Origin of the sequence: Mesorhizobium intechi, assembly GCF_002879535.1 — a bacterium.
Classification (GTDB): Bacteria; Pseudomonadota; Alphaproteobacteria; order Rhizobiales; family Rhizobiaceae; genus Mesorhizobium; species Mesorhizobium intechi.
This window is the reverse complement of the sequence record NZ_PNOT02000032.1, coordinates 1-110,266: the sequence shown is the minus strand read 5'-3', so window position 1 is coordinate 110,266 and position 110,266 is coordinate 1. Positions and strand designations below refer to the sequence as shown.

Sequence of the window (110,266 nt, the reverse complement as noted above, 5' to 3'; positions counted from 1 at the left end):
TTCCTTCATCATCTTGTCCTGCTTGTCCTTGGCCGTCGAGGCCCAGGCCGCCTTGAAATCCGCCTCGGACTTCATCGTCTTCATGCCGGCATCGGTGAAGAACGGCGCCATATTGTCGGGCTCGTCGAGAGCACCAGCAAGTGCAGCACCGCTGACCATCGACAGAGCCAGTGCTCCCAGGAATACGTTCTTGATGTTCATCAGTTGGTTCCTTCCCTGTTGGTAGCGAGCGCCGGAACGGCGCTTGCTAACCCCAGTACGGGGCCGGGAGGCTCGATGTTTCTTCCCGTTGGCGGATCACGCGAACGTGATCGTTTCGAAAAACGATTCCTTCTCCGTCGTTTCGAAGCGTACGATTTTCCAAAAAAAGAGGCCCGAATTGCTTCGGGCCTCAATGCGTGAGCCTCTTTCGAGAGCGTCACGACGGGATCTCTGAGAGCGATTCCAGGGAAAGCCGGATTGCGGTTTCCCTGGAACTGCGTGAGGAAAAATGGGGCCGGCGGGAGGAGGATCCGCCGGCCCCGTTGGCGAGGCTGGCCTTACGGCACCACTTCGCCATGCTGGGAGATGTCGAGGCCTTCGACCTCTTCCTGGGTCGTCGGACGCAAGCCGACCAGCGCCTTGACGATGTAAAGGATCACGAAGGTGGCGATTGCCGTCCACAGGATGGTGAAGACGATGCCGTAGAGCTGCTTGCCGATGGAAGCGTCTTTGCCGAGTGCATTGATCGCCGGATCGGCGAGCACGCCGGTCAGCAACGCACCGACCACGCCGCCGACGCCATGGACGCCGAAGGCATCGAGCGAGTCGTCATAGCCGAACATGTGCTTCACCTTGACCGCCGAGATGTAGCAGATCACGCCGGCGGCGATGCCGACGATGAAAGCGCCGGTCGGGTTGACGAAGCCGGAAGCCGGCGTCACCGCGACGAGACCGGCGACGGCACCCGAGATGATGCCGAGCACCGAGGGCTTCTTGGCGACGATCCATTCGGCGAACATCCAGGCGAGAGCCGCCGCGGCGGTAGCGACCTGCGTGTTGAGCATGGCGGCACCGGCAAGGCCGTCGGCTGCCAGTTCCGAACCGGCGTTGAAGCCGAACCAGCCGACCCACAGCAGCGAGGCGCCGATCACCGAATAGACCAGGTTGTGCGGCGCCATGTTGGTGGTGCCGTAGCCTTCGCGCTTGCCCAGGACCAGCGCGCAGACCAGGCCCGCGACACCGGCGTTGATGTGGACGACCGTGCCGCCGGCGAAGTCGAGCACGCCGGCCGCGCCAAGGAAGCCGCCGCCCCAGACCCAATGCGCGATCGGGGCATAAACGACCAGCAGCCACAGCGCCATGAAGATCAGCAGCGCCGAGAACTTCATGCGCTCGGCGAAGGCACCGGCGATGAGGGCAGGCGTGATGATGGCGAATGTCATCTGGAACATCGAGAAGACGAATTCAGGAATGTTCGCGACCCCCGGCAGCCACAGCGTCGAGACGGTGATGCCGTGGTGGAAGAATCTCGAGAAGCCGCCGATGTAGTTGTTGATGCTGGCGGACTCATTGGTGGTGAAGGCCAGCGAATAGCCGAACATGAACCACAGCACCGTGACCAGGCAGGTGATGGCGAAGCTCTGCATGATGGTGGCGAGCACGTTCTTCTTGCGCACCATGCCGCCGTAGAACAGCGCCAAGCCCGGGATGGTCATCATCAGCACCAGGGCCGTCGAGGTCAACATCCAGGCGGTGTTGCCGGTGTCGAGCACCGGGGTGGGCGCGGCAGCAGGTGCGGCGGCGGCAGCGGCCGGAGCGGCTTCCTGCGCAAAGGCGGCGACGCTGCCCAATGCTGCCAGGGCAAGCGAGCCCAGAAGGGCCGCCCGTCCCGTCGTCTTAAAGGTGGAAGAAATATTCATTGAACTCTCCATTGGAATACGTGTTCGGCGCTCAGAGCGCGTCGGTGTCTGTTTCGCCGGTGCGGATGCGCACCGCCTGGTCGATGCCGAAAACGAAGATCTTGCCGTCGCCGATCTGGCCGGTCTTGGCCGCGGCGGTGATGGCTTCGACGGCCTTGTCGACCATGTCGGCGCTGACGGCGACCTCGATCTTGATCTTCGGCAGGAAACTGACCGCGTATTCCGCTCCGCGATAGATTTCCGTATGCCCCTTCTGACGCCCGTAGCCTTTGACTTCGGTGACGGTCAGGCCCTGGATGCCGACGGCGGTAAGCGCTTCGCGCACCTCGTCCAGCTTGAACGGCTTGATGATTGCCATCACGATTTTCATAAGGTTTCACCCTTTGCTGTTGCGGTCCCCCGCGTTTGCACGACTTCACCGATCCCAAAGAGCCGGAGAGTGCCCACAAGGATTCAAGCTCCGTGCCAAGTGCCGAAGCAGCACGTTAACCTGTTGTAAACAAAGGGAATGGGGCGATTGGAGGCAGCAGGTGCCAATGCCTGCGGCACGCCACATGCTCAAAAATTGTGCAATTTTGCGAAATTGCCTAATCTGCCGGCTTTGAGCATGATCCCGAAAAGTCGAGCCCGGTTTTCTCGGACAAACGGTTTTCGTTTGTCCAGGGATCCTGCTCAAACAAGACTCGCAATGCTCAACGCCTGAGCCGGATCAAGCCTTCCTGGGCCATCGAGGCGATCAGCGTGCCGTCACGCGCATAGAGCGTGCCGCGGCTGAAGCCGCGCGATCCCGAACTGGACGGGCTGTCCTGCGCGTAGAGCAGCCAGCCGTCGAGCGAATGCGGCCGGTGGAACCACATCGAATGGTCGAGACTGGCCGCCTGGATGTCGGGATCGAACAGGCCGCGCCCATGCGCGAAGGTCGAGGTGTCCAGCAGCGTCATGTCGGAGAGATAGGCCAGCAGCACCGATTGCAGCGCGCGGTCATCGGGAACCGGGCCGGCAAGGCGGATCCAGACATTCTGCCGGGGCGGCAGCTTGTCGCGGCTTTCATAGTGCTGGAGATTGACCGGCCTCAGTTCCAGCGGCCGTTCGCGGGCCCAGAAGCGGCGCACCGCCTCCGGCACGCGCTCGGCTCTTTCGAGCAGCTGGCGCTGCGTCGGCAGCCCTTCCGGCGGCGGCACGTCGTCGGGCAGCGCGAACTGGTGCTCCAGCCCCTTCTCGTCGACCTGGAACGAGGCTTCCAGCGAAAAGATCGCCTGGCCATGCTGGATCGCCAGCACGCGTCGGGTGGTGAAGGAGCCGCCATCGCGGATGCGGTCGACCTCGTAGACGATCGGCACCCTGATGTCCCCCGGGCGCATGAAATAGCCGTGAAGGGAATGCACGAAGCGATCCGGTTCCACCGTTCGCTGCGCCGCCACCAGCGCCTGGGCAATGGTCTGGCCGCCGAACACGCGCTGCCATTCCACCTGGGGGCTGCGACCACGATACAGATTGTGTTCCAGCCTCTCGAGGTCGAGAATGCCCAGAAGCTCGTCGATCGCCGCCGTCATGTTTTGTGACCTCGCCGCAAAATTGTCATGGCGGTTTCCGACAGGAAGAACGAGCCGTCAAGGGCGCCGGGCCAGGCCGGCGCGCAAGGAGCCAAGACAATGGAACGCAAGGCGGACGCCAAGACCAGATCCGGGCTCGATGTTCTCGTCGCCGGCGCCGGCTATGTCGGCCTGGCCACCGCCGTCTCGCTGAAGCAGGCGCGGCCGCACCTGGCCGTGGCGCTGGTCGATGCCGCGCCCGCTGGCGCCTGGCAAAGGGACGGCCGCGCCTCGGCCATCGCCGCGGCCGCCTGCCGCATGCTCGACCAGCTCGGCGTCTGGGCCGAGATCGCGCCGCGGGCGCAGGCGATCACCGAGATGATCATCACCGATTCGCGCAGCGCCGATCCGGTGCGCCCGGTGTTCCTGACCTTTGGCGGCGAAGTGGCGCCGGGCGAGCCCTTCGCCCATATGGTCGCCAACAAGTCGCTGAACGGCGCCTTGCGCGCCAGGGCCGAAACGCTCGGCATCGACATTATCGAAGGCGTCGCCGTGCAGGGTTTCGTGACCAATGGCGCCGGCATCACGGTGCATCTGGCCGACGGCGCCGCGCTGACCGCACGGTTGCTGGTCGCGGCCGACGGCGTCAATTCGAAGCTGCGCGACATGGCCGGCGTCAAGACCGTGAAGTGGGACTATGGCCAGTCCGGCATCGTCTGCACCGTGGCGCATGAACGGCCGCACAACGGCCGGGCCGAGGAACACTTTTTGCCGGCCGGCCCCTTTGCCACGCTGCCGCTGAAACCCGACGAAGACGGCACCAACCGGTCGTCGATCGTCTGGGTCGAACGCACGGAGGATGCCAAAGCGCTGGTGGAAGGCGACGATCTCGTCTTCGAGCATGAACTCGAACAGCGTTTCGGCCTGAAGCTCGGCGAGATCCGCGTCGCCGACAAGCCGCGCGCCTGGCCGCTTGGCCTGACCATCGCGCGCGCCTTCGTCGCCCCGCGCGTGGCCCTTGCCGGCGACGCCGCCCACGGCATCCATCCGATCGCCGGCCAGGGCCTCAATCTCGGCTTCAAGGATGTGGCGGCGCTTGCCGAGGTAATCGTCGAGGCCGACCGGCTCGGCCAGGACATCGGCGCGCTCGACGTGCTCGAACGCTACCAGCAATGGCGCCGTTTCGACACGCTGCAGATGGGCGTCACGACGGATGTGCTGAACCGGCTGTTTTCCAACGACATCACCCCGCTGCGCACCGTCCGCGACATCGGCCTCGGCCTCGTCGAGCGCATGCCGCGCCTGAAGGAGTTTTTCATCCGGCAGGCGTCGGGATTGTCCGCGGACACGCCGAGGCTGCTGAAAGGCGAGGCGATCTAGCCTTTCGTGTAGTCAGGCCCAACGCGTGTCGGCAGCCCGTCGGCGAGTTTCAGCCAGGGGAGCTTCTCCTCGAAAGCGACATGCAGCGTTGGTGCAAATTTTTCCGGCTCTTCCATAGCGGTGGCAAAGAAATGCATGACACCCGACATCTTCTTTGAGCGGAAGGACAGCGGCGAGCCACAGTGATCGCAAAACGTTCTTTCCACACCGGGAGAAGAGTTGAATACCTTCGGTGGCTTGCCCAACCATCGCCATTGATTGTCGAGGACACCGATATAGGTGGTCATCGGCGCGGAACATTGCCGCCGACAACTTTCACAATGACAACTCACGCATGCTTGTGCCGGACCATCGACCTCGAAAGCAATGGCGCCACATAGACAATGACCGCGCATGCGAATTCTCCGTGAGCCAATCGACTGACCGATAATCTATGCCGGTCGCGGTGAGGGAGCCGCGATGAAAGGCGCTAAGGGGTCGCCCAATTCCGACATGCCAAGCAGCGATAGTGGTCGCGTGCGCGAGGCATTGCCACCATGCTGCGTTCACCACCGCCTTGGCGGCACAGCCTAGTTCACTTCAAAACCCAGCTTCTGCCGCAGCCGCAGCATGCGTTGGTCGGCGATCTCGAGGCGCTTCTCGCCACCCTGGGCGGCGCGGTTGACCATCCGCAGCAGATCGTTGCGCTCGGCGACGTCGAGACGCTCGCGCAGGAACGGCGCCAGCTTGTCGATGACGACGGTGGTGTCGTCGATCTGTGAGGCCGCCCATTTGGCGTAGATCACCGCCTCGTCGGTCTTCTTCTTGTCGGCGATCTCGGAAATGACAGCGCGGATGACGGCCTCGCGCTGCGGCAGGATATGCCCATTCTCGGCGACGATCGATGTAATCAGCGTCGCGGCGGCCACCACCGGATCGTCGATCGCCGTCAGCGGCGACAGGGCCGCCTGCTTGCGCAGCTTCTTGCGCCTGATATTGCCCTGTACGCGCCCGACGACATCGGCGACCTCGCGCGCGGCATCGTTCATGGCCTTCATTCGGTACCACCAGAACGCAGCCGCTCCCAGCACGCCAAGGACAGCAATCAGGAAAGGCATGTCGAAACCCCCGGAGATCCAAGGGACGATAAGAGAACTGTCGCGCTGCTTCAACACGCGAGAGTTGCTTTCCGCGAAGAAAATTCAATTGCGGCTGGTGAAGCTTAGGCGATGAAACAAGCAATCTGCGCCGTTGAAGCCAGGCGCCGCCTAGGACCCCGGTATGGTGTAGATCGCCCGGACCTCGATCGTACCAAGTTCGGCCAGCGGAATGCCGGCGGCGATGTCCAGCGCTTCGTCGAGAGTGCCGGCCTCTACCATGACGAAGCCGAGCAGCTGCTCCTTGGTTTCGGCGAAGGGGCCATCGGTGACGAGGCGTTTGCCGCCGCGCCGCCGCACCGACTTCGACGTTCTCACCGATTGCAGCGCCTGCGCGATGATCAGTTTGCCCTCCTGGTCCAAGGACCGGTCATAAGCCAGTGAATCCGCGTCGAGCTTGGCCCCGCGCTCCGCGGTCAACGCGTAGAGGTCTTTTTCCTCGCCATAGACCAGGCAGACATATTTCATTGCGAGCCCCCCTGCTGAGACAAATCATAGGACGCGATGACGAGCGTGCCAGCCTTGCCCTCGACCGCCGCATGGTCGAGAAGGCATGCCGCGATCCCGATGATGGCGACCGCCGCAAGCAGCCGTCCGAAGGCGGGCGCCGGCGGATCCAGCCAGAAGTCTTCCTGTCGCTCAGGCCCGTGGCCCACGCTCTTCCACAGTGCGAAAAACAGATTGTGCATGTGAACCTCCATCAGGCCACAAATCCCATGGCCGCCCACAGGACGGCCGGGCCCTATCGAAGTCGACATTTTTGCGCCGATATTTTTTCCGGAAGCCCCGAATGTTTTCGGAAGGGAATGAGCCGTCATCGTGCCGTGGTCCAAACAGCGCAGTGGTCTTCGCGTGCACCCGCGCTATAGTTGACCGGACGCCGGGGCTCACCCGGGCCAAGTTCACGACAACCAAGGAGGACTTCATGGACCGCACCGCAACCGCCGTCTGGAAAGGCAATCTGAAAGATGGCAAGGGCACGCTTGACAGCCAGAGCGGGACGCTCAAGGGCACGCCCTATTCGTTCAAGGCGCGCTTCGAGGATGAAAGCGGCAAATCCGGCACCAACCCGGAAGAGCTGATCGCGGCCGCGCATGCCGGCTGCTACGCCATGCAGCTTTCGCACTTCCTGGCCGAGAACGGCACGCCCGCGGCCGAACTCGACGCCAAGGCCGTGGTGACGCTGGTTCCAGGCACCGGCATCACCGGCAGCGCGATCACGCTGGTCGGCAAGGTGCCTGGCATCGATGCGGCGAAATTCAAGGAACTGGCCGAGAAGGCCAAGGCCGAATGCCCGGTCTCCAAGGCGCTTGGCGCCATAAAGGTGTCGCTCGACGCCAGGCTCGGCTGAGCGGAGGGGACCTGACGCCACGAACGCCGGCCTGAGAGCCGGCGTTTTCATTCGAGCAAGTCCAGGCGGCCTCAACCGCCCAGCGCGTCGAGCCTGGCGCGAAGGGCAGCGAGCTCCTGCTCCAGCGCCTCCACCCTCGCTTCCAGGTCGGAGTGAGGCATGGCCGGCGCACTGCGCTGCGCCGATAAGGCCGCAACGTCCACCGGGCCGGCGAGAAGATGCACGTAGCGGTCCTCGCGCTGGCCTGGCCCGCGCGGGATTTCTTGCACCAGCGGCGGCCGGCGGCCGATCAGCATGTCGAGTTCACCGCGCAGATCTTCGATCGATGAAAACCGCGCCATGCGCTCGGCTCGAGCCAACAGTTCGTGCGCCGTCTGCGGCCCGCGCAGCAGGAGCAGGCCGATCAAGGCGGTCTGCGGCGTGGTCAGCGAGAAGCGCTGCGCCATCTGATGCTCGTAGCGCTCGACGCGCGAGCCGAACATCTGCCGCACCAGCCCCTTCTGCTCGAGCAGCTTCAGTGCCCGGTGCACCTCAGTCTGCTCCAGCGCCATGACCGGGTCGCGCGCCGTCTTCTGGTTGGCGGCGGCAAGGGCTGCGTTGAGCGTCAGCGGATAGACATCCGGCGTCAGCTCCTTCTTTTCGATCAGGCAGCCGAGCACGCGCGCTTCGATGGGGGAGAGGATAGGAAGGTCTTCGCTCATGGATTTCTATACCCAAAGCTCCCGATACCATGGCCGTTCGCGTAACGTCTTCTGTTTTCGATCGCCGGATGCGCTACGAAGCGTCACACTTTTCAGTCCTTTTCCCGCGTCAGGCGCCATCTGGCATCGGACACCTGCACCGGCGCGCTTCGGCACTAGAGCGCATCGGTGCCAGGCGCGGCGGCCTTTCGCTCAGGTTTCGTCTGCCAGAATGATCTGACGAGGATGTCCTCGGCATAGATCGCGCCATCCAACTGGCCCTGCCCGAGCTCCTGGATCAGCGTCGGCCGATCGCCGAGCAGCGAGACGCCAAGGGCAGCCTGACCATTGGAGGGCGGCACACCCAGCGCGTCGAGGATGGTGGGAAATATGTCGATCGTGCCCGAAAGTCCGGCATATGTTTTGGACGGGATGCCATCCCCCGACAGGGAGAAAAAGTTGCGTCGTTCATACTTGTTCAGGCGGTCCGTCACAGCGCTCGGCGCGCTGAGATGGTCGCTTTGCAGCGCCAGGACGGTGTTCGCCATCAGACCTTCGGCCTCGGCTTTGTGAATGAAGTCGGCAACGAGCATGTTGGTGCATTTCACGGCATGGAGAATATTGGGAGCTTGCGGAGGAAGTCCTGTCTTGCCGATACATTTTTCGGTCAGGTAACCATCCATCGCATGCCCGCCGCTGACGGCGATCGTCAGGGAGAACGGCTCGCCATCGCGCTGCGCGCGCCGCAAAATGTCGAAGCTCAGATCGAGGACTTCCGCGTCGTCGGCGCCGAAACTGTTGCCGCGCCCAGCGACGGCGGCCACCACTTCGCGACCGCCGAAAAGCGATGAGTAGCCATGGGTGGAATAGAATGCCCCTTGACCGGTGAAGCTGAGTGGCCAACCCGTAACAAAGTTCTGCCGATAGCCCCGCGCCTTCAGGACATCGCCCAGGCAGGTCAGGCCAGGCAGGAATTGCGAATGCTCCTCCAGATACTGGCGCGATGTGAAGAACGTTATCAGCAGCGGCGTTCCACAATTCGCGGCGACCATCCCTGAGATGGAGTTGTTGGTGTAGGCAAGCTGCACCATGTTGCCCGCCGAAACGCCACGCCTGTCGAATTCCAGCAGCGGACCCATGACGTCGCCGAACTCCGCCTCGTTCATGTAGGTGCGCTCGGCGCTCTCGATGAAAATATGAACGAGGTTTTTTGGCGCGGCCGTCACGGACGCTGCCGCAACCTGCGGCTCTGCCAAAGCGATAATATCGACGAACCGTCTGGACAGGAAATCATGCAGCGGATTGGGATGAATCGCCGCCGCGATCGGACGCGTCAGCATCGGGTTGGCCGCCAGGAAAAGCGCCATCAGGGCGAAATCCAATCCTCTGGTCAGCGTGCCGCGCGCCTTCAGGGCGCCGAGACCGAAAAGAACGGCCAAAATAACCAGTATCGTGCTTCCGGTATTCCACAAATACTCGAAAACAACACTGGGCGTAACCATCCCGGCGCCGGCATGCATGAACATCGCACCCCAGTCGAAATAGCCGAAGACGCTTTCCAGATAGACATAGACAAGGAACAGAAGGCAGGGGAGGAGCGAGAAATAGGGTCTGAACCGCCTGTGTTGCCGATCCGCCTTCCTCTCCCGGAAGCCGTCAAGCCAGAGAAGCGCGAGCAAAAGCCCCAGGCCGAGAACCGCGAGCAGCTGCTTGTCCTGAAAATAAATCAGCGACACAAGCCAAGTGAGCGATCCGACTGTTGCGGCGCTGATCAGCGGCCCAGATACTGAATACCCATTCACGATGAAGCCGCGCACCGCCTTACACTCGAACCGCGATCTCGAAAGTGGATATCGATGTCTTCTTAAAACTATACTAAGGCAATGTCAGCAAATCACACGCCCTCAGCAATCAATTACTTAAGTTATAGCTAATATTACTCGCCAAGACTCCCTCGGCACCCGCCCGGCAAACGGCATGTTTGAAAAGGATCGGGCCGGCAAGCGCGGAGCGCCACCACGGCGGCAAGAAAGAAATCGCCAGGTAATTTCGACGTCAGACCCGTCGCTCTACCATCATCTTCTTGATCTCGGCGATCGCCTTGGCCGGGTTGAGGCCCTTGGGGCAGGTCTGCGCGCAGTTCATAATGGTGTGGCAGCGATAGAGCCGGAACGGGTCCTCGAGATTGTCGAGCCGCTCGCCCTTGGCCTCGTCGCGGCTGTCGATCAGCCAGCGATAGGCCTGCAAGAGGGTTGCCGGGCCGAGATAGCGGTCGCCATTCCACCAGTAGCTCGGGCAGGAGGTCGAGCAGCAGGCGCACAATATGCACTCGTAGAGCCCGTCGAGCTTTTCGCGGTCCTCATGGCTCTGCAGCCACTCCTTGGCCGGCTCCGGCGACACCGTCTTCAGCCACGGTTGGATCGAGGCGTGCTGGGCATAGAAATTGGTGAGGTCGGGCACCAGGTCCTTCACCACCTGCATATGCGGCAGCGGATAGACTTTGACGGCGCCGGAAATGTCGTCGCAGCCCTTGGTGCAGGCCAGCGTGTTGGAGCCGTCGATGTTCATGGCGCAGGAGCCGCAAATGCCTTCGCGGCAGGACCGGCGCAAGGCCAGCGTCGGGTCGATCTTGTTCTTGATCCACAGCAGCGCGTCGAGCACCATCGGCCCGCAATCGTCCATGTCGACGAAATAGGTGTCGATGCGCGGGTTCTCGTCATCGTCCGGCGACCAGCGATAAATGCGGTATTCCCGCAGATTGGTGGCGCCTTCCGGCTTGGGCCAGGTCTTGCCCTGCTGGATCTTCGAATTCTTGGGGAGCGTCAGTTCGACCATTACCTCAGGTCCTTTCGGATGACGAGCTTCAGCCCGGACCAGACTTCATTCACGGCGGCGACCTTGACGTCGACAAGGTCGCGCTTCAGCGCTTCGGTGCGCACGATGCCCTCGGTGACGTCGGTCGGCACCCTCGATGCCTTCTTCGGCCACGACACCCAGATCATGCCATCACGCTTGATCGCGGCCTCGATATCGCCGAGGCGATCCTCGATCTCGGCGCGTTGTTTGGTGAAGGCGTGGACGGCGTCGTATCTTTGATGGCTGCCCGAAATGGCAGACCAATCGAACAGCCGGTCGACTTCGGCGAAATTGACGGCGCCGGCCAGTTCGTCGAGCTCCGGCGGCAGCGCGATGAAGGCGGCAGTCATGCCGTCCTTCAGGCCGAGCTTGGCCGGAAGGGGCTTGCCGGAATATCCCGCGGCCGCCAGCGCCATTGTCAATACACCCTGGCCTTGGGCGCGATCTTGGCTGGACTGATGCCGCCGTCCTCTTCCTTGAGCAGCAGTTCGGTGTGCACCGGCCGATAGCTGAGCGTCACCTTGCCGTCTTCGCTGACCTTGGCCAGCGTGTGCTTGCGCCAGACCTTGTCATCGCGGGCCGTAAAGTCCTCCCGCGCATGCGCGCCGCGGCTCTCCTTGCGCGCCGCGGCGCCATGGACCGTGGTGATGGCGTTGGCCATCAGGTTTTCCAGCTCCAGCGTCTCGACCAGATCGGAGTTCCAGATCATCGAGCGATCGAACACTTTGATGTCCTTCAGTTCGCCCCAGATGTGCGAAATGCGCTCGCAGCCGCTGTCCAGCGATTCCTGCGTGCGGAACACGGCGGCGTCTTCCTGCATTGCCTTCTGCATCTTCTCCCGCAGCACGGCCGTCGGCGTCGAGCCGTTGGCGTGGCGCAGCCGGTCGAAGCGATCCATGATCTTCTCGACCGAGGCTTCGTTGGGTGACGGGATCGCCGATTTGCGGTCGATGACCTGGCCAGCACGGATCGCCGCCGCGCGGCCGAACACCACCAGATCGATCAGCGAGTTCGAACCCAGCCGGTTGGCGCCGTGCACCGAGGCGCAGCCGGCCTCGCCGACCGCCATCAGTCCGGGCGACACCCGGTCGGGGTTCTCGGCGGTGGGATTGAGCACTTCGCCCCAATAGTTGGTCGGCACGCCGCCCATGTTGTAGTGCACGGTCGGCAACACCGGGATCGGCTCCTTGGTCAGGTCGACGCCGGCAAAGATTTTTGCCGATTCCGAAATGCCAGGCAGCCGCTCGTGCAGGACGGCCGGGTCGAGATGGTCGAGGTGCAGGAAGATGTGATCCTTCTTCGGGCCGACGCCGCGGCCTTCGCGGATTTCCAGCGTCATGCAGCGCGAGACGACGTCGCGCGAGGCAAGGTCCTTGGCCGACGGGGCATAGCGCTCCATGAAGCGCTCGCCTTCGGAATTGACGAGATAGCCGCCCTCGCCGCGCGCCCCTTCGGTGATCAGGCAGCCGGCGCCATAGATGCCGGTCGGATGGAACTGCACGAACTCCATGTCCTGAAGCGGGAATCCCGCCCGCGCGGCCATGCCGCCGCCATCGCCGGTGCAGGTGTGCGCCGAGGTGGCCGAGAAATAGGCGCGGCCATAGCCGCCGGTCGCCAGCACCACCATCTTGGCCGAAAAACGGTGGATGGTGCCGTCATCGAGGTTCCAGGCGACGACGCCGGTGCAGGTGCCGTCCGGCTCCATGATCAGGTCGAGCGCGAAATACTCGATAAAGAACTGCGCGTTGTGCTTCAGCGACTGGCCGTAGAGCGTGTGCAGCATGGCATGGCCGGTGCGGTCGGCGGCCGCGCAGGTGCGCTGCACCGGCGGGCCTTCGCCGAAATTCATCATCATGCCGCCGAACGGCCGCTGATAGATCTTGCCCTCTTCGGTGCGCGAGAACGGCACGCCGTAATGTTCGAGCTCGTAGACGGCGGCCGGCGCCTGCTGGACCATGTATTCCTGGGCGTCGATGTCGCCCAGCCAGTCCGAACCCTTGACGGTATCGAAGAGATGCCATTGCCAATTGTCGGGGCCCATATTGGCAAGCGAAGCGGCAATGCCGCCTTGCGCCGCCACCGTGTGCGAACGGGTCGGGAACACCTTGGTGATGCAGGCAGTGCGCAGGCCCTGTTCGGCCATGCCGAGCGTGGCGCGCAGGCCGGCACCGCCGGCGCCGACGACCACCACGTCGAACTTGTGGTCGACATAGGTATAGCCTGCCGTGTTGGCTTGTTTCGCGTCCTTGGCCAACTCAGCCTCCGAATGCCAGCTTGAGCAGGGCGAAGATCGAGGCGACGCCGACCGCTACGGTGAAAAATGTGTTGAGGGCGATCAGCGCCAGCTTCATGCCTTCGCCGGCCACGTAATCCTCGATGATCACCTGCATGCCGAGCCGCATATGGATCAGGCCGGAGACGAGCACCAGGGTAAGCATCAGCGCCACGAACGGATTGGCGAGCGCCGCGCGCACTTCCGCATAGCCGGCGCCGTTGAGCGCGATCAGGAACCCGACGAAGAACAGCATCAGCGGGATGTTGGCGATGGCGGTCAGGCGCTGACGCCAGAAATGGCCGGTGCCCTCGCGGGCGGAGCCGAGACCGCGGACTTTCGCCATCGGCGTGCGCATATCGGTATTGTTCTTGCCGCTCATGATCAGGCTCCTCGCGCCATGTAGCCGGCGATCCAGATCAGCAAGGTGAGCAGGACCGAGCCGACAAGCGTCGCCCAGGCGATCTTCGAGGCCGTATGCTTTTCCAGCCCGGTGCCCGTATCCCAGACCAGGTGGCGCAGACCGCCCAGCATGTGGTGCATCAGCGCCCAGGTGTAGCCGAACAGGATCAGGCGGCCGAGCCAGGTGCCGAAGGCCCAGTTCACCCAGTCAAAGGTCGCCTGCGAGCTCGCCGCCGCCATCAGCCAGGCGGCGACCAGCAGCGTGCCGAAATAGAGCGCCCCGCCGGTGATGCGATGGACGATCGACATCGTCATGGTGATCGGCGGCCGGTAGATCGTCAGGTGCGGCGAAAGCGGCCGCTCACGCCTGGCGAATTCGCGGGTGGCTGGTGATTTGCTCATGGCTCCCCCAGGTTCGGCGTCTCTGGAGCCTCGGATGGAATACGGCACTGCCGCTTCCGGTTGCGACTTCGGACAGGCGGTTTCTAATGCTCTTTTTGCACCGCGTCAAAGCCAGAAAATCGTTTTGAAAACGTCATTTAGTCTGACAAAAAGGCAGGCTCGCGCTTCAATCGATTAGGGGTGGAGGGCCAAAGTCGGTTCGATATCGTTGCAGTGCAGCATACGCGACTCCCGGCCGTGTGGCCTTAGCGTCTGCAGGTCTGTGGCGTCGAGCCCCTCTTCATCACCAGCGCCTCACGCCCGTCGATCACGATTGCGTTATGCGTGGCGGCCTCCTGGTAGCGGCTGGACTGGTTGGCCGGCGACGCCGCAAACTCTTCGGTCGTGCCGTTCGGCTCGATCACACGCAACGACGAGCCGAGATTCTGAATGGTGATCGCGCTGCCATTGCCGCATCCGTAAGTTGCCGTACCCACTGTCGATCGCGGCGCGGTGAGATCGGTGGTGATCTTGGTTGCCGGTACCGGAGGCGCGAATGCCGGCGGCGGCGCGGCCGAGATGGACTGCCGAGCCGGCGCAGGCGAGACGACATTGGCCGCCTTCGGCGCGCCATCCTGCGGCACACAGGCCGCAACGACGGCAAGCAACGGGAAAACGGACACCCAAACCGTCCGGCGCAATCCCATATGCTGTCCTCCCGCGCGGCAGACTAGCCACGATGTTGCGCCAAGATCAAGGTTGCCCCGAGGCTGCCTTCGGGGCCCATTCGACGCCGGCCGCGATGGTGCCGCCAAGCATGGCCGAATGATGGCTATCGGGTTTTCCCTCCACTCGGAAATTAACCATGTTTGACGAGACATCGCCGCGCAGCGCGCCGGCCTCTTAACAAAGGTTAAGAAAAGGTTAATTTCTGATTCGAGGAGCCAGACATGTCGCCCAAAAGTGCGTCGGCGGTTTTGGGGCAACGACATGCATCCAAACACGTAACCAGAAAGCGCGTCTGACGCGCTTTGGCCTCTAACCATCGGGAAGACCATGCGTTCGAACTCAAGCAGATCACGCCTCTTGGCGCTTATGGTGGCGGTCTCGCTCGCCGGCCTGGCGACGCCCACGCTGGCCAATGGCCGCCACCAGGATCGCGTCTACGCCGATTCCTTCGGCAATCTCGTCATCGACAGCGCCGCCGGCTACAAGCGCATCATCGTCGGCGAAGGCAAGCTGGCCAAGAAGCTGGCCGACTACACCGGCGCCGGCCAGCCCAAGGTGATCTACCAGAACGAATCCGACGAGATTTCAGGCTATGGCGATTGCTACCGGCCGCCGGTCTTCGTCAAAGGCCGCGCCTATATGTACGGGCTTTCCGACGGCGAGATGCCCGAACTCAGCCCCTGCCGCTAGCAATTCCAGGAAAGGTGAGCGGTTTTCCCGGGAAAAGCGCGTAGCGCTTTCCCTTGGGAATTGCTTCAAAACAAGGAGTTAGAATGGTTCGCCGTTTCCACGCGACGGTGAGACCCTCTATTACAGGTCGCCGTTTCCGCAAACGGCGAAGCGGTGGATCAGGATGACGATTCGACCGAGGTCATGCTGACCTGGAATTGATGGCGATCGCGCTGGACGACCACTCGCCGCCCGGCCCGGCCGAGACACGCACGCAGTCGCGCCCGGCATTCTTTGCCAGGTAGAGTGCCTCGTCGGCGCGTCGCATGAGATCGGCGATGGTTTCACCGGGATGAAGTTCGGCAACCCCGAAACTCGCCGTGCAGCTGATGTCTGCCGGCAGCCCGTCGATGGGCAGCGCGCCGAACGCGCTGCGCGTGCCCTCGGCGAACAGCCGGGCGGCGGCCAGATTGGTTCCGGTCAGGATGATGGCGAATTCCTCGCCGCCGATGCGGCCCGCGACATGGTGCCCGGCGGCGGCGGCGCGCAGGAAACCGGCAAAGGCCTCGATCACCTGGTCGCCGGAGGCATGGCCGAAATTGTCGTTGATGCTCTTGAAATGATCGAGATCGGCGATGACGAGCGCGACCGGTACGCCTTGCCGCATGGCGCCAAGCACGGCCTGCTCGGCCTGGCGCGTGAAAGCACCGCGATTGAGCAGTCTGGAGAGCGTATCGGTCTCCGATCTCGACGTCACTTCGGCCAACACATCGCCGACCAGGATGGCCAGCGTCAGCAGCGCCATGGCCAGGGCAAAGACGGTGCCTAGCGATTGCGACACCAGCGCGTAGTTGCTTTGCAGATAGGCCTGGGGATTGGCGCCCCAGCCGCCGAGCGCATGCGCGATGAAGGGCTTTGAAGCGAACTGCACAGCGCTGGCGGCGAGCACCGCCATCAGGATGCGATCGAGCCGGCCACGTCTTTGCCGGGACGACCAGACGATGGCCAATCCGACGAATTGCATGACGGCATAGGGGAGCTGGTAGGCCATCATGCGCCCCAGCGACTGGCGTGGCAGGTCTTGCACGAAATAGACGACGATGGTGGCGGCGACCAGGAAGAACAGCATCGGCGACCATGGCGGCGCCACGCCGTATTTGCGGGCCAGTCCGACGTTGAAGGCTATTGTTGCGCCAAGGAAAACCGCGAAGGCCGTGACCACCGGCAGCCGGGCATCGGTGAAGGCGGGAATGCTGAATTCGATCGCCGAATAGGCCATGCCCAGGACATAGCCAGAAGCAAACCAGCGCGCCGGGGCCCGTCCGACATCATGAAACGCGACCGCCATGAAGGATGCCGCCAGCAGGCCGGCAACCGACAGATTGATCAACAGGATGAAGTTCGCGCCGCTCATCTCTTTCGCACCCCGTGTCTCACCTAAACATCGAGGGGCGAAAAAGACGTTAACGTGGGCTGGGATGTACGGCTTCAGCCGACCTTGGACGGCTCCGGCACGAACAGCGTTTCGGGCCGTTCGTAGGACAGGCGCACGCTGTCGCGGCCGTTTTTCTTGGCCTTGTAAAGCGCCTCGTCGGCACGCCGCATCAACGGCTCCAGCGCTTCCTCGCCGCTGCGGGCGGCCACGCCAAAACTGGCGGTGACCTTGGTGCCTGGGGGAAGCCCGTCGACGCCGCCTGCCGAGTAGAGCGTGCGCACCGCCTCGGCGAAGAGCCGCGCGGCGGCGAGATCGCTCAAGGGCAGGAGTACGGCGAACTCCTCGCCGCCGATGCGACCGGCGGCACCGCGCGCGCCGGTAGCCGACCGGAGCTTGGCGGCGAAATCGGCGATCACCCGATCGCCGGCGGCATGCCCGTGCACATCGTTGAGCGCCTTGAAATGATCGAGGTCGGCCAGCACCAGCGCGACCGGAAACCTGGCCACCGCGCAGTGCCGCAGGAGCTGGGCGGCGCGCTCCTCGAAGCCGCGCCGGTTGAGCAGGCCAGACAACGGATCGGTGTGAGTCTCGGCCTTCAGCGCCTTCATGACGTCGAGGGCCGCGGCGGTGAACAGGCAAAGCGCGATCAGCAGGGACAGCAGCGCCTGCGACAGCAGCGCCGTCGTCCAGTAAGACGAGCTGTAGAACCCGTCATAGCTGGTGAACGGCCCGTGCGCGATGACGACGACGAGGGTCCGCACGAAGAAGTTGACGCCCGACAGCAGCGCCAGCACGAACAGGATCTTCTCGGTCGGCCCATTGTTGCGCACCGGCCGCAATTCGGCGGCGACCAGAAGGCTGATGCCGCCGAAGGCGAAATTCATCGACAGGATGCGCCAGGTGAGATCCGGCGATACGAACAGGAACCAGCACAAGGACGCCAGTCCACCGGCCGCCAGAACGCCAATCCCGAGACGGGGCACCTTGCGGCCATAGCGGACAACGATGGCGCCGGACAGGCAGCAGGCACCAAGGGTAAAGCAGATGTTGGACAAAAGCTTGGTCAGCACCATGCCGATCGGCAAGGTGAAATACTGGAGCAGGAAACCGGCCGCCGAGAAACAATAACTCATCGCCAGAACGGAGAGATAGGGGCGGTGGCGCTGATAGGTCCATAGCACGAAGAAGGCCGCGCCGAGGGCCAGCGCGATCGTCGGATTGAGCAGCGCTATGAACAGGCCGGTGTCCAAAGGACGGTGACTTCCCCTCGCATGACGTGCGGGAAGACCTTAGGGGCGCAAGCCCAAACAAGCGGTTAAGCCCGGACGAATATGCGGACCGCGCGAACGAAAAAGACCCCGGAACCGCAATGCGATCCGGGGTCCGGTAATCATCGGAACGTGTGGATCGGAGCTTATTTCCAGTCGCGGATGTCGACGAAGTGGCCGGCGATCGCCGCCGCCGCCGCCATGGCCGGCGACACCAGGTGGGTGCGGCCCTTGAAGCCTTGCCTTCCCTCGAAATTGCGGTTCGAGGTCGAGGCGCAGCGTTCATGCGGCTTCAGCCGATCGTCGTTCATGGCAAGGCACATCGAGCAACCCGGCTCGCGCCAGTCGAAACCGGCGGCGCGGAAGATCTTGTCGAGACCCTCGGCTTCCGCCTGTTCCTTGACCAGGCCGGAGCCCGGCACGATCATGGCGTTGACGCGCGGATTCACGGTCTTGCCCTCGATCACCTTGGCGGCGGCGCGCAGATCCTCGATGCGGCCATTGGTGCACGAGCCGATGAAGACGCGGTCGAGCGCGATGTCGGTGATCTTGGTGCCCGGCGTCAAACCCATATAGTCCAGCGCGCGCTGCTTGGAGGTGCGCTTGTTCTCATCGGCGATATCGTCCGGGTTCGGCACGATGCCTTGCACCGAGACGACATCCTCGGGCGAGGAGCCCCATGAGACGATCGGCGGCAGCTTGGCCGCGTCGAGCACGATCACCTTGTCGAAATGCGCGCCTTCGTCGGACTGCAGCGTCTTCCAATAGGCGAGCGCGGCGTCCCAGGCCGCGCCCTTCGGCGCGCGCGGCTTGTCCTTGACATAGGCGAAGGTGGTCTCGTCGGCGGCGATCAGGCCTGCGCGCGCGCCGCCCTCGATCGACATGTTGCAGATCGTCATGCGGCCTTCCATCGACAGCGAGCGGATCGCCTCGCCGGCATATTCGATGACATAGCCGGTGCCGCCGGCGGTGCCGATCTCGCCGATGATGGCCAGGATGATGTCCTTGGCGGTGACGCCTTCCGGCAGCTGGCCGTCGACGCGCACCAGCATGTTCTTGGCCTTGCGCTGGATCAGTGTCTGCGTCGCCAGCACATGCTCGACTTCCGACGTGCCGATGCCGTGCGCCAGCGCGCCGAACGCGCCATGCGTGGAGGTGTGGCTGTCGCCGCAGACGATGGTCATGCCGGGCAGCGTAAAGCCCTGTTCCGGTCCGATGATGTGGACGATGCCCTGGCGGATATCGTTCTCGGAATAATATTCGACGCCGAAGTCCTTGGCGTTCTTGGCCAGCGCCTCGACCTGGATGCGGCTTTCCTCGTTCTTGATGCCGAACTTGCGCTCGGGCGAGGTCGAGACATTGTGATCGACCACGGCCAGCGTCTTTTCCGGATGCCGGACCTTGCGGCCGCTCAGGCGCAGGCCCTCGAAGGCCTGCGGGCTGGTCACTTCATGGACGAGGTGGCGGTCGATATAGAGCAGGCAGGTGCCGTCGTCCTGGCGGTCGACGACGTGGTCGTCGAAAATCTTGTCGTAGAGGGTGCGCGGTGCGCTCATGTGCGTAAATCCGTCGATATGAGAAGGGGAAGCTGGTAACGCCGCAAGCCCTTGGCCCGGCGAAAGCGATCTAGCTAAGTCGGCTGGTCAAAGCGCCGCAGACGCGCGCGGAGAAGCGCGACGGCAGGCGTTTTCTGTCCTGCAGCACGAACCCCTTGTAAGCCGGATCGCCAAAAAGCTCTTCCATGGCGTGGCTCATACCAATGTTTTGGCTTTTCGGCAATTGCGGCGTGCGCTGCGCGGCTCCCTTCTGCCCTGGCGGGAGAAGGCGGATCGGCGCGCGGCGCCGAGACGGGTGAGTGACGGAGTGCCGCCATGCGCAAGCTGATCCGACCTCGCTTCGCCAGGCCACTTCTCCCACAGCGGGAGAAGGGAGGAACGCACCATTCACATCACCTCGAACACAAACGTCTTCACCAGCGCGTCCGGCTCGGCGATGGCATAGCAGCGGAACCATGGGCTTTGCTCGACCGGCCGCCATTTGTCTGCCTGCTCCAGTTCATCGAACACGGCCTGAAAACCACCACTTTCAAACACCTGGTCGCGCACGGTGAAGATGGCGTGGCCGCCCTTTCTGGTGATGCGCACCAGTTCGTGCAGGCCCGCCGCCGGCGCGTGGCTGATGGTGAACACGCCGGTGGAGAAGAAGGCGCGGAAATGACCGTCCGGCCAGGGCAGCTTCCCGCCCAGCATCGCCTGTTTCAGCTCGCAATAGGCGTTGCGGCTGCCGGCGATCTTGAGCATGTCGTCCGACAGGTCGAGCCCCGCAATGTCGCCATAACCCAGCGCCTTCAGCGACGGACCCGACAGGCCGGTGCCGCAGCCGGCGTCGAGCAGCGGCCCTTCGCCAGCCGGAACATGGCGCGCCACCCATGCGGTGATCAGGAACGGCAGGAGATAGCCGAGCGAGGCGGTCTCGCTGTCATAGGTCGCGGCCCAGGCGGCATAGGCCTGCGCTAGCGTTTCCGGCGTGTCGGCGCCATAGACGGAATCCAGCGCCGCATTGGCCTTGTCGATGATCATGAGACCTCCTTCGGTGTCGACAGGATCGTAACCCTGTCCTCACCCGAAAACTATTCCTCGTGCTGCCGGCGCAGGCGCCGCTCCAGCGCCCTGAGCGCCAGCGACAGGCCGACGGTGAGGATGAGATAGATATAGGCCACGATCGAATAGGTCTCGAAGAAGCGGAACGAGCCGGCGGCATAGATCTTGCCCATCTGGGTGATGTCGGCGACGCCGAGCACCGAGACCAGCGAGGAATCCTTGACGAGAGCGACGAAATCATTGCCGAGCGGCGGCAATATTGTGCGGATGGCCTGCGGAAAGACGATCAGCCGGAAGCGTTGCGCGCGGCTCAGCCCAAGCGCCTTGGCCGCCTCGATCTGACCCTTCTCGACCGCCTGGATGCCGGCGCGAAAGACCTCCGAGATGAAGGCGGAGTAGCCGATGGTCAGCGCCATGATGGCACGCCACAACAGCGACACGTCGCGCACCAGAAGCTCGCCGAGATAGCCCGCGCCTTGCAGCGGCGCGGTCAGCGCGTTCCACGCCGCGACGAAGGCCGGCGCGCCGGCAAAGGCGATCCAGAACAACAGCACCAGGATCGGCACGCCGCGGATGATCTCGACATAGAAGCGCGCGATCTGCCGAAGCCAGGGCGAACCCGACAAGCCCATCAGCGCAATGCCGAGACCGATGATCGACGCCATGGCGAAGGCGACGACGGTGACAAAGACGGTGATGCCGATGCCCTTGGCGACCGTGGCGAAGACCTGGGCATAGAGATCGCTGGCCGCGATGAACAAGGCCGCCGCCAGTGCAAGCACGGCGGCAGTGGCAAGCCACCAGGGGAATTCGGCTTTGGCGGAGGAATGGCCCTGCATCAAGATTGCGCCAAACGCAAACTCAGCGCGAGTTTCTGCGCATCATCCCACACGCGCGACAACAGGGCCTACTGTCCCATCTTGTAGTCAAGAAACCACTTCTTGTTCAGCGCATCGAACGTGCCGTCCGCCTTGAGCGCGGCGATCGCGGCGTTGACCGGCTTCACCAGGTCCGATCCCTTCGGGAAGATGAAGCCAAAATCCTCGGTGCCGAGCGGGCCGCCGATCAGCTTCAGCTTGCCCTCGGAAGCATCGACATAGCCCTTGCCGGCGGTGCCGTCGGTCAGCACGACATCGACATCGCCTGATTTCAACGCCTGCACCGTGGCGCCAAAAGTCTCGAACAGTTTGATGCGCGGGTTCTGCTCATTGCCGTCGAGCACGCTGTAGACGGCGGTGTAGAAGGGCGTGGTGCCGGGCTGCGCACCGATCAGCCCGTCCTTGAAGGCGCCGAAGGTCTTGGCGTCGGTGAAGCGGCTTTCGTCACCGCGCACCAGCATGAATTGCTCCGAGCGCATATAGGGGTCGGAGAAGTCGACCTTCTCCTTGCGGTCGTCCTTGATGGTGATGCCGGTCATGCCGATGTTGTACTGATTGTCGGAGACCGCCTGGATCATCGCGTCCCAGGAGGTGTTCCGGTACTCGACCTTGAAATTGAGCCGCTTGGCGATTTCGTTCATGGCGTCATATTCCCAGCCGATCTGCTTGCCCGTCTTGGGGTCGATGAACTGCAGCGGCGGATAGGCGTTTTCGGTCACCACCACCACTTGTTTGCCGCCGAGGTCGGGCAGCGCCTGCGCGAAGGCGGCGACGGGCGCCAGCACGAGGGCCAGCAGACCGGCCAGCAGCAGTTTCGATTTGGTCATGACACACTCCCGGAAAATTGAAGGCGCCCGGATGGGCTTACAGGAAATCCGGGCCGACTTTAGCTTTCCGTTTGCGTCATGCAAGACGGACCGCTGCTTCAGCCCGCGCGAAAAGGGATTCGGATGCCCTGAATTCAGCGATTTCGGGATGATCTGGCTATCTCGAACCAGGAGCCGGCGCTTCCGCGTCCGCCGAGGCGTCTTTCGCTACGGCGTTGCGCAAATCGGCAACGAAATGGGTGAGCGTCGCGTGCAGCGCTTTCGCTTCGCCAGGCCGCAGGGGCACGCTGCAGGCAAGTGCGGCGGACACATCCTTCGCACGCGGGCGCAGCGCCTGGCCCCTGGCCGTCGGTTCGACCAGCACGCGGCGCTCATCGGCGGCATCGCGACGACGCGTGACGAACCCGCCCGCCTCCATCCGCTTGAGCAGCGGCGTCAGCGTCGCGGAATCGAGGCCCAGCGCCTCGCCAAGCGCGCCCACGGTGCTCGGCGCGTGCTCCCACAGCGCCAGCATGACCAGATATTGCGGATAGGTCAGGCCGAGCGGATCGAGCAACGGCCGATAGAGCTTCGTCATCAGCCCACTCGCCGAATAGAGCGCGAAGCAGAGCTGCTGGTCGAGTCGAGGCGCCTTGACCGTCCCGGCGGGCTCCGTCGGGACGTCGCTGGTGTTCTTTGTGGTCTTTCCCGTCATGCCGCCTTTACCGAAAGCGCCACCTCGACATTGCCCCGGATGGCGTTGGAATAGGGGCAGATCTTGTGTGCTTCCGATACAAGCGCTTCCGCGGCCGCCTGATCAAGGCCTTTCGTCTGCGCCGCGAGCGCGACACCGAGCCTGAAGCCCTCGCCATCGGGAAGCAGGCTGACGGAGGAGGTTACCCCGGCATCCGTGAGCGGCAGCTTCTGTTTGCGCGCGACGAAGCGGATGGCGCTTTCGAAGCAGGCGGCGTAGCCGATGGCGAAAAGCTGTTCGGGATTGGTCGCGCCACCCGGCCCACCAAGTTCCTTGGGCATCGCCAGGTCGACCTTGAGCAGCCCGTCGCTGGTCTCGCCATGGCCTGCGCGGCCGCCGGTGACGTGCGCCTGTGTGGTGTAAAGTGCCATGTAAAATCTCCAATTATCTTGTGCACGATTATTTAATACACAAGATAATATGCTGTCAACGGCCGGATGACGTTTCCGGGCCGAAAGCGTTCACAGTCTGGTGAAACGAAAAAAGGCGGCCGAAGCCGCCTTTTCAGAACTCGTTCGTCGGAAGCCTTATTCGGCCGGGGTCGCCTCGGCGGCCTTGGCTGCCTCAGCCTCGGCGGCGGCCTTCTTCTCGGCGGCTTCCTTGGCGGCCGTCTCGGCGGCCAGCGCCTGCGCGGCGGCGACCTTCTCGGCCTCGATGCGGGCCTTCTCGGCGTTCAGCGCGTCGCGCTCCTCATCGTTGAGCTTGCGGGCGCGCACGCCGGTGTTTTCCGAAATACGGGCCGACTTGCCGCGACGATCACGCAGGTAATAGAGCTTGGCGCGGCGCACCTTGCCGCGGCGCACGATTTCGACGCCCTCGACCATCGGCGAGAAGACCGGGAACACGCGCTCGACGCCTTCGCCATAGGAGATCTTGCGGACGGTGAAATTTTCCTGGAAGCCGGAACCGGCGCGGGCGATGACGACGCCCTCATAGGCCTGGACGCGGGTGCGCGTGCCTTCGGTCACGCGGACCTGGACGCGCACGGTGTCGCCCGGCTGGAACTCGGGGAGCTTGCGCTTGGCTTCGATCTTGGCGGCCTGCTCGGCCTCGAGCTGACGGATGAGATCCATCTCAATAATCCACTTCTTGTTCTTCCGACAGTCAGAGCGTCCGACACTCGCCTTGCAGTTCCATCGACCGCTCGGCTATGTCCTTTGCCTCGGAGACATTCGTCTGCAAGACATCGGACAGGGGCGACTACACCGTCATTGTTGACGGGTCCGGCAGATTCTTCTTCCGGTTCGGCGGCGACATACAGCTATTTCGGCACTTTGTCACGCCCGCGAACGAGTCTTTTTTGCCGGCATGGCACCATCGTAATCGCTTCGTGCCGGGTTGCGCGGATCCTCAGGCCTTTCTAAGCCTGACACAACAGAGTTTTCCGCGGCGGCATCCCATGTCTGTCTTCGACGCCATCCTGCTGTTCCTGGCGGGCTTCCTGTCCGGCGCCGCCAATGCGGTCGCCGGCGGCGGCACCTTCCTCACCTTCGGCGCCATGACGTTGGTCGGCGTGCCGCCGATCGTCGCCAACGCCACCTCCTCGGTCACGCAATTCCCGGGTTATATCACCTCGACGCTCGCCTACTGGACCGACATCCGCCACTTCTGGCGCGGCGCTCTGCTGCTTTGCGCCATATCGGCGATTGGCGCACTGGCCGGCGCGCTGATCCTTCTGGCGCTGTCCAACCCGTCCTTCCGCGTCATGGTGCCGTGGCTGCTTTTGGGCGCAACCGCCCTGTTTGCCGCCGGGCCGTGGCTGAAGCCAGCGCCAAAGCCCGGTCATGAGGCGGCTGTCGGCTCGCTCGCCGGTTTGCTGGCACAGTTCGTCACCGCCATCTATGGCGGCTTCTTCGGCGCCGGCATGGGCGTGATGATGCTGGCGACGCTCGGCCTGACCCAGGCCGGCGACTACCACCGGCTGAACGCTCTGAAGAACATGCTGGCCGTGGTCGTGGCCGCGGTGGCGATCATCGTCTTCGTCTCGGGTGGCGTCGTCGCCTGGCCGCAGGCGATAGTCATGATCCCGGGCGGCGCACTCGGCGGCTTTGCCGGCGTATGGATCGCCAAGCGCGTGCCGCAAAACGTGGTGCGCGGCTTCGTCGTCGCCGTCGGCCTGTTTCTGGCGTTTTATTACTTCGGCAAGGGCTGACGAAATCCGGCTTCAACCGGCCGAGAAAAAGTCGACGGCAAGCCCGATGAGTCCGGCGGCAAGTGCGGCGCCACCAACCGCGTGCGCCAGCCCCACGGACTTGGCCGCGCGCCGATTGGCTGCCACGGCGCCTTGCCAGTAGAGAGCAAAACCGGCGACCACGATCAGCAATTCCAGACCTGCCGAAACCGTGGGATAGCGCCACAGGCCGAAGCCGAGCAACGGCAGGTCGAGCGCGTTTGCCGGCAGCAAGGGCAGGTCGGGCCGATGCACGATCAGATCGAGCAGCCAGTGCGAAAATGCCACCGCGCCGACGACGACTGCCGCCGTGCGCCCATATCGCGGTGCAAAGAACGCGCCGAAAATCGTCGAGAGCACGATCGCCCCAAGCAATGAATGCGTGTACCAGGCATGGATGAAGGCAGCGCCATATCCGGCTGCCTGCGCGTCAGGCGCTTTGACGAGGCCCTCCGCCCCGGTCAGCAGCAGCGGCACGAACACGATGTCCAGCCATGCCGTCGCCAGCATCAATCCGTAGAACGGCACGCTTGGGCGACGCGCCTTGACGGCCGCGGCAAGTCCGAAATGACCGGCGATCATCGCGCGTGGTCCGAGCCGTCAGCCGGCCAGGCAATGTATCTGTCCAAGTAGCCGAATATGCCAGCGAAGACGACAACGCCGAGGATAAACGCCATGGTGACCCTTTCTTATGACGAGCTCCGCGCGTGGCTCACTTTCGCGGCAAGCCCGGCGGCGCGGTCAACAAATCGGGCCTTCGTTCTCCGGTCAATCTCTCGGACTCGCTTCGCCGCCATTTCGCTATTCTTGCGTGGTTGCCTGACGTCAGCACCTCGGGAATCGCGCGCCCTTCGAATTCCTGCGGCCTTGTGTAGTGCGGATGTTCGAGCAGGCCGTTTTCAAAACTCTCTTCCTCGCCCGACACCGCATTGCCCATGACACCCGGCAGCAGCCGCACCACCGCGTCGAGCAGCACGAGCGCCGCCGGCTCGCCGCCGGAAAGGATGAAATCGCCGATCGAGACTTCCTCTAGTCCTCGTGCCTCGATCAGCCGCTGGTCGACGCCCTCGAAGCGGCCGCACAGGATGACCGCGCCCGGCCCGACGGCAAGCTCGCGCACCCGCGCCTGTGTCAGCGGTTTGCCGCGCGGGCTCATCAACAGGCGCGGACGCGCATCGCCCGGCGACGAAGCATGGTCGATTGCCCTGGCCAAGACATCGGCACGCATCACCATGCCGGCGCCGCCGCCGGCCGGCGTGTCGTCGACGGTGCGGTGCTTGTCGGTGGCGAAATCGCGGATCTGGATCGCCTCCAGCGACCAGGTGCCGGCCTCCAGCGCGCGGCCCGCCAGCGACAGGCCGAGCGCGCCCGGAAACATCTCGGGATAGAGCGTCAGCACCGAGGCCTTGAATGTCACCGGTTGCCCCCGGCGTCGCGCGGTCCGCGCGGCCTGCCCTTCGGGTCGAAGTCTTCCTCGTGCCGCGCATCGCCATCCTCGTCCTCGACCAGCCCGGCCGCCACCGGGTCGACGCGGACAAAGCCTTCGGCGATCGACACATCAGGCACGGCGGCCTGCGTGAACGGGATCAGGACGCCCTTGCGCCCGGCAAGCGTCACGTCGAGGATATCGCCGCCGCCGAAATTATGCACGGCGACCACCTTGCCGAGCACGGTGCCGGTGTCATCGCGAACCTCCAGTCCGACCAGGTCGGCATGGTAGAATTCATCCTCCTCGCCATCGTCCGGCAGCATGGAGCGGTCGACGAAAAGCTCCGTACCGGCGAGCGCTTCGGCGGCGTTGCGGTCGCTGATGCCCTTGAAACGCACCACGACGACGGTGTTGGCCGGTCTTATGTCCGTGATTTGGAAGGCGCGACCGTCCCTGGCATAGAGCGGCCCATAATCGGCCAGCGCCATCGGGTCGCCGGTGAAGGTTTTCACCCTGAGTTCGCCCTTGATGCCATGGGCGGCGCCGATCACGGCCATCTGGACAGGGTTTTGCGGTTTGCTCATCGCGAATATCCTTTGGCCTGCTCTAACCCCACGAGGCTGTCATTTCAATGACGGGCTCTTCACCGCTTCCTAACCCGGATACAAGAAAATGCCGCCATGCAGGAATTCCTCATCCCGGCGAAACCCGATCTCCAGGCGGCGCGCGAAAGCTGGCTGAAGATGCTTGCGCGTGAACGGCGCCTGTCACCCGAGACAGTGGAAGCCTATGAGCGTGACACGCGCCAGTTCCTGCATTTCCTCACCGGCCATTGCGGCGGCTCGCCCGGCATTTCCGACATCGCCAGTCTGCGCCCGGCCGACCTGCGCGGCTTTCTTGCCGCCCGCCGCAACGCCGGCGCCGGCGCCCGCACGCTGGGCCGAGGTCTCGCGGGCATCCGCTCGCTGCTGCGTTTCCTTGAACGCCGCGGCCTGGTCAACGCCGCCGGCGCCGCCGCGCTGCGCGCGCCGCGCCAGCCCAAATCGCTGCCAAAACCGCTGACGGCGAGCGACGCCAAACAGGTCGTGTCGGTGGAAGGCCAGCTGGCCGAAGAGCCCTGGATTGCCGCCCGCAACGCCGCCGTGCTGACGCTGCTCTACGGCTCGGGCCTGCGCATTTCCGAAGCGCTCGGGCTCGCCGGCGCCGAACTGGCGTCCGAGGCCGACACCGTGCTGCGCGTCACCGGCAAGGGCGGCAAGACGCGGCTGGTGCCGGTGCTGCCGGTGGCGCTGCGAGCAATCGCCGAATACCGCCGGCTCTGCCCCTATCATCTCGATCCGAAAGAGCTTCTGTTTCGCGGCGCGCGAGGCGGCCCGCTCAACCCGGCCATCATCCAGCGCGACATGGCCAAGCTGCGCTCGGCGCTCAACCTGCCCGACACCGCGACCCCGCACGCGCTGCGCCATTCCTTCGCCACCCACCTGCTGGGGCGTGGCGGCGATCTGCGCACCATCCAGGAACTGCTTGGCCATGCCAGCCTGTCGACAACGCAGATTTACACCGGCGTCGACACCGCAAGGCTGCTGGAAATCTACGAATCGACCCATCCAAGGGCGTGACCCATTCAATTTCGACGTATCAATTAACCGTTTTGCCGCTTTTCACCCCTAGAAAGGGGGCATGAAACGCGTCATTGCCATCGCCGACCGTGCAGCTTCCATCTCGCTGAAGCTGCTTGTCGCGCTCAACGTACTGTTTTTCCTGTCTTTCCTTGCCGTGCTGCTGTTCGCGGCCGGCAAGGCGCATGCGGAAGTCCCGACCTGCAGCGGTGCCGACATGCTGTCGGCCCTGCAAAAGAGCAGCCCCGCCACCTACAGCGAGATCGAGGCGGAAGCCGCCGCCACGCTGAATGGCAAGGGCCTGCTGTGGAAGCTGGACAAACCGGGCGAACAGCCGTCCTACCTGTTCGGCACCATGCACATGACCGACCCGCGCGTCACCACGTTGCCGCCCGAGGCACAGAAGGCCTTTGACGCCGCCGGCACCCTCATCATCGAAACCACTGACGTGCTCGACAAGCAAAAGATGATGGCGGCGATGCTGAAGGAGCCGGACCTGATGATGTTCACCGACTCCACGACGCTGTCATCCTTGCTGAAGCCGGACGAAGCGGCGGCGATGAATGCAGCACTCGACGCGCGCGGCATCCCGCCGGCAACCGTCGCCAAGATGAAACCGTGGATGCTGTCGGCGATGATGGCGCTTCCGGCCTGCGAACTCGCCCGCCAGTCCGGCGGGGCACCGGTGCTGGACGTCAAGCTGGCAGAGAGCGCCAAGGCGGCCGGCAAGCCGGTGGAGGGTCTGGAAACGGCCGAAAGCCAATTGCGCGCCATGGCCTCGCTGCCGCTCGCCTTTCATATGAAGGGCCTGATCGACACGCTGAAGCTCGGCGACAAGGTCAACGACATCAACGAGACCATGATCGTGCTCTACCAGCGCGGCGACACCGGCATGTTCTGGCCATTGTTCCGCGCCGCCATGCCGGACGAGCAGAACGACCCCTCGGGCTATGCCGCCTTCGAGGAAACCATGATCACCAGCCGCAACAAGGTGATGGTCGACCACGCCGGGCCGATCCTGGCCAGGGGCAATGCCTTCATGGCGGTCGGCGCGCTGCATCTCCCCGGTCCCGAGGGACTGGTCGAGGATTTCCGCAAAGCCGGCTATACTGTCACCGCTGTCAATTGAGTCGGATGGCAGCGGGGGGACCAGAACGCCGCGTTTTCCGGCGGTTTCCTCCGCCAGCGTGAAACCCATTCAACGGTTGCGCGTTGATGGCTGTTGATTGATCATTTTCATCCACGGAGGACACTTTTATGGCGAATCCATCGAACGACACGCCCAGGCCAAGCGGCAGCGGCGGCGGCAGCCCCTGGCTGATTGCGCTGGTCGTGGTCATCCTGGCGATTGTCGCATACTACGTTTTCGGCAGACGCGGCGAGCATCCGGCACCGGCCGAGCCGCCGGCAGCCAGCACACCGGCCCCGGCGCCCGCGCCGGCGGAGCCGATGAAGCCCGCTGAACCGGCCAAGCCGGCGGAACCAGCACCGGCTCCAGCCCCTGCTCCAGCACCGGCTCCGGCGCCCGCCCCTGCTCCGGCACCCGCTCCTGCTCCGGCACCGGCGCCCGCCCCTGCTCCAGCACCGGCCAACTGACCGGCCCCGGCACCAGATACAAACGGCCCGCTGAAAGGCGGGCCGTTTTGCTTTGGTGATGACCGTTGGAGGCCTTGGCGCCAACCCACTCCGCGCGTTCGCTCCGCCACAGGACGGCGAAGCGTTGGGCACCCTCAGATATGGATCGGCTTGAAGAACGTGGCCAGCGCCGCTTCCTTCACCGCTTCCGACATCGTCGGATGCGCATGGCAGGTGCGGGCGAGATCTTCAGACGACCCGCCGAACTCCATCAGCACCGCCGCTTCGTGGATCATCTCGCCGGCGCCGAAGCCGACAATGTGCACGCCGAGCACGCGGTCGCTTTGCTTGTCGGCGAGGATCTTCACGAAGCCGTCCGTGTGCAGCATGGCGCGGGCGCGGCCATTGGCGCTGAACGGGAATTTGCCGATCTTGTAGTCGATGCCGGCTTTTTTCAGCTCTTCCTCGGTCTTGCCGACCGAGGCGATTTCCGGGCTGGTGTAGACGACGCTCGGAATGACCTCGTAGTTCACATGGCCGGCCTGGCCGGCGATGGTCTCGGCCACGGCCACGCCCTCATCCTCGGCCTTGTGCGCCAGCATCGGCCCGGCGATGACATCGCCGATGGCATAGATGCCCGGCACGTTGGTCTTGAGATGCCCGTCGGTCTTGACCCGGCCGCGCTCGTCGACCTCGACGCCGGCTTCTTTCAGCCCGAGACTGTCGGAATAGGCGCGGCGCCCGGTGGCGATCAGCACGACATCGGCAGCGATCGTCTCGGCGGCGCCACCCTTCACCGGCTCGAATGTGACGGTTGCGCCTTTCTTGGCCTTGGCGACGCCGGTGACCTTGGCGCCAAGCTTGAACTCGAAGCCTTGCTTGGAGAGCAGCCGCTGGAACTGCTTGGAGACCTCGCCGTCCATGCCGCCGAGGATCGTGTCGAGGAACTCGACGACGGTGACCTTGGCGCCGAGCCGCGCCCACACCGAGCCGAGTTCGAGCCCGATGACGCCGCCGCCGACCACCACCAGATGGCCGGGAACCTTGTCCAGCGCCAGCGCGCCGGTCGACGACACGATGATTTTCTCGTCGAAATCGACCTTGACGCCGGGAATGCCGGCCACGTCGGAACCGGTGGCGATGACGATGTTCCTGGTCTCGATCTCCTCGACCTTGCCGTCCTCGCCCGTCACCGACACCTTGCCGGCCGCGGCCACCTTGCCGGTGCCGCGGAAGCTGTCGATCTTGTTCTTCTTGAACAGGAAGGCGACGCCGTTGACATTGGACGACACCGTCGCATCCTTGTGCGCCATCATCTTCTTCAGATTGAGCGTCGGCGCTGGTATCTCGACGCCCAGCGTGTCGAAGGAATGGCCGGCCTCGGCGAACATTTCGGAGGCATGAAGCAGCGCCTTGGAGGGAATGCAGCCGATGTTGAGGCAGGTGCCGCCAAAGGTCGCGTTCTTCTCGACCACCGCGACCTTCAGGCCGAGCTGTGCCGCCTTGATGGCGCAGACATAGCCGCCGGGTCCCGATCCGATGATAACGACGTCATAAGCCATGATACTGTCCTTCTGTTTTGAGCATGATGCCGAAAAGTGTGACGCGGTTTTCGGATAACATCATGCTCGAACTGCATGAGCGCTCAGCGGCCGCCGCTGACATTCAGGATCGCGCCCGTCGTATAGGACGCGGCGTCGGATAGAAGATAGAGAACAGCACCCGCGACTTCATCGGCGGTGCCGGCTCTTTTCATCGGCAGCGTGTCCTGGATCAGCGCCACCCGGTCCGGCTGCCCGCCGGAAGCATGGATGTCGGTGTCGATGATGCCCGGCCGCACCGCGTTGACGCGGATGCCCTCCAGCGCCACCTCGCGGGCGAGCCCGATGGTGAATGTGTCGATGGCGCCCTTGGAGGCGGCGTAGTCGACATAATTGTCCGGCGCGCCCAGCACCGCCGCCGCCGAGGAGATGTTGACGATCGCTCCGCCCTTGCCGCCATGGCGCGTCGACATGCGCTTGACCGCCTCGCGGGCACACAGGATGGAACCGACGACGTTGATGCGCATCATGCGCTCGAGCCGTGCCGCGCTCATCTCCTCGACACGCGCCTTGGCGTCGACGATGCCGGCATTGTTGACGAAAACGTCGAGCCGGCCATAGGTGCGGTCCACCGCCTCGAACATCGAGAGGATATCGGCCTCGCTGCCGACATCGCCCTTGACCGCGAAAGCGTCGCCGCCCGCAGCCTTGATTTCGCCGACCAGCGCATCTGCGGCAGCCTTGTTCGAGGCGTAGTTGACCGCGACCCGATAGCCGGCTTTCGCCCCGAGCCGGCAGACAGCGGCGCCGATGCCGCGGCTGCCGCCGGTGACCAGCAGCACTTTTTGCGCCTCGCTCATTCCTGGCATCCCTTCAGCGTGAACACATCCCACGGCACTTTCGAGAACCCGCTGCCGCCATAGGCCGAGGACTGACGCAGCGCCGGGCCGAGATCCGGCAGGATCAATGTCTTCGGCGCCCCGACGCCTTCCGCAGGCAAAAGCCCGATGCTGCCCTTGTCGTCGGACGTGTAGATGACGCCGTGCCAGGGGGTGCAGGCGGCGAGCTCCGCGCCTGTGGTGTCACCCTCCGGGCATTTGTACATCAGCGCGCCGTTCGGCCGTGCCACGCCTTGGTTCCACATGACGATGCCGTTCAGAACGACGTTGTTGTCGAGGATCATGCGGAACGTGTTGGTCACAACGGCCGATGTGCCGGTCGGGGTAAAATCGATCTCGCTCCCGCTCTCGGTATCGCCATAGACGGCGAGCTCTATCGGGCAGGCGGCATGGACGGTTGCGGGAGCCAGCACCATGCCGGCCATAAGCACAGCCGGTTTGGCAGACCCAAGCAAACGGGCCATCATTGGCCTCCTCTGCCGCGAGCTGCCATCCACCGCCTCAGAGATCGAGCACCAGCCGTTCCGGATCCTCCAGGCTTTCCTTGACGCGCACCAGGAAGGTCACGGCTTCCTTGCCGTCGACAATGCGGTGATCGTAGCTGAGCGCCAGATACATCATCGGCCGGATCACGATCTGGCCGCCGACCACGACAGGCCGGTCCTGGATCTTGTGCATGCCCAGAATGCCCGACTGCGGCGCATTGAGGATCGGCGTCGACATCAGCGAGCCGTAGACGCCGCCATTGGAAATCGTGAAGGTGCCGCCCTGCATGTCGGCGACCGACAGCTTGCCGTCGCGCGCGGCGATGCCCAGCCGGCCGATTTCCTTCTCGATTTCGGCGATCGACATCTGGTCCGCATCACGCACCACCGGCACGACGAGGCCCTTCTCGGTGCCGACGGCGACGCCGACATGCGCAAAGTTCTTGTAGATGATGTCGCTGCCGTCGATCTCGGCATTGACCGCCGGGATTTCCTTCAGCGCGTGGGTGACCGCCTTGGTGAAGAAGCCCATGAAGCCGAGCTTCACGCCGTGCTTCTTCTCGAACACGTCCTTGTACTTGGTCCGCAGCGCCATCACCGCCGACATGTCGACCTCGTTGAAGGTGGTGAGCATGGCGGCGGTCGACTGCGCTTCCTTCAGCCGGCGCGCGATGGTCTGGCGCAATTTGGTCATGCGCACGCGCTCTTCGCGCGAGGCATCGTCACCGGAAGATGGCGCGCGCGCCGCTATCGGTCCCGGCGCCGCCTTGGGCGTCTCGGCCGGCTGCGACGGCGCGCCCTTGGCGATGGCGTCGAGCACGTCGCCCTTCAGCACCTGGCCGCGCTTGCCCGAACCGGAAAGCTGGTCGACGGACAGATTGTTCTCGGCGATCAGTTTTGCGGCTGCCGGCGCCGGCGGCATGCTGCGCTGCTCGACCGCGCCGGCATCCCCGGCGATCTTGGCGGTCTCGGCCGCGGCCTGCTTGCTGGTCGACGCCGCATCCGGCGACGAGGCTTGCGATACCGCCTGCGGCTTGGTCGCCGGCGCGGCGGCGCCACCCGCCGAAATCGAGCCCAACAAAGCGCCGACACCGACCGTCTCGCCTTCCTTGGCGACGATTTCGCCCAGCGTGCCGGCGGCGGCGGCCGGGACTTCCACCGTCACCTTGTCGGTTTCAAGCTCGACCAGCGGCTCGTCGACGGCAATGGCATCGCCGACCTTCTTGAACCATTTGCCGATGGTCGCCTCGGTGACGGATTCGCCGAGAGTGGGAACGCGGATTTCGGTAGCCATTGTGCCTGTCCGTTTCTGTCGGTTCTGTTCTTTATTCGCCGAGCGCGTCTTCGAGCAGGGCGGCGAGCTGGGCAAGGTGCTTTGACATCAATCCGGTCGCCGGCGACGCGGCCGCCGGCCGGCCGGTGTAGCGCACCCGCTGATGCTTGGCGTCGATATGCGCCAGCACCCATTCCAGATAGGGGTCGATGAACGACCAGGCGCCCATGTTCTTGGGCTCCTCCTGGCACCACACCATCTCGGCGTTGCGGAAGCGTGACAGTTCGGTGATCAGCGCCTTGGCCGGGAACGGATAAAGCTGTTCGACGCGCAGCAGATAGATGTCGTTGATACCGCGCTTCTCGCGCTCCTCGTAGAGGTCGTAATAGACCTTACCCGAGCACAGCACGACGCGGCGGATCTTGGAATCCTTGGTGAGCTTGATCGGCTGGTTGGGCAACAGCTGGGCGTCGTCCCACAACAGCCGGTGGAACGAGCTTTCGCCGGAGATTTCCGGCAGCGTCGACACCGCCCGCTTGTGGCGCAGCAGCGACTTCGGCGTCATCAGGATCAGCGGCTTGCGGAAGTCGCGCTTCAGCTGCCGGCGCAGGATGTGGAAATAGTTAGCCGGCGTGGTGCAGTTGGCGACTTGCATATTGTCTTCGGCGCAAAGCTGCAGGAAGCGCTCCAGCCGGGCCGAGGAGTGTTCGGGACCCTGGCCTTCATAGCCATGCGGCAACAGGCACACGAGGCCCGACATTCTGAGCCACTTGCGCTCGCCCGACGAGATGAACTGGTCGAACACCACCTGGGCGCCGTTGGCAAAGTCGCCGAACTGCGCTTCCCACAAGGTCAGCGCCTTCGGCTCGGCCAGGCTGTAGCCATATTCGAAGCCCAGCACAGCCTCTTCCGACAGCATCGAGTTGATGACTTCGTAGCCGGCCTGTGCCGCCGACAGGTTGTTGAGCGGGATGTATCGGGTCTCGTCCCGCTGGTCGTAGAGCACCGAATGGCGCTGCGAGAAGGTGCCGCGCTCGGAATCCTGCCCCGACAGGCGGATCGGATTGCCGTCGAGCAGAATGGCGCCGAAAGCCAGCGCCTCGGCCGTCGACCAGTCGATGCCTTCACCGGACTCGATCGCCTCGCGGCGGTTTTCGAGGAAGCGGATGATGGTCTTGTGCGCCTCGAAACCCTTCGGCACCTCGGTCAGCTTCTTGCCGATTTCCTTCAGCGTCTTGACCGGCACGGCGGTCTTGCCGCGCCTTTGTTCGTCCTGGTTGTCGGCCGTGCGCAGGCCAGACCAGGCACCATCCAGCCAGTCGGCCTTGTTGGGCTTGTAATGCTGGCCGACGTCCCATTCGGATTCCAGATGCGCGCGCCAGTCGGCCTTCATCTGGTCGAGTTCGGCCTGGGTGATGTGGCCTTCGGCGATCAGCCGATCGCCGTAGATCTGCACGGTCGTCTTATGGGTACGGATGTTGCGGTACATGATCGGCTGGGTGAAGGCCGGTTCGTCGCCCTCATTGTGGCCGAAGCGGCGGTAGCAGAACATGTCCACGACCACCGGCTTGTGGAACTTCATGCGAAATTCGATCGCCACCTTGGTGGCATGCACCACGGCTTCCGGATCGTCGCCATTGACGTGGAAGATCGGCGCCTCGATCATCTTGGCGACGTCGGACGGATAGGGCGACGAGCGCGAGAAGCGCGGATTGGTGGTGAAGCCGATCTGGTTGTTGATGATGAAGTGCAGCGTGCCGGCGACGCGGTGGCCGCGCAGGCCCGACAGGCCGAGGATTTCGGCGATCACGCCCTGGCCGGCGAAGGCGGCGTCGCCATGCAGCAGCAGCGGCAGCACCTTGGCGCGCTCCTCCAGCGGCACGATCTCCTCGCGGCCGCGGCCGAACAGATAGTCCTGCTTGGCGCGCGCCTTGCCCATCACCACGGGATCGACGATTTCCAGGTGCGACGGGTTGGCCGTCAGCGACAAATGCACCTTGTTGCCGTCGAACTCGCGGTCCGACGAGGCGCCGAGATGGTACTTGACGTCGCCCGAGCCCTCGACCTCGTCGGGGGCGGCCGAACCGCCCTTGAACTCGTGGAAGATGGCGCGGTGGGGCTTCGCCATCACCTGGCTCAGCACGTTCAACCGGCCGCGATGCGCCATGCCGAGCACGATCTCCTTCATGCCGAGCTGGCCGCCGCGCTTGACGATCTGCTCCAGCGCCGGGATCAGCGCCTCGCCGCCGTCGAGGCCGAAGCGCTTGGTGCCCTTGTACTTGACGTCGATGAACTGCTCGAAGCCTTCGGCCTCGACCAGCTTCTGCAGGATCGCCTTCTTGCCGGTGGTGGTGAAGGAGATTTCCTTGTCGGCGCCCTCGATGCGTGCCTGGATCCAGGCCTTCTCCTCGGGATCCGAGATGTGCATGAACTCGACGCCCAGCGTCGAGCAATAGGTGCGGGTGAGGATCTCCAGCATCTGCCGGATGGTGCCGAATTCGAGCCCAAGCACATTGTCGAGGAAGATCGGCCGGTCGTAATCGGCTTCGGTAAAGCCATAATTCTCCGGCGACAGTTCATTGTAGTCCTCGAGCGGCTTGGCGATGCCGAGCGGGTCGAGATTGGCGTGCAAATGGCCGCGCATGCGGTAGGCGCGGATCATCATGATGGCGCGCACCGAATCGCGTGTCGCCTGGTGCACGTCGGCATCGGAGAGCAGGATGCCGTTGGTGACCGCCTTGTCCTTGACCTTCTTCTCCAGGTGCTTCTCGACAATGCCCCAATTGCCGTCGAGCGCCGACACCAATTCGCCATTGGCCTGCAGCGGCCAGGACGGCTTGGCCCAGGAAGCGCCCTCGGCGTTCCTGCGCACATCGCCGGCATCGTCCTTCAGCCCGGCGAAGAACTCCTGCCATTCGGGATTGACCGAGGCGGGATCGTCCTCATAGGCGGCATAGAGCGCGTCGATGTAATCGGCGTTGCCGCCATAGAGGAAGGAGGTGAGCGAGAATTGGTCGTTGGCCTGATCGTGTCTTGCCATGTCGTTTCAGCGGAGCCTGGCTCCGTCTCCTTACGTTTGCGGCAGCGCCGCGATAGTGGGCGATTCACCCGCCCTTCTTGTCCCCTCAAAGCCAACGAACCGCCGTCGGCTCTCATTCCACAACCGGCGTCGACGCTCAGCCCTTGATGGCTTCAACCAGCGTCGTGCCGAGCCGCGCCGGTGACGGCGAGACCTTGATGCCGGCCGATTCCATCGCCGCGATCTTGTCCTCGGCGCCGCCCTTGCCGCCGGAGATGACCGCGCCGGCATGGCCCATGGTGCGGCCGGCCGGCGCAGTGCGTCCGGCGATGAAGCCGGCCATCGGCTTCTTGCGGCCACGCTTGGCTTCGTCCTTGAGGAACTGCGCGGCGTCTTCCTCGGCCGAACCGCCGATCTCGCCGATCATGATGATCGACTTGGTCTCGTCGTCGGCGAGGAACATCTCGAGCACGTCGATGAACTCGGTGCCCTTCACCGGGTCGCCACCGATGCCGACGGCGGTGGTCTGGCCGAGACCGACATTGGTGGTCTGGAACACGGCCTCATAGGTAAGTGTTCCCGAGCGAGAAACAACGCCGACCGAGCCCTTGCGGAAGATGTTTCCGGGCATGATGCCGATCTTGCATTCGTCAGGCGTGAGAACGCCCGGGCAGTTCGGCCCGATCAGCCGCGAGGTCGAGCGGTCGAGCCGCGCCTTGACCTTGACCATGTCCATCACAGGAATGCCTTCGGTGATGCAGATGATGAGCGGGATCTCCGCCTCGATCGCTTCCAGGATCGCTTCGCCGGCGCCCGCCGGCGGCACGTAGATGACGGAAGCGTTGGCGCCTGTCCGTGCCTTGCCCTCGGCGACGGTGGCGAAGATCGGCAGGCTCTCGCCCTTCGAGCCGGTCCAGGTCTCGCCGCCCTTCTTGGGATGGATGCCACCCACCATCTTGGTGCCGTGATAGGCCAGCGCCTGTTCGGTGTGGAACGTGCCGGTCTTGCCGGTCAGGCCCTGCACCAGCACCTTGGTGTTCTTGTCGACGAGAATGGACATCGGAGCCCTTTTCTAAAGACTGTTGATCGAGGAAGGCGAGACGCGCCGGTAGACGCCGCTCACCATGTCTTGCCAGCCATCGCTGCCGGCGGGTTGGAAATGCAGTCGCATGCGGTAAGTGTCGGCATCGTCGAAAACATACGTCACGCGCGCCGCGCCGCGCGCCGACGACCGCTCCAGATTGAGCTCGCCGCCGTTCCACGTTCCCATGGCCGGCGAGGCCGGCACAAAGCCCGTCGAATCGAACTGGTGCATGGTGACGAGGCGGTTCGGCTGGTCGAAGCCGAACACATTGTGCGCACCGAAGGAAATCGTGCCGTCGCGGCGCTGGCGATAGCGCTGCACCACGAACAGGCCGCCGAACTGCGCCTCCGCCAGCACTTCGGACGTCGCCGTGCCGGCATCGGTCCATTGCGTGGCCGCGACCTCTTCCTCGCCGCGCCACGCGCCGACCAGCGCCTGCAGGCGCTGGTGATCGGCGGAGAGCGAGGAGAAGGAGGCAGCGTTCATCGGTCAGAGCCGCTTCAGGTCGGCGACGGTAAGGTCGCTCTTGGCGTTGCCGGTGTTGAGCGTCGTCGCCGGCTCGAACATCAGCACCACGGGCTCGGCGGTGAGCGAACGCGGCCGGTGCTCGACGCCGCGCGGCACGACGATGAAATCGCCCTCGCCAAGCTCGACCGGCCCGTCGCGGAAATCGATGGCGATCCTGCCCCGCAGCACGAGGAAGGCCTCGTCCTCATGCTCATGCGCGTGCCAGTCGAAGGTTGCGCCGAACTTGGCGACCTTGGCCTGGCTGTCGTTGACGTCGCCGGCGATATGCGGATCGAAGACCTTGCTGATCTTCTGATCCGCCGCCTCGACCAGGTTTATCTTGCGTGGAGGCATCCTATGACTTCCGCGCTTGAAATTCTGACTTCAGGTCACGCAGCACGGCTACAATTTCCCGGTTTGTATCGACGAGTTCACGAATGGCGGTCGCATTGTCGTGGCCTGCGCGTTCCCGGGCCCGCACATACTGTTTCAGTGTGACGAGACCCCAGATCCAGATCACCAAAATAGCCGCCATCGGCAACCAGGCGATGATGTACCCAAGCAAGCTTTGCGTGGCGTCCTGTTCCACAGCCGTGTCAGCCCTTCACCGCCGCCACGATCTTCTTGGCCGCGTCGTCGAGATCATCGGCCGAGACGACGTTGAGGCCGCTGTCGTTGATGATCTTCTTGCCGAGTTCGGCATTGGTGCCTTCCAGGCGCACCACCAGCGGCACTTTCAGCCCGACTTCCTTGACCGCGGCGATCACGCCCTCGGCGATGATGTCGCACTTCATGATGCCGCCGAAGATGTTGATCAGTATGCCTTTGACCGCCGGATCCTTGGTGATGATCTTGAACGCCGCCGTCACCTTCTCCTTGGAGGCGCCGCCGCCGACATCGAGGAAGTTGGCGGGCTCGGCGCCATAGAGCTTGATGATGTCCATCGTCGCCATGGCAAGGCCCGCGCCATTGACCATGCAGCCGATATTGCCGTCGAGCGCGACATAGGCGAGGTCGTATTTCGACGCCTCGATTTCCTTCTCGTCCTCTTCGGTGGTGTCGCGCAGTTCGAGCACGTCGAGATGGCGGAACAGCGCATTGTTGTCGAACGACACTTTTGCGTCGAGCACGCGCAGCCGGCCGTTCTTCATGACGATCAGCGGATTGACCTCGAGCAGGCTCATGTCCTTTTCGACGAAGGCCTTGTAGAGGATCGGGAACAGCGTGCCGCCATCCTTGGCCGCGTCGCCGTCGAGCTTGAGGGCTGTGTTGAGCGCCTTCACGTCATCCGCCGTGACGCCCTTTTCCGGGTCGATGGCGACGGTGATGATCTTTTCCGGCGTATCGTGGGCGACCGCCTCGATGTCCATGCCGCCTTCGGTCGACACGACGAAGGCGATGCGACCGACGGAACGATCGACCAGGATCGACAGATAGAGCTCGCGCTCGATGTCGGCGCCGTCCTCGATATAGAGGCGGTTGACCTGCTTGCCGGCCGGGCCGGTCTGCTTGGTCACCAGCGTGTGGCCGAGCATCTCGTTGGCGTTGGCGACGACGTCTGCGACCGACTTCGCCAGCCGCACGCCGCCCTTGGCATCGGGCGACAGTTCCTTGAACTTGCCCTTGCCGCGACCGCCGGCATGGATCTGGCTCTTCACCACATAGAGCGGACCCGGCAGCGCGCGTGCCGCGGCTTCCGCCTCGCTCGCCTTGAACACCGGCACGCCTTCGGCCACCGGCGCGCCAAAGCTCTTCAGCAGCGCCTTGCCTTGATATTCATGGATGTTCATCGGGAACTATCTCCAGGTCGTTTTGCCGGGGTGGACGTTTTGGATTTTACTTCGAGGCGAGCTGCGGCGCGATCTTGACGCAGGCCTCGGTCAGGCCCTGCACCGTCGCCACCGAACTGTCGAACATCTTCTGTTCGCTCTTGTTGAGGTCGATCTCGATGATGCGCTCGACGCCGCCGGCGCCGATCACCACGGGAACGCCGACATAGGTGCCCTTGACGCCGTACTGGCCGGAGAGGTGGGCGGCGCAAGGCAGGACGCGCTTCTTGTCCTTGAGGTAGGCTTCGGCCATTGCAATCGCCGAGGCCGCCGGCGCGTAGTAGGCCGAGCCGGTCTTGAGCAGGCCGACGATCTCGGCGCCGCCGTCACGGGTGCGCTGCACGATCTGGTCGAGCTTTTCCTTCGAGGTCCAGCCCATCTTGACGAGGTCGGGCAGCGGGATGCCCGACACCGTCGAATAGCGGATCATCGGCACCATGGAATCGCCGTGGCCGCCAAGCACGAAGGCGGTGACATCCTCGACGGAGACCTTGAATTCCTCGGCCAGGAAATAGCGGAAGCGCGCGCTGTCGAGCACGCCGGCCATGCCGACGACATGGGTCTTGGGCAGGCCCGAGAACTTCTGCAGCGCCCACACCATGGCGTCGAGCGGGTTGGTGATGCAGATGACGAAAGCCTTGGGCGCGTACTTCTTCAGTCCGGCGCCGACCTGTTCCATGACCTTGAGGTTGATGCCCAAAAGGTCGTCGCGGCTCATGCCCGGCTTGCGCGGCACGCCGGCGGTGACGATGCAGACGTCGGCGCCCTCGATGCCGGCATAGTCGTTGACGCCGGTCAGCCGGGAGTCAAAACCATCGACCGGCGACGATTGCGCGATATCGAGCCCCTTGCCTTGCGGAATACCCTCGGCAATATCGAACAGCACCACGTCGCCGAGGTCCTTGAGGCCGATCATGTGGGCCAGCGTGCCGCCGATCATGCCCGAGCCGATAAGCGCTATCTTGTTGCGTGCCATGTGAGGATGTTTTCCCTTTGTCTGTGACTGCGCCCAAATCTTTGACGACTTGATGACGGCGTCGAGGAAGAGGCCGGAATGCCGAGGAACCCGCGAGATTTCGCCGCACCCAATAGCCCCGGTGCAAGATAAATTCAAACGATTATTTCGGAGTGAACATTTTCAATCGGTTAGATGGATTGGGATTTACGTAAACGTCAGACTTTGTGAGCCGACTTGGGAGAATTTACACAATGAAGATGGAGATCGTAAGGCTTGAGGCCGGCGATGACGCCCTTGTGATGCGCGTTGCCGAGGATGTGTTCGACGAGCCTGTCAGGCCAGACCGCTTGGCGGCCTATCTCAACCAACCGGGCCATTTCATGGTCGTGGCGCTGGCCGATGGCGTGATCGTCGGGCAATGCGCCGCCGTCATCCACCGCCATCCCGACAAAGTTGCGGAACTCTATATAGATGAGGTCGGCGTTTCGCCCAGGTTCCGGCGCCAGGGGATCGCGCGCGGACTGCTCGACGCGATGTTCGCGATCGGCAGGGAGAATGGCTGCGAGGACGCCTGGGTTGGCACCGAACCCGACAACCTTCCCGCCCGTGCGCTGTATGAGTCGCGCGGGGAGCCGCATGGGAAAGCGGAGAGTTTCGTCATGTATGCGTACAGGCTTTAGCGACCGGGATCTTCGCTCTGTTTTGGGTCCCCCTGCTTAGGACGAGGGCACGGCTCGAGCCAGCGGCGCCGCGGCCGACGGCGCCCTTTCCTTCCGCCGCTCCGCCCAATCCTCCAGCCAGTCGCGGCTTTGCATCTCGATCAGGCGTGAGGCAGTGCGCTCGAACTCGAACACCTCGACGCCGCGTTTTGCCACATAGAGCTCTTGTGGCGGCGCATCGGCGCTCACCACCAGCCGCAGATGATGATCGTAAAGCGTGTCGATCAACAGGATGAAGCGCTTGGCTTCGTTGCGCTTGCCTTCGCCCAGCACCGGGACATGGTCGATGAAGACGGTCGAGAAACGTCCCGCGATCGCCAGGAAATCACGCGCGCCGAGCGGTTTTTCGCAGAGATCGGCGAAGGAGAACCGCGCCGCGTCGCCGGCGGCGGCCGGCACCAGGACCTGCCGGCCCTTCAGCGTCAGCGCGGTCGCGGCTGTCGGCGCGCCACGCGTCATCGTCCGCCAGGCCTCGTCGAGCGTCCGGTCGGCCACCGCATCGGCCGGCGTGACATAGACCGGCGTGCGGGCGAGCTTCTCAAGCCGGTAGTCCTTGTCGCTGTCGAGCGACAGCACCTGCGCGTGCCGTTCCAGTATGCCGATGAACGGCAGGAACAGCTGGCGGTTCAGCCCATCGCGGTAAAGATCTTGCGGCGCCACGTTCGAGGTGGCGATCAGCACGACGCCATTGGCGAACAGCGCCGAAAACAGCCTGGACAGGATCATCGCGTCGGCGATGTCGGTGACCGAGAATTCGTCGAAGCACAGCACCCAGGCCTGCTCGGCCAAGGCTTTTGCCACCGGCGGGATCGGATCGTCTTCCTTGACGTCGCCATTCTTGCGCGCCTGCCGGTGCTTCTGGATGCGATCCTGTACGTCCGCCATGAAGTCGTTGAAATGGACGCGGCGCTTGCGCCGGACCGGCAGCAGCTCGAAGAACATGTCCATCAGCATGGTCTTGCCGCGGCCGACGCCGCCATGGATGTAGAGGCCTTTGACGGCCTCATGCGTCTCGCGCTTGCGGGCAAAAAGCCAGCCCAGCGCACTGGACTTGTGCGCCAGCCGCTTGGCCGAGATCTCGTCGGTCACCCGGTCGAGCGCGCCGGCGATCCGCTCCTGCGCCGGATCGCGTCCGATCGCGCCGGTTTCCACCAGGTGGTCGTAGCGCTGCCTGACGGTCGCATGGGTCTGGAGGCCGTCACGCAGATGCATCGGTCACGTCGTTTTTCTCGTGCATGCCGCTGCCCCAAGGAAACCGGGGCCCCGGTTTCGGCGACATGCACCGGGGAGGTCGGCTACCTTGTAAGCGAAATCGGCTGACCGTTGGAAGTCTGGCCGTCGAATTTCGAGCCGCCCGACGAATAGAGCCGCGCCAGCGACCCGCCATTCTCATCGTAAAGCGTCAGCTGCTTGCCCGCGACGTTCCACGACTTGATGCCATCGATCGGGGCCGGGCAATGCAGGGGCCCGGCGCGAAAGCCGGCGCCGAACTTGGTCTGCGGCGTCGCGATCTTGCAGCTCTGCCCGGAAACGCTGGCGTTCCACACGCCGGCGACGGCTGCCGCGCTGAGATCCGAAGCCCCGGCCGGCGCCTGGCCGTCCGGCGGCAAGGACGCAACCTGCGTGTTCGCCGGAGCGCTCGGGAACTTCGACGGATCAGTGGTGCCGGGCGAGGCCGGCGGCGGCAGCTGGTTGGAGGTCACCTGGCCGGCCGGCGCCGGCTGCAGCGGCGCCGGTTGCTGGTCGTCCATCGACGAGAAGCGCGAGGTCGAGCAACCGCTCGCAACGAGCGCCGCCAGCGATACGGCCACAAGACCGCTTTTCGAAAAATTCATTACAACCTCCGTCGGAGCCGGCTGGGGGGAAGCCGTCCGCGCAATATCACCCTCCACCAAGATGGAGAAGGTGGCGAAATTTCAACCCGATATGGTTAAAATAGGGTTTGCGGCAAGATTGTTGCAAATTTATCGCAATCTCAAGCTGCCAAGTCCGCCCCGTCACTGAAGTCCGAAGCGTTCGGTCGCGACCGCGCATTCGCCCTGCGAATGGTTGCGCCCACCGGCGCAACGCCTATGTCTTGGAGGTCGAAACCCGCTGGAGCATACCTTGGCCGCGAGAAAGAGAGCCGCCAACCGCTATTACAGCGGTCCGCCCAGCGACCATTTCGATGGCACCTTGTTCTTCAATCCCGGTGGCCGCATGCCTGGCCGCTTGACGGACCTGCTGAAATGGCAGTTCAGCGGCCAGCGTGCGAAATGGCCGGCAACCAGCCCGAGCCCCTTTCCGCAGGCGAGGCCGGCCGCGAAGGTCGAGGGCGCCGATCTTACTGTAACCATGGTCGGCCATTCGACCTTGCTCATCCAGACGGCCGGGCTGAACATCCTCACCGATCCGGTCTGGTCGCAACGCACCTCGCCGTTCTCCTTCGCCGGGCCAAAACGCGTCAATGCGCCGGGCATCGCCTTCGACGATCTGCCGCCGATCGACCTCGTGCTGGTCAGCCACAACCATTATGATCATCTCGACCTCGTCACGCTGAAGCGGCTGAAGCAAAGAGACGATCCGCCGGTGGTCACGCCGCTCGGCAACGATGTGCTGATCGGCGAGGCGGTTTCCGGCATGCGGCTGGCGGCGCATGACTGGGGCGACAGGGTCGACATCGGTGGTCGCACCGTCATCCACATCGAGCCGGCGCATCACTGGTCGGCGCGCGGCGCCCGCGACCGGCGCATGGCGCTGTGGGCCGGCTTCGTCATCGAGACGCCGGGCGGCAAACTCTATTTCGCCGGCGATACCGGCTTCCACGACGGCATCAACTACCGGCTGATGGCGGAAAAACATGACGGCTTCCGCTTCGCCATCCTGCCTATCGGCGCCTATGAGCCACGCTGGTTCATGGCGCCGCAGCACCAGAACCCGGAGGAAGCGGTGCAAGGCATGAAGCTGTGCAAGGCCGCCTTCGCCGCCGGCTGCCACTGGGGCACTTTCCAGCTCACCGACGAACCGATGGACGAGCCCGTCCGCAGACTGGCCGAGGCGCTTGAGGCGGATGGCCTGCCGCCGGAGCGCTTTCGCGCCTTGCAACCCGGCGAGGTCTGGCAAGTGCCGGAGATCGAGCACGGTTGAAGTTTGCATTGGCCATTTACGGCACCATCATTTTCGCCGATGGTCCGCCCAGCAGAAAAAGGGGAATGCAGATGAAATCCATGCTTGCGGCGCTGGCGGTGCTGGCAGTCTGCGTGCCGGCGGCTTTCGCGGGTGAAATCACCGACCGCGCCGCCGATGCCGAAAAGGCGCTTCAGGCAGGCGACGGAGCCGGGGCGCTGGAGAAATTCCGCGGCGCCGAGGAGGCCTTGTGGCAAGCGATGCCCCTCGCCGTGCGGAATGTCAAACAGGTCGATTCGGCCGGCGGCTTCGGCATCTACAGCGAGCGTGCCAATCACATCTACAAGCCGGGCGAGAAGGTCGTGCTCTATATGGAGCCGGTCGGCTACGGCTATGGATCGGACGGCCTCGGCAACAGCCAGATCGGGCTTTCCGTCGACCTCACCGTGCTGTCCGACTCGGGCGAAGCCCTGGGCACCTTCGAAAAGATCGGCAGCGTTCAGGTCGCTTCCCGCTCGCACAACCGCGAACTCTTCTTCAAGCTCGACCTCTCCCTCGATGGACTGCCTGCCGGGAAATACAAGTGCAACTTCCTCATGCACGACCAGAACTCGACTAAGACGGCGCCGTTCAGCACCGATATCGAGATCGCCGGCTAGGTTTCCACTGACATCGCCTCGCAAACCGCGGGAACCCAGACACGACAGCCGCGTTCTTCATGCGGTTTCAAATATGTCGGTTCGCGAGGCACTCCCATGATCAAATGGATCATCATCCTGCTCATCGTCGCCGCCGCGGCGAGTCTGCTCGGCATGCCGGCGCTGGCTGGAGCCGCCGCCACGGGCGCGCGCATCCTCATCGGCATCGTTCTCGTCATCTTCCTGCTGGTGGTGCTAGGCATCTTTGCCGTGACCTGAGAGAGCGGGTGAAGCTCCACTCTGGCGGCTATCTGAGGCGTTTTCCATGCTTCGTCGTTTCCACTGCGTCGCGGCAGAACCGGGCTGACGGACCAAAGTCCGCCGCGCCTCCGGTTCCCGAGACCACATCGCATGACTCGCCGGGGCGAATTTGAAACGGTCTCTGGGGCGGCTCCGCACTGGTAATTCCCGCCCGTTTCCGCCATATAGCGCCAAACAGACACGGAATTTCGCGGAGCAATGGCAAGCACTGCCCCTTTCGCCAAGATGAACGGCATCGGCAACGAGATCATCGTCGCCGATATGCGCGGCCGTGGCGATCAGGTGACGGCGGCGGCGGCCCTCGCGCTGAACGCCGATGCCGCGACCCGCTTCGACCAGATCATGGCGATCCATGATGCAAAGACGCCGGGCACCGCCTACTATGTCGACATCCTGAATTCCGACGGCACGAGCGCGCAGGCCTGCGGCAACGGCATGCGTTGCGTCGTCCAGGCGCTCGCCGCCGAGACCGGGCAAAAGACCTTCACCTTCGAGACCCGCGCCGGCATTCTCAACGCCAGGGAACATGCCGACGGCACGATCTCTGTCGACATGGGCATGCCGCGTTTCGGCTGGCAGGAGATTCCGCTGGCCGAGGAGTTCCGCGACACCCGCATGATCGAATTGCAGATCGGCCCGATCGACGCGCCGGTACTGCATTCGCCCTCCGCCGTCTCGATGGGCAACCCGCACGCCATCTTCTGGGTCGACCGCGATGTCTGGTCCTACGAGCTCGAGCGTTTCGGCCCGCTGCTCGAAAACCACCCGATCTTTCCTGAGCGCGCCAACATCACCATTGCCCAGGTGACCTCGCCCGAGAGCATGATCATCCGCACCTGGGAGCGCGGCGCCGGCCTGACCAAGGCCTGCGGCTCCGCCGCCTGCGCGTCGGTGGTGGCGGCGGCACGCACCAGGCGCACCGGCCGCAGCGTCGACCTTTTGACGCCCGGCGGCGGCACGCTGCATGTCGAATGGCGCGAGGACGACCACGTCATCCTGACCGGTGCCGCAGAGTGGGAATTTTCCGGCAGCTTCGACCCCTCGACAGGCACCTGGGCCCGCGACACCGAAAGCGCGGCCTGATGTCGATTGCTCTGTCCAGGAGCCCGGACGTCGACGGCTCCCTTGCCGAGGCCCCCAGCCGCATTGACGTGGTGACCTTCGGCTGCCGGCTGAACACCTATGAATCCGAAGTGATGCGGCGCGAGGCCGAAAGCGCCGGTCTCGGCGCGCTGCAGGGCGGCGCGGTGATCTTCAACACCTGCGCCGTCACCGGCGAGGCGGTGCGCCAGGCCAAACAGGCGATCCGCAAGGCGCGCCGCGACAACCCAGCGGCGCGCATCATCGTCACCGGCTGCGCCGCGCAGACCGAGCCTGAGAAATTCGCTGCCATGGATGAGGTCGATCTCGTGCTCGGCAATGAGGAGAAGTTGAAGGCGCATTCCTACCGCGCGCTGCCGGATTTCGGCGTCAACGACACCGAGAAGGCCCGCGTCAACGACATCTTCTCGGTGCGCGAGACCGCCGGCCACATGGTCGACGCCATAGAGGGCCGTGCCCGTGCTTTCGTGCAGGTGCAGAATGGCTGCGACCACCGCTGCACCTTCTGCATCATTCCTTACGGCCGCGGCAATTCCCGCTCGGTGCCGATGGGCGCCGTGGTCGAGCAGGTCAAGCGGCTCGCCGGCAATGGCTATGCCGAGATCGTGCTGACCGGCGTCGACATGACCAGCTTCGGCGCCGATCTGCCAGGGGCGCCCAGGCTCGGCAAACTGGTGAAGACCATTCTGAAGCAGGTGCCCGACGTGAAGCGCCTGCGGCTATCCTCGATCGATTCGGTCGAGGCCGACGACGATTTGCTCGATGCCATCGCCACCGAATCCAGGTTGATGCCGCATCTGCACATGTCGCTGCAGTCCGGCGACGACATGATCCTGAAGCGCATGAAGCGAAGGCATCTGCGCGACCAGTCGATCCGTTTCTGCGAGGATGTGCGCAAGTTGCGTCCTGCAATCGTCTTCGGCGCCGACATCATCGCCGGCTTCCCGACCGAGACCGACGCGATGTTCGAGAACTCGATAAAAATCGTCGAGGAATGTGGCCTGACCCATCTCCATGTCTTCCCGTTCTCACCGCGCGAGGGCACGCCCGCCGCGCGCATGCCGCAGCTTCGCCGCGAGGTGGTCAAGCAGCGCGCCGCCAGGCTGCGCGCCGCCGGCGATGCCGCCTATCGGCGCCATCTGTCCTCGCTGCCCGGAACGCGCCAGTCGATCCTGATCGAGCGCGATGGCCTTGGCCGCACCGAAGGATTTACCCTCGCCGCACTCGGCACCGGCGCGCCGGGCGAGATCGTCGAAGCGACAATTACTGGCCACGACGGCGCCCGGCTCAACGCAGTGCCGCTTGCCGCACGCGCCGCCTGAGAAACGCAAAGCATGGCTGGTTTTTTCAAGAAGATATTTTCGTTCGGCAAGAAAGAGGTTGTCGAAGAGCGCGTTGACGAGACCGCCCCGCTGCCCCCGATCAAATGGGATCAGCTCGATGCGCTGAAGCCGGCGGCCGAACAGGTCGTTCCGGAATTTCTGAAGCGCGAGGAGCCCCTGCTCGAGGCCCAGGTCGCGCTTTCACCCGCCGAACCGCAAGCAACCGCTCCGGAACCGTCGCCTGTCGAGGAACCGGCACCCGAGACCGCTCCGACCATCCCGCCCACGCCGGAGCCGACGGTTCCCGCCGAGCCGGAACCCCTGCCGCGGCCCGCGCCGCAAGAGGAACCTGTACCCGCGCCAGAGCCGCCGGAGCCGCCGGCGCCCGAGGAAATTCCGCTTCCCCCCGCCGCTCCGGAGCCCGCCCCCGAACCGCGGCCGCAAGAAGTCCCTTCTCCCGCGCCTGCCGAGCCGGAGATTGCGCCGCCGCGCCCGGAAAGGCAGCCCGAACCGGCGCCGATCGAAGTGCCGGTCCCACCTGCCGAGATCCCGGTCGAGACGCCCGCGCCCGTTGAAGTGCCGCCACCGGCGCCTCCTTCCGCACAGCCAACTCTGCAGGCTGGCGCCGCCCCTCAAGCGCCGACACTTCCCTCGCCCCGGCCGCCGCAAGAGGCTGAGGAGCCGCGTGAACCTGCAAAAGAGGCGACGCCAGCCGTCGAGGCCACGCCGGAAGCCCCGCTGACGGAAATCGCGCCTCCCATTCGTCAGCCGGCGCCGGTCGAGACGCAGCCCGTCATTGCCGAGATCGCGCCCGAACCGCAGCCCGTCCCGCAGCCGAAGCCGGAACCCGCTCCCGGCAAGGTGACCGTCACCAAAAAGGTCGAGCAGAAGGCCGAGCCGGCCAAGGCGCCGGAGCCGGCGCCACGGCGCTCCTGGTTCCAGCGCATGCGGGACGGACTTGCCCGTTCCTCGCGCGAGCTCACCGGCAACATCGCCGGCGTCTTCACCAAGCGCAAGCTGGACGAGGACACGCTGCAGGACCTGGAAGACGTGCTGATCCGCGCCGATCTCGGCATGGAGACGGCACTTCGCATCACCGATTCGCTCGCCGCCAGCCGCTACGGCAAGGACGTCTCCGACACGGATGTCCGCACCGTCATGGCAGCCGAGGTGGAGAAAGTGCTGACCCCTGTCGCCCAGCCGCTGGAACTCGACCTCTCGCACAAGCCGCATGTCATCCTGGTGGTCGGCGTCAACGGCACCGGCAAGACCACCACCATCGGCAAGCTGGCGGCAAAACTGACCGATGGCGGCCTGTCGGTGATGCTCGCCGCCGGCGACACCTTCCGCGCCGCCGCGATCGAACAGCTGAAGATCTGGGGCGCACGGACGAAATCGCCCGTCATCGCCTCCAAGCTCGGCGCCGATGCCGCCGGCCTCGCCTATGACGCCTTCGAGAAGGCCAAGGAGGCCGGCTCCGACGTGCTGATCATCGACACCGCCGGCCGCCTGCAGAACAAGACCGAGCTGATGGCCGAGCTGGAAAAGATCGTGCGCGTGCTCGGCAAGCTCGACCCGGAAGCACCGCACACCGTGCTGCAGACGGTCGACGCCACCACCGGCCAGAACGCGCTCAACCAGGTCGAGATCTTCCGCAACATCGCCGGCGTCAACGGCCTGGTGATGACGAAGCTGGACGGCACGGCGCGCGGCGGTATTCTGGTGGCGATCGCGGCAAAGCACAAATTGCCGGTCTATTTCATCGGCGTCGGCGAACAGGTCGACGACCTCGAACCTTTCTCCGCGAGCGAATTCGCCAGGGCGATCGCTGGAGTGGCGTAACGGCGTGATCCCTTTTCAACAGGGGTCGTGCGTAAGAAGGAAGATCATGAACCCACCCATTCTCGAACGCGATCCGTCCGACCCGCAGAAAGAGAAGAAGGAAGGCGTCAATCCCGTGCTCAAGCTGGTGCTTGAGCTTGGGCCGCTGCTGGTCTTCTTCTTCGCCAATGCGCGCGGCGAGTGGCTGGTGCAGAAATTCCCTGTCCTGGGTGAATTCGGCGGCCCTATCTTCGTCGCCACCGGCCTGTTCATGGCCGCCACGGCCATCGCGCTGATCGCCTCATGGCTGCTGACGCGCACCTTGCCGATCATGCCGATGGTGTCGGGCGTCGTGGTCTTCATCTTCGGCGCGCTGACGCTTTATCTGCAGGACGACATCTTCATCAAGATGAAGCCGACCATCGTCAACACGCTGTTCGGCGGCGTGCTGCTCGGCGGGCTGCTCTTCGGCAGGTCGCTGCTCGGCTATGTCTTCGATTCGGCCTTCAGGCTTGATGCCGAAGGCTGGCGCAAGCTCACCTTCCGCTGGGGCCTGTTCTTCCTGTTCCTCGCCATCGTCAACGAGGTGGTGTGGCGCAATTTTTCCACCGATGCCTGGGTTACCTTCAAGGTCTGGGGCATCATGCCGATCACGCTTCTTTTCACCTTCAGCCAGATGCCGTTGATCCTGCGCCATTCGCTGGACGACAAGGCAGGCGGGGAAGAAAAGGCCGGCAAGTAGAGCAATTCCAGGAAAAGTGTGAAGCGGTTTTCCGTCCGGAATTGCGTCAAAACAACGGGGGAGAGCCATGGAATTCATCGCCACGCATGAAGAGCTGCGGACGATCTACAAGACGCCGCGCCCGACCGACGGCTCGATCCGCAAGGAGCTGAAGGCGCTCGACGGCCACTGCCGCTCCTTCATCGGCAAGAGCCCCTTCGTGCTGATCGGCTCGTCCGATGGCCAAGGCAATGCCGATGTGACGCCGAAGGGCGACAAGCCCGGCTTCGTCGCCATTCTCGACGACAGGACCATCGCCATCCCGGACCGGCCCGGCAACAACCGGCTGGACACGCTGGAGAACATCCTGCGCAATCCCTCGGTCGGCCTGCTCTTCCTCATTCCCGGCATGAACGAGACGCTGCGCGTCAATGGCGATGCCCGCATCACCGTCGATGCCGGTTTGCGCGAGCGCCTCGCCGTCGATGGCAAGGAGCCGCAAAGCGTCATCGTGGTCACGCTCAAGGCGGCCTACATGCATTGCGCCAAGGCCTTCATGCGCTCCGATCTGTGGAAGCCCGACACCTGGTACGACCGCGCCACGCTGCCGACGCTCGGCCAGATCCTGCGCGACCAGCTGGTGGTTGCCGACACGGCCGAGGCGACCGACCGCTGGCTCGACGAGGAATACAAGCAGACGATGTGGTAAGCGCCGAACCGGTCCCCACGCTATGCTGAACCTCCTCGCCATCTCCGGCAGCCTGCGTGCCGCCTCCACCAATTCGGCCCTGGTCGCGGCACTGGCGCGCAACGCGCCGGCAGGCTGCCGCGTCACCGTCCATGACGGGCTCGGCCGTCTGCCTATCTTCAATCCCGATGACGAGGGCGAACGCACGCCGCGCGAAGCGGCTGAGCTGATCGATGCCGTCACCGGCGCGGACGGCATCATCGTCTCCTGTCCCGAATATGCCCATGGCGTGCCGGGCGGGCTGAAGAACGCGCTCGACTGGCTGGTCTCGCGCGACGCCGCCATCGCCAAGCCCGCCATGCTGGCCCACGCCTCGCCGCGCTCGCTGTTCGCCCGCGCCGCTTTGGCCGAGATCATGCGGACTATGTCCTTCGCGCTTTACGAGGACGCGATGCTGGAGATTGCCCTGCTGGGCAAGAAGCCGCCGGAGTTTGATGGCATCCTGACGGAGCCGGTGAACGTGCTGGCAATGCGCAACGCGCTGACGGCCTTTGCGGATTTTATCGCCTCGCGTTAAGCGGCACAGTCTTCGCCTTGTCCCCTCTGGGAGAAGGCAAGACCTAGCCCTTCCGCAACGTCTCGACATCGGTCTTGCCGACATACCAGTCGCGGGCGTTGACCTCTTCGAACACCACCCAGACATCGTCATTGCCAAGCCCCGTGGCTTCCATGATGGCCGCCGTGACTTTCTTGGCGATGTCAGCCTTCTTGCCTGCCGGATCGGCGGCGATCACTTCCTTGACGATGCGGATGTTGACGAATGGCATGACGCCCTCCCCTTGAATTGTGTCTGGTACCCCCAGCCTGCTGTCTGGAAATTCGCTCTGGCGAACCGCAGGGCGGCGGTTGCGGCAACCGTAGCGCGGCAGGCGCTGCGGTAATACGCAGAAACGTCGTCAGCGGCCGCCACAGAAGCGTGTCGAGCAGCCTCAAAAAGTCTTGGCCCCGTTCACCATCAGCCGCACCGAATAAAGCGATGTGGTGCCGGCGATGTAGAGGCAGTTCAGCTTGGCGCCGCCGAACACGCAATTGGCGGTCACCTCCGGCACCTTGACCTTTCCGATCAGCGTGCCGTCGGGATCGTAGCAATGGATGCCGTCGGCGGCGCTGGTCCAGATGCGTCCGTCGGCGTCGAGCCGGAACCCGTCGAACAGGCCGGCGGTGCAGTCGGCGAAGACCTTGCCCCCGGAAACCTTCTTGCCGTGCTTGCCGACGTTGAAGACCCGCATATGCGCCGGATTCTCGGCGCCATGCGTGCGGCCGGTGTCGACGACATAGAGCAGGCTTTCGTCCAGCGAGAAGGCGAGCCCGTTGGGGCGCACCATGTCGGTGATGACGGCCTCGATCTCGCCGCTGTCGGGGTCGACCCGGTAGACGTGGCAGGCGCCGATCTCGCTCTCGGCCTTGTCGCCTTCATAGTCGGTGTCGATGCCATAGGTCGGATCGGTGAACCAGATCGAGCCGTCGGACTTCACCACCACGTCGTTGGGCGAGTTCAGCCGCTTGCCCTTCCATTTGGCGGCAATGGTGGTGACCGAGCCGTCATGCTCGGTGCGGCTGACGCGGCGGCCCGAATGCTCGCAGGTGACCAGCCGGCCCTGCCGGTCGACGGTGTTGCCGTTGGAATTGCCCGAGGGCTGGCGGAAGACGCTGACGCTGCCGTCGGTCTCGTCATAGCGCAGCATGCGGTTGTTCGGGATATCGGACCAGACGACATAACGGCCGGCGGCGAACCAGGCCGGCCCTTCCGCCCAGCGGCATCCGGTGAACAGCTTCTCCACCTGGGCATTGCCGTTGAACAGCCGCCCGAAGCGCGGATCGAGAATTTCGTAATAGTCTGCGGCCGCCATGTGTTTCCTCCCGGCATCACGTAAGACCGGATCAAGCCAGCCCGCGATCGATCTGGCAAGACGCGGCCTTCGCAATTTGTATGACAAAACGGAGAGGAACCCGCCGCCCAGGCAGTTCTATCCCCGGTCGTCCAGCCACGACGACTTAGGACTCGATTAACCGGCTATGCGTTGCGTGCAATGGTGCATTGCAACATCTTCTTTTTGCAACGCACCATTCCTATGTCATGTTCCGTATTGACCAAGGGAGGAAGAAACCGCCGCCAGAATGCGGCACAGAAGGACCCTTGCCATGATCTTCAACGATCTCATGACCCGCGCTCGCAACAACATCGCCAAGCGCAAGCACTACAACCGCCTCGTCGCCGAAATCGACAGCTTCTCCAGCCGCGATCTGGCCGACATGCGCGCCGACCGCTCGGAAATGCTCTACCAGATCCACAAGCAGATCTACGGCTGAGCTTGAGCCTGCGCCGCCAGGCGCGCTGAGATTCAGGCCGCAGCGAAAACGGTGGGTTCCGAGAACCGCAGCGGAGCGTATTTTCGTACGTGAGCACCGGAAGCGCAGGAAGCCGCCGTTTGCAGGCCGGCATCACCTCGATATCAATGCGCCGCAAGCGCCTTGTCGATTTGCGGCAGCAGCAGATCCCTTACCGCTTCGGCCGTCAGCGGGCCGACATGCTTGTAGGCGATTCTGCCGTCCTTGCCGATGACGAAGGTTTCCGGCACGCCGTAGACGCCCCAGTCGATCGCCGTGCGGCCGGCTTCGTCGACGCCGATGGCCTGGAACGGATTGCCGAGATCGCCGAGGAACCGGCGGGCATTTTCCGGCCGGTCCTTGTAGTTCAGCGCCGCCATGGCGAACCGCTTGTCCTGCGACAGCGCCAGAAGCACCGGGTGCTCTTCGCGGCACGGCGCGCACCATGACGCGAACACGTTGACCAGCGTGACCTTGCCGGCGAACGCCCTGGAATCAAGCCCCGGCAGGTTTGACCCCTCCAGGGCCGGCAGATTGGTCTGCGGCGCCGGCAGCCCGATCAGCGCAGACGGCACTTCCGAGACATCGCGTCCCGACAACAGCTGCCACAGGAACAACCCCGCCAGGCCGAGGAAGACCAGCAGCGGCAAGAGGACGAACAGGCGGCGACCGCGCGTCGGTGTCTCGGTCTCGCTGCTCACGATTTCTCCTCCGCCTTGTCGGAACGGCGCCGCACGCCGGCTGCTTCCAATTCGGCAAGATCGCGCTTGCGCCCCTTTTGGTCGAGCAGGATCCAGCCGATCAGCCCGGCCAGAACAACCGCCGTGATGCCATAGGCGGCCGTGACATAGAGTGCGTGCGCACTCATGCCTGCCGCTCCATCTGCGCGCCTTTTTCCAGCCGTCTGCCTCTTTCGATCATGCTTTCCCTTAGCGACATGCCCATGGCCGCGCAACGCGCCGTGGTTTCAACCATACATGGCCGCCGCGCCGCCGCCCTTGATGTCGCGCAAACCATGCCAAACCTCGCTCAATCGGTTCCGTGGCGCAGCGCCAGCGCCGCCGAGGCCGGCCCCAGCACACCAAGAAACAGGGTCAGCGCGGCAAGAATGAGGAAGGGCTGCAGGAAAGGATCGGGATCGGCCGTCGCGCCGTAGCTCGCCGAAACGCCGAAGATCAGCACCGGAATGGTCAGCGGCAGCACCAGAACCGAGATCAGGAGCCCGCCGCGCGGCAGTGCCACCGCCACGGCGGCACCCGCGGCGCCAATGAAGGTGATGGCCGGCGTGCCGACCAGCAGCGTCAGCGCCGTCGCGCCGATGCCGAGCGCCTCCATGTTCATGAACAGGCCGAGCAAGGGGGCGGCGACGACCAGCGGCAGAACGCTGCCCGCCCAATGCGCCAGGCATTTCACCAGCACCGTCAGCGCCAGCATGTGCCGGTCGTTGCCGAGCACCAGCAGATCGAGCGAGCCGTCTTCGCGGTCGGCCTGGAACAGCCGGTCGAGCCCGAGCAGGCAGGCAAGCAGCGCGCCGATCCAAAGGATGGCCGGGCCGATGCGCGAAAGCAGCTTCAGGTCCGGGCCGACGCCGAACGGAATGGTGGCGATGACGGCAAGGAAGAAGATGACGCCGGTCAACGCGCCGCCGCCGGCACGGATGTTGAGACGGATGTCGCGGGCGAAGAGGGACCACATCACCATGCGGTCCCTTGTTGAGGCAGGCGTTCTGTGGCACCCCCCATCCTCAACTCCGCCGCCTCGATTCCCAGCGGCAAATGCGTCGCCGCGACAATCATCCCGCCAGCTATGCAATGCTTCGTCATCAGCCCCGCGAACCGCGCCTCCGACGCCTTGTCCAATCCCGCCGTCGGCTCGTCGAGCAGCCACAGCGGCCGGTGGCTGACCAAAAGCTTGGCGATCGCCGCGCGCCGCCGCTGCCCGGTCGAGAGATAGCCGAACGGCAGATGGCCGATGCCGCCGAGCCCGACCGTCTCCAGCGCCTTGGCGACGTCCGAATCGCCACTTCCATTGAAATCACGCCAGAAGCGCAGGTTTTCTCCCACGCTGAGCGCCGTCTTCATCGCGTTCTGGTGTCCGAGATAATGGCAGGCCGAAGCGATCGACGGAAAGTCATCGCCGCCGTGCTCGAGCACCAGCCGGCCTTCGGCCTTCGGCAGCAGCCCGGCGATGATCCGGAGCAAGGTCGATTTGCCTGATCCGTTCGGTCCGGTGACGACCAGCGCTTGCCCCTGATCGAGCGCAAAGCCGATGCCGGAAAAAACCGCCTCGCCGCCGCGTTCGCCGCCCAGATTTTCGGCGATAAGCCGCATCCCTCGCCTGCCCCAAAACAATGTTCCACGGCCGCTGCCGCATCGCACAAATTTGCTTTTTGACTGTCTAGAACTATTCCAGAAAATTCTCTATATGCGGTGCATCCGTGCCAGCGGTCGGCGCGGGAACAGAATTAGCGCCGAACCAGCGCACGCGCCGCCTTGAACGGCTCGGGTTGCTTGGGAACGGACAGCGGAAATGGCCGTACCCGCACCTTTGCGCGTGATTGCATGCCATCGGCGTCCGTTCCCTTTCAGGCTGAACAGACAAGGACGGATCGCACGTGTCAAAATCCCTCGATAGTTTCAATTGCCGTCGCACGCTGACCGCGGGCGGCACCGAGTATGCCTATTTCGACCTCGTCGAGGCCGAAAAGAACGGCCTCACCGGCATCGCCCAGCTGCCCTATTCGATGAAGGTGCTGCTGGAAAACCTGCTGCGCAATGAGGACGGCCGCTCCGTCACCAAGGAATCGATCCGGGCGGTGGCCGGCTGGCTGACCGACAAGGGCACCGCCGGCGTCGAGATCGCCTATCGCCCGGCCCGCGTGCTGATGCAGGATTTCACCGGCGTTCCGGCCGTGGTCGATCTGGCCGCCATGCGCGACGCCATGGCCTCGCTCGGCGGCGATCCCCAGAAGATCAACCCCCTGGTTCCCGTCGACCTCGTTATCGACCATTCCGTCATCGTCGACGAATTCGGCACGCCGATGGCCTTCGCCCGCAATGTCGAGCTCGAATATGAGCGCAACGAGGAACGCTACAAGTTCCTGAAATGGGGCCAGCAGGCGTTCCGCAACTTCCGCGTCGTGCCGCCCGGCACCGGCATCTGCCACCAGGTCAACCTCGAATATCTCGGCCAGGTGGTGTGGACCAACACCGAGGACGGCGAAACCACGGCCTATCCCGACACCTGCGTCGGCACCGATTCGCACACGACCATGATCAACGGCCTTGGCGTTCTCGGCTGGGGCGTGGGCGGCATCGAGGCCGAGGCGGCCATGCTCGGCCAGCCCGTCTCCATGCTCTTGCCCGAAGTCATCGGCTTCCGCCTCACCGGCAAGCTCAAGGAAGGCGTTACCGCCACCGACCTGGTGCTCACCGTCACCCAGATGCTGCGAAAGAAAGGCGTCGTCGGCAAGTTCGTCGAGTTCTTCGGCCCGGGCCTCTCCAACATGACGCTCGCCGACCGCGCCACCATCGGCAACATGGCGCCGGAATATGGCGCCACCTGCGGCTTCTTCCCGGTTGATTCGGAAACCATCCGCTACCTGACGATGTCCGGCCGCGAGGAAGGCCGCATCGCGCTGGTCGAAGCCTATTCCAAGGCGCAAGGCATGTGGCGCGAGGCCGGCTCCGCCGACCCGGTCTTCACCGACCTGCTCGAGCTCGAGCTGAGCAGCGTCGTGCCATCGATGGCCGGCCCCAAGCGCCCCGAGGGCCGTGTCGCGCTGGAAGGCATCCCGGCCGGCTTCGCCAAGGCGATGGAGACCGAGTACAAGAAGGCGGCGGAGATTTCCAAGCGCTACGCCGTCGAAGGCACCGACCATGACCTCGGCCATGGCGACGTCGTCATCGCCGCCATCACCTCGTGCACCAACACCTCGAACCCGAGCGTGCTGATCGGCGCCGGCCTTCTGGCCCGCAACGCCAACCGCCTCGGTCTCAGGCAGAAGCCGTGGGTGAAGACCTCGCTCGCCCCCGGCAGCCAGGTGGTCGCCGAATATCTGGAGAAGTCGGGCCTGCAGAAGGAGCTCGACCAGATCGGCTTCAACCTGGTCGGCTTCGGCTGCACCACCTGCATCGGCAATTCCGGCCCGCTGCCGGCGCCGATCTCCAAGACCATCAACGACAAGGGTTTGATTGCTGCCGCGGTCTTGTCCGGCAACCGCAACTTCGAAGGCCGCGTCTCGCCCGACGTGCAGGCCAACTACCTGGCCTCACCGCCGCTGGTCGTGGCGCATGCGCTGGCTGGCACCGTCACCAAGGACCTCACCACCGAACCGCTCGGCGAGGACAAGAACGGCAATCCGGTCTACCTCAAGGACATCTGGCCGAGCTCGGCCGAGATCCAGGAGTTCATCGAGAAGAACGTCACCCGCGAGCTGTTCGCCCGCAAATATGCAGACGTCTTCAAGGGCGACGAGCACTGGCAGAAGGTGCAGGCGCCGGAAGGCCAGACCTATGCCTGGGACGACAATTCGACCTATGTGCAGAACCCGCCCTATTTCGCCGGCATGACCACCGGTTTCGGCAAGATCGGCGACATCAAGGGCGCGCGCGTGCTCGGCCTGTTCGGCGACAAGATCACCACCGACCACATCTCGCCGGCGGGTTCGATCAAGGCGGCTTCCCCGGCCGGCAAGTATCTTACCGACCACGGCGTCGGTGTTGCCGATTTCAACCAGTACGGCACGCGGCGCGGCAACCATGAGGTGATGATGCGCGGCACCTTCGCCAACATCCGCATTCGCAACCACATGCTGGGCGAGAACGGCCGCGAGGGCGGCTACACCATCCACTACCCGTCGAAGGAAGAGGAATCGATCTACGACGCGGCGATGGAGTACAAGAAGGAAGGCGTGCCGCTGGTCATCTTCGCCGGTATCGAATACGGCAACGGCTCGTCGCGTGACTGGGCGGCCAAGGGCACCAATCTGCTCGGCGTCCGCGCCGTCATCGCCCAGTCCTTCGAGCGCATCCATCGCTCGAACCTGGTCGGCATGGGCGTCATCCCCTTCGTCTTCGAGGACGGCACATCCTGGGCTTCGCTCAACCTCAAGGGCGACGAACTGGTCGAGATCGACGGCCTGAGCACCCTCAAGCCGCGCCAGACGATGACCGCCAGGATCACCTATGGCGACGGCACGGTGAAGAACGTGCCGATCGTCTGCCGCATCGATACGCTGGACGAACTCGACTACTTCAAGAACGGCGGCATCTTGCAGTACGTGCTGCGCGATCTGGCTGCATAAGGCAGCAAGGGAATGGAGCTTGGGCAGTAGGGAACAAGGCCCCTACTGCCTACTGCCTACTGCCTGCCTTTCGGCGCCCCAAACCGCGCCACCGCCGCCAGCAGCCCCCCAGCATCAGCCCGTTGAGGATGTGCCAAAGGAAATGCGTGCCGAGCGGAAAGCTGGCGCAGACCCTTCGGGTCGATCATCCGGCAGATGGCGGACACCGCGAAGATCCCCGACCCCGCCGGATTGTAGCAGCCGGCCCGGATGCCGCTTGCCGTCCCCCAGATGCCGAAGAAGGCGAGCGCCAGGAACGGTGGCAGGTAGCTCGCCGTGCCGTTCGATGCCTGGCGCAGCCGATCCGGCGCGGCGAAACTTGTCGCGCCGGCCACCGCATGGAAAACGACGAAGACCGCGATCGCCTTGCCCCATTCCATGCCGAGGAAGCGGCGCGGATTGAACAGCGTATAGGCGAGCGCGAAGCCGGCAATCGGCAGGATATCGGCCCAGATCGTGCCCTGGTGGCAAAGGCATGCAAGATCATCGAGCCGATGCCGATCGCCACCACCCGCCAGGCCAGCACCGCGGCGAAAGTGCCGGCCTCGCATCGGCGTGCTTCCCGCGCACCCCACAATCCCGCGGCAATGAAAGCGAGGTTGGTCAAAGCATTGGCGGGCTCGGCCCAAAGTTCAGGCCCGGTCCGCTCGCAATAGAGATCGACAGGGGTCAGGAGAGTTTGCCACATGATAATGATGCCGGCCCTAATCGAACCGCGTCATGAAATGCAGTGTCCCTCCTATTGCGGCCTTACCTGCGACCGCAACGGTAAAATTTCACCGCAACGTGACTTCCCGTTGACATCCGCTTCTGCCACATATTTCAGACAATCAGAACAAAGCCGGCGCCACCGGCGGGAATTGGAATGATCATGGCCTGGCGAAGATCACTTTGGCTGGCGGCCTTTGCGCTGGCCTTCTCGGCGGTTGCCGGTACCGGCCATGCCGGCGAGGCCGAAAGGAGCCAGGCCGAAAAACCCTCGTCCGACAGGCCGCTCGGCGTCGTCGAATTGTTCACCAGCCAGGGCTGCAGCTCCTGCCCGCCGGCCGATGCCTTCTTCGCCGAACTTGCCACCAAGGAAGACATTGTCGCGCTCTCCTATCATGTCGACTATTGGGACTATCTCGGCTGGAAGGACACGCTGAGCCGCAAGGAAAACACCGAGCGGCAATATGACTACATGCGCGCCTTCGGCAGTCGCTCCGTCTATACGCCGCAGGCCGTCCTCAATGGCCGCGCGCATGTCAACGGCGCCAATCGCGGCGAGGTCGACGGCGCGTTGGCCCGCATGGCGAAATCCGGCGAAGGCATGCGTGTGCCCGTCAAGGTCAGCCGCACCAGCGACCGCGTGATCATCGATGCCGGCGATGCCGCCGCCGGTCCGAACGACGCCCATGTCGTCATCGTCTATTTCGAGCCGCCGCAGACGGTCAAGATCGCCCAGGGCGAGAACTCCGGCCGCAAGATGACTTATTGGAACGCCGTCACCAGCATCCAGACCGCCGGCATGTGGCACGGCAAGGCGCAGCGCTATGAATTGCCGATGAGCGAAATCACCAAGAAGGGCGGCTGCGCCGTGCTTTTGCAGTCGGTCGGCAAGGACGGCATGCCAGGGCCTATTCTCGGCGCCGCGTTCATCCACAAGCCGTAACGGAATCGCCAAACGGCCCTGCCCTCCGGGCGGGGCAGGAGCGAAGCTCCGTCGCTGAGACCCGAGGATCCATGCCTTGAGGATCGAGCGCTCTCGGCCGACCGACTTCACTTGTGCAACCGCCTATTCTGAACCGCCGCGTTCTTCGGCGATGTCGCGGCATGAATCGATGGCGCGGATGGCATCACGATCGATCCGGCGTTCAGGCATGAAAAAACCGACGTCAGCTTGCTTCTGACGCCGGTCGTTTAGGTATTGGGATCGTCGCACCCGATTTTTCCAAGGAAAAACCGAGGTTGGTTCGATCCGACGCAGACCCGTGGGCGGGGGGCTTGGGGTTTACGAGCCGGTGCCGGACCGAACCGTCTCAGGCAACGCCGGTAAATTCGTCGGACATTGGGGCATGAGCGCGGATAAAAAAAGGCAGAAATGTGGCGAACCATCACCAATTCCAACATGCGGTTTGCAAATGTGACTGGACGTGACCGAAAAAATCCGCCGCCGCCGCCGCTTCGCCGGCTCTTGCAATTGCGGCGCGAACGGGCCAATTTTGGTTGGCATAGATTCATTTTGAAGGATCGAGGCATGACTGACGACAGCGGCGGGACGGGGGATGGTGACGCGTCCGCAATATTGATCCCGCTGCACGAGGCGCGCAGCGCACGCCTCGACCAGCCGGTGCGCTTCGACCGGCGTGAACTGGACCAGATCCTCAGGCTCTATGGACGCATGGTCGCCGCCAATGAATGGCGCGACTACGCCATCGATCACCTGACCGACAGGGCCGTGTTTTCCGTCTTCCGCCGCGCCAGCGAAGTGCCGCTGTTCCAGATCGTCAAGGACCCGAAACTGGCCCGCAAGCAAGGCGCCTTCGCCGTCATCGCCGCCGGCGGGCGCATCCTCAAACGCGGCCAGGAACTCGGCCGCGTGCTTGGCGTCTTCGACAGCAAACTGAGAGTGGTCGAGGCCTGAGCCAAGGAGTTCGATTTGAGGAATTGAGGAAGAAGGCACTTAGGGCCTGACGTAAGCGCCATCGTCTTTGTTCTTCAATTCCTCAATTCTTCAATTCCTCTTTATCCCGTTCCCGGAACTTCCGCTCCGGCAGCGAGACCGGGTCGGGCGGCAGCGACGCGCCGCCATTCAGGGACAGCTGCATGAACACCGTGTCCAGCCAGCGCCCGTGCTTGTAGCCGGAGCCTTCGAGGCGGCCCGAATGGCGAAAGCCGAGCTTTTCGTGCAGCCTGACCGAGGCGCTGTCGGCATGGCCGTCGCCGATCACGGCGACGATCTGGCGAAAACCCGCCCCCTCGGCCGCCACGATCAAGGCTTGCATCAGCTTGAGACCGATGCCCTGGCCCTTGGCGTCGGGCGCGACATAGACTGAATCCTCGACGATAAAGCGATAGGCCGGGCGCGGCCGGAAGGCGCCGGCATAGGCGTAGCCGAGCACGGCGCCGTCCTTCTCCGCCACCAGATAGGGAAAGCCGCCGGCCGTGAGCGTGGCGAATCGCGTGCCCATCTCGGCGCGGCTGGGCGGCTCCAGCTCGTAGCTCGCCGTGCCATGTGTCACCGCGTCGGCATAGATTTCGGTGATGGTATCGAGGTCGGCGACGCCGGCCGCCCGAATCGCGATATTGCTCATTCTTTATGCAAGCCTCCTGTATGCCTTCGATAACAGCAAACGTCGGCGCAAAATAAAAGGGCGGCCGTTGGGCCGCCCTTTCCAAACCCGATGGTCCAGTCAGACCACGATGCGATGCCCTAGCGGCGGTCGCCCATGAACTGCAGCAGGAACATGAACAGGTTGATGAAGTCGAGGTAGAGCGTCAGCGCGCCCATGATGGCCTTGCGGCCGGCGACATCGGAAGCGTCGCCCTCGAAATACATCTCCTTGATCTTCTGCGTGTCATAGGCGGTGAGGCCCGCGAAGACCAGCACGCCGATCGCCGAGACGGCGAAGGACAGCGCCGACGACTGCAGGAAGATGTTGATCACCGACGCGATGATGATGCCGAACACGCCCATGATCAGGAACGAGCCCATCGCCGTCAGGTCGCGCTTGGTCGTGTAGCCGAACAGCGACAGCGCGCCGAAGGCGGCGGCGGTGGCGAAGAAGGTCTGCGAAATGCTGGCCGTGGTGTAGACCAGGAAGATCGACGACAGTGACAGGCCGACGAGGCCGGCATAGACCCAGAAAGTCGTCTGCGCCGCCGAAACGCTCATCGACTGGACACGGAACGACAGGAACAGCACGGCGGCCAGCGGCGCCAGCATCACCACCCAGCGCAACGGCGACCCGAAGATCGCATAGCCGAAGGACGTCAGCATCTCGCCGCTCGGCAGTGTCGCGACGGCGGAGGCCGGATCGGTGGTGGTGGCCAGCATGATCGTGCCGACCGCGGCCAGGCCGGTGATGAGGAGGCCAAGCCCCATCAGATTGTAGACCCTGATCATATAGGCGCGCAGGCCCTGGTCGATGTCGACGGCGGCGCCGGGCACGGCGCGCGTCTGGAAGTTGCGAATGGGTTCAGCCATTGTAGTCCTCTATTGCTTCTGCCCCGTCCGGTGTCAGGTCCTGTTGGGACGTAAATCCACCGGACCCAGGCGCCGCTGGCGGGGCTCCAGCATGCCTGTGGCGAAATATGATGGTTATTCGCGTCAAGAACAAGACCGTAACCGGATGTAACGGTTCGTGAGGGGCCGAAATGCCGAATCCCGGGCTTTCCGGCCGGCATCCTTACCAAGATTTAATCCCGGATGGCCGCTCCGGCCCCGGAATTACAGCTCGCGCAGTACCGGCGCCGCCTTGTGGCCGAGCACCCGCCAGGTGCCGGCGAGGCCGATGCCGACGGTGATCACCAGCGCAAAGGCGATGGTCGCCACCGCCACCTCGGGCATGAAATGCGACGGCAGGGTCATGATGCGGGCGACAATGTACCAGGCCGCGATTCCGCCGGCGGCCAGCGCGAAGATGGCCGTGGCCAATCCGATCAGCATGTATTCGAGGGAGAACGCCGTGATCAGCGTTCGCCTTGTGGCGCCCAGCGTCTTCAGCACCACCGCGTCATGGATGCGGGCCCGGTTGCCGGCGGCGAGCGCGCCGGCCAGCACCAGCACCGAAGCGATCAGCGCCACGCCGGCCGCCGCGCGTATCGCCGTGCCGAGCTGCCCGACCAGCCGGTTGACGACATCGAGCGCGTCCTTGACCCGCACCGTCGTCACCGCGGGAAAGGCGCGGGTGACGGCATTGAGGACGCGCGCGTCGTCGGCCATGGTGGCACTCTTTTCGGTCAGCGTCGCCATCCAGCCGTGCGGGGCCCCAGCGAATGTATTGGGCGAGAACACCATGACGAAGTTGATGCCCATCGTTTCCCACTGGACCTGGCGGAAATTGGCGATCTTCGCCGTCACGTTGCGGCCGAGCACGTTGACGGTGACGCTGTCGCCGAGCTTCAGTCCGATCTCCTGGCCCTCATGCGCCGAGAAGGAAACCAGCGGCTCGCCGGTATAGTTGTCCGGCCACCACTTGCCCTCGGTCAGTGTCGCGTTTTCCGGTTGTTTGGCATCATAGGTCAGGCCGCGATCGCCTTTCAGCACCCAGGCACCTTCGGCCGGCACCTTGACCTTGTCGACGTCGACGCCGTTGAGCGCCATCACCCGGCCGCGCAGCATCGGCACCTTGGCCAGCGTGCCCTTCGGCACCTCCTTGGCAATCAGCGCGGAGAACGCATCGACATCGCTGCCCTGGATGTCGACGAAGAAGAAGTTCGGCGCCCGCTCCGGCAGGCTGCCGGAGATCTGTCGCCGCAGATTGCCGTCGATCAGCGCCAGCGTCACCAGCAGCGTCAGCCCGAGCCCCAGCGACAGCACCACCGATGGCGTCAGGGCGCCCGGCCGATGGATGTTGCCGATGGCGAGCCTGAGCGCCACGAAGCGTACGCGCGGGCTTCTTCTCGCCGCCCATTGCACCAGCGCGCCGACCAGACGCAGCACCAAGAACGCGAAGATGGTGGCGCCGACGAAGATCGAGGCGATGCGCTGGTCGCCCGAGAACAGGATGGCGAGCGCTGCCAGCAGCAGCGCGATGCCGAGCGCCGAAGCGACATAGACGAGGCGCGGCTGGCCGCGGCCTTCAAGCCCCATCTCGCGGAACAATGCTGTCGCCGGCACGTCGCGGGCGCGCCCGAGCGGCAGCAGCGCGAAGGCCAGCGTCACCAGCAGGCCGAACAGCGCCGCCATGCCGAGCGCGTCGGGATAGAAGCCGCCCTGAGCCGGTACCGGGATGACGGATTGGAGAGCGGCACTCGCCACGAACGGCATCAGGGCGCCGAGCACCAGGCCGGCGGCGATGCCGAGTGCGGCGATGATCAGGATCTGCACGAGATAGACGGCAAAGACGAAGCCGCCGGAAGCGCCAAGGCTCTTGAAGGTGGCGATGACCCCACGCTTGCCGTCGAGATAGGCGCGCACCGCATTGGCGACGCCGACGCCGCCGACCAGCAGCGCCGTCAGCCCGACCAGCGTCAGGAATTGCGAGAAGCGTTCGATGTTGGACGACAGCGCGGGCGCCGCATTGTCGCGGGTGCGGATCGACCAGCCGGCCTCGGGAAAGTCTTTCGCCGCCTGATCCTGGATGGCCTTGAGCCGCGCCGCGTCGGTGTCGGCGGGCAGCCGGATCTTGTAGGCGTTTTCGACCAGGCTGCCTGGTTGCACCAGCCCGGTGGCGGCCAGGCCTTGGGTCGAGATCATCAGCCTCGGCGCGAAGCCGAAACCGTCGGACACGGCATCCGGCTCGGTGATCAGTTTGGCGCGCAATTCGAAGGTCGCGGTGCCGAGCTTCAGTCGGTCGCCGGGCTTGAGATGCAGCCGTTCGAACAGCAGATCAGGAGCGGCCGCGCCAAAAACGCCGAATTCTTCGCCGAAAAGCTCCTGCTTCGACAGCTTCGGCTCGGTTTCAAGCGCGCCATAGAGCGGATAGGCGTCGTCGACCGCCTTGGCCTCGACCAGCGCCTGGTCCGAGCCGTCGGCCAGCCGCGCCATCGAGCGCATGCCGGCGGTGCGCGAAACGGTGCCGAGGCCGTCGAGGAAGCCGCGCTCGGCCTGGCTGGCGTCGCGCTGGTTGATCTGGAAGCGAAGATCCCCGCCAAGCAGCGTCTGGCCCTGGTCGGCGACGCCGGCGCTGATCGAACGCGCAACCGAATTGACGCCGCCGATCGCCGCGACGCCGAGCGCGATGCAGGCGAGGAAGATCAGGAAGCCGGACAGGCCGCCGCGCATTTCGCGCAGCGAGAAGCGGACCGCGAGTTTCAGCGTCTGCGCCAGCGGCATCAGGCGGTCACCTTCAAGGCCACGGTTGTTTCGATCCGGCCCGAGCGCATCGAAACCTGGCGCGAACAGCGCGCCGCAAGCGCCGGATCGTGGGTGACCAGCACCAGCGTCATGCCGCGTTCAGCCGCCTTGGCGAACAGCAGGTCGGCGACCTGCCACCCGGTCGCCTGGTCGAGATTGCCGGTCGGCTCGTCGGCGATGAGGATGCGCGGCGACGGTGCCAGCGCCCGGGCGATCGCCACGCGCTGCTGCTCGCCGCCGGAGAGTTCGCCGGGATAATGGGTGACGCGGTCGCTCAGGCCGACCGCCGCCAGTTCGCGTGCCGCCACCGAAAACGGATCGGCATGGCCGGCCAGTTCCAGCGGCACCGCGACATTCTCGAGCGCCGTCATATTGGGGATGAGGTGGAAGGACTGGAAGACGATGCCAATGTTTCGGCCACGAAACGAAGCAATCTGATCCTCGCTTTTGCCGTTGAGCAACTCGCCGGCGATTCGTACCGTACCCGAATCGACCCTTTCCAGGCCTGCCAGGACCATCAACAATGTCGACTTGCCGGACCCCGAAGGGCCGACGATGCCGGTCGCCTCGCCGCGCGCCACTTCGAGGCTGACGCCCTTGAGCACATGGACCGACGAAGCGCCTTCGCCGAGCCTCAGGGATACGTCTTTCAGCGCGATGACGGCTTCTGTCAAAATGAAAGTGTCCTATATGGAACGTGAAGGCTCTGTTTGCCGGAAGCCGTCGCCCGGAAGAATCCTTTGGTCATATGGGGCCTGCCGCATGTCTTTCAAACGCCAGATAGCCGCAGGCTTGATCCTTTTCCCCGCCCTTTGCGGCGCCATTTCGTCGGCGCGGGCCGAGCCCTTCAAGATCGTCGGCTTCGGCGACAGCCTGATGGCGGGTTACGCTCTCGGGCCCGGCGAGGGTTTTACCGACAAATTGCAGGCTGCCCTGCGCGCCAAGGGCCGTGACGTGGCCGTCGGCAACGCCGGTGTTTCCGGCGACACCACCAGCGGCGGCCTGGCGCGGCTCGACTGGTCGGTGCCGGACGGAACCCGGCTGGTCATCCTCGAACTCGGCGCCAACGACATGCTGCGCGGCGTCTCGCCCGATATCCCCAGGAACAACCTCGACGAGATGCTGGCCAGGCTCAAGCAGCGCAAGATCGCCGTGCTTCTGGCCGGCATGCGCGCCGCGCCCAATCTCGGCGCCGACTACCAGACCGCTTTCGACGCCATCTTTCCGGAGCTGGCGAAAAAATACGATGTGCCGCTCTACCCGTTCTTCCTCGACGGCGTTGCCGGCCAGCCCGGCATGCAGCTCGAGGATGGCCTGCATCCGAGCGCCAAGGGGGTCGACCTGATGGTCGAGCGCATCCTGCCGACGGTCGAGAAGGCGATTGCGGCGGTGCCCGGAGGTGCCTGAGGGGAGCTGGAACCACCGTCCGTTAGGGAAGTTTTTAGCAAAGCCTGTGACCAATAAACCTCTTGCTACGTTCGACTATCGATGATTCGCTATAGGTGACAGTTCGATTCGAGGAAGGGAGGCTCTTCATGCCGCGTCTTTTCACCGCCCTCGAAATTCCGCGTGATGCTGCCTTGTCGCTGTCCCTGCTCCGGGGCGGCCTGCCCGGGGCCCGCTGGATCGATGTCGAAAACTACCATCTGACGCTGCGCTTCATCGGCGATGTCCAAGGTCATGTCGCCGACGAGATCGCCAACGCGCTGGACCGCGTCCACCGGCCGTCCTTCTCACTGGCTTTGTCCGGTGTCGGCGCTTTCGGCCAGAAAAAGCCGCACGCCGTATGGGCCGGGGCGTCCGCCTCGCCTGATCTGGCCGCGCTTCAGGGCGAGATCGAGCGCATCTGCCAGCGGCTTGGCATTCCCGCCGATCCGCGCAAGTTCATGCCGCACGTCACACTGGCGCGGCTGCGCAATTCAAGCCCGCTGGACGTGGCGCAATATCTGTCGGCACGCGGCAATTTCTCGACATTGCCCTTCCGCATCGGTCGCTTCGTGCTGATGTCGTCGCGCGATTCGGTCGGCGGCGGCCCCTACATCGTCGAGGAAGCCTGGCCGCTGTCCGGCAACGATGCCCGCGCCGCCAGCCGCGTCGCCAGCGCCTCCGACGCCTCGCGGATCATGCGGTAGACCGACGCGAACGCATCCTCACCGTCATAATAGGGATCGGGCACGTCACGCGCGTGTCCGTGCGCGAACTCCATGTAGAGCCGCACCCGGTCGCGTGCCGCCGGCGCCAGCGCCTTAAGGTCGGCGACATTCGAGCGATCCATGCCGAGGATCAGATCGAAACGGGAGAAATCCTGCGGCGTGACCTTGCGCGCCCTCTGCGCGGAAATGTCGATGCCGTGACGAATGGCGACCGCGATCGAGCGCGGATCCGGCGCCGAGCCGACCTCCCAGCCGCTGGTGGCGGCCGAATCGAGCAGCATGTCGCGCCCCCGGCCACGCTCGGCCCAGACGGCGCGAAAGACGCCCTCGGCCAGCGGCGAGCGGCAGATGTTGCCGAGGCAGACGAACAGAATGGAATTTATCGGCTTTGTGCTCATTCGATATGCGCCGTTCGTGCATTTGGAACCCCAAAACCGCAAGGCACTTCGGGGTGACTTGCACTATGGTGAGGGTCAAACTCGAAATAGCATGGGAAATCATCATGACGAGAGAAAAACTCAGCAAGGACGCCATCACCGCCGCCCTTGCCGAACTCGGCGACTGGTCGCTGGCCCCGGACGGCGGCTCGATCAAGCGCAGCTTCGTCTTCAGGAATTTTTCCGAAGCCTTCGCCTTCATGACCCGCGTGGCGCTGGCCGCCGAGAAGATGGATCATCACCCCGACTGGTCGAATGTCTACAAGACCGTCGACGTGACGCTGAACACCCATGACGCCGGCGGCGTCACGGCGCTCGACATAGCGCTGGCAAAGAAGATGAACCACTACTTCGGCGGCTGAGTGTGCGCCTGGCCGTGAGCGGTGGCGCCAAATCGGCACCCGCATCTTGCAGCCGGGTCCGGCTTTCACCACATTTTGCCTCGCGAGGCATGCGCCAGGAAGCGCATGAGGCCCGCAAGGAGTAATTGATGGCGCAAGAATCCGGTTTTGACTTCTTCGGCTTTGGCGAAAGGCTGGGCGGTGAGGGCGAAGTGCGCGAGAAGTTCTGGCGCACGGCCAAGAAGGCCGCGCGGCAGATCCCGTTCATGGAAGAGGTCGTCGCCGCCTATTACTGCGCCATGGACAAGAACACGCCGCTGCGCGCCAAGGGCATATTGGTGGCCGCGCTCGGTTATTTCGTCCTGCCGGTGGACCTCATCCCCGACTTCGTCTTCGGCCTCGGTTTCACCGACGACATCGCCGTGCTCACCGCCGCGATCACCGCCGTCGGCGCCCACATCACGCCGGCACATCGCCAGGCGGCCAAGGACGCCATCGCCGACGTGAACTGAGCGCCTTCACGTGGCGCGCGCCCTGTGGGCGGAGGCGTTTGGAGGCCCCGCTGAAAAGTCAAACTCTTGCCGCTTTCGTGGCCTCCAAGTCGCCGAAGGGACGTCGCGCCGGCCGCTGACTAGGCGGCGGCGCGGGAATGGCGGCGGTTTCCTGGGGTGAGCGTCCTTTTCTTGAGGGAAATTCACCGTTTGGTAACCCAGATTAAATCAAAATGAAGCGACGGCAGGACGCCATGCGGCCCGCCCCCGCACCATTTGGAATACGGGAAAGACGATGCGCGGATTGATAGCACTGGTTTCGAGTCTGGTCCTGGTGGCCTCGGCAGCGCCCGTTCTGGCGCAGCAGGCAACCAAGATCGGCCAGCACAATGCCTGGGGCACCTACAGCTACCAGGCATCGGGCGGCAAGGTCTGCTACGTGCTCACCGTGCCGACCGACAAGCAGCCGCCGACGCTCGACCATGGCGACATGTTCTTCTTCGTCAGCCAGCGTCCCGGCCAGCAGGTGTCCTACGAGCCGCAATTCATCGCCGGCTACAATTTCCAGCAAGGCTCCAAGGCCACCGTTACCATCGACAAGAAGTCCTTCTCGATGTTCACGCGCGGCAAGTCGGCCTGGGTCGAGAACGCCGCCGAGGAGCCGGTGCTGATCGCCGCCATGAAGACCGGCACCGACATGAAGGTGACGGCGAAGTCCGGGCGCGGCAACCCCACCTCCTATGTCTTCTCGCTGAAGGGCATTTCGGCGGCGCTGTCGTCGATCGCCAAGTGCAAATAGGCAAACCTTCGCCTTGAAGCAAAGGGCCGGGCCGCAATGCCCGGCCCTTTGCTTTTCAGCCCCGACCTGGCTCCGAAACCGTTTCCGCCCGCCGCCGCCGGATCGCCTCGGCGATGAAGACGCGCGACAGCGCGTGATAGAGCGGCTCGTGCGAGACGATGCGCGCCGTGCCGTAGCCCAGCATCGAGGCCAGCATCAGCGCGATGACATTGTCGTGATTGCCGGTCATCTCCAGTATGATGACGAAGGCCGTCATCGGCGCTTGCACGACGCCGGCGAAATAGCCGGCCATGCCAAGCAGCGCGGCAGCCCCCGCGCTGGCACCGAACAGCAGCCCGAGCGAACTGCCGATGCCGGCGCCGACCGCCAGCGACGGCGCGAAGATGCCGCCGGGAATGCCCGAGACCATCGACAGCAGCCCGGCCAGGAATTTTTCCACGAAGAAGAACCAGGGCAGCGGCGCGCCTTCTACGGCGCCGCGCGCCTGCGCGTAGCCGGTGCCGAAGGTCAGCCCGCCCGAGGCGATGCCGATCGCCGCCACGCCGAGCCCGCAGACGGCCGCCACCAGCAAGGCGCGCCGCAAGGGCTGCTGCGTGTGCCAGCGCCGGATCCGCCGCGTGATCTTCAGCGCCAGCAGCGAGAACAGCGCGCCGAAGCCGCCGCCGATGATGCCGCAGCCAAGCACCAGCGGCCAGTCGCCGGCAAACGCGATCGTCTCCTTCGAGACGCCGAAATAGGTGTAATTGCCGAGCAGGCCGAGCGAGGCGAGGCCGGCCAGGATCACTGCCGTCAGCACCAGCCCGTTGGTGCGCGCCTCATAGGTGCGGCCCATCTCCTCGATGGCGAAGACGATGCCGGCCAGCGGCGTGTTGAAGGCGGCGGCAATGCCGGCGGCCGAGCCGGCCAGGATCAGGCCCCGCGCCTGCGTCATGCCGCCCCAGCGCGCCGCCTGCAGCATCAGCGAGGCGCCGACCTGCACGGTCGGGCCCTCGCGCCCGATGGAAGCGCCGCAGAACAGGCCGACGATGGTGAGCGCGATCTTGCCCGCCGCCAGCCGCAGCGACAGAAGGTGGTTGCGATCGTCGTCGTCACGCAAGTGGCGGGCGGCGATCGCCTGCGGAATGCCGCTGCCTTGCGAGCCTGGGAAGAAGGCGTGGGCGAGCCAGGCGCATAGGACGAAGCCGAGCGGCGTGATCGCAAGCGGCAGATAGGAGCGCCAGCCGCCGCCATCGCCGATCATCAGATGGAACAGCGCCTGCGCCTTGTCGGCCAGCACCGCGAACAGCACGCTGATGACGCCGATCGAGACCGCGCCGGCCCAGAACACCAGGCGCGGCTGCCACACACGCCGTGAGCCCCACATCGCCCGCGAGCGCCGCAGCATGGGATATTTTCGCGATTGAGGGGCCATGTCTGTCCTCGTGAAGGGGGAATAGGGCAATAGGGCAGCAAGGGAGTCAGACCAACCTGCCGCCCTATTCCCTACCCCGGCATGACTCTGCCCTCAACCTGTGCTATGCGCCGCGCTTCAGTTCCCGGCACGATGGATGAAATCGGCCGCAAACCGCTTATATCTGTGCAACCATGACCCTTTCCTTCGACCTCACCACTGAAGGTGCCCGTGACGCGTTGCGCGCCCGCGCCGCGCCGGAGAAGCCGTCGCTGATCGGCCTGACCCGCGCCGAGCTCGCGGAGGCGCTCGTCGCGTCCGGTACCGTGCCGGAGCGCCAGGCAAAGATGCGCGCCCAGCAGCTGTGGCACTGGATGTACGTGCGCGGCGTCTCCGACTTCGCCGGCATGTTCAACATCTCCAAGGACCTGCGCGCCGAGCTCGACAAGCATTTCACCGTCGCGCGTCCCGAGATCGTCGAGGAGCAGATTTCTTCCGACGGCACCCGCAAATGGCTGTTCCGCTTTCCGCCGCGCGGCGCCGGCCGGCCGGTCGAGATCGAGACCGTCTATATTCCCGAGGAGGGCCGTGGCACGCTTTGCATCTCCTCGCAGGTCGGCTGCACGCTGACCTGTTCGTTCTGCCACACCGGCACGCAGAAGCTGGTGCGCAATTTGACGGCCGAAGAGATTCTCGCCCAACTGCTCACCGCCCGCGACCGGCTCGGCGATTTCCCCGACCGCGACACGCCGGACGGCGCCATCGTGCCGGCCGAGGGCCGCAAAGTGTCCAACATCGTCATGATGGGCATGGGCGAGCCGCTCTACAATTTCGAGGCTGTGAAGAAGGCGCTGCTCATCGCTTCCGACGGCGACGGGCTTTCCCTGTCGAAGCGGCGCATCACACTGTCGACCTCCGGCGTCGTGCCCGAGATTTTCCGCACCGGCGAGGAGATCGGCGTCATGCTGGCGATCTCGCTGCATGCCACCAATGACGATCTGCGCGACCTCCTGGTGCCGATCAACAAGAAGTATCCGCTGAAGGAACTGATCGCCGCCTGCCGCGCCTATCCCGGCCTCTCGAACGCCAGGCGCATCACTTTCGAATATGTGATGCTGAAGGACGTCAACGATTCCATCGAGGATGCCAAGGGCCTGATCAAGCTGCTCAAGGGCATTCCGGCGAAGATCAACCTGATCCCGTTCAACCCGTGGCCGGGCACCAACTACCAGTGCTCTGACTGGGAGACGATCGAGAAATTCGCCGACTACATCAACAACGCCGGCTATGCCTCGCCGATCCGCACGCCGCGCGGCCGCGACATCCTCGCCGCCTGCGGCCAGCTGAAGTCGGAATCCGAGCGCATGCGAAAAGTGGACCGGCTGGCGCTGGAAGCCATGATGATCGCGGGGCACGGGGAGGCGTGAGCCGTCTCGTCGCCGGGCTCAAACGTATCGCCATGATAGCCGTCGGTTACATCGCCGGTGTGCTGACCTCGATCCTGGTGCCGGTGCTGATGATCACGCTTCTGGAAGGGATCGAATATGGCAACTGGTCGCTGGTTTTCACCTTCGACTGGCTGGGGTCCTTCCCGCTCGCCGTGCTGACCGTGGCGGTCTGCGCGCTGCTGATCGTCGGTCCCGCGATCCTGGTCGCCGAATGGCTGTGCCTGCGGGGATGGTTCTATTTCGCGGTCACGGGCGCGATCACCTCCATCGCCTTTGGCGTCCTTGTCCCGGGCTCGGCCGGAGGCTTTGTGTTCAATCCAGGCTTTCTCGGCTTCCTCGCCACCGCCGGCACCGCCGCCGGTTCGGTCTACTGGCTGTTGGCCGGGCGCGACTCCGGCCGTCCCGTGCGGCGAAATCCCTGATGGCCCGCTTCGCTTCCTATCTCGTGCGCTTTGCCATGATCCTGTTCGGCTATGCCGTCGCCTCGCTGGCGGCGAGCGCCTTCCTCAACGTCCTGTTCCTGGCCTCGCTGGGTTATGCGCCCGACCACACGCACCCGACGGCGACGGCGTCGCTGTATTTCTCGATCCCCTTCGTCGCTCTGTTCGTCGCCTATTTCGCTTTCCTGCCGGCGGTGATCGTCATCCTGCTTGCCGAAATCCTCGGCCGGCGCGACTGGCTGTACTACGCGCTGGCGGGGGCGGTGGTGGCCGCCGTCTTCCTCGGCCTGGTCGACCACGCCCAAGAGTCCACCTTCGCGGTCACCGACACCAGCGCCATCATGGCGGTGATCGGCGGCGGCATGGTCGGCGGTATCTTCTACTGGCTCGCCGCCGGGCGCTGGGCCGGAAGCTGGTGGAAAGAGGAGAACGCTTCTACTTCGCCTGGGCCGTCAGGATCTTGAGCGCAAAGGCCGAGAACACGCCGGCGAAGAGATAGTCGACGACCCGCGTGACGCGCGGGCTGGACTTCATCGCCGCGGAGAATTTCTCCGCCGCCAGCACCATCGGCGCCGTCACCGGGATCGACAGCACGATGAACATCAAGCCAAGGAAGAACAGCTTGCCCGGCGCGTTCGGATCATGCGCTGAGACGAACTGCGGCAGGAAGGTCATGAAGAACAGGATGATCTTCGGGTTGAGCAAATTGACGCCGAGCCCTGCCGCCCAGCTGCGCAACAGCGAGATTTGCGGCCCCGTCTTCTTCTCCGGCGAAAAGGCCGAGCCCTTGGCGATGGCCTGCCAGGCCAGGAAGACGAGATAGCCGGCGCCAAAGATCTTCAGCGCGAAAAAGGCCATCGGCGAGGCGACGATCAGCGCCGAGACGCCGACCACCACCAGCGTGGTGTGGATCAGCGTGCCGCACAGCGCGCCCGCCATCGAGGCAAAGCCGGTGGCGCGCCCCTGGCTCAGCGTGCGTGAGACGAACAGGGTCATGTCAGGCCCGGGCGTGATCGCCAGGATCACGGTGGCGATGGCGAACTGGATCAGCGTGGTGGTGTCGGGAATGAAGGACATGGCAGGCCTCGGAAGAGATCGGAAGCGCCTATACAGGATGCGCCGCGCCGGCGCCAGATAAAGCGTTGATCCAGCATGGCAATCGCTTCCGCAATGACAGTTCCCGTTCGTAGCGCCGAGCGTCAGGCGGTGGCTGCTCGCATCCTGACAGGCACCTCGAAGGCAGGCGGGCCGTCCTGGGCTTCAGGCCCCCCGATGAGCACGATCTGGTCGATCGGCTTGGGGCGGCCGAGGAAATAGCCTTGCGCCTCGTTGCAGCCCTCGACTTGCAGGATGGTGAGCTGGACATGGGTCTCGACGCCTTCGGCCAGCACTGGAATGTCGAGGCTGCGCCCCAGCGTCAGCACGGCGCGGATGATCGCCTTGGCCTGCGGGCTGCGCTCGACATCGGCCATGAAGGAGCGGTCGAGCTTGATCTTGTCGAACGGAAACGAGCGCAGCGTGTCGAGCGAGGAATAGCCGGTGCCGAAATCGTCGATCGCGATCGTCACGCCCAGCGCCTTGATCTGGCGCAGCACGTGCAGCGTGCGCACCTTGTCGGCGACGATCGTCGATTCGGTCAGCTCGAGCTCGAGACGCTTCGGCGACAGGCCGGTCTCGACCAGGATCTGATGGACGAGCTTGGCGAGATCGGCATGGGCGAGCTGCACCGGCGACAGGTTGACCGCGATCTTGTGGCCATTGTCCCAGGAGGCCGCCTGCCGGCAGGCTGTGCGCAGCACCCACTCGCCGATCGCCAGGATGGAACCATTCTCCTCGGCGATCGGGATGAATTCGACGGGCGGGACCATGCCGTGCACGGGATGGGTCCAGCGCAGCAACGCCTCGTAGCCGCAGGTGGCGCCGGTCTGCACCGAGGTCTGCACCTGATAGTGCAGCGACAGCTCGCCGCGCTCGATCGCCAGGCGAAGGTCGGTGGCGAGTGCCCGGCGCGCCCGCGCGGTCTCGTCCATGGCCGACTCGTAGAAGCAGACGGCCCGCGTCACGTCGTTCTTGGCCCGGTACATGGCCAGATCCGCATTGCTGACCAGCCTTTCCCGGTCGGCCCCGTCGCGCGGATGGACGGCGACGCCGATGCTGGCGCCGGTGATGGTCTCGAAATCGTCGATCCGCAACGGCTCGAACAATGATTTCTCCAGGCGAGACACCAGGCCAAGCAGGTCGTTCTGGTCCTTGAAGCGCTTGATGGCGGCGAATTCGTCGCCGCCCAGCCGGGCGACGAACTCGCCGTCGCCGGTGAGCTTCGCCAGCCTGCGCGCAATGATCTTGAGCGCCTGGTCGCCGGCGGCGTGGCCCCTGAGGTCGTTGATTTCCTTGAATCGGTCGAGGTCGATGACGATGACCGCCGTCATCATATCCTGCTCCTCGCGCGCCCGCTCGATCTCATGATCGAGCCGGTCGTTGAAGGAGACCCTGTTGGCAAGGCCGGTGAGCGCGTCGTTGAGGGCAAGATGCTGCAGCCGCTCGAAGCTTTCGAGCCGGCCGCGTTCGTCGATCAGATAGCTGGCGAAACCGGTGGCGGCGACGATCAGGCCGACCACGGCGACCGCGACGGCCATGGTTTCCAGGATATCGGGATTGGTGCCCGTGGTGATGAAGGAGAGCGGCGTCACCGCCACCGCCGCCATCGCCGTGAAATGCAGGCCGACGATTGCCAGCACCAGAAGGCCGATGCCGAGATAGTGCGACCAGCGGTACGGCCGGCGCATCGCATGGCCGACCGCCACGGCGGAGAATGCCATCGCGATCAGCACCGAAGCGACGACGTAGCCGGCGTCCCATTCGACGATGCCGGCCACGTGATAGGCCATCATGCCGGTATAGTGCATGGCCGAGATCGCCAGCCCGACAAGGCATCCGCCCCATTCCGGCGCCAGGCCGCGGCCTTTGTCCAGGGCAAGGCCGAAGCCCGCCCCGGTACCGATCATTGCGATGACCAGGGATATCATGGTGAGCGCCGGATCGAAGGTGATCGGCGCCCCGGGCTGATAGGCCAGCATGGCGATGAAATGCGTGCACCAGATCGAGGAACCGGCCGCGACCGCCGTCAGGAAAAGCCATCCCCGCATCTGCACGCCGACGGTTTTCCTGGCACGGTCCAACAGGCCGATCGTCACCCAGCAGCCGATGACGCACATCAGCGCCGCCAGCAGGACGAGCCACAGATTATGCTCCGTGACGATGCATGATATGACGCGCATCAGGAATGGTCCAAGCCCGAGACACCCGCAGCGAGCAGGCAAGAGCCGCTTCGCCACAGTTGCGTGGCCAGGGCAATTCTGTGTCGCTGGTTTAGCGGCAGGACGTGAAAACTTGCTTAAGTCCCGGCCACAAATGCAGCCCATGATTGTGGCAGGTTGTTTTCCCGGCGAAATGGTCGCGAACTGGGGACCGCGCTGGCGAAGAGCCTGATGCGGTTCTCTGCCCTCGCCGCGCGCTGGATCAGCGGTCTGGCGCCGCGCCTGCTTGCTCGCTTTGCCGTTCCTGCTAAAAGGCGCTCCGACAATGCGTGACGCCCATGTCCCGGGGCGTCCGCCACCGACGGAGCAGAAATGTCCAAACCCAGAGACGTCAAGAAAGTCGTGCTCGCTTATTCCGGCGGCCTCGACACATCCATCATCCTGAAATGGCTGCAGACCGAACTCGGCGCCGAAGTCGTCACCTTCACCGCCGATCTCGGCCAGGGCGGTGAGCTGGAGCCGGCACGCAAGAAGGCCGAGATGATGGGCATCAAGGACATCCGCATCGTCGATGTGCGCGAGGAATTCGTCGCCGATTTCGTCTTCCCGATGTTCCGCGCCAATACCGTCTATGAAGGCACCTATCTGCTCGGCACCTCGATCGCGCGGCCGCTGATCTCCAAGCACCTCGTCGAGATCGCCAGGGAAACCGGCGCCGATGCGATCGCGCATGGCGCCACCGGCAAGGGCAACGACCAGGTGCGTTTCGAGCTGTCGGCCTATGCGCTGAACCCGGATATCAAGGTCATCGCGCCGTGGCGCGACTGGTCGTTCAAGTCGCGCACCGACCTGATCAACTTCGCCGAGCAGCACCAGATCCCGGTGGCCAAGGACAAACGGGGCGAGGCGCCGTTCTCGGTCGACGCAAACCTGCTGCACTCCTCGTCCGAGGGCAAGGTGCTGGAAGATCCGTGGAGCGAACCGCCGGAATTCGTCCACCAGCGCACCGTCTCGCCGATGGACGCGCCGGACAAGGTCACCGAGATCGAGATCGAATTCCTGAACGGCGACCCGATCGCGCTCAACGGCAAGAAGCTGTCGCCGGCGACCATGCTGGCCGCCCTCAACGATCTTGGCCGCGACAACGGCATCGGCCGGCTCGACCTGGTCGAGAACCGCTTCGTCGGCATGAAGTCGCGCGGCGTCTACGAGACGCCGGGCGGCGCCATCCTGATCGTCGCCCACCGCGCCATCGAATCGATCACGCTCGACCGCGGCGCCGCGCACCTCAAGGACGAGCTCATGCCGCGCTACGCCGAACTCATCTACAATGGCTTCTGGTTCTCGCCCGAGCGCCTGATGCTGCAGGCGATGATCGACAAGAGCCAGGAAGACGTCGAAGGCACGGTGCGGCTGAAGCTCTACAAGGGCAATGTCATGGTCACCGGCCGCAAGTCGAAGAAGACACTCTATTCCGACGCGCTGGTCACCTTCGAGGATGACCGCGGCGCCTACGACCAGAAGGACGCCGCCGGCTTCATCCGCCTCAATGCGCTGAGGCTGCGCACGCTTGCCGCGCGCAACCGCAAGGGCTGATGTCCAGGTAGCGGCCTGCCGCTCTGCCAATCCACGTTCAAGAAACCCGGCGGAGACGCCGGGTTTTTGTTTGTTGGCACTAATATAAGCAAAATGACGTTACCTGTAGGCGGTTCCACGCGCATCACGCTCGACGTCTCGACCGTTGCTTCCCATGCCGGCAAGACGCTGGCCGACTGCTCCTACGTGATTGATGTGAAATAGGAACCGGGTTCGGCAGCCGGATATCTCGTTCACCAACAAAAAAGCCCGGCGCATGGCCGGGCTTTTGTCGAACGGAGCAACTCCAGGAAAAGTGTGAAGCGGTTATCCGTCCGCGGTTGTGTCAAAACAAAGAGTTGGACTTCAATCAATCGGCGTCGATGGCCGTGGCGATGCGCACGATGGCCTGCTGGTAGACGTTTGCGTCGTTCCAGCCGGCAATAGCGCCGACATTGTCCGCCGCGCTCGCGCCCCGCCGCCAGCCATGGGCCTTGAGGAAATTGGCGGTGGAAGCCAGTGCGGTGGCCTTGTCGCGCAGGTTGCCGCTGCCCACGCCATATTTCAGGACGTTCCCGGGGAGGAACTGCGTATGGCCGATCTCGCCATGCGCGGCGCCGACCGACGAAGCGGTCAAGGCGCCGCGATCGACCAGCTTCAGCGCCGCAATGGCATGCGGGTGAAAGAATTCCGGACGGCGGCAATCATAGGCAAGCGTCAAAATGGCCGAGACGGTATTCTGGTTGCCCATGGACGAACCGAAGCCGGTCTCCATGCCCCAGATGGCCAGCAACACGCCGGGCGACACGCCGTAGTTGCTTTCAATCTGGCTGAACAGCGCCGCGTTCGCCTTTTTCAGCGAACGGCCCTTGGAAATGATCGCCGCTCCGCCACGGCGCTTCATGAAGGCGTCCACCGAGCCGCTGAACGCCTTGTGAATGCCGCGGTCGACCGAAATTGTCTTTGTCGCGTAAGTGGCGCCGGCCAAAGCGGCCAGGCCCTTGGCGCCGACGCCTTCGGACTTGGCCTGGGCGGCGAAGCCCGGTTTCCAGGCATCGAAGCCGGCACCGGTGCTGCCACAGCTGGCCGCCGCCTGTGCGCCCGTCGCCAGCCCAAGCACAGCCACCACCGCGGCCGCTAAAATCCTACCCTTGGCAAGAAATGCCATGTCGTTCTCCTGGTTGCCTGATTCACGTCCCATCTGCGAATTTGCCAGCGAAACGTGCATTTGTCACCGTCCGCCGCACGATGCTGGCGAATGCCGGGGAATTCACCTACGATCAAGTGATTATTGTGGCGGGGTCGAAATTGCCATGGACGACGTCGATGTCGCGTCGGCGGCCGTGGCTGTGCCCGCGCCCGGCATTTCGGTGCGCCTTTCGGCATGGGCGGCCTGACAACCGGCGGCGGCGCGGCGCGGCTTGCGACGGCCAGGACCGCGCGCTCCATGGGCAGCATGCGGCAAATAGCGTCGGCACAGGCGGAACGGCGGCGGGCGCTGGGCGTTGGGCACCTGCCGCCCGCTGGGCTCTGAGGTTTTGAGGCCGACATGAAACTCTTCGACTGCCCGCATTGCGGCCATCGTCTGTACTTCGAGAATGCGCAATGCCTGAATTGCTCCAGCCTCGTGCTCTACGATCCCGAGCATGCCCGCTTCGCCCTGTCGGGCGCCGACGGCATCTTCCAGTGCACCAACGCCGATGAATGCGCCTGCAACTGGATGGCCGAACCGGGGCAGGGGTTTTGCCGCGCCTGCGGGCTGAACCAGCTGATCCCCGATCTCTCCGTCGACGGCAACCGCCGGCGCTGGATCCGGGTCGAGGCGGCCAAGAAGCGCGCCATCTATTCGCTGCTCGCCTTCGGCCTGCCGGTGGCGCCCAAACAGGCGCCGGCGGACGAGGTGGGCCTCGCCTTCGACTTCCTGGCCGATCCGATCGGCGGCGGGCCGGGCGGCGAACGTATCCTGACCGGCCATGACAATGGCCTGATCACGCTCAACGTCGCCGAGGCCGATTCAGCCGAGCGCGAGAAGCGTCGCGTCGAGATGGGTGAGAACTACCGGACGCTGCTCGGCCATTTCCGCCACGAGCTCGGCCACTATTACTGGGACCGCCTGATCCGCGACGATCCGCAAAGGCTGGACGCTTTCCGCGCTTTGTTCGGCGACGATCGCGCCGATTACGAACAGGCGCTGAAGACCTACTACGCCAATGGTGCCGCGCCCGACTGGCAGCAAAACCATATCTCGGCCTACGCCACCTCGCATCCCTGGGAGGACTGGGCCGAGACCTGGGCCCACCATCTGCACATCACCGACACGCTGGAGATGGTCCACGCGCTGAACTTCCCGCTCGGCCGGCTGGAGACGGTGGAAGCCAATGACCTGCCGCGCGGCGACACAGGCGGCGAACTGCAGGCGGCCCCTTGCGAACCCGCCAACGCGCCCGAGCCCTTCGAAACGATCCTTGCCCGCTGGCTGGTGCTGTCGGAAGCCTCCAATTCGATCAACCGCTGCATGGGTCTGCCCGACCTCTATCCCTTCGTCATTTCGGACGTGACGGCGCGAAAACTGGCCTTCGTTCACGAGCTTTTGACCGGACTGCCGAAAGACGCGGGAACAAATCGTGAGTTGGCGCCGGCGTTTTAGCCGGAACGCATGCGCCGCTGCCCCGTTTTCACCGCCGAGGGATCATGAAAACGGAGTGAAACCATGAAGTCCGTCTTGTTGCCCGCAATCGCCGGGATGATGACCGTGATGTCGGGCGCCGCCTTTGCCGACACCGCCGTCTCGGCCGTCACCGATCTCAACGTGCGCGCCGGGCCCGGTCCGCAATATCCTGTTATCGGCGTGCTCGCCGCCGGCCAGTCGGCGACCCTCAATGGCTGCATCGAAAACAGCAAATGGTGCACCATCGCCGAAGCCGGCGGCCAGGGCTGGGTCTATTCCGACTACGTGACGGCCGATTTCAGCGGCAGCCGGGTGACCCTCACGCAACGTCCGCACGGCTCTAGCGTGGCCATCGTCTCGCCGCCGGAAGACATCGGCAATTATTCGACCGACTATACCGGGGCGATTGTCGCCGGCCAGCCGGCCGAGGACACCTTTCCCCCGCCCCCGGCCGAAGTCCGCACCTATGTCGATACGCATCGCCTCGACCCCGTCTATCTCGACGGCGAGGTGGTGACCGGCGCGACCCTGCCCGACACGGTCGAGCTGCGCGAAATTCCCGACTACAACTACCGCTATGTCTATGTGAACGGTCAGCCGGCGCTGATCGACCCGCAGACGCGGCGCATCATGTACGTCGTGCGTTGACGAAAAACCAGCGGTCGCGGTCGCGGCAACAGGTTGCCTGTATTTGGGAAGCGCTATCCTTCGCGAAGGCATCCCTCTCCCCGTCACCATACGGGGAGAGGGTGCCGACGGGCAGGGGGTAGCCAAGGTTCCGCCAAAAGCGCCGCCTGATTGCGACGCGAGCAATGGCGCGACCCGGCCCTTGTCTTGACTCCGCCGCGGATTTCCTGTCTACACGCCTCGAATTCCGCGACGAGTATCCCTCCGAGCAAGCCGACCAGGACGCCGAAGCCTCTTCGAGGTGGTGCTGTAAAGAGATCCTGGAGGCCAACACCCGGCAGCGCAATGCGCCCCCGGGTGCTTTTTGGTTTTGGGCTTTGCTTTTGCTTGGACAGTTGGCGCGAACGCATTACCTCTCGGGTCGAATGAACCGAGATCGAAGGACGCAAGATGTTTGAATCGCTGCAGGAGCGTCTTGGCTCCATCCTGAACGGCCTGACCGGCCGCGGCGCGCTTTCGGAGGCTGATGTCTCGGCGGCGCTGCGCGAGGTGCGCCGTGCGCTGCTCGAGGCCGACGTGGCGCTCGAAGTGGTGCGCTCCTTCACCGACAAGGTGCGCGAGAAGGCCGTCGGCGCCGCGGTGCTGAAGTCGATCAAGCCCGGCCAGATGGTCGTCAAGATCGTCCATGACGAGCTGGTCGACATGCTGGGCGCCGAAGGCGTCGCCATCGACCTCAATGCGCCGGCCCCCGTCGTTGTCATGATGGTCGGCCTGCAGGGCTCCGGCAAGACGACCACTTCGGCCAAGATTGCCAAGCGGCTGACCGAACGCCAGAGCAAGAAGGTTCTGATGGCCTCGCTCGACACGCGGCGGCCCGCCGCGCAGGAGCAGTTGCGCCAGCTCGGCGAGCAGACCAAGGTCGCGACGCTGCCGATCATTGCTGGCCAGAACCCCGTCGACATCGCCAAGCGCGCCGTGCAGGCGGCCAAGCTCGGCGGCCATGACGTCGTCATCCTCGACACCGCCGGCCGCACCCATATCGACGAGCCGCTGATGGTCGAGATGGCCGACATCAAGAAGGTGTCGAGCCCGCACGAGATCCTGCTGGTCGCCGATTCGCTGACCGGCCAGGACGCCGTCAACCTGGCGAAAAGCTTCGACGAGCGCGTCGGTATCACCGGCTTGGTGCTGACCCGCATGGACGGCGATGGCCGCGGCGGCGCCGCACTTTCGATGCGCGCCGTCACAGGCAAGCCGATCAAGCTGATCGGCACCGGCGAAAAGATGGACGGGCTGGAGGAATTCCACCCCAAGCGCATCGCCGACCGCATCCTGGGCATGGGCGACATCGTCTCGCTGGTCGAAAAGGCAGCCGAGAACATCGACGCCGAGCAGGCGGCGGCGATGGCCAAGAAGATGCAGTCGGGCAAGTTCGACCTGAACGATCTCGCCCAGCAGCTTCAGCAGATGTCGAAAATGGGCGGCATGGGCGGCATCATGGGCATGATGCCCGGCATGGGCAAAATGAAGGACCAGATGGCCGCCGCCGGCCTCGACGACAAAATGTTCGGCCGCCAGCTCGCCATCATCTCCTCGATGACCAAGGCCGAGCGCGCCAATCCCGATATGCTCAAGCATTCCCGCAAGAAGCGCATCGCCGCCGGCTCCGGCACCGATGCCGCAGAGATCAACAAACTGTTGAAGATGCATCGCGGCATGGCCGACATGATGAAGGCGATGGGCGGCAAGGGCAAAGGCGGCGGCCTGATGCGCGGCATGATGGGCGGCCTTGCCTCCAAGATGGGCCTCGGCGGCATGATGCCAGGCGGCGGTATGGGCGGCATGCCCGATCTCTCCAAGATGGACCCCAAGCAGCTCGAAGCCTTGCAGAAGCAGGCGCAGGCCGCCGGTCTCGGCGGCATGAAGGGCCTGCCCGCCCCCGGCGGCGGCCTGCCTGGCCTGCCCGGCGGCATGAAACTCCCGGGGCTTCCCGGCCTCGGCGGTGGCGGACTGCCGGGCCTTGGCAAGAAGAAGTGAGAATACGGATGAACGAAGAAAAGGACATGGCCGACGCCCGCACCATACTGGCCGGCTACCGCGCTTCGATCGACAACATCGACGCGGCCCTCATCCACATGCTGGCCGAGCGCTTTCGCTGCACCAAGGCAGTCGGCGTGCTGAAGGCCGAGCATGGCCTGCCGCCGGCCGACCCGGCGCGCGAGCAGCAGCAGATCGCCCGTCTGCGCCAGCTGGCCAACGACGCGCATCTCGACCCCGATTTCGCGGAGAAGTTCCTCAACTTCGTCGTCCGCGAAGTGATCCGCCACCACGAACAGATCGCCGCTGCCAACGGCGTGACGAAAACCGGCTGACCCAACCAGCCTCAACGCAATCAAACGAAATCAGAGCTTTTAGGAGATAAGAAATGGCACTGAAGATCAGACTGGCCCGTGCGGGCTCGAAGAAGCGTCCTTACTACCACGTCGTCGTCGCCGACGCCCGTTCGCCGCGTGACGGCCGGTTCATCGAGTCGCTCGGCTCGTGGAACCCGCTGCTGCCGAAGGACGGCGAGCGCGTCAAGGTCGACGCCGATCGCGTCAAGCACTGGCTGTCGCACGGCGCCCAACCGACCGACCGCGTGCTGCGCTTCCTCGACGAGGCCGGCCTTGCCAAGCGCGACGCCCGCTCCAACCCGAAGAAAGCCGAGCCGGGCAAGAAAGCGCAGTAACGCGCCGCTTTGCTGAAGAAGGCGCAGGAAGACGCTGCCGCCGCCGTTGCGGCCGCTGCCGCCGCGCCGGCCGGGGCGGAAGCCGCCACCGCCGAATAAGGATCGCTTCATCGCATCGACAAACGGCGGGCCGGTGCCCGCCGTTTTGCTATTGTGCGCCGGTGCCATGGCGGTATCGGATGGAACGGATGGGCGAACGGCCAGTCATCGAAGAAATCCTGTCCGGCGACGTTGCCGGAACGCTGCTGCGATGCGCTGGCGCCACGACGGGCGTCGTGGTGCTGAGCGGATCGAGCGGCCGTGTCGACGTCGCCCGCGCGCGGCTGTTCGCCAGCGAGGGCGCATCCGCCCTGGCGCTCCGGTGGTTCGGCGGCGAAGACCAGGTCCCCGGCATATGCGAAATCCCGCTGGAGACGTTTTTCGCCGCGACCGACCGTCTTGTCGGACTGGGCTGCCGGCGCATCGTCTATGTCGGCACGTCCAAGGGCGCCGAAGCGGCCTTGCTCGCGGCCGCGCACGACCCGCGCATCGACGTGGTGGTCGCGATCAGCCCGACATCGGTGGTCTGGGGCAATATCGGGCCGGGCCGCGACGGCACCAGCTGGCCCGAGCGATCGTCATGGACGCTGAAGGGGGTGCCGCTCCCGTTCGTTCCGACCGAGCCGAACTGGCACGCAGGCCACGTCGCTGGCCTTGTGTCCTACAGGGGGCTGTTCGAGCACTGCCTGGCAAGCTTCGAGCAGGAGGCGGACAGGGCCGCCATTCCCGTCGAGGCTATCCCGGCGAAGCTTGTGCTGGTCGGGCGGCGACGACGCGCTGTGGCCCTCGCTCGATTTTGCGCGGTCGATTGTTCGGCGTCGAGAAGTTGCCGGAAAGGCCACCCGCCTCGTCTCGAACCCCCGCGCCGGCCACCGCGTCCTCTTGCCGGGTGAAACCACCCCAAGGTCCGCATTGCACGCCCATGGCGGCAACGATCAAGCCGATGCGCGTCTCGGCCGCGGCGCCTGGGAATTGATCCGGAACTTGTTGTAGGCGTTTTCGAACGAAAACGGCGGGCCTGCGCCCGCCGTTTTGCTGTCTCTAGTGCTGGTCGCCGCTCAATAGCCGCTCGGGCAGCGGTCGACATAGACACGGCCATGACGGTCGCGATAGCGGCACTGGCCACTTTCGCTGGCATGGCCGATCAGGGCACCCGCGACCGCGCCGACCGCGCCTCCGACGACAGCGCCCTGGACCGGATCTCCGGCCACGGCAGCACCGATCGCGGCGCCGCCAAGGCCGCCTACGGCAGCACCTTTTTCCGTCTGCGAGCACGCGCCCAACGCCATCGTCAGTACCAGAATGGTCATGATTTTCTTCATTTTTGTTCCTCTCACAGGGGGATCACCAATCGCTCCGCCAAGTGCTTAACTCGCAGACGGCTAATTTGATCCCACGGAGGATGAAGTTCTTGGCGCCGCTCGCCAGGGCCGCTTCCCGCGAGCGGCTGTGTTCATTCGCATCACGCCGTTTCGGCCAATCTCGAAAGGCGGAACCCGGCATCTGGCACCTAGGAAAAATAGAACTTCTCCGCGGGCAGCATTTTTGGCGGCACCTCCCCCAGCGCCTCGAACGCCGAGATCTCGCAAACGCGGCACAGCCCGTCGAGAGCGAGGTCGTTGGCTTCGGTGCCGAACGGATCTTCGAGCTCTTCCGAAAGCGCGTCGAGGCCGAAGAAGGTGTAGGCGATCAGCGCCGTGAACAGCGGCGTCGCCCAGCCGGTGGTCGAGATCAGCCCGATGGGCAGAAGCAGGCAGACGATATAGGCCGTGCGGTGCACCAGCAGCGTATAGGCGAAGGGCAAGGGCGTGCCGGCGATCCGCTCGCAGCCGGCCTGGATGGCCGACATCGACGCCAGCCTCTCATCGAGGATGCGGAAGCCGATCGGATCGACGTCGCCCGACCGGCGCTGCGCATTGGCGCGCCGCCCCATGCGCCGGACCATCTCGTCGGCCGGATTGGCAAAGGCCACGACCGTCTCCGCCTCGGCTTCGATGAAGGCGCCGGCGTCCTTGATGCTGTCGGTCTTGCGCAACTGGCCGCGCAGGAAATGACAGAAGGCCAGCGCCTCCATCAGCAAGGCTCGCTGTTCGACCGGATCGGGAATGAGGCTGGTCGTGGCGCGCGCCAGGTTGCGGATCTCGAAGACCAGCGTGCCCCACAGCTTGCGCGCTTCCCACCAGCGGTCATAGGCGGCGTTGTTGCGGAATGACAGATAGATGGACAGCGTCACGCCCACCAGCCCGAAGGGGGTGATGTTGAAGACGCCGAGATCGAGCTCGAACCATCGCGCCAGGGCCAGGATGACCGCCGAATAGACGGCGAACCCGAAGATCTGCGGCAGGATGCGCGGCACCACGGAGCCGCGCATGATGAAGAACAGCTGCAGGAAGTTTGGGCGCGGGCGAACGATCATTGGACGGGCCTTTCACGGACCGGCATCGGCCCTCAGCTCCCTATTGTGCGATGTGACTGACCCGCAAGCCCGGCCGCCAGCGACATAGCCATGTCGTGCGCCGTGCACCCTATCGGCATGTGCCGGTTGCGGATATTGAGAAGCCTGTGCCCGTTCCTGTTCAGGCGAGAGAAATGACCGGCGAGACCGATCTGAAGACATTGTTGGCGTCCATGACGCCGGAATTGCTCGATGGCATCCATGTCTTCGCCACGCTCGCGCCCGGCGTTTCCCAGCCGAAGGACCTCGACCCGGTGATGGTGTTTCGCGAGCGCGAGGGCACGACGCTGATCGTGACCGAGGACGTGGCAAGGGCAGCCGGACTGACCGCCTCGTTCCGCTGCCGGATGATCACGCTGAACATCCACTCATCGCTGGAAGCGGTCGGTTTCCTCGCCGCCATCACCACGCGGCTCGCCGCCGCCGGCATGGGCGTCAATCCGGTCTCGGCGTTCTACCACGACCATCTGTTCGTGCCGGCGGAGCGGGCGGAAGAGGCGCTGCGGCTGCTTCATGAGCTGGCCAAGGACAGTGCCGGCTGAAATCAACGCCTGCTAACATACAGAATATCCGGCAGGCCTTCCTCATTGGTCGTGCCGTCGCCGAACGCTTCCGCACGGAACCCATGACGCTCGTAGAAACGCCGGGCACCGGTGTTGGCCTGGAAGCAATGGAGTTTCGTGACCGACAGCCCAGCGGTCACGTCCGTCAGCAACCGGCTGCCTATGCCTTGTCCCGTCCAGGCCGGGTCGAGATAGAGCTGTTCCACCCGATCGCCGCCGACGGCAATGAAGCCGACAATCTGGCTGACGACTTCGGCGACCGTCACCTGCTGCCGTGGCAGCACGATATCGCGGATGAAGGCGAGATCCTCGGCCGGCGTGTGAACGACCGGCATCCAGTCGAAGGCGTTGAGCGCCGCCCGCATGAGCCGGGCAATGGCAGCGGCATCCGCGCCGGTAGCGGGGCGCAGGACGGCACCTGCGAGCTGAGTGCTAGTCATGAAGGGAACGCCAACGTCTCACTCCGCTGGAACACGGCTCAACGGTCTCGGCGCTTCGCGCCGATCCACCTTCTCCCACAGGGGGAGAAGGAAGAAGCGCCCCGGCCGAAGGCCGCGCCCGCGACTGCGGGCCGCCGATCTTTCGGCGCCCCCGCGAAGGGCCCGCCGCGGCAGCGGCGATACGGCCCGTGAGCGCTAATCAAACCGCCGTCAGGCCGCCTTCTTCTTCGGCTGGATCAGGCCGCGCTCGACAAGCAGCTCGGCGATCTGCACGGCGTTGAGCGCCGCGCCCTTGCGCAGATTGTCGGAGACGACCCACATCGACAGGCCGTTGTCGACGGTCGAGTCCTCGCGGATGCGCGAGATGAAGGTGGCGTCCTCGCCGGCCGATTCCAGCGGCGTGATGTAGCCGCCGTCCTCGCGCTTGTCCAAGACCTGGCAGCCCGGCGCGTCGCGCAGGATGTCGCGCGCCTCGTCGGCGCTGATCGGCTTTTCGAACTCGATGTTGACCGCTTCCGAATGGCCGATGAACACCGGCACGCGCACGCACGTCGCCGTCAGCTTGATCTTGGGGTCGAGCATCTTCTTGGTCTCGGCGACCATCTTCCACTCTTCCTTGGTGAACCCGTCGTCGAGGAAGACGTCGATATGCGGAATGACGTTGAAGGCGATGCGCTTGGTGAACTTCTTGACGTCGACCTGGTCGGCGACGAACACGGCACGGGTCTGCGTGAACAGCTCGTCCATGCCTTCCTTGCCGGCGCCCGACACCGACTGGTAGGTGGCGACGACGACGCGCTTGATGGTGGCAAAATCGTGCAGCGGCTTCAGCGCCACGACCAGCTGCGCGGTCGAGCAGTTCGGGTTGGCGATGATGTTCTTGCGCGTGAACAGCGAGATCGCGTCCGGATTCACTTCCGGCACGATCAGCGGCACGTCCTGGTCGTAGCGGAAGGCCGACGAATTATCGATGACGACGCAGCCCTGCTTGCCGATCTTCGGCGACCATTCCTTGGAGACGTTGCCGCCCGCCGACATGACGCAGATGTCGGTGTCGGAAAAGTCGTAGCTGTCCAGCGCCCTGACCTTCAGCGTGCGGTCGCCGAACGACACTTCCGTGCCCTGGCTGCGCCGCGACGCGAGCGCCACAACTTCGCTTACCGGAAAGCCGCGCTCTTCCAGTATGTTGAGCATTTCCCGGCCCACATTGCCCGTGGCACCGACGACTGCAACCTTGAAACTCATAAAGATCTCCTGTCCCTCTCCGCTTGGTTTTTGGAGAAAACCCGCCGGCCAATGCGGGTTCCGTCCCCCGGGCCGGACCCGGGAGAGGGTGGTTAGGCCAAGGGAATCACACCGTTTTGGTGGTGGTTTTTTTGGCCGTGGTTTTGCTGGAACGAGGGGACGCGCCGAGGCGCCCCGCCCAATGGTTCGCATTGAGGCTGGGGGCATCGAATGCAAGAAGAGCCATCAAAAGGCCGCGCATCGAAAAACGATCCCGTTCGAAGCGGGCTTTTACGCGGTTTGCGGCAGGAGTCAATGCGCGGTGCGTCGCATGGCCTTCATGGCGCGCCCTGTACAAGAGCGGCGGCAGGAAGTACGAACGGCCAAGATTGTTGGGCTGGCGCGGCGCCGGCCCCGATGTGCTCCATGATGAGCGCAGAACCCTGAATTCCGAAAGAGCGAGATGTCCAACTTTGAAGGTATCGTACCGGCGCTGGCACAGGCGCTGGAAAAACGCGGCTATTCCGATCTGACGCCGGTGCAGAAGGCGGTGCTGGAACTTGGGTCCGCCGATGCGCTGGTATCGGCGCAGACCGGCTCCGGAAAGACCGTGGCCTTCGGCCTTGCCATGGCGCCGACGCTTCTCGACGGCGCCGAGCGCTTTGGCGCCGCCACGGCACCACTGGCGCTGGCGGTGGCGCCAACGCGCGAACTGGCGCTGCAGGTGACGCGCGAACTCGAATGGCTTTACGAGCCGACCGGCGCCACGGTGGCGTCCTGCGTCGGCGGCATGGACATGCGCACCGAGCGGCGCGCGCTGGAGCGTGGCGCCCATATCGTGGTCGGCACGCCCGGCCGCCTGCGCGACCACATCACACGGCAATCGCTCGACATGTCGGCGCTGAAGGCGGTGGTGCTCGACGAGGCCGACGAGATGCTCGATCTCGGTTTTCGCGAGGACCTCGAATTCATCCTCGATGCCGCGCCGGCCGAGCGCCGCACGCTGATGTTCTCGGCCACCGTGCCGCGTTCGATCGCCACGCTAGCGCAGGGCTACCAGCGCGATGCCGTGCGCATCTCCGCCGCCGGCGAGGAGAAGCAGCATCTCGACATCGAATACCGGGCGCTCAACGTCGCCCAGGCCGACCGCGAGAACGCCATCATCAACGTGCTGCGTTTCTATGAGGCGAAGAATGCGCTGGTGTTCTGCAACACGCGTGCCGCCGTCAATCACCTGACCGCGCGCTTCAACAACCGCAATTTCTCGGTCGTGGCGCTTTCGGGCGAGCTCAGCCAGAACGAGCGCAGCCACGCGCTGCAGGCGATGCGCGACGGTCGCGCAAAGGTGTGCATCGCCACCGACGTCGCGGCGCGCGGCATCGACCTGCCCAACCTCGAACTGGTCATCCACGCCGACCTGCCGACCAATCCCGAGACGCTGCTGCACCGCAGCGGCCGCACCGGCCGCGCCGGGCGCAAGGGCGTCAGCGCACTGATCGTGCCGGGCAGCGCCCGCAGGCGAACCGAGCGGCTGTTGCAGAACGCCGGCCTCAAGGCGACATGGGCGAGCCCGCCCTCCGCCGACGATGTTATCCGCCGCGACGACGAGCGCATCCTCGCCGATCCGGCCTTCGACGAGCCGGTGAAGGACGACGAGCGCGCGTTCATCGACGCGCTTCTCGCCAAGCATGGCGCCGAACAAGTGGCGGCCGCCTTCGTGCGCCAGTGCCGCGCCAGCCGTTCGGCGCCCGAGGATCTCATGGACGTCGCGCCGTTCACGCCTTCACGCGAAAGACCCGCGGGCGAAAAATTCGCGCAGCGCGACGAAGCGCCGGGCCGCCGTGACGATTTCGGCGCCAGCGTCTGGTTCTCGCTGTCGGTCGGACGCCGGCAGAATGCCGAGCCGCGCTGGCTGATCCCGATGCTGTGCCGCACCGGCGGCATCTCGAAGCGCGAGATCGGCGCCATCAAGATGCAGCCGGAAGAAACCTTCGTGCAGATCGCCGCGGACTGGGCCGACCGTTTTCTCGCCGCCATCGGCCCCGACCGCAAACTGCAGGGCAATATCGGGGTCAAGCGGCTCGACGGCACGCCGGATCTGTCACGGGCCGGCTATCAGCCGCCCAGCCCCGACAAGAAGCCGCATCGCGGCAAGGCGCCATTCGACCCGAACGCGCCGAAACGCAAGTTCGAGAAGCGCGCACCGGCCTCGGCCGACCAGCGCCCGGCAGCCGCGCATGAGGCAAAGCCGTGGGCGAAAAAGTCGGGCAAGGCAAAATTCGACAATGCCGGCCCGCCGAAGCACAAGAAGCCGAAGAAGCGGCCTTCGTAATCCCTATGAACGCCGGGACGCGCTCTCTTTCAGACCGGCCTTGATGGCCGACCAGCTAGCGGCCGCCGGCGTCGGCCGATGGTTTTGGGCGATGCGCTCCGCCAACGAGGCACGCCAGGCATGATCCTCAGCCATCCTGCGGATGGCGGCGTACCAGCCGGCCTGGTCTTCGGAATCGATCGCCGGCATCAGCCCGCCGCTCGCCTCGATCAGCGACGGCGCCGTTGACACGATGACCGGGACGCCGAAATCGAGACATTCCGAGGCGCCGTAGCCCCAGCCCTCTATATGCGAGGGAAAAACGCCGAACGTGGCGCTGCGATAATAGCCGATGAGCTGCTCGTCGCTCACCAGTCCGGTGAAGGTGACTGACTGGAGCAGTTCGGGATGCGCCTTGAGAAAAGCGCGCAGCGGTTCGATCATCCAGCCCCAGCGCCCGGCGCAGACAAGCCTTGGCAGCTTGACGCCCTCTTCCCGCGCCTGCTGCCAGATCCGCGCCAGCAATATGTGGTTCTTGCGCACTTCGATGGTCGAGCAATAGAACACGAACGGCTCGCCGGCCTCGATGCGTGAGGTCGCGCCGATGCGCGAAGCCGTCTCGTGCAGGATGGAAGGCATCGGAAACCGGTACACAACCGGCGCGCCGATGCCGGCCTTGCGCATATATTCGGTCAGCGTCGCGCCAACCTCGTCGGAGGCGCAGAATGCCGGCGCGCCGGCGCGCACGAGCTGCTCGAGATCGGAGCCGAAACGGCGCTCCCCTGTGTTCGAGCCAAGCAGGTCGGGGCGCAATGCCGGGATGATGTCGTGACACAGGAAGGCGACCTTGCCGGCGCCGCCCGAAACGGCGAACCGGTCTTCCTGGGTCAGGATGTGATGGCTGATCAGCACAAGGTCCGGCTCCGTCTCGGCCGGCTGGGCCGGGGCCTCTCGCAGGCCAAAGCGGATCCGCGCGCGCTCGTAGAGGCGATAGGCGCGGATCAACAGCCGCGTCGCCCGCCAGGCGATCCCCATGCCGCCATTGGTCACCGTCCTGGCCAGATGGCGGTCCGCGTCACGCTTGTCCCAGGGCCGTTGGCGCACCGCCTCGAAAGCCCGCGACAGCGCCGCGCGTCTTCCCGGCCACCCCTTGACACGATGCGGTGAAATCTCGCCCGCCGCGACATGGTCCTGCTCGAAAGGCGCAAGCGGCCGGAACCGGCCTTCGCCTGGCCTGAACGCCACCACCTCCACGTCGGGGTCGGGATCCGCCAAGGCCGCGTTGACGAGAAAGCTCTCCACCCGTGGAATGCCCGCCAGGCCCTTGCCCGCCGGCCAGAACATCAGGCCGGTGGCATCGATGGCCAGCGAAGGGGTGAACCTCGGCGGCCTTGCGGCCTGCCTGTCCTCGGTCCCGGCGCTGGCATCGGAATTTTCTGTTGTCATGATCTGCTTCGGCGAAGGCGGCCGCACCTGAAGCCTTATGCTTGATTTGCCGCTAGTATGGTAGCCATGCCGTACGGTCTTGCCCGCGGGATCGGCCCTGTGCCACACCTTGGCGGGGACGCGGCGACAGGGGGGTGGGCGATGCGTGGCGAAGTGCTTCACTATGACGAGGGCCAGGGTTTCGGCTTCATCACCGGAGCCGACGGCAACCGCTACACATTCACCCGCGAAGACCTTCGCCGGCAAACCGCGGTGCCCAAGGGCGCCGCGGTCGAGTTCCAGCCGGGCGGCGGCCAGGCGCGTGACGTTTTCACGATAGAGGCCGCAGGCCCGGCCGCCGGTGCAAGCCCCGCACCGGCTCAAGCCAATCCCGCGCCCGCGGCGGTCGCATCACCGGCGCAGCATTTCGGTCGGGCGGCCGAGCCGGCAGAGCCCACCGATCTCTGGTCCTATTTCTGGGGCGGCCTGACCCGGAACTACTTCAATTTTGCCGGCCGCGCCCGCCGCAAGGAATATTGGGGCTATTGCCTGTTCTGGACGATCGCCTTGCTGGTGATCGTCGGCATCGGCGTTTTCACCGATGCCGAGATAGGCAATTTCGACAACGCCGAGGTGCCGGCGATGACGGTGGGGCTTTTCGGCCTTTTCCTGCTGGCCACCTTCCTGCCCAGCCTCGGCATGATCGTGCGCCGCCTGCACGACCTCGGCCTGACCGGCTGGCTCTGCCTGCTCATCCTGATCCCGACCTTCGGCAGCCTGATCATCCTGGTCTTCGCATTGATCCCGACACAGGGACACGAAAACCAGTGGGGGCCTGTGCCGGCGGGGGTCAGGCTATAAGCTGAGCCTGCATCCCGCGACCGTGAGCACCTTTAGGCGGAGCTAGGGCGATTCCGGGAAAAGGTGAGCGGTTTTCCGTCCGGAATTGCGTCAAGACAAAGAGTTAGAGCGGGTTAACCCAGGAACTTGGCGATGATCGCGTCGCCCATCTCGACCGTGCCGACCTCGGTCATGCCCGGCGAGAAAATGTCCTTCGTCCGCAGGCCCTGCTCGAGCACGGCGGCGATCGCGCCTTCCAGCCTGTCGGCTTCATCGACCATGCCGAAGGAATAGCGCAGGCACATGGCGAAGGAAGCGATCATGGCGATCGGGTTGGCGATGCCCTTGCCGGCGATGTCGGGCGCCGAGCCGTGCACGGGCTCGTAGAGCGCCTTGCGCTTCTTGGTCTTGGCGTCGGGCGCGCCGAGCGAGGCGGACGGCAGCATGCCGATCGAGCCGGTCAGCATGGCGGCGATATCGGACAGCATGTCGCCGAACAGATTGTCGGTGACGATGACGTCGAACTGTTTTGGCCAGCGCACCAGCTGCATGCCGCCGGCGTCGGCCAGCATGTGGTCGAGCTTGACGTCGGAATAGCGCGCCTTGTGGGTCTGGGTGACCACCTCGTTCCACAGCACGCCCGATTTCATGACGTTGCGCTTTTCCATCGAGGTGACGTGATTGCGACGCGTCCGCGCGAGCTCGAAGGCGACGCCCGAAATGCGCTCGATCTCGAACGTGTCGTAGACCTGCGTGTCGATGCCGCGCTTCTGGCCGTTGCCGAGATCGATGATCTGCTTGGGCTCGCCGAAATAGACGCCGCCGGTCAGCTCGCGCACGATGAGGATGTCGAGGCCTTCGACCACTTCCTGCTTGAGCGAGGACGACGCGGCGAGTGCCGGGTAGCAGATGGCCGGGCGCAGGTTGGCAAACAGCTCCATATCCTTGCGCAGCCGCAGCAGACCGGCCTCGGGGCGCACCTCGTAAGGCACGGCATCCCATTTCGGTCCGCCGACGGCGCCGAACAGCACCGCGTCCGCCGCCATCGCCTTGGCCATGTCGGCATCGGAAATCGCCGCGCCGTGCGCGTCGTAGGCGCAGCCGCCGACCAGGCCCTCATCGGTGGCGAAGCCGCTGCCTAGCTTTCCGTTCATGGCCGATATCAGCTTCTTGACCTCGGCCATGGCCTCGGGGCCGATGCCGTCGCCGGGGAGCAGGAAAAGATGCTTCGTTGCCATGGAGAAACCGTCCCAGAAAGATTTGAACCGCGGCCTTGCTAAACGCCAAGCGCTTGCGGCGCAAGCCTGCGGTTCGGAACCGCGATCACCGATGTGAGAGAATGTTGACCAGCCGGCCCAGGGGATCGCGCACATAGAAGCGCCGCACGCCCCACGGTTCGTCGGCCGGGCCGTATTCGATGGCGAAGCCGGCGGCCTTCATGCCTTGAAGTGCTGCCTCGACATCGTCGACCTCGATCGACAGGTCCGGCACCGGCGTGCCGGAGCCACCTTGCGCCATGAAGGAGACCTGCACCTGCATCTGTTCTTCCGAGCCGTAGGTGGCGATCCAGCCCTGATCCATCAGCACGTCGAGGCCAAGCACATCATGGTAGAAACGTTTCGCCGCCGCCGCATCCCGCGTCGCGATATTGGCCACGATGCGCCGGACCTTCATGGGCTTCCTCAGGATCCCATAGCCGAGCGCCGCAGCGCCGTGACTTCGATCTCGATCTTCATTTCCGGCTTGTTGAGCTGGCACACGATCATCGTCGCCGCCGGCCTGATGTCGCCGAATGTCTCGCCCAGGATCGGGAAGACCACGTCGACGAAGGCCTGGTCGGTGATGTAGTAATGCGCCCGCACCACGTCTGACATCTCGAAGCCGCCGTCGGCCAGCGCCTTGCCGATCGTCGTCAGGCAGTTGCGCGTCTGCGCCTCGACCGTCTCCGGCATCGTCATCGTCACGTAGTCGTAGCCGGTCGTCCCGGACACGAAGCACCAATCCCCCTGCACCACCGCGCGCGAATAGCCGGCGGTCTTCTCGAAGGGCGAACCGGTGGAGATCAGTTTGCGCATAGGGGCCCCCTTGGGTTTGCTGAGCGTCCGTCTAGCAGAGGAGGGCGATCCGGTCGTGGGCCAAGCCGAGCGGACCATTGTCACGATGCGGCGAGGTGGTGCCTCCCTCCCGTCGTCATCCTATGCCAAGCAAGGAGCGGACGTAGGGCCGCCCTAATTCGCCGACCCCACCGCCTTGTCCAGCGCTTCCTTGACATCGGCCGGCCATGTCGCCGTCGGCGGCCAGGCCTGCGGCTCGCCATTGTCGCCGCGGCGGGCGAAGTAGAGTTTGTGCCTGGCCGGATCGACCGCCATGAAGCCGTCATTGCCGCCGCAATCATGCGGCACGCAGCCGCTGGCGTAGAAGGCGCCCGACGCGGTCTTTTCCGTGCCGCCGCCGACCAGCAGGCTGGTCGCCATGTCGGGCATGTCCTTGCCGAGCAGCTTTTCGGCTTCCTTGTAGACTGCCTCGTTGTGGAAGGCGTCGATGATGTTGTCGTATGTCGACGGGTCGATGTCCTTCCAGTCGGTGCCAGGCTCCGGCGTGTAGGCGAGGTTGCCGGAGGTGGTCAGTCCCGATGTCGGCGACCACTGCAGGGCCGGCTTCTGATCGCCCGGCAGCAGATAGGGTACGAAATAGATGGCGCTGTCGGAGATCGCCGCCGGCGGCGCGCCGCACTCGTCCTGCTCGACCGTCGTGGTCTTGATCTCGCCGTCCTTCGGCTTCCAGACGATGACCTTGGCCGGGCCGCATTGATTGCCGCCGTCGCCGACATCGACCAGCGCCACGTTGACGTCGCCGATCTTCACGACCTTGTCGAAGAAGACATCGTAGTTGCTGGCCAGCGGCTTGCCGTCATAGGCGAGCACCTTTTCGCCATCCTGCTCCGGCTGCGTGATGGTCAGCTGGCCGCCCTCGAACGCTATCGGCGCCTGCTTGTCGTCGTCGGCGGGCGCCGCATCGCTGGTGCTCGACGATCCCTGGTCGGTCGCCGGCTGGTCGGCCGGCTTCTGGGCTGCCGCGGGCGTCTGCGTCTGCGCAAAGGCGCTCACGCTGGGCACCAGCAACAAGGCCAGGCCGCAAACGCCGGCAAGAAGCGAACGTGCCATGACTGTCCCTCCCCTCAGTCGCCACCAAACCCGGCCGGAAAGCGGTCGGGCCTATCGTCGGACGGTGCCGCTCAGGCCCAGGGCCGCTGTTCGGCGTTGCGCTTCTCGAACGAGGCGATGGCGCCGGCCTTCTCCATGGTCAGGCCGATATCGTCGAGCCCGTTGAGCATGCAGTGCCGCTTGAAGTCGTCGAGGTCGAACTTGACGACGCCGCCATCCGGGCCGCGGATTTCCTTGGCTTCGAGGTCGACCGACAAAGTGGCGTTCGAGCCGCGCGAGGCGTCGTCCATCAACTTCTCCAGATCCTCGGGGCTGACGGTGATCGGCAGCACGCCGTTCTTGAAGCAGTTGTTGTAGAAGATGTCGGCGAACGAGGTCGAGATGACGCAACGGATGCCGAAGTCGAGCAGCGCCCACGGCGCGTGCTCGCGGCTCGAACCGCAGCCGAAATTGTCGCCGGCGACGAGGATCTGCGCCTTGCGGTAGGCCGGCTTGTTGAGAACGAAATCCGGATTTTCAGAACCGTCGTCATTGTAGCGCATCTCGGCGAACAGGCCGGTGCCGAGGCCGGTGCGCTTGATCGTCTTGAGATAGTCCTTCGGGATGATCATGTCGGTGTCGACATTGACGATCGGCATCGGAGCGGCGACGCCGGTGAGCTTGGTGAATTTTTCCATGGCTTTGGCCCGTGTTTTCGTTGCGGGGGATTTGCTGACGCCCCGTTTACACAAAGCCGAGGGCAAATAAAAGGCAACTGTTCGTGCGCGCTGGCACAAGGGGCGTAGCGCAAAACGGCTTCGAATTCGCGAAGCGATGGTGCAGTCTGGCGGCATGGCAGAAAACCCCCATGTCCTCTACGCAAGCGAGCCCGCGCTCGACGTCGCCGAATTCCGCCGCGTCCTGGTGGAATCCGGCCTCGGCGAGACACGGCCCGTCGATGATCCCGCCAGGCTGCGGGCGATGCTGTCCGGCGCCAATCTTGTGCTGACCGCGCGTCTCGACATAGCGGACAAACCGCTGATCGGCGTCCTCAGGGCCATGACCGACTTTTCCTGGGTCTGCTACATCTCGGAGCTCGCCGTGTCCCGATCGGCGCAGGGACTCGGCGTCGGCAAGGGCCTCATGGACGAGGCGCGCCGGCAGCTCGGGCCGTCGATCGCCATCAGCCTGATTTCAATGCCCGACGCGGTCGGCTTTTACGAACGCATCGGCATGAAACGCATGGCCGACGCCTTCTGGTTCTCCCGCAAGAACTGACTTTTTCTCCTGAAGCCGCCCAACCGCTGGCGTGCGACCTTGTCGCTTGACATGCAACCAAATGGTTGCATATTAAGGCCATGAGCATGGATGCAGTCTTTCGCGCCTTGGCCGACCCGACACGCCGGCAATTGCTGGACAACCTCCATGCCCGGAACGGGCAGACGCTGAACGCGCTGTGCGCGCAGATGGACATGACGCGCCAGGCGGTGACCAAGCATTTGGCGATCCTGGAGGAAGCCAACCTCGTTACCACGCTCCGCAAGGGACGGGAGAAGCAGCACTACCTCAACCCGGTTCCGATCAACGAGATCGCCGAGCGCTGGATCGGCAAGTTCGAGCGCCATCGGCTGGATGCATTGAGTGATCTGAAGAAACGCCTCGAAAGGGAAGACTGATGAGCAACAGCTTCGTTTACGTCACCTACATCCGCACCACGCCCGAAAAACTCTGGGAGGCGCTGACCGACCCGGAGTTCAACCGGCAGTTCTTCCTCTGCTCCCATCAGGAAAGCGACTGGAAGGTCGGCTCCAGCTGGAAACTGATCTTCCCCGACGGCCGCGTCGCCGACTCGGGCGAGATCCTGGAGATCGACCCGCCGAGGCGCCTGGTCATCAAATGGCGCAATGAATGGATGCCGGAGATCAAGGAAGACGGCTATACGCGCTGCACCTTCGCCATCGAACAGGACGGCGAACTGATGAAGCTTGTCGTCACCCACGAGGCCGACGGCGCGCACCGGCTGATCCCGAATGTCGCCAAGGGCTGGCCGCTGGTGCTGGCCAGCCTCAAGAGCCTGCTCGAGACCGGCAAGGGTTTCGAGCGCCCGCCATCGAAAGAGTGAAGTCGTTTCGATACCGAAACAAAAACGGATGCGGAGGCGCCGGTGATACACTTCGGGGTACGGAGCATGACCAATGGCGAGACGATCATGGCGTCGGCCGAGATCGAAGCGCCTGTGGATCGCATCTTCGCGGCGCTGGTCACGCGAGAAATCGAGCAATGGTGGGGATCCGCCGACACCTACCGGATGGCCGATTGGTCGGCCGACCTTCGCGTCGGCGGCCGCTGGACGGTTGTCGCCCGCACGACCGACGGCCGGGACCTGCCGGCCGGCGGCGAATTCCTCGAGATCGAAGCGCCGCGCCGGATCGTGCAGACGCGGGCCTATGCCTGGGATCATCCGACGCTTGGCCGGCGGCAAACAACGGTCGCCTGGCTGCTTGCGCCGAGCGCCAACGGCACGCGCCTCACCGTCTGCCATGGCGGTTTTGCCGGCCTGAGCGATGCGGCGGCCGAGCATGCCGAGGGCTGGGGCCGGGTGCTGGCCTGGCTGCAGGCTCATGTCGAGGCCGGGAGACTGGCGGCGGCCTGAGCGGCTGTCACACCCACGCCTTGACCTGCCCCTTGTCTGGGCCACATCCCATGCATGGCAAAGCAGGGATGTTTCATAGGCACGGCCGGCTGGGGAATTCCAACCCGATACAAGGAAGACTTGCCGCAACCCGGTTCGCATCTCGAACGCTACTCCAGGCACTTTCCGATCGTCGAGATCGACACGTCCTTCTACAAGCCGCACCGCCGCGAGACCTATGAGCGCTGGGCACGCTCCGTGCCGGAGCACTTCCGCTTTGCCGTCAAGACGCCCAAGGCACTGACGCATGAGCACCGTCTCGCGGATGGAGATGCGGTTGCCGAAACGTTCATCCGGCAGGTCGAAGGTCTCGGCGAAAAACTGAGCGTGCTTTTGGTGCAGCTGCCGCCCAGCTTGTCCTTCGAGCCGGACATCGCCGGCGGTTTCTTCGACATGCTGGGCAAGCGTACAAAGGCAAGGCTGGCATGCGAGCCACGCCATCCGAGCTGGTTCGAAGCGGAGGCGGAAGCGCTGCTTGCCGACCGGCGGATCGCGCGCGTTGCCGCCGACCCCGCTCGAGTGCCGGCTGCTGCGGTGCCGGGCGGCTGGGCCGGCCTTGCCTATTTCCGCTGGCACGGCGTGCCGCGCGTCTACCACTCGGACTACGACGCCGAAAGTCTCGACCGAATCGGCCGGCAGGTGCAGGCAGCGGCCGCTTCGGGCGCCGAGGTCTGGGGCATCTTCGACAACACGGCCGCCGGCCACGCGCTCGGCAATGCCCTCGCGATCGATGCGATGGTTGACTGGGCGCGTCTCAGATCACGTTCAATTCCCGGAAAGCCCGTCCCTCGGCCACCCGCCCATAGCCAAACGCCGAGCAATCGATCGTCCGATACCCGCCATGCACCAGGAACTCGGCCAGCGCCTTGCCAACCGCCGGGGCCTGCTGCAGGCCGTGGCCGGAAAAACCGTTGGCGAAGATGAAGTTGCCGACCTCCGGATGCGGCCCGATCACGGCGTTCTGGTCGAGGGTGTTGTAGTCATAGTGCCCGGCCCAGGCGCGGGTCGCCTTGATTGCCTCGAAGGCAGGGATGCGCGTCGCCAGCACCGGCCAGATCACCTCTTCGAACAGCGGCCAGTCGACCTCGAAATCGGTGGGGTCGGCGGGGCCGTCGCCCTCTTCCGGCTCGGCACCGCCGGTGAGGTAGACCGAGCCTTCCGGCCGCACATAGATGCCGGAGGGATCGACCAGCAGCGGCATGTCGGCATATTTCTCGCGCGCTTCGAACACGAAGACGTTGCGCTTGCGCGGCTCGACCGGCAGAGCCAGCCCGGCAAGCGCGGCGACCTTGCCGGCATTCGGCCCGGCGGCGTTGACGACGATGCCGGCCTCCAGGGTCTGGCCGTCGTCGAGCGAGACGCCGGTGACGCGGTTGCCGTCGCGCGCGATGCCGGTGACGGAGGCGGCGATGAAATCGATCTTCTTGTCGCGCAGCGCCTTGCGGAACAGCATCAGCATCGCATGCGCGTCGAACCAGCCTTCGCCGGTCCGGCCATAGGCGCCGGCGGAAATGCCCTCGGTCGACAGCCAGGCAAAGCGCCGCGTCAGCTGCTCGGCGTCCTCGAGCACGATGTCGGCGCCCTCGGCGACCTGCGCATCATGGTTTGCCTTGAGCACCGGCAGGCCGTTCTCGCCGGCCAGGATAAGATAGCCGCCTTCGCGAAAACCGATATCGGCATCGGTGCCGAACGTCTCCTTCAGCCGCCGGAACAGCTTCAGCGTGAACTGCGACAGCCGGATGTTTTCGGGGATCGAGAATTGCTGGCGGATCGAGGCCATGGACAGCGTCGTCGCCGCATGGGCGAATTGCGGATCGCGCTCGATGAGCGCGATGGAGCCGGAAAACCCTTCCTCGCGCAGATAATAGGCAATCGAGGACCCGACGATGGCCCCGCCGATGATGACGATGTCGTAGCGCACGCTTAATGTCTCTCCAAACCTAGAGCATGATCCGAAAAGTGGCCGCCGGTCCTCGGAAGGGATCATGCTCCCTCTCATACCACCGGCAGTGTGATCTCGAAGCGCGTGCCGCGCTCGCTGTCAACCAGCCGGATCATACCATCATGCGCTTTCAGGAGGGCCAGCACGATGCCGAGGCCCATGCCGGTGCCGCCGGTTGAACGCCGCGTGGTGAAGAACGGCTCGAAGATACGCGCCCGGTTGCTCGGCGAAATGCCGGCCCCGTCATCGCCGACCAGAACCGTCGCCTTGCCGCCGGCGCTTGTCGCGGTGATCGAAACCAGCGTCGCGCCGTGCATGGCGGAATTGTCGATGAGATTGGCAAGCACGATCGCCGCGTTTTCGGCCGAGATGCGCAAGGCGAGATCCCCGCCGGATTCGATGCGGACCGCCAGCCTGGTGTCGGCGGGCAGCAGCGCCAGCGCCGCACCGATCGAAGTGCTTTCGCCGCTGGGTGCAAGATTTTCGGCCTTGGCCAGGTCGAGCAGCCGCCGCACCAGCAGATTGAGCCGCCCGGCATCGGTGACGATGTTGTTGGAGAAGCGCCGCCGCTCCTCGTCATCCATCGCGCTGCCGGAATCGCGCAGCAATTCGGCCGCGCCCTGGATCGCAGTCAACGGCGATTTGAGCTCGTGCGAGACATGGGTGGCGAAAGTCTGGATCGAGTCCGAGCGCGCCTGCAGTTTTTCGGCCATGTCGAGGAAGGCGGCGGACAGCTCCGCCATTTCATAGGTACCATGGTGGTCGAGCGGCCGGATCGCCTCACGCTCACCGGCGGCGATGCGCTGCGTGCGGTCGATCAGCGCATAGATCGGCCGGCTGACGGTGCGCAGGAACACCAGGCCGATGAGCAGCGTGCCGCCGAGAATGGCGATCGCCGCCAGGGTCACCTTGCCGCGTTCGCCATAGAGATGCTTGATGATGTTGTTGGGGGTCCGCGAGACATAGACCACGCCGGCGACCCGGCCAGCGACGGCCACCGGCAGGGCGACGAAGACCCGCACCTTGGTGCCGCGGCTGACCGAATAGAGCGGTGGCGTCGGCTGGTCGGGGATGCGCAGACGAAGCGCGCTGGCATAGTGGCCGCCAAGCGCGGTGCGCACCTCGCCGACCTCGCCAAGCGACTGCCCGACCTCGCTGCGCCCGGCAATGACGACACCCTTCGGATCAAGCAGCCGGAAGCCGGCCAGCGTGGTTTTCTGCGTGGCGTCGAGAACGCCCGACAGGCGCGTGCCGATCGCGGCAAAGGCCGGATCGGCGGTGCCGGGTATGGCGGCCGGCCGGGTCGGAAGCACGGCGTCGGAGGCGAGATCGAGGCGCGGCTCGATCGGCCGGTATGGTCCGTCGGGATTTGCGGCTCGGCCGGCATCGCCATTGGCCTGCGGCATCGGCGCGCCAAATTTGTCCGGCGGAACGCCGGCGTCGCGCACCTCCCGCGCATAGATGGCGGCGATGGCCGCCCCCTGCGCGATCAGCTCCGCCTCGGTCTGGCGGATCAGCTGGTTCTCGTAGAGGCGGAAGAAGAACAGGCCGACCAGCGGTAGCGCCATCACCAGGATCAGGATGGCGACGACGACCGTGGCAAGCCGTGGCCGCCATTTGCGGCCGATCCATTTGCTGGATGTCGTCAGCCGCATCGGCCGAGCCGGAAGCCGACGCCATGCACGGTCTCGATGGCGTCCACGCAGCCCACCGCAACCAGCTTGGCGCGAATGTTGCGGATATGGCTGTCGACGGTGCGGTCGGCGACATGGATCTTGCCGGCGTAGGCGTTTGCCATCACCGCGTCACGGTCGAGCACATGCGCCGGTCGCGCCAAGAACCCTTTCAGGATCGAGAACTCTATCCCCGTCAGGGCAAGCGGCTTGCCGTCGAAGCTGGCGGCGTGGCTGGCCGGCGCCAGAGTGAGCTTGCCATGCGAAAACTGACGGTCGTCGGCCGCTTCGGGCGCCGCCGGGCGGGCGCGGCGCAGGATGACGTTGACGCGCGCGACCAGTTCGCGCGGACTGAACGGCTTCGTCACATAGTCGTCGCCGCCCATTTCGAGCCCGAGGATGCGGTCGATCTCCTCGTCGCGCGCGGACAGGAACAGCACCGGCACGTCCGAGGTGTGGCGCAGGACCCGGCAGACCTCCAGCCCGTCCATCTCCGGCATGCCGATGTCGAGCACGACCAGGTCGGGCGCCCGGCGTCCGACTTCCTGCAAGGCGGCGGCGCCGTCGGCCACCCCAAGCGTCGTCATGCCGGCCTTTTCCAGCGCGAAGCAGATCACTTCGCGGATGTGCGGGTCATCGTCGGCGACGAGGATGTGATGCGGCATCGGTCAGCGGCCCGGCAAGGAGGGTTGCGAAGGCTGAGGAAGCACGAGCGACCCCTTGCTGTCGAGATAGGCAAGCAGGCGCCAGTCGCGAAAGCTCCAGGCCCGCCAGTTTTCCTGGACGGTTCGGTACCAACCCTCGTCGATGCCACGCAGTCGCGCGAGTTCGCGTGTGGCGCCGGCCTCGGCGGTCTTTGCCTGATGATCGAAGAAACGGTCGAGTGCCGGAAACGCGCCCGGGCCGAGCGAGCGCAGATACCAGGCATCGAGGGGGATGCCCTGGCCGGTCATTTCGAAGGAATGGTCGACATTGTAATTGGCGATCGTCGCGGCGAAATTGATGAAACAGCAGGCATAAAGCGTCAGGGATAACGTCAGAAGATTGGCGCAGGAGAGCCATTCATTGGATTTTCCGAGAGCGATGCGGGCGATGATCAGCGCAAGCCCTGCCGCCACCAGCCCCATCCAGACGAAAGCCGCGATGCGCCAGTAGGTCAGCGCATAGATGTCGACATAGAGGTCGAGCCGCAGGATCGACGAGATGACCAGCATGATGTTCTGCGCCACCCAGGCATAGACCAGCCGGCGGATGACGGGATCCCCCGAGGTCTCGCTGCCCGGCCTGAGCGCCGCCAGCACGAATCCCGCGGCAAGCAGCGCGGTGACAACAAGGGGATAGGCGCCGCGATGCGCGTAAGCCGCGTAGCTCAAGCCGTCGGGAAGGGCTGCCCCGCCCCAGAGATAGGTGGCGTCGAGCCCGGTCTGCAGCGCAAACAGCACGTTGAAGACGATCAAGGCACGCAGGATGGCGGCCTTGCCGAACACGATGTCCTCGATGACGTGGCTTTGCGGATTGATCGCCGGTTGAGCCGCGGCAAGGGCATGGTTCGGCCGGGCGCTGCGCCGCGAAAGACCCGGCAGGCGTGGCCGCAGAAAGGCCCAGACGCCGGCGAGCACGAACAGCCAGAAGGCGACGCGCGCCGGTTGGATGAGATCGAGCAATTTTAGGAGATCGATCAGCGACAGCCAGTATTCAATGACCGGGTTGGCGGCGCCGAACAGTGCCAGGAACACGGCGCCCAGTGTCAGCGGCATCACCCAGACGGCGACCGTCGCCAGCCGCACAGTTCGTCCGCCAGACCGGCGCACCGTCTTGCGCCAGCGGATGAAATCGCGGACGAACCGGAACGGCGCCGCGAGCCCGAACAAAGCGATCTGGCCGGCAATGCGCGCCATACCGTGCCGCAAGCGACCGCTCAACGAAAGCGCGAACACGACCAGCACCGCAAGCGCTGTCGAGACGGACAGGGGGCTGACATTTTCGGCGAGCGGAAGCAGGGCGACAAGCAAGGCGGCGGGCTTGAGCCAGACCCTGATGTCGCTGAAGGCCGTGGGATGCATGGCCACGACCGCGGCGGCGATCAGGATGGCGAACAGGAAGACGGTGATGCCGGCGGGCTGGCCGTAGAACAGGAAATCCGCCAGCACGACCAGCAGCACGGCAACACCGAAGCGGCGGCAATAGCTTGGTGCCGCTGTGAAAAATGACGTCATGATCTGACCTTCCTGCTGGCATCTGGTTTGATCGCGTCCGTTCGCCATGGCGGCGGCCTCTTGCGGACAAACGGAATGAGGATCGCCGCGGGATCGCCGCGCGGCGGATCGGCCAGCCACCAGCCTTCGCTGCGCAGGCGCTGTGGCACGGACCAACGGGGTTTTGCTCGCTTGTGCATGCCGCCTGTTTCGCAGGCCGGCAGGGAGGTGGCAGGGCGGATCCGAGGAGCTTTTCCGCAGGCCTGTGCAGTTTTGGTGCAGGGCCAGTTTCATTCAGGCCAGTTTTCATTCAGGTCAGTTTTCATGCAGGCCAGTTTTCATGCGGGCCAGTTTTCGTGTGGACTTGGACCACTTGCCTCGACAGACCCCAGACGGCATAGATCGGATATGACCGAATCCTACCGTCCGCGCCGCTCGGTGCTCTACGTTCCGGCCTCCAACGACAAGGCGCTGGCCAAGATCGCGCTTCTGTCCTGCGACGCGATCATCATCGACCTCGAGGATGCCGTCGCCCCGGCCGACAAGATTGCCGCCCGCCAAAAGCTGCCCGCGATCTTCGCCAGCCGCCCGGCCGCCAACCATCGCGGCCACCGCTGCGAGATGGTGGTGCGCGTCAATGCGCTGGCCAGCGAATGGGGCGACGACGACCTCGTAGCCGTGGCGAAGGTCGAGCCCGACGGCATCCTACTGTCCAAGGTCGCCACGCCGCGCGACATCCTCGAGGTCGGCGACGTGCTCGACGACAATTTTGCCCCCGATAGCGTGAAACTCTGGGCGATGATCGAGACGCCGAAGGCCCTGCTCAACATCGGCGCCATTGCTGAACTGGGCCGCGATCCGGCATCGCGGCTCACTTGTTTCGTTGCCGGAACGAATGATCTGGCCAAGGACACCGGCGTGCTCGTGACGCCGGACCGGCGCTACCTCGTGCCATGGCTGATGCAGATGGTGCTGGCCGCGCGCGCCGGAGGCCTCGACATGCTCGACGGCGTTGCCAACGATTTTCGCGATCTCGACGCCTTTGCCCGCGAGTGCGCGGAGGGGGCCGCCATGGGCTTCGACGGCAAGACCCTCATCCATCCGGCCCAGATCGACGCCGCGAACCGCGCCTTCGCGCCCTCGCCGGAGGCAATCGCCGAAGCACGCGCGGTGAAGGATGCCTTTGCGCTCACGGAAAACACGGACAAGGGCGTGATCGCGCTGAACGGCAAGATGGTCGAGCGGCTGCATCTGGCACAGGCCGAAAAACTGCTGGCGAAGGCGGCCGCCATCGGCGCATGATATCGGCCCTATGCTCGCGGGCTACGGCACTTACGACAGGACTTGAGACATGAAACTCTACCGCTTTCTGACTGGCCCGGACGACGCCAGCTTCTGCCACAAGGTGACGGCGGCGCTGAACAAGGGCTGGCACCTGTTCGGCTCGCCGACCTATGCCTATGACAAGAAGGCCAAGGCCATGCGCTGCGGCCAGGCGGTGGTGAAGGACGTCGACGGCCAGGAATATGGGCCGGATACCAAGCTCAGCGACTGGTAGGCCAGGCGCCGAGGCCTTCCTTCTCTTCGTCATCCTGGGGCGAAGCAAGGAGCGAAGCGACGCGGCGCAGACCCTGGGATGACGAAGTGTTGGCTCTACTCGGCAGCCTCTTCGATCCGCTCCATGTCATCATCCGACAGGCCGAAATGGTGGCCGATCTCGTGGATCAGCACATGGGTGACGATGTCGCCGAGCGTCTCCTCGTTTTCGGCCCAGTAGTCGAGCATGGCGCGGCGGTAGAGCGTGATGCGGTTCGGGCCTTCGCCGGTCTGCGGGTTCCAGCGTTCGGCGATGCCGCGGCCCTCGAACAGGCCGAGCAGGTCGAACGGCGTCTCCAGCGACAGGTCGTCCATGATCTCGTCGGTCGGGAACTCGGCAATCTGGATGACGATCTCGCCGGTCAGCTTGCGAAAATCCTCCGGCAGATGGGCGTAGGCCTCCAGCGCCAGGAACTCCAGCTCCTCCATCGAGGGCGCGAGTTCGCCGTGCCAGGTGCGGGTCTTGTAGATGCGGGCCATGCTTTGTCCTTTGACCGGCATATAGGCTTTCGCACCGGGCGAGGCAAATGGAGCGGCCGATACGCCCTGTCGTGCAGGGTTCGCAGGAATAAATTCCTCGTGACTCTGCTTGACTCTTCGGACCGCCTCTGGAATCTATAGGAACATAACAGGAACAATTGTGAGTGGACACTGACCGTCATGGCGATATCAGCCGTGGCGCGGGAGACTGTTTTTGCCCTGCGCCGCCAGATCGCGAAGATCGAGGGAACGCTGCCCGAGCGCCTGCAGGCACCGGCTGGCGCGCCGCTTGATGCCGACGCCAGCGCCGATCTCACGATCGTCCGGCGCGGTCTTGCCGCCGCCTTGCCGGAGGCCTTCCTGCCGGTCGGCATCGAACCCCTCGATGCCGCCCTGAGCGGTGGCTTGCCGAAAGCGGCGCTCAGCGAAATCCATGGCCTGGAAACCCGCGATGCCGGAGCCGTCGCCGGTTTTGCCCTGTCGCTCACCAGCCTGATCCTCAAGCAGGCGCAAGGGTTGCCGGTGTTGTGGATCGGCACCACGGAAATCTTCCGCGAGGCGGGCTTTCCCTATGCCAGGGGACTGCAGGCCTCCTTCGGCATCGGGCCCGGGCAATTGCTGTTTTCCGAGGCGCCGAAACTCGCCGATGCGCTGTGGGTCGCCGAGGAAGCAGCGCGGATGATGGCGCTCGCCGCCGTCATCCTTGAAATCCGCGGCAATCCGCAGCGGCTCGACCTGACCGCGACGCGGCGGCTGCATGCGAGGGCGCAAAGTGCGGGCCGCCCCGTATTTCTGCTGCGGCAGGCGGCCGAGCCCGAACCGACGGCGGCGCCCGTCCGCCTCATCGTCTCGCCGGCGCCGGCCGTGCCGCGCGAAACCGTCGCCGGGCCGCTCGCCGGATCGATCGGCCGCCCGGCCTTCACCATCAGCATCGGCAAGAGCCGCACGGCCCTGCCTGGACAATTCACACTGGAGTGGAACCCCGATGAACGCGTATTCAACGAAAGAAGGGGCGAGGAAGGACGGACAGGTCGGGCAAAGGATCCTGTCCCTGTGGTTTCCCTATCTGGCGGCCGAAAGGATCCTGCGGCAGCGCCTGGGGCGGTCCTGGCGTTCCCGACCCCAAGATCATCCGACGCCATCTCATCCGCCACTGGTGATCAGCCACCGCCAGGGCAACGCGCAGCGCATCTCAGCCCTCGACGAGCGGGCTGAGGCGCTGCACCTGAAGCGCGACATGGGCATTGCCGACGCGCGTGCCATGCATCCCTCGATCGACATCGTCGAGGCCGATCCGGAGGCAGACCGGCGCCTGCTCGAAGGCCTTGCCGACTGGTGCGACCGCTACACCCCGCTGGTGGCGCTGGACGGGGCGGACGGCCTGTTTCTCGACGTCACCGGCTGCACCCATCTGTTCGGCGGCGAACGCGCCATGCTGGACGACATCCTGTCGCGCTTCTTACACCAGGGGTTCGATGTCCGCACCGGCCTTGCCTCGACGCCGGGCGCGGCCTGGGCGGCGGCCCGCTTCTGCGGCGACCGCATCGTCGATGGCGGCGAGGAGGAAGCGCTGCTGGCGCCTCTGCCGCTCGCCGCACTGCGCATAGCGCCGGAAACCCGCGCCAGCCTGGAAAGTGTCGGCCTGCGCACGGCGGGCGCCGTCATGGCCGCCCCGCGCGCGCCGCTTGCCCGCCGCTTCGGCGCCTCCTTGCTGCTGCGTCTCGACCAGGCGCTTGGCCGTCTCGACGAAGCGGTCTCGCCGCGCCTTCCCGTGGCGCCGCTTTCGGTCGAGCGGCATCTCGCCGAACCCGTCACGCTCACCGAGGACATCGAGCGGCTGGTCGGCCTTCTGGCGACGACCTTGAAGACCGATCTCGAGCGCCGCGGCGAGGGCGCGCGGACGCTGGCGCTGCTGCTCTTTCGTGTCGACGGTGCCGTCAGCCGCATCGCCTTGGGCACCTCGCGGCCGATGCGCGATCCCCGGCTGATCCAGAAACTCTTCCATGAAAGGCTGGCCGCCCTCGAGCAGGACATCGATGCCGGCTACGGCTTCGACCTGGTGCGGCTTTCGGTGCTGGCGGCCGCCGCTTTCGACATGGCGCAGGCCGATCTGACGGGCGAGGTGACCGACGACGGCGCCGACATCGCACTGTTCGCCGACCGCATCCGCGCCCGGCTCGGCGAGGGTGCCGTGCTGCAGCCGGTCGCGGTTGAAAGCCATCTGCCGGAGCGCGCCGTCGCCATCGTCCCCTTCAGCGAAGCGCCGCGCCGGACCACGCCGCCGAAAAGACCGGACAGGGTGCAGGCG

At 64.7% G+C, this 110,266-nt stretch carries 115 protein-coding genes and 5 pseudogenes (1 of these 120 cut by a window edge); 48 read left to right on the top strand and 72 right to left on the bottom strand.

The window, feature by feature from the left end; translation table 11 throughout:
- The 4 genes from C1D09_RS02750 to tesB all read right to left on the bottom strand — a co-directional run.
- On the bottom strand, nt 1-201 hold the 5' portion of the coding sequence (locus tag C1D09_RS02750) for a hypothetical protein (protein WP_143972869.1). It extends 75 nt beyond the left edge of the window; only the first 201 of its 276 coding nucleotides appear in the window; it begins with the start codon at nt 199-201; its stop codon lies off the left edge, out of view.
- 338 nt (nt 202-539) lie between these two features.
- Nucleotides 540-1,901, bottom strand: a complete 1,362-nt coding sequence (locus C1D09_RS02745; RefSeq protein ID WP_143972868.1) for an ammonium transporter — start codon at nt 1,899-1,901, stop codon at nt 540-542.
- A 31-nt stretch (nt 1,902-1,932) separates the two neighbouring features.
- The gene (locus tag C1D09_RS02740; RefSeq protein ID WP_013528889.1) at nt 1,933-2,271 is read right to left on the bottom strand and encodes a P-II family nitrogen regulator; all 339 of its coding nucleotides are present in this window, start codon (nt 2,269-2,271) and stop codon (nt 1,933-1,935) included.
- A 322-nt stretch (nt 2,272-2,593) separates the two neighbouring features.
- On the bottom strand, nt 2,594-3,454 hold the full coding sequence (tesB, locus tag C1D09_RS02735; RefSeq protein WP_143972867.1) for an acyl-CoA thioesterase II: 861 nt from the start codon (nt 3,452-3,454) through the stop codon (nt 2,594-2,596).
- A 99-nt stretch (nt 3,455-3,553) separates the two neighbouring features.
- On the opposite strand from tesB, the gene C1D09_RS02730 reads away from it, so the two are divergent.
- Nucleotides 3,554-4,813 carry a ubiquinone biosynthesis hydroxylase gene (locus C1D09_RS02730; protein ID WP_143972866.1) on the top strand — a complete coding sequence of 420 codons (1,260 nt, stop codon included), beginning with the start codon at nt 3,554-3,556 and terminating at the stop codon, nt 4,811-4,813.
- Here the strand turns inward: C1D09_RS02730 and C1D09_RS02725 are convergent.
- The 4 genes from C1D09_RS02725 to C1D09_RS33610 form a co-directional block, all read right to left on the bottom strand.
- A complete protein-coding gene (locus C1D09_RS02725) occupies nt 4,810-5,208 on the bottom strand; it encodes a GFA family protein (RefSeq protein ID WP_143972865.1) in 399 nt (132 codons plus the stop codon). The genes C1D09_RS02730 and C1D09_RS02725 overlap by 4 nt on opposite strands.
- Before the next feature lie 174 nt (nt 5,209-5,382).
- On the bottom strand, nt 5,383-5,910 hold the full coding sequence (locus C1D09_RS02720) for a hypothetical protein (protein ID WP_143972864.1): 528 nt from the start codon (nt 5,908-5,910) through the stop codon (nt 5,383-5,385).
- 150 nt (nt 5,911-6,060) lie between these two features.
- Nucleotides 6,061-6,417 carry a YciI family protein gene (locus C1D09_RS02715; protein ID WP_143972863.1) on the bottom strand — a complete coding sequence of 119 codons (357 nt, stop codon included), beginning with the start codon at nt 6,415-6,417 and terminating at the stop codon, nt 6,061-6,063.
- The gene (locus C1D09_RS33610; RefSeq protein WP_246135636.1) at nt 6,414-6,767 is read right to left on the bottom strand and encodes a hypothetical protein; all 354 of its coding nucleotides are present in this window, start codon (nt 6,765-6,767) and stop codon (nt 6,414-6,416) included. Before C1D09_RS33610 ends, C1D09_RS02715 begins: the two co-directional genes overlap by 4 nt.
- A gap of 107 nt (nt 6,768-6,874) precedes the next feature.
- Between C1D09_RS33610 and C1D09_RS02705 the strand changes: the two genes are divergently transcribed.
- A complete protein-coding gene (locus tag C1D09_RS02705) occupies nt 6,875-7,300 on the top strand; it encodes an OsmC family protein (RefSeq protein WP_143972862.1) in 426 nt (141 codons plus the stop codon).
- 71 nt (nt 7,301-7,371) lie between these two features.
- Here C1D09_RS02705 and C1D09_RS02700 read toward each other — a convergent pair whose 3' ends face one another.
- The 8 genes from C1D09_RS02700 to C1D09_RS02665 form a co-directional block, all read right to left on the bottom strand.
- Complete coding sequence (locus tag C1D09_RS02700) at nt 7,372-8,001, bottom strand: YceH family protein (protein ID WP_143972861.1); 630 nt, start codon at nt 7,999-8,001, stop codon at nt 7,372-7,374.
- Between the two features lie 155 nt (nt 8,002-8,156).
- Nucleotides 8,157-9,797, bottom strand: coding sequence for a sulfatase-like hydrolase/transferase (locus tag C1D09_RS02695; RefSeq protein WP_246135635.1), 1,641 nt, complete (start codon nt 9,795-9,797; stop codon nt 8,157-8,159).
- 238 nt (nt 9,798-10,035) lie between these two features.
- On the bottom strand, nt 10,036-10,815 hold the full coding sequence (locus C1D09_RS02690) for a succinate dehydrogenase iron-sulfur subunit (RefSeq protein WP_143972860.1): 780 nt from the start codon (nt 10,813-10,815) through the stop codon (nt 10,036-10,038).
- A complete protein-coding gene (locus tag C1D09_RS02685) occupies nt 10,815-11,252 on the bottom strand; it encodes a DUF3052 family protein (protein ID WP_143972859.1) in 438 nt (145 codons plus the stop codon). Before C1D09_RS02685 ends, C1D09_RS02690 begins: the two co-directional genes overlap by 1 nt.
- Before the next feature lie 2 nt (nt 11,253-11,254).
- The gene (gene sdhA / locus C1D09_RS02680) at nt 11,255-13,090 is read right to left on the bottom strand and encodes a succinate dehydrogenase flavoprotein subunit (RefSeq protein ID WP_143972858.1); all 1,836 of its coding nucleotides are present in this window, start codon (nt 13,088-13,090) and stop codon (nt 11,255-11,257) included.
- 1 nt (nt 13,091) lies between these two features.
- Nucleotides 13,092-13,490 carry a succinate dehydrogenase, hydrophobic membrane anchor protein gene (gene sdhD / locus C1D09_RS02675; RefSeq protein WP_143972857.1) on the bottom strand — a complete coding sequence of 133 codons (399 nt, stop codon included), beginning with the start codon at nt 13,488-13,490 and terminating at the stop codon, nt 13,092-13,094.
- 2 nt (nt 13,491-13,492) lie between these two features.
- The gene (sdhC, locus tag C1D09_RS02670; RefSeq protein ID WP_143972856.1) at nt 13,493-13,912 is read right to left on the bottom strand and encodes a succinate dehydrogenase, cytochrome b556 subunit; all 420 of its coding nucleotides are present in this window, start codon (nt 13,910-13,912) and stop codon (nt 13,493-13,495) included.
- 245 nt (nt 13,913-14,157) lie between these two features.
- Nucleotides 14,158-14,598 (bottom strand): hypothetical protein, encoded by a 441-nt coding sequence (locus C1D09_RS02665; RefSeq protein ID WP_143972855.1) that lies wholly within the window; start codon nt 14,596-14,598, stop codon nt 14,158-14,160.
- A gap of 349 nt (nt 14,599-14,947) precedes the next feature.
- Here C1D09_RS02665 and C1D09_RS02660 point away from each other — a divergent pair, with 349 nt between their 5' ends.
- On the top strand, nt 14,948-15,310 hold the full coding sequence (locus C1D09_RS02660; RefSeq protein ID WP_143972854.1) for a hypothetical protein: 363 nt from the start codon (nt 14,948-14,950) through the stop codon (nt 15,308-15,310).
- 181 nt (nt 15,311-15,491) lie between these two features.
- On the opposite strand, the gene C1D09_RS02655 is transcribed toward C1D09_RS02660, so the two are convergent.
- From C1D09_RS02655 to rplS, 9 genes are all read right to left on the bottom strand, one after another.
- Nucleotides 15,492-16,703 (bottom strand): GGDEF domain-containing protein, encoded by a 1,212-nt coding sequence (locus tag C1D09_RS02655; protein WP_143972853.1) that lies wholly within the window; start codon nt 16,701-16,703, stop codon nt 15,492-15,494.
- Between the two features lie 74 nt (nt 16,704-16,777).
- Nucleotides 16,778-17,974, bottom strand: a complete 1,197-nt coding sequence (locus tag C1D09_RS02650; protein ID WP_143972852.1) for a GGDEF domain-containing protein — start codon at nt 17,972-17,974, stop codon at nt 16,778-16,780.
- Nucleotides 17,975-18,138: 164 nt separating this feature from the next.
- Complete coding sequence (leuC, locus tag C1D09_RS02645; protein WP_019862016.1) at nt 18,139-19,548, bottom strand: 3-isopropylmalate dehydratase large subunit; 1,410 nt, start codon at nt 19,546-19,548, stop codon at nt 18,139-18,141.
- Nucleotides 19,549-19,935: 387 nt separating this feature from the next.
- Complete coding sequence (locus tag C1D09_RS02635) at nt 19,936-20,571, bottom strand: class I SAM-dependent DNA methyltransferase (RefSeq protein ID WP_143972851.1); 636 nt, start codon at nt 20,569-20,571, stop codon at nt 19,936-19,938.
- A gap of 50 nt (nt 20,572-20,621) precedes the next feature.
- Nucleotides 20,622-21,431 carry an amino acid ABC transporter permease gene (locus C1D09_RS02630; RefSeq protein WP_143972850.1) on the bottom strand — a complete coding sequence of 270 codons (810 nt, stop codon included), beginning with the start codon at nt 21,429-21,431 and terminating at the stop codon, nt 20,622-20,624.
- A 68-nt stretch (nt 21,432-21,499) separates the two neighbouring features.
- Entirely contained in the window at nt 21,500-22,297 is a 798-nt protein-coding gene (locus C1D09_RS02625) for a transporter substrate-binding domain-containing protein (RefSeq protein WP_143972849.1), read from the bottom strand.
- Between the two features lie 157 nt (nt 22,298-22,454).
- A complete protein-coding gene (locus C1D09_RS02620) occupies nt 22,455-22,991 on the bottom strand; it encodes a MarR family winged helix-turn-helix transcriptional regulator (protein WP_143972848.1) in 537 nt (178 codons plus the stop codon).
- Complete coding sequence (locus tag C1D09_RS02615; RefSeq protein ID WP_143972847.1) at nt 22,988-23,401, bottom strand: organic hydroperoxide resistance protein; 414 nt, start codon at nt 23,399-23,401, stop codon at nt 22,988-22,990. Before C1D09_RS02615 ends, C1D09_RS02620 begins: the two co-directional genes overlap by 4 nt.
- A gap of 156 nt (nt 23,402-23,557) precedes the next feature.
- Nucleotides 23,558-24,103 (bottom strand): 50S ribosomal protein L19, encoded by a 546-nt coding sequence (gene rplS, locus C1D09_RS02610; protein ID WP_019862024.1) that lies wholly within the window; start codon nt 24,101-24,103, stop codon nt 23,558-23,560.
- A 326-nt stretch (nt 24,104-24,429) separates the two neighbouring features.
- Here rplS and C1D09_RS02605 point away from each other — a divergent pair, with 326 nt between their 5' ends.
- Nucleotides 24,430-25,182 carry a sulfite exporter TauE/SafE family protein gene (locus tag C1D09_RS02605; RefSeq protein WP_143972846.1) on the top strand — a complete coding sequence of 251 codons (753 nt, stop codon included), beginning with the start codon at nt 24,430-24,432 and terminating at the stop codon, nt 25,180-25,182.
- Nucleotides 25,183-25,194: 12 nt separating this feature from the next.
- Here C1D09_RS02605 and C1D09_RS02600 read toward each other — a convergent pair whose 3' ends face one another.
- The 3 genes from C1D09_RS02600 to rimM all read right to left on the bottom strand — a co-directional run bounded on the left by C1D09_RS02600 (nt 25,195) and on the right by rimM (nt 27,213).
- Nucleotides 25,195-25,782 carry a permease gene (locus C1D09_RS02600; protein WP_143972845.1) on the bottom strand — a complete coding sequence of 196 codons (588 nt, stop codon included), beginning with the start codon at nt 25,780-25,782 and terminating at the stop codon, nt 25,195-25,197.
- A 130-nt stretch (nt 25,783-25,912) separates the two neighbouring features.
- A complete protein-coding gene (gene trmD / locus C1D09_RS02595) occupies nt 25,913-26,617 on the bottom strand; it encodes a tRNA (guanosine(37)-N1)-methyltransferase TrmD (protein WP_143972844.1) in 705 nt (234 codons plus the stop codon).
- A complete protein-coding gene (gene rimM, locus C1D09_RS02590; RefSeq protein WP_143972843.1) occupies nt 26,614-27,213 on the bottom strand; it encodes a ribosome maturation factor RimM in 600 nt (199 codons plus the stop codon). The genes trmD and rimM overlap by 4 nt, the downstream gene beginning before the upstream one ends.
- A 96-nt stretch (nt 27,214-27,309) precedes the next feature.
- On the opposite strand from rimM, the gene C1D09_RS02585 reads away from it, so the two are divergent.
- The 3 genes from C1D09_RS02585 (at nt 27,310) to C1D09_RS33415 (ending at nt 29,844) form a co-directional block, all read left to right on the top strand.
- Entirely contained in the window at nt 27,310-28,248 is a 939-nt protein-coding gene (locus C1D09_RS02585) for a tyrosine recombinase XerC (protein WP_143972842.1), read from the top strand.
- A gap of 61 nt (nt 28,249-28,309) precedes the next feature.
- The gene (locus tag C1D09_RS02580) at nt 28,310-29,377 is read left to right on the top strand and encodes a TraB/GumN family protein (protein WP_143972841.1); all 1,068 of its coding nucleotides are present in this window, start codon (nt 28,310-28,312) and stop codon (nt 29,375-29,377) included.
- A gap of 128 nt (nt 29,378-29,505) precedes the next feature.
- Nucleotides 29,506-29,844: a hypothetical protein gene (locus tag C1D09_RS33415; RefSeq protein ID WP_208760339.1), complete on the top strand. Its 339-nt coding sequence runs from the start codon at nt 29,506-29,508 to the stop codon at nt 29,842-29,844.
- A gap of 134 nt (nt 29,845-29,978) precedes the next feature.
- Here C1D09_RS33415 and lpdA read toward each other — a convergent pair.
- The 11 genes and pseudogenes from lpdA to mdh form a co-directional block, all read right to left on the bottom strand.
- A pseudogene (gene lpdA, locus C1D09_RS02565) lies at nt 29,979-31,394 on the bottom strand (dihydrolipoyl dehydrogenase); the annotation flags it as partial.
- Between the two features lie 74 nt (nt 31,395-31,468).
- Nucleotides 31,469-32,224, bottom strand: coding sequence for an SDR family oxidoreductase (locus C1D09_RS02560; protein ID WP_143972838.1), 756 nt, complete (start codon nt 32,222-32,224; stop codon nt 31,469-31,471).
- Nucleotides 32,221-32,688, bottom strand: coding sequence for a hypothetical protein (locus C1D09_RS02555; protein WP_167514456.1), 468 nt, complete (start codon nt 32,686-32,688; stop codon nt 32,221-32,223). Before C1D09_RS02555 ends, C1D09_RS02560 begins: the two co-directional genes overlap by 4 nt.
- 76 nt (nt 32,689-32,764) lie before the next feature.
- The gene (gene odhB / locus C1D09_RS02550) at nt 32,765-34,042 is read right to left on the bottom strand and encodes a 2-oxoglutarate dehydrogenase complex dihydrolipoyllysine-residue succinyltransferase (RefSeq protein ID WP_143972836.1); all 1,278 of its coding nucleotides are present in this window, start codon (nt 34,040-34,042) and stop codon (nt 32,765-32,767) included.
- A 31-nt stretch (nt 34,043-34,073) separates the two neighbouring features.
- Nucleotides 34,074-37,061: a 2-oxoglutarate dehydrogenase E1 component gene (locus tag C1D09_RS02545; protein ID WP_143972835.1), complete on the bottom strand. Its 2,988-nt coding sequence runs from the start codon at nt 37,059-37,061 to the stop codon at nt 34,074-34,076.
- A 136-nt stretch (nt 37,062-37,197) separates the two neighbouring features.
- Entirely contained in the window at nt 37,198-38,100 is a 903-nt protein-coding gene (gene sucD / locus C1D09_RS02540) for a succinate--CoA ligase subunit alpha (RefSeq protein WP_095774800.1), read from the bottom strand.
- Nucleotides 38,101-38,112: 12 nt separating this feature from the next.
- A complete protein-coding gene (locus tag C1D09_RS02535) occupies nt 38,113-38,610 on the bottom strand; it encodes a DUF1579 family protein (protein ID WP_143972834.1) in 498 nt (165 codons plus the stop codon).
- Between the two features lie 3 nt (nt 38,611-38,613).
- Nucleotides 38,614-38,985: a cupin domain-containing protein gene (locus tag C1D09_RS02530; RefSeq protein WP_143972833.1), complete on the bottom strand. Its 372-nt coding sequence runs from the start codon at nt 38,983-38,985 to the stop codon at nt 38,614-38,616.
- A 1-nt stretch (nt 38,986) separates the two neighbouring features.
- The gene (locus C1D09_RS02525; protein WP_143972832.1) at nt 38,987-39,220 is read right to left on the bottom strand and encodes a hypothetical protein; all 234 of its coding nucleotides are present in this window, start codon (nt 39,218-39,220) and stop codon (nt 38,987-38,989) included.
- Nucleotides 39,221-39,227: 7 nt separating this feature from the next.
- Entirely contained in the window at nt 39,228-40,421 is a 1,194-nt protein-coding gene (sucC, locus tag C1D09_RS02520) for an ADP-forming succinate--CoA ligase subunit beta (protein ID WP_143972831.1), read from the bottom strand.
- A 46-nt stretch (nt 40,422-40,467) separates the two neighbouring features.
- Nucleotides 40,468-41,436 carry a malate dehydrogenase gene (mdh, locus tag C1D09_RS02515; RefSeq protein ID WP_143972830.1) on the bottom strand — a complete coding sequence of 323 codons (969 nt, stop codon included), beginning with the start codon at nt 41,434-41,436 and terminating at the stop codon, nt 40,468-40,470.
- A gap of 233 nt (nt 41,437-41,669) precedes the next feature.
- Here mdh and C1D09_RS02510 point away from each other — a divergent pair, with 233 nt between their 5' ends.
- Entirely contained in the window at nt 41,670-42,098 is a 429-nt protein-coding gene (locus C1D09_RS02510; RefSeq protein ID WP_143972829.1) for a GNAT family N-acetyltransferase, read from the top strand.
- Between the two features lie 36 nt (nt 42,099-42,134).
- Here the strand turns inward: C1D09_RS02510 and zapE are convergent, their stop codons facing one another.
- Nucleotides 42,135-43,349, bottom strand: a complete 1,215-nt coding sequence (zapE, locus tag C1D09_RS02505) for a cell division protein ZapE (protein WP_143972828.1) — start codon at nt 43,347-43,349, stop codon at nt 42,135-42,137.
- 83 nt (nt 43,350-43,432) lie between these two features.
- Nucleotides 43,433-43,972, bottom strand: coding sequence for a protease inhibitor Inh/omp19 family protein (locus C1D09_RS02500; RefSeq protein ID WP_143972827.1), 540 nt, complete (start codon nt 43,970-43,972; stop codon nt 43,433-43,435).
- A 271-nt stretch (nt 43,973-44,243) separates the two neighbouring features.
- Between C1D09_RS02500 and C1D09_RS02495 the strand changes: the two genes are divergently transcribed.
- From C1D09_RS02495 to C1D09_RS02450, 9 genes are all read left to right on the top strand, one after another.
- A complete protein-coding gene (locus tag C1D09_RS02495; RefSeq protein ID WP_143972826.1) occupies nt 44,244-45,263 on the top strand; it encodes an MBL fold metallo-hydrolase in 1,020 nt (339 codons plus the stop codon).
- A 71-nt stretch (nt 45,264-45,334) separates the two neighbouring features.
- Complete coding sequence (locus C1D09_RS02490; RefSeq protein ID WP_167514453.1) at nt 45,335-45,901, top strand: hypothetical protein; 567 nt, start codon at nt 45,335-45,337, stop codon at nt 45,899-45,901.
- Between the two features lie 96 nt (nt 45,902-45,997).
- Entirely contained in the window at nt 45,998-46,159 is a 162-nt protein-coding gene (locus C1D09_RS02485) for a DUF1328 family protein (RefSeq protein WP_010912345.1), read from the top strand.
- A 240-nt stretch (nt 46,160-46,399) separates the two neighbouring features.
- Complete coding sequence (dapF, locus tag C1D09_RS02480; RefSeq protein WP_143972824.1) at nt 46,400-47,284, top strand: diaminopimelate epimerase; 885 nt, start codon at nt 46,400-46,402, stop codon at nt 47,282-47,284.
- Nucleotides 47,284-48,624 (top strand): tRNA (N(6)-L-threonylcarbamoyladenosine(37)-C(2))-methylthiotransferase MtaB, encoded by a 1,341-nt coding sequence (mtaB, locus tag C1D09_RS02475; RefSeq protein WP_167514452.1) that lies wholly within the window; start codon nt 47,284-47,286, stop codon nt 48,622-48,624. The genes dapF and mtaB overlap by 1 nt, the downstream gene beginning before the upstream one ends.
- A gap of 12 nt (nt 48,625-48,636) precedes the next feature.
- On the top strand, nt 48,637-50,466 hold the full coding sequence (ftsY, locus tag C1D09_RS02470; protein ID WP_143972823.1) for a signal recognition particle-docking protein FtsY: 1,830 nt from the start codon (nt 48,637-48,639) through the stop codon (nt 50,464-50,466).
- Nucleotides 50,467-50,512: 46 nt separating this feature from the next.
- Nucleotides 50,513-51,187: a septation protein A gene (locus C1D09_RS02465; protein ID WP_143972822.1), complete on the top strand. Its 675-nt coding sequence runs from the start codon at nt 50,513-50,515 to the stop codon at nt 51,185-51,187.
- Between the two features lie 67 nt (nt 51,188-51,254).
- The gene (locus tag C1D09_RS02455) at nt 51,255-51,875 is read left to right on the top strand and encodes a pyridoxamine 5'-phosphate oxidase family protein (protein ID WP_143972821.1); all 621 of its coding nucleotides are present in this window, start codon (nt 51,255-51,257) and stop codon (nt 51,873-51,875) included.
- Between the two features lie 22 nt (nt 51,876-51,897).
- A complete protein-coding gene (locus C1D09_RS02450; RefSeq protein WP_143972820.1) occupies nt 51,898-52,431 on the top strand; it encodes an NADPH-dependent FMN reductase in 534 nt (177 codons plus the stop codon).
- Between the two features lie 43 nt (nt 52,432-52,474).
- On the opposite strand, the gene C1D09_RS02445 is transcribed toward C1D09_RS02450, so the two are convergent.
- Together C1D09_RS02445 and C1D09_RS02440 are read right to left on the bottom strand one after the other, a co-directional pair.
- Nucleotides 52,475-52,681: a tautomerase family protein gene (locus C1D09_RS02445; RefSeq protein WP_010912352.1), complete on the bottom strand. Its 207-nt coding sequence runs from the start codon at nt 52,679-52,681 to the stop codon at nt 52,475-52,477.
- 162 nt (nt 52,682-52,843) lie between these two features.
- Entirely contained in the window at nt 52,844-53,764 is a 921-nt protein-coding gene (locus C1D09_RS02440; protein ID WP_143972819.1) for an SMP-30/gluconolactonase/LRE family protein, read from the bottom strand.
- Nucleotides 53,765-54,056: 292 nt separating this feature from the next.
- Between C1D09_RS02440 and C1D09_RS02435 the strand changes: the two genes are divergently transcribed.
- Nucleotides 54,057-54,224 (top strand): hypothetical protein, encoded by a 168-nt coding sequence (locus tag C1D09_RS02435; RefSeq protein WP_019862058.1) that lies wholly within the window; start codon nt 54,057-54,059, stop codon nt 54,222-54,224.
- A gap of 143 nt (nt 54,225-54,367) precedes the next feature.
- Here the strand turns inward: C1D09_RS02435 and C1D09_RS02430 are convergent, their stop codons facing one another.
- From C1D09_RS02430 to ccmA, 4 genes are all read right to left on the bottom strand, one after another.
- Complete coding sequence (locus tag C1D09_RS02430; protein WP_143972818.1) at nt 54,368-54,943, bottom strand: DsbE family thiol:disulfide interchange protein; 576 nt, start codon at nt 54,941-54,943, stop codon at nt 54,368-54,370.
- Nucleotides 54,940-55,110, bottom strand: a complete 171-nt coding sequence (ccmD, locus tag C1D09_RS02425) for a heme exporter protein CcmD (RefSeq protein WP_143972817.1) — start codon at nt 55,108-55,110, stop codon at nt 54,940-54,942. Before ccmD ends, C1D09_RS02430 begins: the two co-directional genes overlap by 4 nt.
- Nucleotides 55,111-55,271: 161 nt before the next feature.
- Nucleotides 55,272-55,937, bottom strand: a complete 666-nt coding sequence (gene ccmB, locus C1D09_RS02420) for a heme exporter protein CcmB (protein WP_143972885.1) — start codon at nt 55,935-55,937, stop codon at nt 55,272-55,274.
- Entirely contained in the window at nt 55,937-56,572 is a 636-nt protein-coding gene (gene ccmA / locus C1D09_RS02415) for a heme ABC exporter ATP-binding protein CcmA (RefSeq protein ID WP_143972816.1), read from the bottom strand. The genes ccmB and ccmA overlap by 1 nt, the downstream gene beginning before the upstream one ends.
- 284 nt (nt 56,573-56,856) lie before the next feature.
- On the opposite strand from ccmA, the gene acnA reads away from it, so the two are divergent.
- Nucleotides 56,857-59,547, top strand: coding sequence for an aconitate hydratase AcnA (gene acnA / locus C1D09_RS02410; protein WP_143972815.1), 2,691 nt, complete (start codon nt 56,857-56,859; stop codon nt 59,545-59,547).
- Nucleotides 59,548-59,603: 56 nt separating this feature from the next.
- On the opposite strand, the pseudogene C1D09_RS02405 reads toward acnA, so the two are convergent.
- Nucleotides 59,604-60,274, bottom strand: a pseudogene (locus C1D09_RS02405) (ceramidase domain-containing protein).
- A 177-nt stretch (nt 60,275-60,451) separates the two neighbouring features.
- On the opposite strand from C1D09_RS02405, the gene C1D09_RS02400 reads away from it, so the two are divergent.
- Complete coding sequence (locus tag C1D09_RS02400; protein ID WP_143972814.1) at nt 60,452-61,237, top strand: DUF1223 domain-containing protein; 786 nt, start codon at nt 60,452-60,454, stop codon at nt 61,235-61,237.
- Nucleotides 61,238-61,822: 585 nt separating this feature from the next.
- Nucleotides 61,823-62,209 (top strand): DUF2794 domain-containing protein, encoded by a 387-nt coding sequence (locus C1D09_RS02395; RefSeq protein ID WP_027055166.1) that lies wholly within the window; start codon nt 61,823-61,825, stop codon nt 62,207-62,209.
- Between the two features lie 82 nt (nt 62,210-62,291).
- On the opposite strand, the gene C1D09_RS02390 is transcribed toward C1D09_RS02395, so the two are convergent.
- From C1D09_RS02390 to C1D09_RS02375, 4 genes are all read right to left on the bottom strand, one after another.
- A complete protein-coding gene (locus tag C1D09_RS02390) occupies nt 62,292-62,879 on the bottom strand; it encodes a GNAT family N-acetyltransferase (RefSeq protein WP_143972813.1) in 588 nt (195 codons plus the stop codon).
- Nucleotides 62,880-62,998: 119 nt separating this feature from the next.
- Nucleotides 62,999-63,772 (bottom strand): Bax inhibitor-1/YccA family protein, encoded by a 774-nt coding sequence (locus tag C1D09_RS02385; RefSeq protein WP_143972812.1) that lies wholly within the window; start codon nt 63,770-63,772, stop codon nt 62,999-63,001.
- Nucleotides 63,773-64,015: 243 nt separating this feature from the next.
- Nucleotides 64,016-66,565: an ABC transporter permease gene (locus C1D09_RS02380; protein ID WP_143972811.1), complete on the bottom strand. Its 2,550-nt coding sequence runs from the start codon at nt 66,563-66,565 to the stop codon at nt 64,016-64,018.
- Nucleotides 66,565-67,260, bottom strand: coding sequence for an ABC transporter ATP-binding protein (locus tag C1D09_RS02375; RefSeq protein ID WP_143972810.1), 696 nt, complete (start codon nt 67,258-67,260; stop codon nt 66,565-66,567). Before C1D09_RS02375 ends, C1D09_RS02380 begins: the two co-directional genes overlap by 1 nt.
- 88 nt (nt 67,261-67,348) lie before the next feature.
- On the opposite strand from C1D09_RS02375, the gene C1D09_RS02370 reads away from it, so the two are divergent.
- Nucleotides 67,349-67,993, top strand: coding sequence for an arylesterase (locus C1D09_RS02370; protein WP_143972809.1), 645 nt, complete (start codon nt 67,349-67,351; stop codon nt 67,991-67,993).
- 128 nt (nt 67,994-68,121) lie between these two features.
- Entirely contained in the window at nt 68,122-68,718 is a 597-nt protein-coding gene (gene thpR, locus C1D09_RS02365) for an RNA 2',3'-cyclic phosphodiesterase (protein WP_143972808.1), read from the top strand.
- On the opposite strand, the gene C1D09_RS02360 is transcribed toward thpR, so the two are convergent.
- Nucleotides 68,622-69,137, bottom strand: coding sequence for a low molecular weight protein-tyrosine-phosphatase (locus tag C1D09_RS02360; protein ID WP_143972807.1), 516 nt, complete (start codon nt 69,135-69,137; stop codon nt 68,622-68,624). The genes thpR and C1D09_RS02360 overlap by 97 nt on opposite strands.
- A gap of 104 nt (nt 69,138-69,241) precedes the next feature.
- On the opposite strand from C1D09_RS02360, the gene C1D09_RS02355 reads away from it, so the two are divergent.
- The 3 genes from C1D09_RS02355 to C1D09_RS02345 all read left to right on the top strand — a co-directional run bounded on the left by C1D09_RS02355 (nt 69,242) and on the right by C1D09_RS02345 (nt 70,807).
- Nucleotides 69,242-69,538, top strand: a complete 297-nt coding sequence (locus C1D09_RS02355; RefSeq protein ID WP_027047546.1) for a 4a-hydroxytetrahydrobiopterin dehydratase — start codon at nt 69,242-69,244, stop codon at nt 69,536-69,538.
- A 128-nt stretch (nt 69,539-69,666) separates the two neighbouring features.
- Nucleotides 69,667-70,029 (top strand): YkvA family protein, encoded by a 363-nt coding sequence (locus tag C1D09_RS02350; RefSeq protein WP_143972806.1) that lies wholly within the window; start codon nt 69,667-69,669, stop codon nt 70,027-70,029.
- A gap of 274 nt (nt 70,030-70,303) precedes the next feature.
- On the top strand, nt 70,304-70,807 hold the full coding sequence (locus tag C1D09_RS02345) for an invasion associated locus B family protein (protein WP_143972805.1): 504 nt from the start codon (nt 70,304-70,306) through the stop codon (nt 70,805-70,807).
- Nucleotides 70,808-70,862: 55 nt separating this feature from the next.
- On the opposite strand, the gene C1D09_RS02340 is transcribed toward C1D09_RS02345, so the two are convergent.
- Nucleotides 70,863-72,218, bottom strand: coding sequence for a chloride channel protein (locus C1D09_RS02340; protein WP_143972804.1), 1,356 nt, complete (start codon nt 72,216-72,218; stop codon nt 70,863-70,865).
- 173 nt (nt 72,219-72,391) lie between these two features.
- Here C1D09_RS02340 and rlmN point away from each other — a divergent pair, with 173 nt between their 5' ends.
- The 3 genes from rlmN to C1D09_RS02325 are packed head-to-tail and all read left to right on the top strand — an operon-like array spanning nt 72,392 to nt 74,549.
- A complete protein-coding gene (rlmN, locus tag C1D09_RS02335; protein WP_143972803.1) occupies nt 72,392-73,624 on the top strand; it encodes a dual-specificity RNA methyltransferase RlmN in 1,233 nt (410 codons plus the stop codon).
- A complete protein-coding gene (locus C1D09_RS02330) occupies nt 73,621-74,067 on the top strand; it encodes a hypothetical protein (RefSeq protein ID WP_143972802.1) in 447 nt (148 codons plus the stop codon). The genes rlmN and C1D09_RS02330 overlap by 4 nt, the downstream gene beginning before the upstream one ends.
- Complete coding sequence (locus C1D09_RS02325; protein WP_143972801.1) at nt 74,067-74,549, top strand: hypothetical protein; 483 nt, start codon at nt 74,067-74,069, stop codon at nt 74,547-74,549. Before C1D09_RS02330 ends, C1D09_RS02325 begins: the two co-directional genes overlap by 1 nt.
- Here C1D09_RS02325 and C1D09_RS02320 read toward each other — a convergent pair.
- Nucleotides 74,521-75,162, bottom strand: a complete 642-nt coding sequence (locus tag C1D09_RS02320; protein WP_143972800.1) for a LysE family translocator — start codon at nt 75,160-75,162, stop codon at nt 74,521-74,523. The two genes, C1D09_RS02325 and C1D09_RS02320, sit on opposite strands and share 29 nt — an antisense overlap.
- Before the next feature lie 122 nt (nt 75,163-75,284).
- Entirely contained in the window at nt 75,285-77,363 is a 2,079-nt protein-coding gene (locus tag C1D09_RS02315; protein ID WP_246135634.1) for a putative bifunctional diguanylate cyclase/phosphodiesterase, read from the bottom strand.
- A 351-nt stretch (nt 77,364-77,714) separates the two neighbouring features.
- On the opposite strand from C1D09_RS02315, the gene C1D09_RS02310 reads away from it, so the two are divergent.
- Nucleotides 77,715-78,938, top strand: a complete 1,224-nt coding sequence (locus C1D09_RS02310; protein WP_143972798.1) for an argininosuccinate synthase — start codon at nt 77,715-77,717, stop codon at nt 78,936-78,938.
- Between the two features lie 349 nt (nt 78,939-79,287).
- On the opposite strand, the gene C1D09_RS02305 is transcribed toward C1D09_RS02310, so the two are convergent.
- Entirely contained in the window at nt 79,288-80,085 is a 798-nt protein-coding gene (locus tag C1D09_RS02305; RefSeq protein WP_143972797.1) for a lytic murein transglycosylase, read from the bottom strand.
- A 381-nt stretch (nt 80,086-80,466) separates the two neighbouring features.
- Between C1D09_RS02305 and C1D09_RS02300 the strand changes: the two genes are divergently transcribed.
- The 6 genes and pseudogenes from C1D09_RS02300 (at nt 80,467) to C1D09_RS02275 (ending at nt 85,972) form a co-directional block, all read left to right on the top strand.
- Nucleotides 80,467-81,564 carry a zinc-binding metallopeptidase family protein gene (locus tag C1D09_RS02300; protein WP_143972796.1) on the top strand — a complete coding sequence of 366 codons (1,098 nt, stop codon included), beginning with the start codon at nt 80,467-80,469 and terminating at the stop codon, nt 81,562-81,564.
- 63 nt (nt 81,565-81,627) lie between these two features.
- Nucleotides 81,628-82,233 carry a DUF1236 domain-containing protein gene (locus C1D09_RS02295; protein WP_143972795.1) on the top strand — a complete coding sequence of 202 codons (606 nt, stop codon included), beginning with the start codon at nt 81,628-81,630 and terminating at the stop codon, nt 82,231-82,233.
- 429 nt (nt 82,234-82,662) lie between these two features.
- Nucleotides 82,663-84,249, top strand: a complete 1,587-nt coding sequence (gene ffh / locus C1D09_RS02290) for a signal recognition particle protein (protein WP_143972794.1) — start codon at nt 82,663-82,665, stop codon at nt 84,247-84,249.
- A gap of 8 nt (nt 84,250-84,257) precedes the next feature.
- The gene (locus C1D09_RS02285) at nt 84,258-84,584 is read left to right on the top strand and encodes a chorismate mutase (protein WP_095774841.1); all 327 of its coding nucleotides are present in this window, start codon (nt 84,258-84,260) and stop codon (nt 84,582-84,584) included.
- A gap of 53 nt (nt 84,585-84,637) precedes the next feature.
- Nucleotides 84,638-85,039, top strand: a pseudogene (rpsP, locus tag C1D09_RS02280) (30S ribosomal protein S16).
- Nucleotides 85,040-85,128: 89 nt separating this feature from the next.
- Nucleotides 85,129-85,972, top strand: a pseudogene (locus C1D09_RS02275) (acyl-CoA thioester hydrolase/BAAT C-terminal domain-containing protein).
- Between the two features lie 65 nt (nt 85,973-86,037).
- Here C1D09_RS02275 and C1D09_RS02270 read toward each other — a convergent pair.
- Together C1D09_RS02270 and C1D09_RS02265 are read right to left on the bottom strand one after the other, a co-directional pair.
- Nucleotides 86,038-86,301 (bottom strand): YMGG-like glycine zipper-containing protein, encoded by a 264-nt coding sequence (locus C1D09_RS02270; protein ID WP_143972793.1) that lies wholly within the window; start codon nt 86,299-86,301, stop codon nt 86,038-86,040.
- Nucleotides 86,302-86,489: 188 nt separating this feature from the next.
- The gene (locus C1D09_RS02265; protein ID WP_143972792.1) at nt 86,490-87,395 is read right to left on the bottom strand and encodes a bestrophin family protein; all 906 of its coding nucleotides are present in this window, start codon (nt 87,393-87,395) and stop codon (nt 86,490-86,492) included.
- 173 nt (nt 87,396-87,568) lie between these two features.
- On the opposite strand from C1D09_RS02265, the gene C1D09_RS02260 reads away from it, so the two are divergent.
- Nucleotides 87,569-87,976, top strand: a complete 408-nt coding sequence (locus C1D09_RS02260) for an ACT domain-containing protein (RefSeq protein ID WP_143972791.1) — start codon at nt 87,569-87,571, stop codon at nt 87,974-87,976.
- Between the two features lie 2 nt (nt 87,977-87,978).
- Here the strand turns inward: C1D09_RS02260 and C1D09_RS02255 are convergent, their stop codons facing one another.
- Nucleotides 87,979-88,437, bottom strand: coding sequence for a GNAT family N-acetyltransferase (locus C1D09_RS02255; protein WP_143972790.1), 459 nt, complete (start codon nt 88,435-88,437; stop codon nt 87,979-87,981).
- Nucleotides 88,438-88,647: 210 nt separating this feature from the next.
- The gene (locus C1D09_RS02250; protein WP_143972789.1) at nt 88,648-89,682 is read right to left on the bottom strand and encodes an aspartate-semialdehyde dehydrogenase; all 1,035 of its coding nucleotides are present in this window, start codon (nt 89,680-89,682) and stop codon (nt 88,648-88,650) included.
- 442 nt (nt 89,683-90,124) lie between these two features.
- On the opposite strand from C1D09_RS02250, the gene C1D09_RS02240 reads away from it, so the two are divergent.
- Nucleotides 90,125-91,993: a DEAD/DEAH box helicase gene (locus C1D09_RS02240; RefSeq protein ID WP_143972787.1), complete on the top strand. Its 1,869-nt coding sequence runs from the start codon at nt 90,125-90,127 to the stop codon at nt 91,991-91,993.
- Nucleotides 91,994-91,996: 3 nt separating this feature from the next.
- On the opposite strand, the gene C1D09_RS02235 is transcribed toward C1D09_RS02240, so the two are convergent.
- On the bottom strand, nt 91,997-93,418 hold the full coding sequence (locus C1D09_RS02235; RefSeq protein WP_246135633.1) for a glycosyltransferase: 1,422 nt from the start codon (nt 93,416-93,418) through the stop codon (nt 91,997-91,999).
- Nucleotides 93,419-93,559: 141 nt separating this feature from the next.
- Between C1D09_RS02235 and C1D09_RS02230 the strand changes: the two genes are divergently transcribed.
- On the top strand, nt 93,560-94,258 hold the full coding sequence (locus tag C1D09_RS02230; RefSeq protein ID WP_143972785.1) for a DUF805 domain-containing protein: 699 nt from the start codon (nt 93,560-93,562) through the stop codon (nt 94,256-94,258).
- Nucleotides 94,259-94,371: 113 nt separating this feature from the next.
- Here the strand turns inward: C1D09_RS02230 and leuB are convergent, their stop codons facing one another.
- From leuB to leuD, 5 genes are all read right to left on the bottom strand, one after another.
- Complete coding sequence (gene leuB, locus C1D09_RS02225; RefSeq protein ID WP_143972784.1) at nt 94,372-95,475, bottom strand: 3-isopropylmalate dehydrogenase; 1,104 nt, start codon at nt 95,473-95,475, stop codon at nt 94,372-94,374.
- Between the two features lie 85 nt (nt 95,476-95,560).
- On the bottom strand, nt 95,561-95,911 hold the full coding sequence (locus C1D09_RS02220; RefSeq protein ID WP_143972783.1) for a VOC family protein: 351 nt from the start codon (nt 95,909-95,911) through the stop codon (nt 95,561-95,563).
- A gap of 8 nt (nt 95,912-95,919) precedes the next feature.
- Complete coding sequence (locus tag C1D09_RS02215) at nt 95,920-96,312, bottom strand: RidA family protein (protein ID WP_143972782.1); 393 nt, start codon at nt 96,310-96,312, stop codon at nt 95,920-95,922.
- A gap of 153 nt (nt 96,313-96,465) precedes the next feature.
- A complete protein-coding gene (locus C1D09_RS02210; RefSeq protein ID WP_143972781.1) occupies nt 96,466-97,401 on the bottom strand; it encodes a hypothetical protein in 936 nt (311 codons plus the stop codon).
- Nucleotides 97,402-97,472: 71 nt separating this feature from the next.
- Nucleotides 97,473-98,078, bottom strand: a complete 606-nt coding sequence (gene leuD, locus C1D09_RS02205; protein WP_032932304.1) for a 3-isopropylmalate dehydratase small subunit — start codon at nt 98,076-98,078, stop codon at nt 97,473-97,475.
- 154 nt (nt 98,079-98,232) lie between these two features.
- Here leuD and C1D09_RS02200 point away from each other — a divergent pair, with 154 nt between their 5' ends.
- The 5 genes and pseudogenes from C1D09_RS02200 to C1D09_RS02180 all read left to right on the top strand — a co-directional run.
- A complete protein-coding gene (locus C1D09_RS02200) occupies nt 98,233-98,658 on the top strand; it encodes a GNAT family N-acetyltransferase (protein WP_143972780.1) in 426 nt (141 codons plus the stop codon).
- An 86-nt stretch (nt 98,659-98,744) separates the two neighbouring features.
- Nucleotides 98,745-99,056, top strand: coding sequence for an ArsR/SmtB family transcription factor (locus C1D09_RS02195; RefSeq protein ID WP_199647363.1), 312 nt, complete (start codon nt 98,745-98,747; stop codon nt 99,054-99,056).
- Nucleotides 99,056-99,502, top strand: coding sequence for an SRPBCC family protein (locus C1D09_RS02190; protein ID WP_143972778.1), 447 nt, complete (start codon nt 99,056-99,058; stop codon nt 99,500-99,502). Before C1D09_RS02195 ends, C1D09_RS02190 begins: the two co-directional genes overlap by 1 nt.
- Nucleotides 99,503-99,568: 66 nt before the next feature.
- Nucleotides 99,569-100,033: an SRPBCC family protein gene (locus C1D09_RS02185; RefSeq protein ID WP_246135632.1), complete on the top strand. Its 465-nt coding sequence runs from the start codon at nt 99,569-99,571 to the stop codon at nt 100,031-100,033.
- A gap of 54 nt (nt 100,034-100,087) precedes the next feature.
- Nucleotides 100,088-100,792: pseudogene (locus tag C1D09_RS02180) on the top strand (DUF72 domain-containing protein); the annotation flags it as partial.
- 34 nt (nt 100,793-100,826) lie between these two features.
- On the opposite strand, the gene C1D09_RS02175 reads toward C1D09_RS02180, so the two are convergent.
- The 4 genes from C1D09_RS02175 to C1D09_RS02160 form a co-directional block, all read right to left on the bottom strand.
- Nucleotides 100,827-101,993: an NAD(P)/FAD-dependent oxidoreductase gene (locus C1D09_RS02175; protein ID WP_143972776.1), complete on the bottom strand. Its 1,167-nt coding sequence runs from the start codon at nt 101,991-101,993 to the stop codon at nt 100,827-100,829.
- Between the two features lie 74 nt (nt 101,994-102,067).
- Complete coding sequence (locus C1D09_RS02170; protein ID WP_143972775.1) at nt 102,068-103,669, bottom strand: ATP-binding protein; 1,602 nt, start codon at nt 103,667-103,669, stop codon at nt 102,068-102,070.
- On the bottom strand, nt 103,660-104,352 hold the full coding sequence (locus tag C1D09_RS02165) for a response regulator transcription factor (RefSeq protein WP_143972774.1): 693 nt from the start codon (nt 104,350-104,352) through the stop codon (nt 103,660-103,662). Before C1D09_RS02165 ends, C1D09_RS02170 begins: the two co-directional genes overlap by 10 nt.
- A gap of 3 nt (nt 104,353-104,355) precedes the next feature.
- Nucleotides 104,356-105,903: a DUF4153 domain-containing protein gene (locus C1D09_RS02160; protein ID WP_143972773.1), complete on the bottom strand. Its 1,548-nt coding sequence runs from the start codon at nt 105,901-105,903 to the stop codon at nt 104,356-104,358.
- 387 nt (nt 105,904-106,290) lie between these two features.
- Between C1D09_RS02160 and C1D09_RS02150 the strand changes: the two genes are divergently transcribed.
- Both C1D09_RS02150 and C1D09_RS02145 read left to right on the top strand, forming a co-directional pair.
- Nucleotides 106,291-107,184, top strand: a complete 894-nt coding sequence (locus C1D09_RS02150) for an HpcH/HpaI aldolase/citrate lyase family protein (RefSeq protein ID WP_143972771.1) — start codon at nt 106,291-106,293, stop codon at nt 107,182-107,184.
- Between the two features lie 49 nt (nt 107,185-107,233).
- Nucleotides 107,234-107,440 carry a DUF1737 domain-containing protein gene (locus C1D09_RS02145; protein WP_143972770.1) on the top strand — a complete coding sequence of 69 codons (207 nt, stop codon included), beginning with the start codon at nt 107,234-107,236 and terminating at the stop codon, nt 107,438-107,440.
- 95 nt (nt 107,441-107,535) lie between these two features.
- Here the strand turns inward: C1D09_RS02145 and C1D09_RS02140 are convergent, their stop codons facing one another.
- Nucleotides 107,536-107,958, bottom strand: coding sequence for a metallopeptidase family protein (locus C1D09_RS02140; RefSeq protein WP_027055474.1), 423 nt, complete (start codon nt 107,956-107,958; stop codon nt 107,536-107,538).
- A 180-nt stretch (nt 107,959-108,138) separates the two neighbouring features.
- Here C1D09_RS02140 and C1D09_RS33605 point away from each other — a divergent pair, with 180 nt between their 5' ends.
- Nucleotides 108,139-109,173 carry an ImuA family protein gene (locus C1D09_RS33605; protein ID WP_143972769.1) on the top strand — a complete coding sequence of 345 codons (1,035 nt, stop codon included), beginning with the start codon at nt 108,139-108,141 and terminating at the stop codon, nt 109,171-109,173.
- Nucleotides 109,115-110,266 (top strand): Y-family DNA polymerase (locus C1D09_RS02130; RefSeq protein ID WP_143972768.1); only part of this gene is annotated, 1,152 nt, incomplete at its 3' end. The genes C1D09_RS33605 and C1D09_RS02130, both read left to right, overlap by 59 nt.

Excerpts from the sequence above, each read along its gene's own strand:
- C1D09_RS02745 (WP_143972868.1), bottom strand. The coding sequence starts at position 1,901 with ATGAATATTTCTTCCACCTTTAAGACGACGGGACGGGCGGCCCTTCTG.
- C1D09_RS02740 (WP_013528889.1), bottom strand. The coding sequence starts at position 2,271 with ATGAAAATCGTGATGGCAATCATCAAGCCGTTCAAGCTGGACGAGGTG.
- tesB (WP_143972867.1), bottom strand. The coding sequence starts at position 3,454 with ATGACGGCGGCGATCGACGAGCTTCTGGGCATTCTCGACCTCGAGAGG.
- C1D09_RS02730 (WP_143972866.1), top strand. The coding sequence starts at position 3,554 with ATGGAACGCAAGGCGGACGCCAAGACCAGATCCGGGCTCGATGTTCTC.
- C1D09_RS02725 (WP_143972865.1), bottom strand. The coding sequence starts at position 5,208 with ATGCGCGGTCATTGTCTATGTGGCGCCATTGCTTTCGAGGTCGATGGT.
- C1D09_RS02720 (WP_143972864.1), bottom strand. The coding sequence starts at position 5,910 with ATGCCTTTCCTGATTGCTGTCCTTGGCGTGCTGGGAGCGGCTGCGTTC.
- C1D09_RS02715 (WP_143972863.1), bottom strand. The coding sequence starts at position 6,417 with ATGAAATATGTCTGCCTGGTCTATGGCGAGGAAAAAGACCTCTACGCG.
- C1D09_RS33610 (WP_246135636.1), bottom strand. The coding sequence starts at position 6,767 with ATGACGGCTCATTCCCTTCCGAAAACATTCGGGGCTTCCGGAAAAAAT.
- C1D09_RS02705 (WP_143972862.1), top strand. The coding sequence starts at position 6,875 with ATGGACCGCACCGCAACCGCCGTCTGGAAAGGCAATCTGAAAGATGGC.
- C1D09_RS02700 (WP_143972861.1), bottom strand. The coding sequence starts at position 8,001 with ATGAGCGAAGACCTTCCTATCCTCTCCCCCATCGAAGCGCGCGTGCTC.
- C1D09_RS02690 (WP_143972860.1), bottom strand. The coding sequence starts at position 10,815 with ATGGTCGAACTGACGCTCCCCAAGAATTCGAAGATCCAGCAGGGCAAG.
- C1D09_RS02685 (WP_143972859.1), bottom strand. The coding sequence starts at position 11,252 with ATGGCGCTGGCGGCCGCGGGATATTCCGGCAAGCCCCTTCCGGCCAAG.
- sdhD (WP_143972857.1), bottom strand. The coding sequence starts at position 13,490 with ATGAGCGGCAAGAACAATACCGATATGCGCACGCCGATGGCGAAAGTC.
- sdhC (WP_143972856.1), bottom strand. The coding sequence starts at position 13,912 with ATGAGCAAATCACCAGCCACCCGCGAATTCGCCAGGCGTGAGCGGCCG.
- C1D09_RS02665 (WP_143972855.1), bottom strand. The coding sequence starts at position 14,598 with ATGGGATTGCGCCGGACGGTTTGGGTGTCCGTTTTCCCGTTGCTTGCC.
- C1D09_RS02660 (WP_143972854.1), top strand. The coding sequence starts at position 14,948 with ATGCGTTCGAACTCAAGCAGATCACGCCTCTTGGCGCTTATGGTGGCG.
- C1D09_RS02655 (WP_143972853.1), bottom strand. The coding sequence starts at position 16,703 with ATGAGCGGCGCGAACTTCATCCTGTTGATCAATCTGTCGGTTGCCGGC.
- leuC (WP_019862016.1), bottom strand. The coding sequence starts at position 19,548 with ATGAGCGCACCGCGCACCCTCTACGACAAGATTTTCGACGACCACGTC.
- C1D09_RS02635 (WP_143972851.1), bottom strand. The coding sequence starts at position 20,571 with ATGATCATCGACAAGGCCAATGCGGCGCTGGATTCCGTCTATGGCGCC.
- C1D09_RS02630 (WP_143972850.1), bottom strand. The coding sequence starts at position 21,431 with ATGCAGGGCCATTCCTCCGCCAAAGCCGAATTCCCCTGGTGGCTTGCC.
- C1D09_RS02625 (WP_143972849.1), bottom strand. The coding sequence starts at position 22,297 with ATGACCAAATCGAAACTGCTGCTGGCCGGTCTGCTGGCCCTCGTGCTG.
- C1D09_RS02620 (WP_143972848.1), bottom strand. The coding sequence starts at position 22,991 with ATGACGGGAAAGACCACAAAGAACACCAGCGACGTCCCGACGGAGCCC.
- C1D09_RS02615 (WP_143972847.1), bottom strand. The coding sequence starts at position 23,401 with ATGGCACTTTACACCACACAGGCGCACGTCACCGGCGGCCGCGCAGGC.
- rplS (WP_019862024.1), bottom strand. The coding sequence starts at position 24,103 with ATGGATCTCATCCGTCAGCTCGAGGCCGAGCAGGCCGCCAAGATCGAA.
- C1D09_RS02605 (WP_143972846.1), top strand. The coding sequence starts at position 24,430 with ATGTCTGTCTTCGACGCCATCCTGCTGTTCCTGGCGGGCTTCCTGTCC.
- C1D09_RS02600 (WP_143972845.1), bottom strand. The coding sequence starts at position 25,782 with ATGATCGCCGGTCATTTCGGACTTGCCGCGGCCGTCAAGGCGCGTCGC.
- rimM (WP_143972843.1), bottom strand. The coding sequence starts at position 27,213 with ATGAGCAAACCGCAAAACCCTGTCCAGATGGCCGTGATCGGCGCCGCC.
- C1D09_RS02585 (WP_143972842.1), top strand. The coding sequence starts at position 27,310 with ATGCAGGAATTCCTCATCCCGGCGAAACCCGATCTCCAGGCGGCGCGC.
- C1D09_RS02580 (WP_143972841.1), top strand. The coding sequence starts at position 28,310 with ATGAAACGCGTCATTGCCATCGCCGACCGTGCAGCTTCCATCTCGCTG.
- C1D09_RS33415 (WP_208760339.1), top strand. The coding sequence starts at position 29,506 with ATGGCGAATCCATCGAACGACACGCCCAGGCCAAGCGGCAGCGGCGGC.
- C1D09_RS02560 (WP_143972838.1), bottom strand. The coding sequence starts at position 32,224 with ATGAGCGAGGCGCAAAAAGTGCTGCTGGTCACCGGCGGCAGCCGCGGC.
- C1D09_RS02555 (WP_167514456.1), bottom strand. The coding sequence starts at position 32,688 with ATGGCCGGCATGGTGCTGGCTCCCGCAACCGTCCATGCCGCCTGCCCG.
- odhB (WP_143972836.1), bottom strand. The coding sequence starts at position 34,042 with ATGGCTACCGAAATCCGCGTTCCCACTCTCGGCGAATCCGTCACCGAG.
- C1D09_RS02545 (WP_143972835.1), bottom strand. The coding sequence starts at position 37,061 with ATGGCAAGACACGATCAGGCCAACGACCAATTCTCGCTCACCTCCTTC.
- sucD (WP_095774800.1), bottom strand. The coding sequence starts at position 38,100 with ATGTCCATTCTCGTCGACAAGAACACCAAGGTGCTGGTGCAGGGCCTG.
- C1D09_RS02535 (WP_143972834.1), bottom strand. The coding sequence starts at position 38,610 with ATGAACGCTGCCTCCTTCTCCTCGCTCTCCGCCGATCACCAGCGCCTG.
- C1D09_RS02530 (WP_143972833.1), bottom strand. The coding sequence starts at position 38,985 with ATGCCTCCACGCAAGATAAACCTGGTCGAGGCGGCGGATCAGAAGATC.
- sucC (WP_143972831.1), bottom strand. The coding sequence starts at position 40,421 with ATGAACATCCATGAATATCAAGGCAAGGCGCTGCTGAAGAGCTTTGGC.
- mdh (WP_143972830.1), bottom strand. The coding sequence starts at position 41,436 with ATGGCACGCAACAAGATAGCGCTTATCGGCTCGGGCATGATCGGCGGC.
- C1D09_RS02510 (WP_143972829.1), top strand. The coding sequence starts at position 41,670 with ATGAAGATGGAGATCGTAAGGCTTGAGGCCGGCGATGACGCCCTTGTG.
- zapE (WP_143972828.1), bottom strand. The coding sequence starts at position 43,349 with ATGCATCTGCGTGACGGCCTCCAGACCCATGCGACCGTCAGGCAGCGC.
- C1D09_RS02500 (WP_143972827.1), bottom strand. The coding sequence starts at position 43,972 with ATGAATTTTTCGAAAAGCGGTCTTGTGGCCGTATCGCTGGCGGCGCTC.
- C1D09_RS02490 (WP_167514453.1), top strand. The coding sequence starts at position 45,335 with ATGAAATCCATGCTTGCGGCGCTGGCGGTGCTGGCAGTCTGCGTGCCG.
- C1D09_RS02485 (WP_010912345.1), top strand. The coding sequence starts at position 45,998 with ATGATCAAATGGATCATCATCCTGCTCATCGTCGCCGCCGCGGCGAGT.
- dapF (WP_143972824.1), top strand. The coding sequence starts at position 46,400 with ATGGCAAGCACTGCCCCTTTCGCCAAGATGAACGGCATCGGCAACGAG.
- mtaB (WP_167514452.1), top strand. The coding sequence starts at position 47,284 with ATGTCGATTGCTCTGTCCAGGAGCCCGGACGTCGACGGCTCCCTTGCC.
- ftsY (WP_143972823.1), top strand. The coding sequence starts at position 48,637 with ATGGCTGGTTTTTTCAAGAAGATATTTTCGTTCGGCAAGAAAGAGGTT.
- C1D09_RS02465 (WP_143972822.1), top strand. The coding sequence starts at position 50,513 with ATGAACCCACCCATTCTCGAACGCGATCCGTCCGACCCGCAGAAAGAG.
- C1D09_RS02455 (WP_143972821.1), top strand. The coding sequence starts at position 51,255 with ATGGAATTCATCGCCACGCATGAAGAGCTGCGGACGATCTACAAGACG.
- C1D09_RS02450 (WP_143972820.1), top strand. The coding sequence starts at position 51,898 with ATGCTGAACCTCCTCGCCATCTCCGGCAGCCTGCGTGCCGCCTCCACC.
- C1D09_RS02445 (WP_010912352.1), bottom strand. The coding sequence starts at position 52,681 with ATGCCATTCGTCAACATCCGCATCGTCAAGGAAGTGATCGCCGCCGAT.
- C1D09_RS02440 (WP_143972819.1), bottom strand. The coding sequence starts at position 53,764 with ATGGCGGCCGCAGACTATTACGAAATTCTCGATCCGCGCTTCGGGCGG.
- C1D09_RS02435 (WP_019862058.1), top strand. The coding sequence starts at position 54,057 with ATGATCTTCAACGATCTCATGACCCGCGCTCGCAACAACATCGCCAAG.
- ccmD (WP_143972817.1), bottom strand. The coding sequence starts at position 55,110 with ATGAGTGCGCACGCACTCTATGTCACGGCCGCCTATGGCATCACGGCG.
- ccmB (WP_143972885.1), bottom strand. The coding sequence starts at position 55,937 with ATGTGGTCCCTCTTCGCCCGCGACATCCGTCTCAACATCCGTGCCGGC.
- ccmA (WP_143972816.1), bottom strand. The coding sequence starts at position 56,572 with ATGCGGCTTATCGCCGAAAATCTGGGCGGCGAACGCGGCGGCGAGGCG.
- C1D09_RS02400 (WP_143972814.1), top strand. The coding sequence starts at position 60,452 with ATGATCATGGCCTGGCGAAGATCACTTTGGCTGGCGGCCTTTGCGCTG.
- C1D09_RS02395 (WP_027055166.1), top strand. The coding sequence starts at position 61,823 with ATGACTGACGACAGCGGCGGGACGGGGGATGGTGACGCGTCCGCAATA.
- C1D09_RS02390 (WP_143972813.1), bottom strand. The coding sequence starts at position 62,879 with ATGAGCAATATCGCGATTCGGGCGGCCGGCGTCGCCGACCTCGATACC.
- C1D09_RS02385 (WP_143972812.1), bottom strand. The coding sequence starts at position 63,772 with ATGGCTGAACCCATTCGCAACTTCCAGACGCGCGCCGTGCCCGGCGCC.
- C1D09_RS02380 (WP_143972811.1), bottom strand. The coding sequence starts at position 66,565 with ATGCCGCTGGCGCAGACGCTGAAACTCGCGGTCCGCTTCTCGCTGCGC.
- C1D09_RS02370 (WP_143972809.1), top strand. The coding sequence starts at position 67,349 with ATGTCTTTCAAACGCCAGATAGCCGCAGGCTTGATCCTTTTCCCCGCC.
- thpR (WP_143972808.1), top strand. The coding sequence starts at position 68,122 with ATGCCGCGTCTTTTCACCGCCCTCGAAATTCCGCGTGATGCTGCCTTG.
- C1D09_RS02360 (WP_143972807.1), bottom strand. The coding sequence starts at position 69,137 with ATGAGCACAAAGCCGATAAATTCCATTCTGTTCGTCTGCCTCGGCAAC.
- C1D09_RS02355 (WP_027047546.1), top strand. The coding sequence starts at position 69,242 with ATGACGAGAGAAAAACTCAGCAAGGACGCCATCACCGCCGCCCTTGCC.
- C1D09_RS02350 (WP_143972806.1), top strand. The coding sequence starts at position 69,667 with ATGGCGCAAGAATCCGGTTTTGACTTCTTCGGCTTTGGCGAAAGGCTG.
- C1D09_RS02345 (WP_143972805.1), top strand. The coding sequence starts at position 70,304 with ATGCGCGGATTGATAGCACTGGTTTCGAGTCTGGTCCTGGTGGCCTCG.
- C1D09_RS02340 (WP_143972804.1), bottom strand. The coding sequence starts at position 72,218 with ATGGCCCCTCAATCGCGAAAATATCCCATGCTGCGGCGCTCGCGGGCG.
- rlmN (WP_143972803.1), top strand. The coding sequence starts at position 72,392 with ATGACCCTTTCCTTCGACCTCACCACTGAAGGTGCCCGTGACGCGTTG.
- C1D09_RS02325 (WP_143972801.1), top strand. The coding sequence starts at position 74,067 with ATGGCCCGCTTCGCTTCCTATCTCGTGCGCTTTGCCATGATCCTGTTC.
- C1D09_RS02320 (WP_143972800.1), bottom strand. The coding sequence starts at position 75,162 with ATGTCCTTCATTCCCGACACCACCACGCTGATCCAGTTCGCCATCGCC.
- C1D09_RS02315 (WP_246135634.1), bottom strand. The coding sequence starts at position 77,363 with ATGCGCGTCATATCATGCATCGTCACGGAGCATAATCTGTGGCTCGTC.
- C1D09_RS02310 (WP_143972798.1), top strand. The coding sequence starts at position 77,715 with ATGTCCAAACCCAGAGACGTCAAGAAAGTCGTGCTCGCTTATTCCGGC.
- C1D09_RS02305 (WP_143972797.1), bottom strand. The coding sequence starts at position 80,085 with ATGGCATTTCTTGCCAAGGGTAGGATTTTAGCGGCCGCGGTGGTGGCT.
- C1D09_RS02300 (WP_143972796.1), top strand. The coding sequence starts at position 80,467 with ATGAAACTCTTCGACTGCCCGCATTGCGGCCATCGTCTGTACTTCGAG.
- C1D09_RS02295 (WP_143972795.1), top strand. The coding sequence starts at position 81,628 with ATGAAGTCCGTCTTGTTGCCCGCAATCGCCGGGATGATGACCGTGATG.
- ffh (WP_143972794.1), top strand. The coding sequence starts at position 82,663 with ATGTTTGAATCGCTGCAGGAGCGTCTTGGCTCCATCCTGAACGGCCTG.
- C1D09_RS02285 (WP_095774841.1), top strand. The coding sequence starts at position 84,258 with ATGAACGAAGAAAAGGACATGGCCGACGCCCGCACCATACTGGCCGGC.
- C1D09_RS02270 (WP_143972793.1), bottom strand. The coding sequence starts at position 86,301 with ATGAAGAAAATCATGACCATTCTGGTACTGACGATGGCGTTGGGCGCG.
- C1D09_RS02265 (WP_143972792.1), bottom strand. The coding sequence starts at position 87,395 with ATGATCGTTCGCCCGCGCCCAAACTTCCTGCAGCTGTTCTTCATCATG.
- C1D09_RS02260 (WP_143972791.1), top strand. The coding sequence starts at position 87,569 with ATGACCGGCGAGACCGATCTGAAGACATTGTTGGCGTCCATGACGCCG.
- C1D09_RS02255 (WP_143972790.1), bottom strand. The coding sequence starts at position 88,437 with ATGACTAGCACTCAGCTCGCAGGTGCCGTCCTGCGCCCCGCTACCGGC.
- C1D09_RS02250 (WP_143972789.1), bottom strand. The coding sequence starts at position 89,682 with ATGAGTTTCAAGGTTGCAGTCGTCGGTGCCACGGGCAATGTGGGCCGG.
- C1D09_RS02240 (WP_143972787.1), top strand. The coding sequence starts at position 90,125 with ATGTCCAACTTTGAAGGTATCGTACCGGCGCTGGCACAGGCGCTGGAA.
- C1D09_RS02235 (WP_246135633.1), bottom strand. The coding sequence starts at position 93,418 with ATGACAACAGAAAATTCCGATGCCAGCGCCGGGACCGAGGACAGGCAG.
- C1D09_RS02230 (WP_143972785.1), top strand. The coding sequence starts at position 93,560 with ATGCGTGGCGAAGTGCTTCACTATGACGAGGGCCAGGGTTTCGGCTTC.
- leuB (WP_143972784.1), bottom strand. The coding sequence starts at position 95,475 with ATGGCAACGAAGCATCTTTTCCTGCTCCCCGGCGACGGCATCGGCCCC.
- C1D09_RS02220 (WP_143972783.1), bottom strand. The coding sequence starts at position 95,911 with ATGAAGGTCCGGCGCATCGTGGCCAATATCGCGACGCGGGATGCGGCG.
- C1D09_RS02215 (WP_143972782.1), bottom strand. The coding sequence starts at position 96,312 with ATGCGCAAACTGATCTCCACCGGTTCGCCCTTCGAGAAGACCGCCGGC.
- C1D09_RS02210 (WP_143972781.1), bottom strand. The coding sequence starts at position 97,401 with ATGGCACGTTCGCTTCTTGCCGGCGTTTGCGGCCTGGCCTTGTTGCTG.
- leuD (WP_032932304.1), bottom strand. The coding sequence starts at position 98,078 with ATGGAAAAATTCACCAAGCTCACCGGCGTCGCCGCTCCGATGCCGATC.
- C1D09_RS02200 (WP_143972780.1), top strand. The coding sequence starts at position 98,233 with ATGGCAGAAAACCCCCATGTCCTCTACGCAAGCGAGCCCGCGCTCGAC.
- C1D09_RS02195 (WP_199647363.1), top strand. The coding sequence starts at position 98,745 with ATGGATGCAGTCTTTCGCGCCTTGGCCGACCCGACACGCCGGCAATTG.
- C1D09_RS02190 (WP_143972778.1), top strand. The coding sequence starts at position 99,056 with ATGAGCAACAGCTTCGTTTACGTCACCTACATCCGCACCACGCCCGAA.
- C1D09_RS02185 (WP_246135632.1), top strand. The coding sequence starts at position 99,569 with ATGACCAATGGCGAGACGATCATGGCGTCGGCCGAGATCGAAGCGCCT.
- C1D09_RS02170 (WP_143972775.1), bottom strand. The coding sequence starts at position 103,669 with ATGCGGCTGACGACATCCAGCAAATGGATCGGCCGCAAATGGCGGCCA.
- C1D09_RS02165 (WP_143972774.1), bottom strand. The coding sequence starts at position 104,352 with ATGCCGCATCACATCCTCGTCGCCGACGATGACCCGCACATCCGCGAA.
- C1D09_RS02160 (WP_143972773.1), bottom strand. The coding sequence starts at position 105,903 with ATGACGTCATTTTTCACAGCGGCACCAAGCTATTGCCGCCGCTTCGGT.
- C1D09_RS02150 (WP_143972771.1), top strand. The coding sequence starts at position 106,291 with ATGACCGAATCCTACCGTCCGCGCCGCTCGGTGCTCTACGTTCCGGCC.
- C1D09_RS02145 (WP_143972770.1), top strand. The coding sequence starts at position 107,234 with ATGAAACTCTACCGCTTTCTGACTGGCCCGGACGACGCCAGCTTCTGC.
- C1D09_RS02140 (WP_027055474.1), bottom strand. The coding sequence starts at position 107,958 with ATGGCCCGCATCTACAAGACCCGCACCTGGCACGGCGAACTCGCGCCC.
- C1D09_RS33605 (WP_143972769.1), top strand. The coding sequence starts at position 108,139 with ATGGCGATATCAGCCGTGGCGCGGGAGACTGTTTTTGCCCTGCGCCGC.